The organism is Flavobacterium sp. T12S277 (genome assembly GCF_048514875.1).
GTDB lineage: Bacteria > Bacteroidota > Bacteroidia > Flavobacteriales > Flavobacteriaceae > Flavobacterium.
Genome location: NZ_JBLYEG010000005.1, coordinates 115,344 through 230,686, shown reverse-complemented (window position 1 = coordinate 230,686; position 115,343 = coordinate 115,344). Strand labels below are relative to the sequence as shown.

Here is a 115,343-nt window from a genome sequence, read left to right as displayed (position 1 = left end):
TAATTTCGAAATTTCGTCGACATGTAGTGTTACCAGTTTGTGAAGACCTGGTGAATAGGGAGGTAAATCCATTAAAATAATATATTGACAGCGGCGCCAAATATATAATAATTTATTTAATAAAATAATCTAAAAAAAGCACTGGAAAGTATTCTTTAAAATGATAAAAATTGTTTGAAATTCTGATCTCATTTTTTTATTCTCCTCTAAATCCATTCCGGACATAAGCTAAGTATCAGAAATAGCATAACGAAAAATCCCGGCCTTACAAATTAACAATTTCAGAGCAATAGCTATCCAAACCACAGAAAGCAATATGCTGTTTTTCAGTACAGTATGATTTTTATCATGTATAAAGCGCCTTTTAATACCGAACTTGCAGCAGTTTAGTAAAGTTACTTACCCCCTTAAAATAATTAGAAAATGAACAGAAAAACCCTACTTAGTTCTGTCGCGATCCTGATAGTTCTATTTTTAAACTATTCCTGCTCCGACAGTCACTCTGATCAAAAATCAGAACCGTCGGCCCCCAAAACAAAAAAACTGCTCCTTATCGGGATAGACGGGTGCAGAGGTGATGCCTTAATGAGTTCGAACACTCCAAATGTTAAAAGCTTGCTCAACAATTCTGTTTACAGTTTTGATGCTCTGACCAACTCTCCTACCTGGAGCGGAAACGGATGGTCTACGATGCTTACGGGAGTTTCGTCATCAAAACATGGCGTTACCGACAATTCTTTTTCAACTCCAAATTTTGCTCTTTACCCCAGTTTTTTAAAACGTCTTGAAACCCAGAATCCTGCCCTGAACACTGTATCTATTGCATTCTGGAAACCCATTAATAATTATATAATTGATGGTATTGATGTAGAAAAAACACCTGCAACCGATCTTGAGGTAAAAAACGAAGCTGTAAATACCCTCAAAAACAATAATCCTGATGTTTTATTTCTACATTTTGATGATGTTGACCACGCAGGACATGCCTACGGATTTTCGGGAAGCATTCCTGAATATAAAGCCGCTATTGAAACGATAGACGTTTATATTGGAGAAATTTTAAATGCCTTAAAAAGCAGGTCCACCTATGCTAATGAAGACTGGCTGATAATTGTCTCCACTGATCACGGTGGAGTTGGTAAATCTCATGGTGGTTCGTCTTATCAGGAGAGAAATATTTTTACTATTTTTCACAACAAAGATTTCCCTACACAACAAGCCGATCCTGAAACCTCTATAACCGGATCATTTGTAAACTTCAACTCTAACAAAATTTACGCCTCAACCACGAATCCTCTTTATAATTTTGGAACTTCAGATTTCACAGTCGAATGTAGAGTGAAAACATCCAGTTTCTCAAGTGATCCCGCTATTGTTTCAAACAAAAAATGGGCGTCCGGATCAAATTCGGGGTTTGTAATTGCAGGCGACGGCGCCTCATGGCGAGCAAATATTGGAACCGGATCAAGTCGAATGGATTTAAAGGGAAGTTATCCGATTAACGACGGGAAATGGCACCATCTGGTTATGGTAGTAGACCGTACAGCCCGATCATTCAAAATTTACCAAGACGGTGCTCTTGTTAATCAGGCAGCTATCAGTAGCGATTTCGGAAGCTTATCTTCAGGTCTCCCGCTTGCAATTGGTCAAGACGGAACTTTAGCTTACGGTCGAACCATCAATGGAAATATCGCGGAAGTTCGTATCTGGAACAAAGCCCTGCCCGAATCTTCCATTTTAAATAATATGTGCACATCTGTAACCACTTCTCATCCTGATTACAGTAGCCTGATAGGATATTGGAAAGGAGATACGGGGTCAGGAAATATTTTTACCGATTCAAGCCCAAGTAATATTTCTATGTCGCTAAGCAATAATCCAACCTGGACTTCCGGTACCGATCCTTTAAAATGCGGAAAAGCAATTACTGGAGAAGTGCCAAAAATGACCGATATTGCTTATTCTTCACTTAAATGGTTTGGTTTAGATATTCCTTTTGGCTGGTCATTGGAAGGTAACTCTTTGCTGCCAGCAGGAAAATAATGATATGAAAAAAAGATCTTTTTGTTTAGATCTTAAACATAAAACCCCGCAATTTTAAAAAATGAAATTGCGGGGTTTTTTATTTTACAGAAAGGGATTCGAACCCTCCATACAGTTACGCTTACACTAACTCCTTCAACTGCTCTTCGCTCATAAGCTTATAATTTATTTATGGGCAACTGGTTTGGTTTTCATTGGAAAATTAAAGAAGGTGCTGGTTAGTATCGGTACAAAAAATACAGCAGCGGTAAGGACCGAGATTCCTATATCTGCAGCATGGCTTCCTAAGAATTTACTTAATGCTGTTTCGGGATAAAAATGTTCATATAAGGACAACGCCAGTTTAATTCCTAAAATGGCAATTACTACAAAAGCTGCGGTTTCCAGAAAATTGTATTTTTGCATAAGCCCCACAAACCACTGTGCTATAAAACGCATCGCCAAAATACCTATAAATACACCAATACATACTAATATGACGTTTGGTGTAAAGGCCACAGCTGCAAAGACATTATCAATTGAAAAGGCCATATCCATAAGCTCCACAAGGCAAACAGTAGCCCAAAAATGGCCTATTGAGCCTACTGTTACACGGTATAACCAATTACCTTCCTTATTTACTTTTTCTTCTTCGCCTCCCTCCTTTTGCTTGTCTTTGTACCATGAATACACCAGATAGAGCAGGTACAGTCCACCAATAGGCTTAAGCCACCAAATAGCAATAAGTGCCGAAGCAAATATCATGGCAACACCCCTAAAAAAATAAGCGCCCCAAATACCATACTTTAGCGCACGGTCACGCTGGTTTTCAGGTAAATCCATTACCATTGTAGCCAGTACGGCTGCATTATCTACAGAAAGCAGGCTTTCAATAAGAATAAGGTTTCCAATAATTGCCAGGGATGTACCGGGATGTGCAATAATATCTTGCCAAAGGCTATTAATAGTAGTAAGTAATTCAGTCATTTTGTATTATTTTAAAGAATGGTGCCTTATGGCTTATTTATTTTGATATCGAAAGGTCTATTTCGGGGTTTGGCTCAAAGTCATCTTCATATTTCGAAATGAGTATAACGGCTACCCCATTACCTATAAAATTAGTTATGGTACGGGCTTCGTTCATAAACTTATCAATACTGAAAAGCAGTGCCAAGCCTTCTAAAGGAAATTTATTGAGTGTTGTAAATGTTATGGTAAGAGCGATAAAACCAGATCCTGGTATTCCCGATGCTACTTTTGATGTAACCATGATAACCAGTCCTATAGTTATGATGTCGTGAAGAGTAAGTGGGATGTCAAACAACTGAGCAACAAACAAGGTGCATACGGGCAAAAATATAGACGCACCCGCAAGGTTAAAAGAATAGCCCAGCGGTATTGAAAGACCTACTACAGCTTTACTGCAGCCTGCTTTTTCAAGCTTTGCAACAATTAAAGGAAATACTGTTCTGGATGATGATGTACTAAAAACAATAAGCAGTTCTTCTTTAATATAATTCAGAAACTTCCAGAGACTTATGTTGTAATACCGCAGCAAAAGTCCCAGTACTATAAATACAAAGAATGCCATGGTTATATAAGTAGTCGCCAGCAATTTACCCAAAGGCAACAGGCTGTGTATACCAAACCGCGATACTGCGTAAGCCATTCCGCCAAAAGCAGCAACCGGTATAAGCAAAAACAGATACATCAATATCTTATACAAAAAGGTCATAAGTTTTTGCAGGGTGGTTACATACTTTGCCCGACCCGGCGAAAGGCTAAGCAAAACACCTGTTATGACTGCCAACAAAACCAATACCAACGGTCGATTAAGTATTATAAAGTTAAACCAGCCACCATCCAATGATTCGGTAGCTGTAAAATGTTTGGGCAAGGCTGCATCGATAAATCTTTTTTCTATCTTGCCCGGTTCTATAAATAATGCTGCCATTATGCCCATTATCATGGCAAGAGTAGTAATTATTTCAAAATAAACGAGCGCCTTAAGTCCTACACGGCTCACTTTTTTAAGATTGTCAATACTGCTTACACCTATAATTATAGTTAAAAATATGATGGGCTGTATAAGCGGTTCAATAAGGTATAAAAATCCACTGCCCAAAAAATCCAGCTGAATACCCTGTTCGGGATAATAGTGACCTACAGCAATTCCTAACAGCAATGCTAGGGTAACATAAGCTGCTAAATTTTTCAAATACTTTTGCGGTATTCCAGTGCTTTCCGGATGTTGTTGTGTGGTATCCATTTTTTAAACCTTACTCATTAAATTGCTCCGTAAAGGTAATTTTAAAAAGTTATTAACCCGATAAGCATCGCCGCAATAAGCATCGCTAATGATGAACCCAAGGCCCATTTTATAGTAAATTTTACGTGGTCAGAAAACTCAACACCTGCCAAACCTACTAAAAGATAGGTAGAAGGTACAAGCGGACTTAACAAATGAACTCCCTGACCGATAAGTGATGCTACTCCTATTTCTAACTTTGTAGCCCCCAGGTGTATACCGGTTTCTGTAATTAATGGCAGTATCCCAAAATAATAAGCATCGTTGCTTAAAAAAAAGGTTAACGGTGCACTGCTTACTGCTGTTATAACCGGAAAAGCACTGCCCCAGGTATCGGGAACCATTGCTATCATAGAAGCTGCCATAGCATCCATCATTCCGGTACCGGAAAGTATGCCTGTAAAAATACCAGCCGCAAATATCATCGATGCTACAGAAAGGGCGTTGCCTGCATGCAGTTTCAATACTTTTTGCTGTTCCTCTACTTTGGGGTAATTAATGATAAGCCCAATGCAGAATGCGATCATAAAGGAAACGGCCAATGGCAGTACATCAAACATCATTGAGGCCAGTAGTAGTATGGTAAGCAGAAGGTTAAACCATATCAGCCCTGGTCTCCTGAGTTCGCGTTCTATAACAACTTCTTCCTCCTTTATAAGATACTTGTTCGTGTCACCTTCGCGAGCAATTCTTCTTTTTTCGCGAAGCCCAAGCCAGAATGCTGCAAATAGTACCCATAGTATACCGCCAATCATGACTGGTATCATAGGCATAAACAGTTCCGACGCATCCATTTTAAGAGTGGTCATTGCACGTGCCGTGGGCCCGCCCCAAGGCAGTATATTCATTACCCCGCCACCAAGCATTATAATACACGCGAGAACAAGCGGGTTCATGCCCAGTTTTTTATACAAGGGCAACATTGCGGCCACAACTATCATATAGGTAGTAGCACCATCACCATCAAGCGAAACCAATATGGTAAGCAAGGCAGTACCCACGGCTATTTTTAAAGGATCGCCTTTTACAAACTTTAATATCAGATTTACCAGCGGGTCAAATAATCCGGCATCAATCATTATACTGAAGAAAAGTATCCCGAAAATAAGCATAATGCCGGTAGGAGCAATATTCTTTACACCCTCCATGATGATCGAACCAAGATCGGCAGTGAAACCTCCTACAATGGCAAAAAGTATAGGGATAAGTATTAGCGCCGTTAACGGAAACAAGCGTTTTGTCATGATCAGGTACATAAATACAATGATCATTGAAAATCCTAAGATTGTAAGCATGACTCTATATTTTTAAGTTTAATTATTTTCTGTTTTAGCCGACCAGTCAAATGAGTTTCTAAAACCCGCCAATACATAGTTGCTTGTATCATCAGGACTTACCTGATTGACAAATGAAAGTTCTATTGCTGATTGTTTACCGAGATTAATACCCAATCCGGCTGTAATCCTGTTGCTGTCAAATTGTTCTTCCTTTACCACATTCATCCTGATTTCATTTTTTAGAATGCCATACAAAAGGTTATTTCCCTTTTCTTTACCCAATGGGATTTTTAACGATATAAGATAACGCAGTCTCAAAACAAAATCATCAGGATTGGTTAAAAAACGTTCCTCGACACGATAACGGTGTAATAAGGTGGTACGACCCAGTTTGCTTTTGATCGTTAACTGCTGAAACGGTCTGTTTTCATAACGTACCTTTTTATCGGTAAGACTTGTGTAGGGCTGAAGCACCAAAAACATATAACCCACAGCCGGATAAAGGTCGTTGTCTAACTTTCTTTCCAAATAGGTAGAAACTAAAAAAAGACGTGAATCTTTTACCAAATCGTATGCACGATATTGAGAAAGGGCTGTAAAGCTGTACTTTTCGCTCAGTTTTGCCGACATTGTATATTGCAGCCACATGTTAAGATTATCTTGTTGTGCTGATGCTTTCGTAGAAAAAAGCATTAAAAAAAACATGATTGATATATAAATTCTATACATTCTGATAAATTGTTAATTTATTTGTCTGAGGTAAAAGTATAGGATTGATTTTCTCAAAAAATTAATTTTCAACGAACGACTCATTTAATAAACAAACAACGCAAAGTGCATACTTTAAAATAATGATATTTGTATTTTAAATGATATAATTTTAAAGGGTGAATAATTTTTAACACAAAAAAGTATGGTTTTACTAATAAACATCATTATCCTCCTTGTAGCTTTTAGATTACTGTTTGAACAAAAGATTATAGGCAGCCTCATGAAAAAACAATGGACAAACCTTATCCGGTTTCAACATGTTTTATTTTTTGTGATATACACCTCCTTTCTCATAATTTCAATGTTTTATTTTACCGAAATGCCTTTTGCACTGTATAGGATACTATTTATTATGGTAATCAATACTGCCTTGTATATTGTTTGTTATGCCTATTTAGTTCCCGCCTATTATCAAACCAATAAGTATCCTGAATACCTGTTGTATGCCCTGATATTATTTATATCCACAACATTGCTACGACTACTCGCTGAACCTGAATTTTCAAAAGGGAGCGGTGTAGCACAAGACCAAACGCTTTTTTTGATAAGCGTTTACAGTTCGCAAAGTATCGTGATTTTAGTAGCTTCCTTTTTGGGAATATCAAAACATAAATTTTTAATAGAATACGACTATCTCGACCTTGAAGTAAAAAAAAATGAGACCGACCTCAACCTTATGAAGTCAAAGATAAATCCTCACTTTTTACTCAATACGCTTAATAATATTTATGCGGGCAGCTACAGCCAGCATGCTAATACGACCGAAGCAATACTACAGCTCAGTCAGTTGCTGCAATATGTTATATATGAAACCGATAAAAAAACGATTGCCATACACAAAGAGTTTGAAATAATGAAGGCACTTGCGGGTTTGTACCAGCTCAAATACAACAATACACTCAATATCATATTTGAGCTAAATGACAGTGAAGCCCAGGAACAGGTAGAGGTCCCTCCTTCTATCTATTTTACTCTTTTTGAGAATGCACTTAAACATTCAGACATTGGGACCGCTATAGATGCCTATATTGTTGTGAAGTTTGATAAGATCGATGATAACTTGTTGTTCCGGATAGAGAACTCTGTACCAGAGCACGCTCAGGTTAGTAATAACAAAGGATATAACGGAATGGGACTGGTTGCATTGAAAAAAATACTTGCAATGGAATACACAGAAAATTATGAATTGTTTGATGAATTATCAAATAAGACGTACTTTTCTACTCTCAAAATAAAGTTATGAATCAATTGCAGGTTGTAGGCGTAGACGATGAATACCTTGCGCTGGAGCTGATAAAACAATATTGTGCCAAAACGGATGACATAAAGTTGCTGGCTACCTACAGCAACCCAAAGGAAGCCATGGATTTTTTGCAGCACAATGAAGCTGACCTGCTGATACTGGATATTAATATGCCCGGCATCAACGGGATAGAATTACTGCAAAATACACACAACAAGCCGCTCTGTATCTTTATAACCGCTGAAGAACAGCATGCGGCCAAAGCATTTGAGCTTGATGTTGTAGATTACCTTATAAAACCCATAAGTTTTGAGCGTTTTGAAAAAGCCATTACAAAAGCCAAAGAATACCACCGCTTTATAAAGTCTAAAAACATTGTTGAAGATTATATTATGTTTAAATCCGACAATATTGTAAACAAAGTAAAACTGGATGATATTTTTTGGATAGAAGGTTTTGGAGAATACCTCAAAATTGTATCCCGCTATAAAAAATACATGGTCCTGGAACGTATGGCAAAGTTTGAAGAAATGCACCGTCATCTGGGATTTATCAGAATACATAAATCATACCTGATTTTGAAAAGCCACATCGTATCATTCAATTCACGTATGGTACAGCTCAGAGACGGCAAGGAGTTGCCCATAGGCCGTACTTACAAGAACAACCTTAAGGAAATCTAAGATATAAGGCACTGGTGTAAAAAAGAAAACCGTTTTATTTATTTTTAAGCTTATCTTCCAATTGCTTCAATTCTACGAGATCCTGTTCATCTGCCCTTTTGACCTCTAACTGTTTACGTTGTTTATGAAATGCTTCATAAACGGCATCTACTTTTTCTTCCATTTGTAAATGAGTAACTTTTCCCTTATGAGTTAAAACTTCTCTATCATTAAACTCTATAATTCTGTCAACATTTGTTTTCCAGAAATCCATTGTAATATCTTGTCTGTTTTTTGCTCTCAATTCGGCAGTTTCAAGAAATACCACCACAAAACGATTTAGCGTGTCTATCTCATCAGCAATAAGATAATTTTTTGCTACATAGATATCCTGTTTGCGTACAATACTTCCTTTCCAACTTTTTAATGCCATATTTGGCTCATCCGCATTGGCACGCGAGACAATTATTTCGGCAGCTGTTTTTCCTGTAATGGCATATAACATTTTGTTTTGTGTGTCGGCAAAAAACATTTGAGTAGCTTTATCTGTTGTGTCATAGTCACTGCTTAAGGTAAACAAATCACGAATTTTTTGATAAAATCTCTTTTCAGAAGCCCGAATATCTCTAATTCGTTCGAGTAATTCATCAAAATAATCTGTTCTTCCGTTTGGGTTTTTAAGGCGTTCATCATCCATGACAAAACCCTTAATCATATATTCCTGTAGGTTTTGGTTTGCCCACTGCCTAAACTGGGTTCCTCTTTTACTTCGCACTCTAAAACCAATTGCCAAAATCATTGCTAAAGAATAAAATGCAACATTGTATTGCTTACCATCTGAGGCAGTTGTTAAGTAATCCTTAACAACTGAATCGGATACCAACTCCTTTTCTTTCAGCACATTAGATACATGCATACTTATATTAGGTATGGAGGTGTCAAAAAGTTCTGCTATTTGACTTTGGCTCATCCATACATCCCCATCTCTGTCAAAAAGTTCTACAGTAGACTTTCCGTCAACAGTATGGTAAAAAATAAGTCCTTGCTTTTCCATCTTCAAAAAGTTTTTTACATTCAATTCAGCACAAAAAGAAACAATATTGCTTTCAACTATTACAACCTTATTTAATGCGGAATTGATAATTGAGGAAAGTTAATAAAAAAACCCCGAAACATGGGTTTCGGGGTTTGGTATTCTTTAAGCTAAAATTTGCAGAGAGGAAGGGATTTTCTTTGCATTACTTCAATATTACAAACCTCTTGTTTTCAATCCTATTTTATCGAAATATTATAGTGATTACGATACCTTTTGACACATATTTGACACAGGTCAAAGCTTCAAATCTACTTTACTCCCACTGTTTTTAAGTCCCTATGAAGCTCTTCAAGCTTATTCATCAGGTCCAAATTAGATACTTCTTTAACATATTTGGCTCCTGGTTCTAAAACTTTTAAATAGTTATCACTAGACGAAAACATTTGTCCTTCATCCTTCAAAAGCCAGTTTAAATTGAGATTTGGAAAAATATTCATTAAAGAGTATATAATTTTTATTCCTGGTTTCTGTTTCTCTTTCGTGTACGAAAACCACTGTGTGTAATTGAGATCAAAATCTTCACAAAACTTTGGTATATAGGACTTTTCAGGGTATTCCTTTTGTCTCCCATACTCTTCAATTAACGCCCTTATTTTATCTCCTTCTATAGTCATTAGTGAACTTTTTTTAAAAAAATCTTCATTGATTAGTTAATATATTCATTAATTAATATATATTTGCTAAACGAAACATAAACAAAATATATACAAATGATAAACAAAGATAACATTTCTGTTGAAGAAAAAAACAGTGCGTTTACCCTAAAAGCTGTAAATGAGGCTTTAGGGTCTTTGCCAACAAACTACGTTGTGCAAGCGAAAAAGATTCTGGACGAAAAGTTCCAAAGTGGAAAAATTAAAAAGACATATTCCAAAGTATATATCTCAAGAGTTAAAAATGGAGATAATAAAGTTTTTAATGAAGATATCATGCTTGCTCTTGTTGAAGTAGGAAATAAACACAAGGAGACACTGGAGCAATTCGGACGTAAAAAGAAAAAAACCTCTAGAACTAATTAAAGCCTTCGAGGTTTGTTTAAACATTTAGCGATGACAAATATACAAATTCCCTCCGGTTTAGTTGATGAAAACATAGAACTGTTTTCTGTGAACGGTCAAATGATGGCCACACATTCAGGCGCTGTAAAAAAACTTTTCGAATTACCTGAATCATTTATTAAAAAATTGACTGATGAGATGCACGAATTTCCATCAGTAGTAAAAGCCTTAGAAATTGCGGGTTTTACCTCTTTAAAAGCACAACTAGAAAAATATGCCGAGTGCAAATTCGGTGGCTTTGATTTAGCTGCGGATTTTAAAGACGGCCAGTTTTCAGAAGCGGAATATCACGAATGCGGATATCGTGGTTCGTGTCCGATGGAAGGAATTGTTTGTGGTTTTTTTAAGGTCAATGGCCGGATCATTACTCCTTTTGAAATTCAGATCATAAAACACTTGGCAACTGAAGACACGCTTCCCGTAATAGCTGAAAAGTTACAAGTTTCAATGAACAATTTTGAATCAAAAAAACAGATTCTGTTTAAAAAAATGAGTGTTTTTTCTAGAGCAAAACTAGTAGCACGTGGTTATGATCTACAAATTTTAAATCTCAAACTATGTTCTTAAATGTACCAATTAAAGCACAGATAGAAATCCTAGCGATCAAATTAAATGAGGTCGAAATGTCTGATTCTATGACCACAGACGAAAAAAATACAATTAAGCAATTCTATCGAAAGAAGCTGAAAAAAATTGACCCAAAAAGTAAATTATAAATAAAGTGAAGCTTACCAAACCAAAATAAACAATTATGTCAAACGATAATTTAATGTCCAAAATAGAATTATTGCAAGAACAAATCGACAACCTCGAGCGTTCTGGATTTTTTACCGAAAAAGAAATGGACAGAGCAACTATTTCTTTAAGACAGGAAAAGGAAGTTTTTGAAAATCAATTAAAAAGCGAGGAATAATATGAGATTTATAAAACAATCCTCAATCGATAATGTCTTAGATGAAGCAGACATCCATAAAGTAATTGGCGCATCTGAAGTACTAGTTAAAAAAGGCGTTCATGACTTTTGCAAATCCCCGTTTAATGATCATGATAAAACTCCTTCGTTATGTGTAAATAAAGTCAAAAACACATTTTTTGACTACTCTTCCGGATTCGGAGGAAACGCTGTTAAATTCTTAATGAAACGTTTCTCTATAAACTTTTTTGAAGCTATCGAGAAAGCTGCCGAAGTATGCGGTATTGTTTTGCAATATGAAGAGCAATCAGAAGATTTAAAAAGGCTGCAGGACGAAATGTTGGTTATGAAAAAATTGGTTGACTTCATGAACGAAGAATATCAAAAGCAATTTCATAAACTGGATATCGCAGAATGGCCAAAAGACCTTATGCTGAATGAAAGAAAATTTTCTCCGGAAATCATCGAAAGTTTTATGGTGGGGTTTGCTCCTGATCAAAAAAGCTTTATTTCTACTCCGGCGATAAATATTGGCCAGTTTGAAATTGCCAAGTCGCTTGGTTATACTAAAACAGAACATGGTTCCTCCTACGATTTTTACCGTAATAGGATAATGTTTCCTATTCAAAACGAAAAAGGAGAGGTTATTGGATTTGGTGCACGAACCGATAATTCTGAGGATTCCAAAAAATACGCAAAATATTTAAATTCTCCGGAGAGCAAGCTGTACCAAAAAGAAAAGGTATTGTATGGGATTTGGCAAGCAAAGAAGTCAATAACTTCTTCAGGTAAAGCAATTTTACTAGAGGGATATACTGATGTAATGGCTTTACATCAAAATGGTGCTACAAACTCAATTGCACCATGTGGTACAACGCTAACTGATCTGCAGGTAAAATTATTAGGCCGTTTTTGTAAGCATGTAATTATGTTTCTTGATGGCGACAAAGCCGGACTTAAAGCAGCACTAAGAAACATCAATATATTTCTAAAACAAGGATTCAAGGTTGAAATAGTAATTTGCCCAGAAGGTCATGATCCTGATAGTTTATCACGTGAATGTAACATTAACGAGTTCATTACCAAAAATAGCCAGGATGCTATTTTATGGAAATCTAAATTGATGTTCGCTCAGGCGAAAAACCCTGAATTAATTGCATTAGAGGAAACCCTTCGTAAAGAATTAGATCATACTATTAAAGAATTAAAGCATCAAATACTTAATGATGAGCAGTTAAAAACCCTTACACTTCCTGACAGAAAAGAAGCAAAAAAAGTAAATGATTCGGTACTTAAAACAGTTACAGAACTTGAAAAAGAACTCAAAGAAGAACTGGCCGATTTACCCCAGCATGATCCTTCCCTAATTTCACAAGCTGTTGAAGAAATGGCCAATACATTGCATGCAATACAAAATAAAATTACGCAGGCAAGCTATGTAAAACATGTTTCTAAGATTTTGGACCAGAAACCACAAGTTTTAACCAACATCATAAAATGCACTGAGGAGGAGGAAGAAAAAGCACAAAAAAGGAAGAGCCTGGACACGGACAAAAAAGAGTTTCAAATTTTGGGACTCCCTGAAGGTGCTAACAAGGATCAATTTTTAACGGATCGTTTTTGTGAGATCGGTAACGTTTATTGGTTTAAGCGTGAAAATTCCTTTATTATCGGTACAAATTTTAGAATGATACCTCTTTTTCACGTTGAAGGTCGAGCTGATAATAAACGACTTTGCGAGGTCATAAATACACAGGGACACAAACGGCTGATTGACTTTGAAAGTACAGATTTAATCAACTTCACTAAAATAAAAGAACGCTTAATTCAGGAGGGATTCTTCTTTTTTGAACCAGGAACAAATGTCAACGATTTTCAGCTGATCGCTAAAAAACTACTCAATGATTTTGTTACAGCATCAGAACTTAAGATACTTGGACAACAACGTCAGGGATTCTTTGCATTTGCAGATGGTGTCTATCATAACGATGGATTCCACAAAGTGAACAAATACGGAATTGTACATGTGGAAGGTCTCGAAAAAACTGATAGCGAGTACAGATCAGATATCACACATTTCTATTCTCCTTCACATTCTGAGATATATAAAGCTGCCAATGAAGGCGATGATCCATTTGAAAACGATCGCCATTTTGTACATAAACCTGCTCCGGTAACAATTGATCAATGGGCTGACCAAATGGTTACTGTTTTTGGTGATAAAGGAAAACTGGGAGTTGCCTTTTGTTTTGCTGCAAACTTTCGAGATCTGTTTATTCAACATTACAATTTCTTTCCCCTTTTTGGAGGATTTGGTCAAAAGGATAGCGGTAAATCGGGATTTGGAAGCTGTCTACAATCTTTTTTCTATTGGAATTTAAACCCTTTAGAATTGAATACAAGTACCCTTGTGGGATTATCCAGACGTCTAACTCGATGTAAAAATACAATTGTTTTTTGTGATGAGATGCGCGACGATATCGACGAAGCAATGCACCAGACTTTGAAAGGAACCTGGAACGGAATTGGTCGCGAAAAAGGAAAAGGATTTGACAGTAATAAAACTACGGTAGATAAAATAAACTCTGCAGTATACTATTCCGGACAATATTTACCTACCCGAGATGACGGTGCTTTGCCTTCAAGATCAATTATGGCAAACTTTGAAAACAAGGAATATACTGCAGGAGAAAAGGAAGAATATAACAAACTGATTGCGTGGAATAAAGCCGGAATATCCTCTTTTATTTTGGATGTGATTAAGCATCGAGAATTCATGACGAAAAACATGACCCGTATTTACGCAGAAACAGCAAAGGATTTAAAACTGGTATTAAAAGACCAGGAATATCAAAATAGAATTTTTGATAATTATTTACAGCTTTTGGTTACAGTAAAAATGCTTCAGGACAAATTCAGATTCCCGTTCACTTACGAAGAGTATTTAAACTTAACAAAAGATGCCATTATTGATAATTCTGAAACAATTGCTGATTCAGATGGATTGGCAGCGTTCTGGAGAATTGTTGAATATTTAATTGAGAACCATACAATCAAACAAGGCGAAGACTTTCAAATCACACGAGAATCAAAGTTTGACTACATCCCGAAAAAAGGAGAAAAGATAAGCTACACAAACGATAAGAACGATAAAATAATATTTATCAACTTCAATAAAATATGGCAGGATTATCAGAAAGAAGTTACTAAAAGACAAGGCGAAGAGCTAATTAGAATGACGACAATCCGAAATTATTTTAAATCTAAGAAATACTTCATCGGATTATTTGGCAGCCGTAGAATGGGAAATAGATGCCCTAGCGGTTATGCTTTAAATTATTCAATGATGCAGCGTTTAGGAATTTTGAATGTTGATGATATCAATGATACACAAACAAATATTGAACTCCCTCAAGGTTATTAATCATGGACGGCAAAGAATTTTACAAATACGCAAAGGCATGTAATGATCATAAAATTACAATCTATCCAAAGTGTTCGAACAATGGAAGGTATAAAATTATAATCAATACCAATGGAGAAGAGAAAGTTGGTGATCACTACTACGAAAAAGTAGCTTCTGTTAAAGAAACTGTGATAAAGACACCTCGTGGTATTCAAAAAGTAAAAGAGGTAGTGCCGTCTGTATGGGACAAAATTTTCGAGTTATATAAACTAACATGCATTAAAAACGACTTTTTAAAAACAATTAATAATCAAAACATTTAGCGATGAAAAACACACACAAAAGTTTACGAAGGAAAGTCCACGACACTCAGGTTTATCAATCTCTGGGTAAAATTCAGAGAGGGATTGTAAATACCCGGCAAAACCTATCTGCAATTAACACAAGCTTAAAGTTTGTCAAAGAAAAAGGAGTTAAGGAGTGGGAACAAGTATCTCAGAACAGCATAAGTAATGCTGAAATAATCAGAGAAATTCACACAAAAAATCTAGAAGTTAAATTTTAATATCAAAGAAAATGGAAAATACAAATCAAAATAGGATCACTACAATTTCGATAAAAGTTCAATTTATTGGAGAATTTACAGATTTCAAATCTTGGGAAAAAAACAACCAGAATTGCGCAAATAAATTCGGTATAACCTCAAAATTATTACACATCGATTCTAATGGATTTGCGACGGGAGGTTATAACATGAAAAATTCGTTACGCTCCACAGTTTATCCTGTAAAAACTTACTTGATGGTACAAGATGATCAGATCGTAAAACCATCAGCTTTTCGTTCAACCTCAAATAATTAAAAAATATGGCAAAGTATAAATATCTAGTTGTACAAACTAAATCAAAAAGGCCTTTTCAAAGTGGTGACGTTGTTGCCCAAAAAGAAGTTACAGGTTTAGATAAAATGGGAATTGGTAGAGAATGGGGGAAATTAGAAGTGAAATACCCAGACACAGATTACATGACATTTCTTTCTGAAGGAACCAATGTTAGAAGAGAATTTCAAAACGAACCTATAAAACAATAATCATGGCCTTAAGAAAATATAAAGTTGAAGTAACACGTATTGATGAATATGAAATCGAAATCGACGACGCAATATATACAAATGAAGTAATTGAACAATGGTCGGAAAGCTTTTTTGAAACTGACGAAGATTGCAGACAAGAAGATTTTGCAAAACATTTGGCAAAAGGCCTAACCAGGGGAGGAATAAAAGACGGTTTAGAAGGCTTTGGTTTCGTAAAACAAAAATTTCACAAAATGCCTGTTGGTGAGCTGTTAACTCAGTATTCTTCCGGATTAAAAAAAGTTACTGAGGAAGAGTACTCTCCTGGTCTTTTTGTAAATATAATTTGTCACGATGATGATTATGAAACTGAAGTGTTCACAATTGAACCGTTAACCTCTAAATAGTAAAATTATGCGAATTAATGAAAGTTGGGATAAAAATATAACATTGCTAAGTCTAGATGGAAAAACAACTGATCCCAATGAGTTGCAAGTTGTATGGGCTAGTTTTTCTTTTTATGACTGTGAATATACTGCAGCCGTTTCAAAAAAAGATATTGAAAAAGATACACCAAATGTCGCATTAGAAGGTGATTCAATACTGTTTGATAGTTTTAATAGTTTGATTGAAGATGCTTGTTGGGAAAAATTAAAAATGTGTTTTGAGCGATACCAGACCTACTTAATCCAATTAGACAATGAAGAATACTAATTGTACCGTTTGCGGGCTTCACAAAGAAGCCTGCTTACATCAAATGGAACACAAAGAAGAGAAAAGCAATCAGAATATTATAAGAATGCTATGGTTTGGACTCGGTTTTATTTCGTCGTGGCTTTTCTACTTGTTTTCCTGTTCAACCGGGCATTTCATAACAAACTATCAAATCACAGATTCAAATAATAGGAGTTATTATACAAATGAATATGAGATAAAAAACGATTCGATTTCATTTATAGAAAATCCCCGAAATCCTAATGTGAGATTTCCTTTTAAGATTCCTTATAAAAATGTTAAAATTCAAGTAACCAACCGTAAAAAAAACGAATGATGTCTGGAGATAAAACCAAATTGGCAACCATACTTTATAACATAAAAGGCTATGCAATGATATCCGGATACGATTGCGATTTGATTTATGAACTCTTTGAAAGCAAAGGATGGATTAAAATTAAATTTCCAACAAAGAAGAACAACATCCGATCAAAACAGGTTCAGGAATGTATATGGATTAATTATCCTTTGACAATGACGAATTCTAACAACGGAAAACAAAGTGAACTTTTATTAAAAAATTAAACTATGAAAATCAATACAAACCAATATAACCTCAATCTTAACTACGATCCGGATGCTATTAAAAGTAATTCAAAAAAAGCAAAATATGCCGAGTTTTTCGCCGGTGGTCTTGGTTGCGCTTCAGCAGCCAAAAAACATCCAAATGTCGATGTTCGTTGGGTTTTAAATCATGACAATATTGCCTGTAAGACGGCTTATTTTCATTTAAACAACACCAAAGTTTACTTTGCCGATATCTATATGCAGGACGAACACGAATTAGAGCGTGTAGATGTTATACAAGCTTCATTTGAATGTGATTATCATACACCCGCAATTGGCTCAAAAAGAATAGATCAAAAAAGTTATATGATGGGATGGGAATTGTATAGGTATATAAAATTTCTTAATCCCTTAGTATTAACCGTAGAAAATGTTCCTGGTGTAAAAAAATGGGCTCCACTTGGAGAAGATGGTCAACCGGATAAAAGTCGTGCTGGTGAGGAATTTGAAAAATGGAAACAAGCAATGATGGATTTGGGGTACAATTATACGGAAAGTATTCGTTGTGCTGCAGATGACGGAATAGCAACAACAAGGACCAGGTACTTTGCTATTTTTTACAAAGATGGTATCCAGGCATCGTGGCCAGAACCAACGCATAACGAATTTGGTACAGACGGAAAATTACCATGGATACCATGTAAAAATTATATTGACTTAGAAAATGTAGGAGAAAGCATTTTTGGTAGAAAGTACAATGAGAACATTCGTAAAAATCATCGTAAGGCATACTCACCGAAAAGTTTAAGAAGAATTGGAGCCGGAATTAATAAATATACTCCAGATTTGGCACAATTTATTTCAACTTATTATGGAGGTAAAGCGGGAGAATCAAGAGGTCAAAGTTTAGAACAGCCGTTAAGAACGCAAACTTGTGAAAATAGACATCAACTGATCAGCATTGAAAAAATGCAATTTATTGCAGATTATTGCCATCAAGATTTCTTTCAGTTACCTGAAGATCCGTTAAGGCCGCAATTATGCCGGCAAACAAAGCAACTTGTTACAGTTGAACAATTCATCGCGCAGCATTACGGAACAATTCAAACTCAGAAGTTAGAAGACCCTCTAAATACAATTCCCTGCCGCGACATTCATCAACTAGTGACACTCGAAAAAATTCAGTTTATCTGTGAGTATTATAGCGGTTTCGGTAAACCAGAATCCAATGTAAAAAGCCTTGACAAACCACTCACTCCAATTCTAAGTGAGCCAAAACACCAATTAGTAACATTGATAAATGAATTTGATGTTAAAGCCCGTTTCCTCACGAGTGAAGAATTAGCAGAAATAAGCACATTCCCGAGGGATTTTTTTTCACAAAAAGGCTTAAAACTATCTCATAAAAAAGCGATTAAATTAATCGGAAACGCAGTTCCTCCGGAATGGTTCTATAAAATTTTGGATCACAACATTGAAGCTGTTCTTGATTATAAGCAAAAAAGACTATCAGCATAACGCCATTATTCTATAAGGAGCTTTGCTTGTCGGCAAGGTAGCTAGTTGTAATGTGTTATAATCGGGAGAATAAATGGTAAGTTTCATGCACCCTGTTAAATTACAATAAGACTGACGTGGGAAAGACCTCTTTTTTTAACTCTTAAAAATATAAAAATGGGAACTATTACCGAAGCAAATAAAATTCATTATTTCCTGAAAGATGAAAGTAGTGAAAGCTTTATAGATTTTAATCTTGAAAGTTACATGGAAATTCCACAACATGACGGTGAAATTAAATTTAAGCGTATTGAAGATATACGGTTGTTTTATTCAAGTGATATTGAAAAACACGAATATGGGTCTTTTAAAATTGATTTTGGAAGGAATGATTGTTGTTATTCCGGTTATAGAAACGTTAAAGATCTTTATAAATGTATGCAATCTAATATATCCATTTACAATTTCAAACCGGCGTCAAAAGAGGATTATTTAGTTTTAAGAGAAAAAATTTTAAAAATCTTTTTAGAACATCACTGTACTGATTATTCAAAGCTTGAAATTGGTTCAGAGTTTCCACGCTAAATGGCGGAAATCCGTAAAAACGAATAAAAACAACGGAATACTTTTGATCTTATGACAGATAAATATAGAAACATTAGAGATTACCACGAGATAGAAATGGCAAAAAAAATAACGGCCATGAACGAAAAGCAAAAACGGATAGAAAGGCGAATTAATGTATTCGGATTTTTGACCATCGCAGGATTAATTATCTGGTTTATGACTCAAATTATAGTTAACGGATGTTGACAAAAAATAAATGAAAATTAGAAAAAGCCACGTGATGTATTTCTCAATTTAGACCATTTGAGAATATAGTCATTAACTTCCTTTGCTTTTTCATCATCTGTTTTCATCTCCATTTCATTTTTAGGCATACAAAGATAATTCGAATCATAACACCTCGCTGTCCTAAATTATAACATATCGGGCATTCAAATTACTAACCGGTTCGAACGGTAATTATTGTCGCCGACAATAAGAACGGCTCGACCATTCAAATTATAATTTAATGCACTACCCCGCGCCCCAATATTGCAATGTATATTCAGGATGTTGAGACGTGGAGTAGTTGACTCCAGAACTGTAATTAATCACGGCCAACAAATTAAATAGCCGCCGGTAAAAGTCAGTAATTTACCTTTTTACTTTTTTCCCCGCCCCCCATTATTGAAAAAAGTTTGTGAAAGTGAAAGTAGCGGAATATAGTAAGGTTCAACAGTTCAACAGTTCCACATATATTTAATAACATTATATAAATCAAATCATTAAATCAATTTTAAAAGAGTTTTACTTTGTGGAATATGTGGAACTATTTTTTTAAGTTCCGACAGGTTTCATGTAGTTCAACGCTAAATTTCAAAATAATCTCTTTGTTTTCAATATGTTGAACTGTTGAACTAAAAAACCTAAAAAATATTCATTAATTAATGTATATTTGAAAATTGAAATTTAATACCAAAAAAAACATGAGTGATAAAGCAGTTGTGACGGTTCACTTTCCGGTAAAGCCTCACGTGTATAAATTTTTGCAAAAAAAAGTAGGTGAGAAATTGATTGTTTCAAAAAACAATTTATACGGAAATCTTGTTTTAGACATTCTCTCAAAAAGGTATTGTGTACTTGACGCAGTTACTGATGAGTATACCTTTCCTGTAGACATTTCCTTACGCTACATGGAAGATTACGGGATTTTTATTGATAAAAAAATTATTAGAAAATTTAATTCACAAGTAGACCGTATCTTTAAAGAGGAGGTTCGTTCCTATGTTGCATTAAATTACTCTATGAATGACATTCCAAAAAAAACAGCTGTTGAACAATTTATTTTCCATTACAATTTAACTGAAGATGATATTAAATTGGAGACGATTTTGAAAGATTTGGTACGTAATTTATAAAAGGACAATTTTTTTTTCCCACGATTTGTCCTTCGGTTTTTGGGCAGTCTATTCATTAAATAATATATATTTTTACATCGATGATAAGTGCAATAACTTCTGAAAATTATAAAAACATCACTAAGGTTTCTATTTTAGATTCTAAGTCGGTTTTTTATCCTATGAAATATGTTTTGGAAAAACGTGACATTTCTTTTGATGAAGATTTGGCAATCGTTATAAATGAATTAATACCCGAAGATTTGAAGTATCCTTCTACTTCAAAGATGACCGATGCAGGAATGCTTAAAGATTATAAAATTGAAATATCTATTAATAATCAAAAATCAAAAACCATTGAAGGATTAGAAAATTTACATAATAGAAAAGTTATTGTGGTTCTACATCATGCTTCAGGAAGAATAATTTTAGGTTGTAATGAAATGCCATTGGAATATTTATATAACGATGACAACACAACCAATCCTCAAAATGACAATGGATTTACCGTTACATGTCGTGGAAACGCTTACTTTTTAAAGGTTTTAACTTAAAAACCTGTCCTTTTTACCGGCTCATTATCGTAGTAAAATTGCATCATCAATAATACTAACGATACAATGTAAAATTTTGAGCAAACAAATTTCTAATTTCTTTCAAGGCAGTTTATTTGTATCCGAATCATATTTGGATGCATTAATTCCTCATTATTTCAAGTCGATTACTTCCGGCCTTGTTTCAGTCGACAAAACAGTCAAAGAACTTGAAACTGCATTTGTTTCTTATGCTGATCAATCTTCCTCAGATGTTAATTTGGTTGATGATTCCGGTAAGGTTGTGGTTATTGATTTTATCGGACCAGTTGTAAAATATTACGATTGGTGGGACGGAATGCTTGGAACTCAGGAATACATGCAATTATTAGATCGCTTTAAAAATGATCCTACCGTTGCTGGTGTTGTTTTAAAAGTGGATTCAGGAGGAGGTCAGAAATATGGGACTCCCGAATTTTACGATTACATCAACGAGTTTAAGAAAACGAAACCAATTGTCGTTTATACAAACGGTCTGTTGTGTTCCGGTGCATATTACTTCTCCGCTCCTTCATCTTTTATAATTGCAAATAAACGAGCTGATGCAATTGGCTCTATTGGTATTTACACAGAACTTTTTGACTGGAATGGATATTATGAAAGTTTTGGTCTTAAAGTACACACCATTTACTCTGATTTATCTGAGGAAAAAAACAAATCGTACAGAGATGTTATGTCTGGATCAGACAAAAATTATAAAAACTACATCACCAAAGAACTTAATCCGGATGGGCAAAAATTTATCGACGACATGAAAGGTGCCAGATCAATCTTGAATCCCAAGGTATTTAAAGGCGGAGTTTGGAATGGTGAAGAAGCGCTTGAAATGGGATTGGTAGATGCTGTTGGAACGGAGCAAGATGCTATAAATAAAGTCTACGAGCTAAAGAAAGCTATGACTGATACAAATAATTCTAGTGAAAAAACTAATTTAAAAACAAAAACTATGTCGAAAAACACTAAAAGTTTTCCTCTAATTCAGGGAATTATCGGTGTTCAAGGAGAAGGTATTGCAACCATCTCTACGATTGCCGGAAAAAAAGGAATTCAGATGACTGAGGCACAACTTGAAAAGATAGAGCTTTCTCTTTCCGGACATAATACTGCGCTTACAGAAGAAAGAACAAAGGTAACTACAGCTGAGGGTAAAGTTACTGCGCTTGAAACCGCAATTAGTTCGGCGCTTGAAACCGCTAAATTAACTGCAGGTGTGGACGCGAAAGCAACCAATGAATCAAAAATTGAACTTTTGGGTTCTAAGGTTGTGGAGTACGGAAAACGCTCCGGTGCGATTGCTACAATTGCAAAATCTGACGGTGATCAGTTTGAGGAAAAAGACTCAATTGCAATCCAAACAGATGCTCACAATGAGTTTTATAATAAAGCTTAAATTTTAATTATGAATATAGATCAAATTTTAGAAGAAACTAAAAGATTTGCAGCGCAAAATCCTACGATTTTAAACGCTGCAGTTATGTCCAATGAAATTCTATTGAACAAATATGCAAAGTTAATCCCTAGGATTCGCGGTGAGTTTGCTTCTGTGAATTCAGTAATGGGACATGTTGTTCAAGCTTTCAGTCCAACATGGACAGAAACTGCCGATGTGCAATTTCGAGGAAAACAGTTGAAAAACTATCATCAAAAAGTAAATTTTGCCTTTACTCCTGCTGAGATTCTTGGTTCTTGGGTTCAGCAAAAATACGATGAAGGTGTTGAGTTAAAAGATAAGACTATTTCAAAACACATAATGACAATGCTTGCTGCAAAAATCATTAGTGATGTAAATATTCTTTCTGTAAAAGGTGTTTATAATGCTGCTACTCCAACAGCATGGTTGGCATCTATGGATGGTTTAAACCAGGTTCATATTGCATTATTAGCCAATACTGATAATCCGTGTTTCAAAATTCCTACTGATGCTATCACTAGCACCAATATCATGGATGTTGTTTTGGCTTATGAAAAAGGTATTCCTGAGCAATACAAAGACTCTATCAAGTTTCTTAAAATGAGCACAACAAATGCTCAGAATTACAAATTATTGTATGAAGATACTTTTGGAAAAAATACTGATTACTCAGCTGATAAACGAAATAGAACTCGTTTAGGTGAGCGTCCCATTGTTGGTATACCTGGTATGAATGCAAATCACATTGCGTCAACTCTTGAAGGAAATTTTGTGAGAATGGTCGATGTTGTAGAGAATCCTGCAACGATCACTGATGTTCAAAAATTAGATTACAAAATCAAAGTTTTTGGAGAATTCACTTTGGGGTATGATTATGCAGTTAATGAATTAGTCATTATGAATACTTCTGCTGTTGGAGCGGTTAGAGGTTTAGGTAATGCAGCATTAAATGCTTTGTATTATCCTGAAGAAGCCCTTTAACATTACGTAATTATGAGTAAAGAATTATTAGAAAAAGCAAAAGAACTCGGCATTATAAATGCCGAGTCTTTGACTGCAGCACTGCTTAAAAAAGCTGTAGGTGAAGCACAGGCAAAATTAGATACAAAAAACACTCTAATTGAAAAAGCAGCAGAATTGAATGTTGATCTTACAGTTATACCAGAAGATGCCTGGAAAGATGCTGTTGATTCTGCATTTAGAAAATTAGAAGCATCATCTTATTTAAGAAAAGTTGCCAAAGCTCTAGAAATCGAATATCCTGACGGAATCTCAGACGAAGATTTAACAATTCTAATTAATGAAGAAGGTGAAAAACTTGTCGAGGCAAAATCCTTACAACTTCAGGAAGGCATTGTAGATATGCTGTCAGAATACTTAGGAGTAGAAGATGTTAGATTGCTTACTGTAGACGAGGTAGAAGCTCTGTTAGAAGCTAAAGGAGATAATGTTCTTTCGACACTTGAAACTACAGATGAAGAATCAGGTAAATCAGCAGAAGTTTACACTGATTCTAAAGGAAGAGAGTTTGTTTTTACTGATGATGCTCCGGCAGCATTTAGATGTTTTGGTGTTGAAAGAACCCAAGAAGAGTGGATGGTAGACAAAGATTCTATGGAATTGTTTGTTGAAGGAGATTTATCATTTTTAACCTTAAAAAAATAAGCAATGAGTTGTTTTGAAGAAGTAGAAACTGAAAATTTAGACGCTTGTCTAAACGGAGAAATTCAGGCAGGTTTGTCTGAGGTTGGACTTTATTATGCTAAACATGAAGATGTATTAGCTTTTCCGATGCCTAAAAAAATCGGCGAAGTTGGTTATAATTATGAAGAAGCAGTGACTGTTGCAACCGCAATTACCTTTAATGCTGGCAAAGGTTGGGGCAAAATAATTTTTCAACCTGACACGGGTGAGGGAACTGTCGATCTTGTGGGTAACAAAGGAAATAAAAAAACCAAAAATGCTGTCACATTTTTCGTTGCAGGAAATAGTAAAAAACTATTAGGTTATTTCTTAACAATGAAAAATATTCCATCATTGTATTTGTACACAGAACGTGACGGACAAAAACGTGTTGTCGGTGACAAGTTTAACCCTGCCTACATGAGCGAGGTTAAAGCGACTACCGGAAAAGGTGGTGAAGACGAAAAAGGAGTTACGATTACAATCGAATCTTATGCTATTCCGATTGTATACGAAGGAACTCTTCAATTTCCTGTTGAAACACCGTAAGACTAATGAAAAATAGTTTTGAAATTGTAAATCTACCAATACCTTGTGCTTTCCAGTTACAGGACGGCTCAAGGTTTGATTTGCGAACTGGAATCCCAAACAATGCTTATCAGGTTTTTAAAAATGGATTTGAGCATTTAGGATTGAAGCCCGGTGCGGAAAAGCTTTTCAAAAAAGAATCAGAATCAACAATTGTTAAACTGATCAGGAAAGCAAAACGCATAGAAGACGTTGAAATTTTGGTTTTGGTGAAGCCTGATAATGTTGTTATTCAGGAAGAAGCCAAAAAGAAATTTGAGCAATTTAACCGATTAAAGTAATGTGTCATTGAATATTTTTTTGGTTAGTTAGTTGAAAATCCCGCGATAGTGCGGGATTTTTTTTAAAACAATAAGCATGGATATATCAACATGGTTTTCTACAAGCGGCACCTATGCAGATGGTTTGACTCTTTACAGTCAATTGACAACTTGCAACGCTAACTTATTAAGAAGTTTGTCCAGGGAAAATGCTTCTAATTTCTTAAAACTAAAATACGAGCTCAAAAAAGCCTTAATGAGCGGTTCGGTTACAATAGTTCAAAAAGTTGAAAATATTGTGGTTGAGCAGCCAAAAGAGCTAAAAGACAACTCTTTGATTAAAGAAATTATAAAGCAATCCGAGGCGGTTTCTTTTCAAAAAGAAACTATGGCTATGTATCCAATGGAATTGCATTCTACGTATCGTCAGCGTGTGAATGATTTTTATTTAGCCTGTGAGTTGAAATTCCAATTAAACTCTTTAGCTGATGGTGACGAAAACGCAGCACTTAAAATTATTATTCAACTGGAAGATTTGTGGACCAAAATCGACCGATCTTGGATGATATTAGATCATTGGAAAGATCATAATCGGATAATGCCTACTGTAGAAAGCGAGGATATCAGTAAACTATCCGGTAACAAATTAGTAATGATGCGAAATAAGCTTGAGTCCAGGATAAGCAAACGTGATAAAACCTTAGAATCTATGCATGAGAATGTTAAATCTTCTCCTGAAGATAGAGGTTTGTTGAATTTGTATAATCGTAAACTAGAGCAATTGCAGCAACTTAAAATTGATTTAGAAACCGTTAGAAGAAAATTAAAAGATGAATGATTTATTACTGGCTCCATTGCAGTGGTCTACAGAAAAAAGGAAAGTAAAAGATTTAATTCCTTACGAATACAATCCTCGTAAACTTTCAGAAGAGAAAAAACAAAAACTAAGGGAAAGTTTAGAAAAGTATAATCTTGCAGAAATACCTGCGGTAAATACAAACGATGTAATTATTGCCGGACATCAAAGAATTGTTGTTTTGATGGAAATTGGAAGAGGCGAAGAAATAATTGATGTTCGGGTACCAAATCGAGAATTGACAGAACTGGAATTTAAGGAGTATAACATCCGTTCGAATGTTCAGGTAGGTGATTGGGATTTGGATATTCTAACTGCAATCTTTGACGATGTTGATTTATTGTCGATTGGTTTAAATGTCGACGATATACCACTCCCGGAGTTAATGCTACCTTCTGAATTAATAAGTGAAGAAGAAGCGGAATTTGATCCGGAACCACCGAAAGTTCCGATATCCGTTTTGGGAGATATTTACGAAATGCGTTCGCTTCAGAAAAAATTGGTGCATCGTGTAATTTGCGGTGATAGTCGCGAACCGGACGTTTACCAAAAACTTTTAGGAGGTTTGTTTTTTAACATGGTTCTGACTGATCCTCCGTACAACGTAAATTACACCGGAGGCACAAAAGACAAGCTGCAGATTGAAAATGATAACATGTCGAGTGCGGATTTTTACACTTTCCTTTTTGAATTTTATAAAGCTACCTGTGATCATTCTAATCCAGGTGCAGGAATTTATGTTTTTCATGCAGATAGCGAAGGTGCTAATTTTAGAAATGCTTTAAAAGATGCCGGATTCAAATTGGCGCAGTGCCTTATATGGTTGAAAAACGGAATTGTGATGGGTAGACAAGATTATCAATGGAAACATGAACCTTGTTTGTACGGTTGGAAAGAAGGCGCAGCGCATAATTGGTATTCTGATCGTAAACAAACCACAATATTAGAGTTCAACAAACCTCTAAAAAGTGAAGATCACCCAACTATGAAACCGGTTGAAATGTTTACTTATCTGATCAAAAACAGTACAAAACAGTTTGAAATTGTTGGAGATTCTTTTCTTGGTTCAGGTACCACTTTGATCTCTTGTGAAATGACTTGGCGACAATGTAGAGGAATTGAACTTGATCCCCGATTTGTTGATGTTGCCGTTAAGCGTTGGGTAAAGTATATGCGGGATAATCATTTGGATTTTGAACTTTGCAAAAACGGACATATTTTGTCCAAAAGTGAAATAGATCTATTTTTTGAATAAAGTAAAACCCGCCAATCCAGCGGGTTTTTTATTTGTCCTTTTCTTACACTTTCCGTTTGATGAAATTGCGTTAAAATTCTACAATTTATGAGTTCTAAGGCTGTTGTCGTTCGTAAAACTGTAACTATACTCGACAAAATACGTAAGTATTATCTGAAGGGTGAGGAAAATGTCACGCTTACTGAAAAACAAGATGAAATAAGAATCCGGGTTTATAAAGCTTGGAATTTAATGATCAACTATCATTCAAAAGAACAGGCGATGGCTGTTATAATGAATGAGTATGGGTGTTCCCGAGCTCAATCCTATCGATATCTAACTTACGCGATGTCAGTTTTTGGAAATCCGATTGAAAATCATAAAGAAGCTGAAAAGTATCTGATCAGTGAAGATTTAATAAAATCACAACAACGCTCAATCAAAAATAAAGATGAAGCAGCTTATCTAAAAGCAATGGGGTTACGAATCAAATTAGGCAGTTACGATAAAGATAAAACTCAGTCATTTGATCCGGAAAAATTAAAAGCACAGACCTACGTGTTAAAAGTACATCCTTCAGTATTGGCAAGTATTGAGGCTAATAAAGATGGAGGAGTTATCAATTTCAACAACCTCGACACTGAAGATGTCGATTTTCAGGAAGTAAAAGAAGACGAAGATGAAGAAGAATAAGGATATCGAGCTCAATATTGCTCAAATCAGTGTTATTCATCATTCAAGTAAAAAGGTCTTTAATCCGCTGTTGCTCACTTGGGTTTGGATTAAAACAATTGTTTTGGAGTGGGCACGTGGTACTGGAAAATCTACAATACTTGGTTGGTTTGTTAAAGAGGCCGTAAAGCAAATGCCTAAAGCTACCGGTGTTCTTGTGGGTGAAACATTTCAACAGATGTTGTCCAGGACATTACCCTCAACAAAGGCCGGACTAGAAATGTTTGGCATTTATGAGGGCATTGATTATGTAGTTGGGAAATGTGGTCGCTCTTTAGGTTTCGATATGCCGTTTCAGTCTCCAGATAAATGGGATAACGTAATCCATTTTTCGAATGGTTTCATTTGGATTCTTGTAAGTAATGATCAGGCGAATGGTGGTCGTGGAATAAACTGTTCTATTGTGATAGGAGACGAAGCTGTACTGTTGGATAAGGAGCGTTTATTCAATAACGTTCAATCAACCAATCGTTCAACCTGTGGAGGGCTATATGAGGATCAGCCTTTATGTAATGCTGAGATTTACGCTTCATCGGTAGCGATGACTGAGAAGGGTCAATGGTTCACTGATCTAGAAGCGTTAGCATTGAAGCAACCGTGGAAAGTATTGTTTTCGAAAGCGCCCGCAGCAGTAAATAAGCATAACCTTTCTAAAGATTGGTTTGAACGCATGAAAGATAATGCGCCATCAGATATGCATTATAATGCCGAGATACGGAATATCAGACCAAGTAAGGTAACCAACGGCTTCTACCCTTCCCTTGATCCAAAGAAACATTACTATCGAGATGCTTACAACATGGAGTATCTGGAGGGAATTGGTGTGAAAGCACAGAAGAAAGATTTCAATTGTAAGCAGGATACCGACTACCTCAAGTCTAAACCACTTATTGTCACAATTGATTGGGGTAACTTCAACTCCATGACTGTGTCTCAGGATCAGGGCGAACGATACCGAAAACTTAAAACCTTTCACGTGATATCTCCTAAGATTATTGATGATCTTATTGATGAAGAGTTCTCACCGTACTATGAGGAAAAGAAGAAGCACAACAATGTAATAGAGTTTTACTATGATCGTAATGGTAATAATACTCAGGCTAACTCTCGTGTAACATTTGCGGAACAGGCTATTGCGTGCCTGAAGCGTAATGGTTGGAAGGTGATAGTGAAAGTACGTAAGGGGTCAGAGAATCCTCCACACAATCAAAAGTTTATTGTTGTAAACTACATACTTAAACATGGTGGTACACAGGGATTACCTGCTATTGAGATCAATGAGAACAACTGTACTGACCTAATCGTATCGCTTGAGAATGCACCGGCTATTCCTGGTAACAAACCTAATACCATTGTCAAAGATAAACGAAGCGAGAAGTCCAAGACTATTCGTCCGGAACATGCGACACACTTAAGTGACACGTTCGATATACCGATCTACTGGCGCTACCATAGGCAAGTGATGAAGCTGATCTCGCAACGAGATGACAAAGCCTTCCTTCCTTTATTCAAAGGGCATACAATGAAATAAACACGATCGATACTGATTTCCAATCGGCATCGCCCACATATATCGCTATACTTTAAAACGGAAAGTGTAGATACAGATTAGGGGCAGGCCGCCATTCTCGTACGAACAATGAGATTGAAAAGTGTGTTTTAAATGTCAAAATACTTACAATCAAACATTTAACATTTTTGTTTTGATACTGAGGGTACAATAAAGTACTAAAAAAGTCTGTCCTTTTAAAAAACTAAGCATACAACGAATTTTGAATTATGGTTAAGACGATTTTTTTGAGACAAGTTTTGGAAGAGATTAAAAAGACAGACTCAGTTGGACGAGCGGTTCCTTTTGAAATTGAATTCAGGACTTACAACAAAAACAATAAAATGGGTGGTGTTTTAAAAAAATACTCCGGAGCAAAATTACTGATTGGTGTAAAAATGAAAGGAAAACCATTTGTAGACATAAATCATTTTTACAGAACTGTGCGAACACGTAAGAATCCAAATCACTTTAAAAACAGAACACGAAATATAGAACTGCCATCAGGCCAAATCAAGAAATTAAACTTTTTGTACATCACAAAATTTAACGGACTTCAGGTCATTTATTAATTATGAAGCATTTTAAAAATTTACATGTCGGTCAAGCTTCGGTCGCTTTAACAGGATTAGGAAGTTCAAAAACTCCACCAACAATTAAAGTAGTTATCGATCCAACAAATGAAGAGGCTACGGGTGAACTAGTCCAATGGGGTTCTAATAATTTATATCCACAAGATTTTTACGATAAGAAGTTTTTAAAAAATGGTGCAGCGGTTGGCGGAATAAATACACTTTCTTCCACCACGTACGGAAATGGTTTTGGACTTTATAAAAAAGTAAAAGTCGGGACGGAGATTGTGCTTCAGGAACAACTGCTAGAAGAGTACCCAGATATAGAATTATTTGTTGAAGAAAATAATCTCGACAAATATTGGGCAGCAAAGATTAAAGACTTGTCACTTTTTGAAATTGCATTTACTGAATGGCTGATATCGGCAAACGGGGAAACATTAACACGGGTTAACAGATTAAAAGCAGCGCATTGCAGGTTTCAAAAAATGGAACCGTCAGGCAGAATTCCAAACGTATTTATCAATACAGATTGGTCAAACGCAAAAAAAGACTATACCGTTACAATTCCTTATTTCGATAAGGATAAAATGACTGCAACTGAAATTAAGGAAGAATGCAAAAAGAGAAAAATATTTCAATTCATCACTACGTCTTCTTATGCTTTTGTAACTGAAAATTATTATCCAAAAGCAGGTTGGCACGCGGTTGATCGTAATGGTTGGATGGAAGTAGCTAACTCGGTTCCTGAATTCAAACAAGCCTTTTTTGAAAATCAAATCCACATGAAATACATCGTGTACGTATCTGATTTTTATTTTGAAAGCTTCTATAAAGATGAGTGGGACGATTTTGACGCGGATAAGCGTCAGAAATTACGAGAAGATTTAGCTGTTGCGATTGATGAACATTTAGCCGGTAATAAAGCAGGTGGCCGTTCTTTAGTCTCTCCAATATTTGAAGAGAATGGAAAATATGTAAAAGGCATCGAGGTCAATGCAATCGATGACAAATTAAAAGAAGGTGCTTACTTGCCGGATGCCTCCGCAGCAAACTCTGAAACTTTATTTGCAATTGGTGTCAATCCGGCGATCATTGGTGCCGGCACTCCGGGTGCCTCTAACTTGGGCGGTTCAGGTTCAAATATTCGCGAAGCCTATACAGTTTTATCCGCCACATTGGTTCCTAAGAGAATTCATGTCTCAGATGACTGGCAGTTCTTGAGATCATTCAACGGATGGGAAAGAAATTTGATTGGTCAGTTCTCGAGTGTTAATCTGACAACCTTAGATAAGAACCCGAACGGGCAGGAAAATGTAATACATAAATAAGTCATGGCAAAATTAATAAACAACATAGCAGATTTAAAACGACACATTGTATTGTCTGCAACTTTTGACTTTTTAAAAGTTCTTCCTTACGCGAAAAGAGTTGAACGTAATTTAATTCTTGACCTGATTGGTCAGGAACAATACGATTCAATTGTTGTCCACACCTATGATCCGGATAGCACGGAACCCATTAACCAGGTTAAAGAATTATTGGAAGAAGCCGTGTCGTACAATGCAATGTTTTTGGCAATGCCTACACTAAATGTTTTAATTACAAATTCAGGATCAAAATCAACAGAGAATAAGGAATCTACTACTGCAGATTGGAAAGATAAAAGAGACCTAAATAGATCGCTTATTAAAACTTACAACGAAGCTTTGGACTACGCTTTCCAGATTATGGAAGACAATGTTGCCGACTTTTCAGAATGGGCAAATTCAAAATACTACACTGTCTTTAAAGATTTCATTGTTAAACAAACAACTGAGTTTAATGATCATTTCTCGATCAAAAAAAACCGCCAAACATTCCTGGCATTAAAACCCTACATGCGTGAAATAGAAGATCAGTACTTAAGAGGGATGTTGGGTAATTGCACACTCAATTTTATAAAGACCAAATCAACTGATCCAATTATTTTAAGAGCTCAGGAGGAAGCTCGCAAAGCTGTTGTTGCTTTCACTGTAGCAAAGGCGGCACTCTCCGGAACATTTGAATTCACAGACAGTTCTTTTACAGTTTCTTCAGATCAGTTACCATGGGAGAAGCAACAGGTGCTGGCAAAACAAGATCGTATGGATTTAAAATGTGATCGAGAGAATGCAGGTGAAGAATACCTTAAATCTCTAAAGAAAATAATTGTAGATAACCCACTAGTATTCAATTGCTATGAAGACAAAACAGAAAAAGGCATTGTAGATAAAATTATTCGAAAAAAGTCAGGATTATTTATTTAATCGTGTCCTTTTAAAAATTTACTAAGACCAATATTTTTGATTCAAATAAAAAACAATGAAAGTAGAAAGAGTACCGACAGCCAATGGCATTCATGATATCAAACTCATAGGAGAAAATGAGTTAGAACGTCAATTCATTAAGCAACTAGCCGAGGCGGGTACACTTTCCTGTACGAATCGTCAGGTTGCGGATACAATTGTATTTAGAGCTATTTCAGTAATACCTGAGATAAGTGACTACACTTCAAGTAAAAATTCCATTGGAAAATACAATTTCATTTTGCGTCAAAATGAAAATCATTCCTTTGATCTTGACTTTAAAACTAACAAAAATCCTATTGATTTAAACCAGTACCCGACTATAAAGCTGCAAATTAAAAGACAAAAATCGTCTTCAGCAATTGTTGAGTTGTCATTGGGTAGCGGATTAATTATTTCGGGGTCAAATTCTAATGTTTTAACAGTTGTTTTTACGGCGGAGCAAACAAAACAATTAGCATGTGATACATATTACTATGATATCTTAATGAGTAAACCAACTCAAAACCTATACTATATAGAAGGTACAGTAACTGTTAAAAAATCAGCAACAAGATGAGTGAAATTAATGTTGAGATTGCGCAAAAAATTCCATCGACTGTCATTGTAACTGTGGATGAAAACTCAGCACAGAGAGCGGAAGATGCCGCAGATCGTGCTGAAAATGCTGCGAATGGTAAACTAGATCGAGGAGGATATTTGGGTAATGGCCAGATGTTAAAAAATGAAATAGATGAGAATAAGGGGCAACTAAATTTAAAACTAAACATTTCGGATTACAATGTTTATTTTCGAGGAAAGTTCACGTCGGTGGCTAATCTTCAATCTTCAATTCCGATAGGTAAGGATGGTGATTATGCAATTGTTGATCCTGGTTCTGGAGCTAATGCACAAGAGTATATTTGGGATTTTGAAGAGGGATGGATTTTAAGTAGTTCGGTCGGTCCGGCGACAACCGATGCGCTACCTGAAGGTAGCGTGAATTTTTATTTTAAAGTAGCTCGCGTTTTGGCAACGACTTTATCAGGCTTGTCAGTTATGGTTGGCGGTTCGATAGTTTCTACTGACTCTGTTCTAGCTGCATTTGGAAAAATTCAAAAACAAATAAATGATGTAATTAACTCTGTAAATGATATTTTTCAACCGAATACTTTAATATCGGCACTTCCGGCTACAAGATTGAGTAATACCTTTACTTTTCCTGCTGAAGGTTATACGGCTTTAATAAGTAAAACTGTTAGAATAAATCCATTGGCATTTGTAACTACAATTGCGGCAGCTGCAACTGATTACAAAAGAGTTGATCTTATTTACTTCAAATCGGATAATACGCTTGCAAAAATTGTTGGTACAGAAAGCTTAACAGTTGCGCCGCGTCCGGATATTCCTGCTGATTCGGTTGCTGTTTCATTTATTAATGTTTTTGGAAATGTTATTAGTGATCCAACTCCCGTTACTCGAGAAATTTCTATTCAAGATACTTTTGGAAATGAAAGGTTCACTATATCAAATTTTATACGATTTAGAGGTGTATCATACTTTCCAAATGAAAAATTAATTGAAATAGATTCTCTAAATTCAAATACTGTTTATGTATCTACGGCAGGAAATGACATTACAGGTGAGGTTGAGAATAGTAAGAAGCCTTTTCTGACCTTAGATAAGGCAATTGCGGCTATAAAAATAAGGCAAGTAAATGGTGTAAACTGGAAAATTGAGTTTTTGACATCAGGTGTTTATGAAGTTAATGATTTTGGCACATTTGCGTGGTGGGTTGAAACTGAGCTTAATGTTGAAATTGTATTTAAATATGCAAGGTCTCGATTTGTAAATTATTGTGTATTTAAGGGTAACAATTTAAACTTGACGCTATTTCCAAGTTTAGTCGAGAATGCTTTTGCAATCATAGTTTCAGATAGTACCTGTACTATAGACTGGGATTTTAATAAGCTTGAGAATAAGGGGGTCACTGCTGGACAACCGCAAGTTAATCGCGGTATTTATTTTGCATCTTGCTTTATTAAAAATTTATCGATTAAAACAATCTCAATTACTGGTGCTCAGAATGGAAGTTCGCCTTTATTGTGTTTGAACAGTCCGGTAAACGATTATAATATTAATGTATACAACTACAATGTTGGTAGTTTCGGATCCAATAGTGGTAGTTTATTTGATTTACAATTCACTACGGTTTTAAATTCATCAATTTCAATTTTTAAAACTACTTCTTTAAGCAATATAAATATTTTTGCGGGCTATAGTGAGTATGTTTTAACTAAAATTGGAAGTATAGATTGTACTGGGTTTGTATCCATAGTTGCAGGCCGAATTGAGTTTTTAAATGGAAATGTTAAAAACTTGACATTAGATGGAGTGAAATATCTCACTGGCAAAGCTACTATTACTTATGATGTAAATCATCCTTCAATTCAGGATAAAATAAGATTAGCAGGAACAAATAGGAGTACTGGCTTTTTTCATGTTTTTAAAGACTTAGATCTGACATTTGTTAAAGGAGCTGCAGATCAGTCAAGTTCATTGCCTCTGATTGGGATGCAAAATGCTGCTTTAGAGTGTAATAATGTAAGTATAAAATTACTTAATGGTGGTTACAATTGGAATCCAAACGTATTTCTTACTATAATAAAGGCTGCTACACTTGGAACTGCTTTACTATTTAAAGGTGATTGTTTTTTCGATTGTGGAACCGGATCATTAATACAATATACTGATGTTTTTGGAAATGCTGCTGACAGCGTTGACTTGTCCACAGTTACTGAAGCAAAAAACAGGGGAACAATCAGATTAGGTTCTGGCCAAAAAATATCAACTCGATATGATTTTGAGATTACAGATGAAAAGAAAGACTCTATTGATTATCCTAATAACAAAATGTCAAATACGGTTCGTACAGAAACTAAAAATCTACTCGTAAATAAAGCCTTAAATCCTCTTGATAGTTTTGTTGTGGAAAGTGTATTGACATTAACCGCCGGACAGTTTATTACAATTCCGGCAGAAGGTACAACTGTCGGCGGTAATGGTGTAAAGGTTTCTAAAATTAAGAAAAATGTTGCAGGGGAAGCTATTTTTAAAAGCGTTTCCGGTGGTTGCGGTGATCTTTTCTTAAAAGACATTACAATTGATTCGGGAGCGGGTTTTGTATTTGATATAAAAGACATTGATGGTACTCATGCTATTGAATTCAATGATGTTAATTTCGAAAATTGTTCGTCATTGGGTGTTTGGGATGGATTTAGACAATTCACCGGAACTACATTAGGAGGTTATGGTTGCCTTGATGGAATAACATTTAAAGGATCATGGAGCGGTTTTAAATTAACTAATAGCAATATTATGGGATTTGGAGCATCTGGAACACTATTTAAAGCTGGCTTATCTCTAGTTTTTAGTAACAGATTTTATATTGATCTAAATCTTCAAATAGCAACTGGATCAATAATATGCGATTTTGCTGAAAGTAATTTTGTAAATAATGAATCATTGCAGGTAATAAACTGTTACAACAAAGTAGCAGGCCTAATTGATGACACAACTACTGGAGTGACATTTCCAAACATAACACCATATTCCCAAAAAGCTTATTTCTCCGGAAACAAAGGGATCAAGAACAGTAACATTGTTCCTTATGGTATTAATGCGGGCAAGTTATTATCATACGCAGATGATACGGCAGCAGCTGCCGGGGGAGTCGTTGCAATTGGCGACACTTACATTGAATCAACTAAAGGATATTTTAAAAAAAGACTTTCATAAACCCCAAATTCCTTTTATATAATGATTTTAAAATACATACCTGACGGTTCATTGCTTATAGGATTGTTTATTCTTTTTGTTTTAGACTTTGTTTTTGGTGTTAGTAAAGCAACACTAACTAAGCAGATCAGAACTTCAGAGGGTTTCCGTAAAACATTTACAAAATTCATTCAGTATGGAGGATCAATTATAATTGGAATGGTTCTGCTAAACATTAGAAGTGTAAGTGATAGTAAGTTCGGAAATCAATACTCTAATTTTTTTGGCGATTCAATGATTTGTATAATGATCTATATAGAGGTCGTTTCTATTTTAGAAAATATGGAGGTAATCGGAAACAATAATGATTTTGTGAAATACTTTATTCGGCCAATCCGTAGATTAATCACTTTCCAAATTAAAAATCTATTCTCGGACACAGGGAATATAATAACTAAGTAAATATAAATATGATGGACGTAGTAACAAAAGAAAGGATATCAAAATTGCATCCTAGTGTTAGAGCCGAGATGACTAACATAGTCGATGAATGCAACAAAGTTCTAACTGGTCGTGCTCAGGTTAGAATAACACAAGGTTTGAGAACATTTGCGGAACAGGACGATCTGTATGCCTCTGGCAGAACAAAACCCGGGAAGAAAGTAACTAATGCCAAAGGCGGACAGTCGATTCACAATTATGGCTTTGCGGTTGACATTTGTCTTATTATCGATGGCAAAACGGCTTCCTGGGATACCGCAAAAGACTGGGACAATGACCAAATTTCGGATTGGCAGGAATGTGTGAAAATTTTCGCCAAATACAACTGGAACTGGGGCGGAGATTGGAAAACTTTTAAAGACCTTCCGCATTTTGATAAAAAAGGCTTTTCTGATTGGAAAGTGCTTTCAACAAAAAAACGAGATAAAAATAACTACATAATTATCTAATATGAAAAACATTATCATTTTTTGGATCACCATCTGTGCCATGGTTTACATCATAAACTCCTGTGGTTCTCGAAAAGCAGAATCGCAAAAATCGCAAAAATCGGAAAAAGTGGATTTCTCCGGATTTTTTAGGAATTCCGGGAATTCCCAAGAATTCATAAATCAAGATTTGAATTTGAATAAATGGTATAATTCAAATACTGATGATCTAAGTGAGTTTGAAACGGACGAAATGACCGTAGAACCAAGCGATCTAACTAAACCGGCAGCTTATACTGATCCAACCGGGAAGAAACATATTTTGGATAATACGAAGCTGACTAACAAAAAAAGAAAGCAGAAAAACAAAATAAGTTCCGGGAATTCCGGGAATTCCGAATTAATCCTAAAAACGGATCACCAAAAGAGAGCCGAGCAAAAAGCCGAATTACAAACCAGTTTAAAAGCAGCTGCAGAAATAGCAGCTACTAAAAAAAACACTGATCGTCAGCAATGGAGCTTATGGAACTTGCTATGGTTGTTAATACCGGTTAGTTTGTATTTGAGTTGGAAGTATTATAAAAAAGTAAATCCAGTATTATGAGTTTGAAAGAAGAATTATTGGTTTTAAAGGAAAAAAGAGCGCGCCAATTTTTAGAAATTCAAATGCTCTCTTCAGTTAATGATACTGTGTACACAAGACTGGGTAAAACCTGTGCTGAAATTATGTTCAAAGAAAGAGAAATTTTGCAGGAAACTAAAAACGATTTCGATGAGAATTGATTTTAAAATACCTGAAAAATGGAACGATATGACCGAGTGGCAGTTTAATGCTATCGGTCGTTATCTTTTTAATTCAAGGAATGATAAAGTAGATACCTATATATTTAAAGTTGCAGTTATGGCGGTTTTGCTGATCCCAAAATTTAATATTAAAAATATAATTAAGGCCTTTATTTTCTTTACTTACATTCCTTCTGTGGACTTTGAAAAATATACCGCTTTTGTTTTTGACGAAAAGGATTTATTTACCAGGTTCCCGAAAAAAATTAAAATTGGTCGATGGCCATTTCGAAAGGTAGTTTTCGGACCAGGGGCACGAATGTCAAATTCAACAATCGAGGAGCTCTCGTATGCAGATACGTTTTATTACAAATGGGCTACCGAAAAAAACACAGACGACTTACATCGATTAACAGCTATTTTATATCGTCAAAAATCAAAAGTGAATAATCCGGAGGATGTAAGAATGCCTTTTTCAAGTTTGATGTTGGAGAAAAATTCATACATCACTGATAAAATTCCATTGCACATTAAGTTTATGATTGCACATGTATATTCGGGATGTAGGCAAAATTTTATTAACCGGAATCCAAATGTCTTTCCAAAACACAAAGAAACAGAGGAATCTGAAAGTAGGCCAAAAAATACTAAACCATATCAACCGTTTTCAAAAATCATTGATGCCTTTGCCATGGATGAAGTTCAGGTTTTTGGAACGCATCAACAGGTTGAAAAGGTTTACGCAGGTAAATTTTTATCATTGTATGATATAAGCATTGTAAAACAGCGCGAGCGAGAAGCTCTAAAAAGATAAAAAAATGGAAAGACCTTTATCATATAAAAAAGTAGATGAATACTTCGAGGAACTTGCAACCAAGAATATAGACATTAAAGATTACTGTGGGACTTCGGTTTTTGCATTAGGTGAAAAATTGGATTCTTCACAGGATATTCAGAGCCCGATCTTAGTTTTCTTTAATTACGAAGGAAAATTATCTGGAAATCAACAACGAACTTTTAATAGTAGATCTTTATCATTTTCGATCTTATTTATCGGGATCAAATCAGATGATGTCCCCTCGCAGCTCGCGGCTAAAAATGATGCTGAAATTATTGGATTAGAAGTTTTGTCCAGGATAAATGTTCAAAGCAAAATGGAGAATATCGGATGGTTGTACAATAATTTTGATAAGGATTCTGTGATTTATTCAGAAGTTGATACTGATTTAGAGGGAGTCCATGGAATGGAGTTCTTTTTTAACTTGAAAACAATTGAGCCTCTTATAGTTAATCCGGATAAGTGGTCTGATGGTAATATTTTTTGTACACAATAAACTTGGGGTTCAATAATTGCATTACTTAGTGTCTAAAAATTTTGACCAATTAACCCGTACGATTATGATTAAAAAATTAGAGAACGTTATCAATCCTGTGTTACAGAGTCCACTAACACTAAAGGAACAAAGATTAATTTTGAACGAAATGTTTGCACTAGCAATGTCCAACATTCCTGAAAATGAGACAGATAATTTTACAGCAAAAAAAATTACACCCGTTTTTTTAGCATTGAGTGAATTGCTTGAAAATGCCTCGGCACTTGATTAAACACATGTACAACAACAACAACCCCAAATAACAACCTGCATTCGTGTAGGTTTTTTTATATATTTACTATTCAAAAATTACGCTATGAAAAAAATTACGTTATTGCTATTTCTTTTTATTACATATTCGAATGCTCAGGAAACTGAAATTAAAATAACTCCAGAAGGAATTAGTTCAGCCGTTATTCCTACAGAAGGAAAAACAGCTGTTCAGAGTTATGAGCTTGCAAAAGATATGATATTAAAAATGTTTGATACCCCAAAAAATGTGATTAAAGTTGATGAACAGGGTAAAATACTGCGTTTTGAAGGAGTTAAAAAATTTAAAGGAAGTATAAGTACCGAAGGATTGTATAATTATACATGCGAATTAGAATTTAAGGATGGCCGCTATAAAATTTCTTTCTATGATGTTTACCTGGATAAAGGAATCAAAAGAACTTTTGTAGACTTATTTAATAAGGATGGCGATTTGCGTAAAATGACCTTTTACAAAACTTTACACTCTAATTTTACAATTATGCTGAATGAAGTCAATGACATGTTCAAAAACAAAATTGTAGTAGGCAATAAGGAAGACAAATGGTAGTATCAAATTACTAAATTTATTAAGCTTGCATTTTGCAGGCTTTTTTTGTGTCAATATTGTGTCAAAATAGTGTCAATAAAAGTTTTATATTTGCACCGACCAATCATTCTAAAATACGAGGAGTGCTCCATATTAATTCAATTAATACTGGGGTTCTCAGGATTCGGGTAGCTGGAAAAAAAACAGTCCGATTTTCACTCCTCGCGGAATGATTGGTCAAGCCGTAAAGGGAACTCCTTTATATTAATTTTAAATGTATTAGTATGAGTATATTTATGTTAGATTACAAGGAAGAGGTTAAAAAGCTGATTTCAGAAAACTATGAGCCGGCCGATTTATCAAGTAAGGAATTTAAGTACAGTACACTAAAACTTGTTAGGAATCTAAAAGTAATTTTACCACATAATGCTGTTGATGAATACTTAGTTTTTGAAGCACTTCTAGAATTAGGTTTTGAACCAAAGGAAGAAAAACCATTACTATTTTACTGGTATTTCAAGCGTAAATAAATTTTAACCACTCACTCGAGTGGTTTTTTTATGTCCTTTTTATCCTTCCTTAAAACTTGGAATTTGCATCAAAATTCAAGTAAATGGAACCAATTATCAATTTTGAAGTTGAAGAGAAAAAAGCAGGTAATATAGCTCGATCTGCACTAAAAACATCCTATCTTAATCAAGTTCGCACAACATTTAAGAGGCACTTGGGCAATCTAGAAAAATCTAATTTTAGTGCGCGTTATAGAGAAGGCCGCCTTGATCGTTTGGTTTTAGTTACTCCCGGTTATTCTTTTAAAAGTCATTTTGGATCATCCAAGACCGGAGCTCAAAAAGAGTCAAACCGAAAGTCCTCCAATGTAAAATCCTTTTCTCGTCATACGAATGGTAAAACAATTCAAATTTCAGCTCACTTAAGAAAAGGAGGAACCGTAAAAGCCTTTAACAAAAACAGAGACTACACGGCCACTGATCATATTTCAAAAGCACTTCGAGCGACTAACGCCTTAGAAAACTTAGCAACTGCCTTGGGTAACAATAGAATAGTTGTAGTAACATCTCAAATAGATTTCTAAGATGGCAGGAGAAAACATTAATAGACGGCTGAACATTTATATTAATGATCGAGAGGTTGTTAATTCTATGCGTGGCATTACTTCCGAAATGGGTAGGGTTAGAAATGAAATGCGAAACTTAAATCGCAATGCGGCTGATTACAATGAAAGAATGGCTCATTTAAGAAATACCTATGCCCGTTTAACCGAAGAGCAAGCTCGTTTTCGAAGAGACCTAAATCAGGTTCCTTCTGTTTTAGGAAGGATTAGAACCGCATTAGGACCAGTTGCATCTGGCATGTTGGCCGCTTTCTCAGTTAGTTCTTTAATCTCGACTTTCACTGCTAAAATGAGGGAAGGTTGGACAACCATCGTTGAATTTGACCAAAAGCAAGCAACGTTAGCCGCAACAATGCAAAAAACTAGAACGCAAATTGCGGGTTTAACGCTTGATGCTATAAAAGTTGGGGCAGGATCTGCTTATTCTGCAAGTGAGGTGTCTGACTTACAACTAGAATTGGCGAAGTTGGGTAAAACGGCTCCGGAGATCAAGGCAATGACCAAAGATGTTTTAAATGCTGCCACATCACTGGAAACAGAATTAGGAAATGCGGCTGTTTTGGTTGGAGGTCAATTGAATTCCTATGGCGAAAGTGCTGATAAAGCTGGTAAATATTCAGATATAATGGCTAATTCTGTCAACATATCAGCTACAAGTTATGAATATTTAAATACGGCTCTCCCGAAAACTTCAGCTGTAGCTGCCTTAAATAATGTAACTTTTGAAAAATTGAATGCAACTATGGGAGTTTTGGCTGATCAAAATATACAAGCTGAAACTTCCGGTACAGGATTTAGAAACATTTTATTAGAATCTTCAAAAGCCGGCAAACCTTACCAGGTATTACTTGACAAAATTAAAGTTTCAAATGATCAGGCCAAAACCGCTACCGAACTTTTCGGTAAAGAAAACGCTACTGTTGCTGTAATTCTAGCGAACTCAACGCAAAAAATTAATGACCAAACCAAAGCATTGGAAAATTCGGCAGGTTCGGCGGAAAAATTAGCAAAAGAAAAAATGAACTCTTTAAAAGGAGCTATTGAAGGCTTTTCAGGAGCTTGGGAGGGCTTCTTATTGAGTCTTGAACAGGGAGATGGCCTTCTCGCAAGAACTGTAAAAGGAGTAATTGAACTTGGCACAGCGTTTTTGAATCTTATCACCCCAATGAAAAATGTTTCCGATGAACTCGCGGATGAACAGCTTGGTTTAAACATGTTAGTTTCCAAAATAACATCTACAAATGTTAAAAATGAGGAACGTAAACAATTGCTTGTTGAACTAAAAAATGAATACCCCGATTTTGTAAAATTCATTGATATTGAGACTGTTTCTAATGGGGAGTTAAATGATTCGTTAAACAAAGTTAACGAACAATACATTAAAAGAATTGCTTTGCAAAAACAAGTTGAAAAAGTAGAATCTGAACAAAATGATACCGGTGTTACTCTTGCTAGAAAATTAGCAGCACAAGAGAAATTATTCAAACGTCTTAATTCGATTAAGGCGGATAAGAACTTAACCAGTAGAATTGACTATGGAGATTTAGCAAAATCCGCAAAATCAGTTATTGAAGAGCTTACTAAAAGGGGAAGTTTTCAGGGTTTGTTTAGTGATGTCGCTGGAATTAAAGCTGATATGCGAGTTATAGAAGCCTTTGATTTTGCTTTAAAATCTCAGAATTCATCTTTAAAAGAACAAACGGACATTCTTGAACGCCAAAAGAAACTTTTAGGTATTAATACTGAGGCAGAAAATGCAAAAGCAAAAGCAATTGCTGCTGAAGCTGAAGCAATGAAGAAACTGCGAGAGGAGGCAAAATTATTAGGAATGAAAGATGCCATGACCGCTTCGAATGAGCAAGTAAAAATATGGTTAAATGCTTATAAGGAACGCTTAAAGTATTCTCAAAGCGAATCAGAAGAAGACCGAAAAAAGCGAGAAAAAGCGCTTGCAGATGCGAAAAAGCACACAGAAGATTTACATAAAGAGGAAGAGGAATTACAAAAAAAATTAATTGCATCGCGTAGAAATGCTGAGGATATAAAGAATCAATCCATCATAGATGAATACAATCGTGAGCGTGCTATTTTAAACGACGAATATGATCGCAAAATTGAAGATGCTAAAGAGAATGTAAGAAGAGAGGACTACGAGATTAACAAATTGCGCAAGGCAATTTCTAATCCCAAAACAACGAAGGAAGATGTTACATCCTTCAAGAAACAACTTTCTGACCGATTAGAAATTCAAAAATTAAATAACAACCAACTCATTGACATTGAGAAGATACGTGATTTAAAACTACTCGCTCTCAGGGAAAAATTCGTTAAAAAAGATTTTGATGAGCAGGAGAAAGAGAACGAAAGATCTCTACAGACATTGCAAGCCAAACATAACGCTGAGTTATCTCAAATTAGATCGCTAGAAACAGCAAAACAAATTCTTAAAAGATACCTTAATGCCGATGAGTTAAGCAAAATTACCACTCTTGAGAATGCCAAAAAGGAAATCAAGAAGAAGTACCTGACTGAAGAAATTAAGCTTCAGGAGGATGCTTTGGTTGGTTTAATGACTCGGATTCAAAACGTATTTGACGAAGAAAAAGTACAAGGAATAGAACTTCTTTCCCCTCAAGAAAGGGAAGATTTTTTACTATTCTTAGATCAATATGCTGCCAAACTAAACGAACTTGGAGTCAAAAAAACGGAAAATGAAGAGCCTGAAAAGAAGCCAACAGGATTAGATTTACTTGGTTACACTCAAGAACAATGGCAAATCATCTTTAACAATTTTGATACATTAGAAACTAAGATAGAAGGAATAGGCATGGGATTCGTAGCTGTTTCGAACGCTTATGGTATGTACTCGAATCTAATGGCAGCCGGTGAGAAAAGAAGTCTTCAGAAATTTGAGGCTGATAATCGTAAAAAACAAAGTTTTCTAAATACTCAACTTGAAAAAGGTTTTATAACTCAGGAAGTCTATAACGCAAAAAAAGCTAAACTTGACAATGACTTAGCTAAGAAAAAGGCTGAAATAGAATACAAGCAGGCAAAGCGTGAAAAAATGATGAATATTGTCAGTATTATTGGAAATACTGCTGTTGGAGTTTCTAAAGCTTTGGCACAAGGTGGTATTGCCGGTATAGTTATTGGGGCACTAGTCGCAGCGTTTGGAGCTGTTCAATTGGCCACGGCAATTAAACAACCTCTTCCGGACAAAAACGGCTACTATCAAGGAGGTTACACCGGTGATGGAAACCCCAAGACAGAATCAAATGCTTTAGGAAACAAAGATTATACATACCACAATGGGGAGTATGTTATACCTAACAAAGTGTTGTTCTCAAATGATCCCGTTATGCCCAACATAATGAGCTACCTCGAACAAAAAAGAGCGGGAAAACAGGCCAGTTTTCAAAGTGATTCAGGTCGTGAAATTGTGAATCATTCTACCTCAAATTCTAATTCAGGTAGTTCAGAATTTGTTTTAGAGATTCTTAAAGTTTTAGAAAGAAACACAGATGTTCTTGAAAAGATTCAAGCCGATGGCATAATAGCTTTTTTGGTAAATGATTTCCAGAATGCAAAGAAAATCAGAGATAAAATTAAAGAATTAACGAAATTAGAAAATAGCGCAAAACCTTAAAAACATGGCATACTCTTACCTTACAGTTGAATTTATTGAGATACCTATTGAGAATGAATATCTTGGAATTGATGAATCAATTTCAGGATTGGGGTTAAATGAAATTTTTAAAAACAACCGTGTTGCAGCGATGCAAACAATAATACCTCCGTTCATTATAGGCAATAAATACGAAATGACCGTTGAAGAGGGAATTAGCATTGACAACATCGGGGTTACATATACACCTATTGGCGGAAGCGTCAAAAGGGTTCCATTAAGTAATTTTCCGATAATGGACCTTCCAAGCGGGGGCTATAGAATTGAGGTACTTTCTGAGTACCCTGTTATAATTTATGACATTGAAACGGGTAATGATATCGCATGGCCTTATGGCTATTTTGAACTAGTAGGAACGGGGAAAGTATACAGTGGGTACATATCTGACAACTATAAGACTGCGTTAGATGCCGATTATAACTTGAATAATTTATTTACTATTCAAAGCATTACTGGTGAACCTGATTCTGGCTTAGGTACTGTCATAATAACTGCGAATTTTTCCAATGCGTTTTTTTCTGTCCCGGAAACCTTTCCATTCGCAACTATCACAATCCATAATGAGGCTCAAACTCCGATTCGTGACGTTAATCCAGATCATTTAGTTTTCAATGTTAATATTGAAATTCCAAATGCGCCCTTCCAAAACTTACAAATAATTTCAAGTGCAGAATCGTGGGAAATTTCAAATACATTACCATCCTGGCTACAAATTTCAAGCTTGTCCGGCACCGGGTCTATGACATTAGAGGTCAAGCCAAAGGACTATTCAGTACTAAATGTAGGTCAATATTCTTATGCAATTAATGTAAAAATAGGAACCTATCTTTTTGAGGTTCCGGTTACTCTTAACGTTGCAGCAAACATTAGAAATCCTTTTAAGAAAGGAAGACTTTATTTTACAAGGGAAAATATTTACTTAGGATACAATAGTGAAATTGTGAACACGTACCTTCATTTAGAATTTAAAATAGACGTTTTTGATATAAATACCAATGTAAAAGTAACTTATTTACGAAGTTATGATTTGCCCCTTTTTAAAGGTAAAGGCGAGTTCTACGTTGGAGATATAGTCGATAGCCTTTTAAATGACATCAGTAAGCTCTCCGATTTTGTTCCTGATTTTAAAACTAATTACGTTAAAAAGCAATTTAAACCTGCTGAAGTTTCTATTTCTTTTAATGAGCGGAATTATTCTAATCATTCGGACGTTTTAAGTGGTAGCATTGAAATGTTTAAGATGATTAAAGGTTATCGTCCATTTATGACAACCGGAGATTTAGCGTTGTTGACAGTAGCACAACAAGAGATTACAAGGATTACCCCAAAATCAGTTATTTCGACCTCTTTTGTTTACATAGGAAAACCGCGAATTATGGTTAAGATTAACAATGTTGTTGTTGAAGATTTTGAGGTAGACCAAACTGTCGATGAAATTATTTATTCATATTATAGATTCAATAATAATGTCAAACCCGGTGACAGTGTTGAAATAATCATAATAAAAGGCTTAGAAACAAGAACACAAAGATTTTTAGTTTTTAAGAATGGCCTTGAAAGCAGTTTTCTGTTTTTTGAAAACACAAATGGTTTAATTGAACCATACGAATTTTCAGGACGTAGGCGAGTAAATTCAGGAGTAAAACATACTACAACCAAAAAGATAAAAAATAGAGCATCCTATGAAAAGAAGATATTTACAGAAAACAGTCAAGGGTTGACTATTAATACCGGTCAATTATTAAAAACGGATCACAGGGTTGTTGTGTCTATCATAAGAAGCGAAAATGTATGGTGCTCATTTGATGGCGTAGAAGGAAATTACATTTCCATTGATTCAACAACTACAAAATTAATAAATCAAGATACAAGTAATTCAGAAGAGGATTTCGATATAGAGTTTAATATTTTAGAAGACACAGATGCTAGTATTTATCCACAGTAAATTTAAAATAGACTTAACATACTTACAAGTCACATTTAACGATGAAAATCAATGGTTTAAAGATGATTTTTCAACAGAAATAACATTCCCATTTGAGTTCTATCTTGATTCTGAATTGTCGAAAAATAGTGGTTTTGAAGATCATTATAATACAATTAATAACATTAGAGTATTTGATGGGAAATTAGATAAGGATGGTGTCTTGGTTGATGCCGTTCTGAAGTTCGAAAGTGTAACTGGAAAGAAGATAAGTGCAACTATTAATGCAGGAAATTCTAATTTTCCATCATTTGACAAAAAACTATCCGAATTACCTCTTGAAAAAAAAATCATTGGGAGTTTAGCTGAAGAGGCGGTTTCTACAATTGTTAAAGGTTATCCGGAAAGCAATTACAACTTTCCGATGGTTCATACCGATAAGTATAATTCAGAGGCAGACTTCAATGGTTTTGAAAAAACAATTAATAAGTTTGTTGGTGGTTCATTTGTGGAGAATGTCTTGGATGCAGAGTTAAATGTTGATTTAATCAAAAATATAATGCAGCCTTTACCTTATCAAATGCATGTTCTTAAAGTTGGAATTGAAGCAGCAGGCTATACATTGGAGGGGGATATTTTAAATGATAGTGATTTCAAGGAATCATTACTTTTTAGAGATGGATCCTATTTCACAGTTAACACCAAAACAGAAATACAAATAGTTTACAATAACAATCAATATGATAGTCTTCCATTTGTAAATAATACGTTTCAGTACGTGACTTTTAGCAAAGAAGTGACCGTTGAAAAAAAGGGAGATTATCTACTTTTTGGGTCGATTTATAGTTTAGTGTATTCTGCTAGAAAAAATCCCGCATGGAGTCATGATAGATACAGGTGCTCAAGCCTGGATCTGAAAATAGAAAAAATTTCGTCGGGTATTTCCACAATGATTTTTGATGTAAACTTTGACAGAGAAGATGGCGGTACAAGTAATTTATGGGCAGAGGTAAGAGACGATGCTTTGGATGTAGAAGTCTCTTTTAATGCCGGGGATATAATAAAAATTACTAAAACGGAACCCAAAAGGGATCAAGTTCCCTCAGTTACACCTGAATATCCTGAGGCAATTTCGTTTAGTTTAACACCTTTGAGGTATAGAAATCCTGACGGGTCTCCAATAATGTCTGTTTTACCGTTAAAAGAAATTGATTTAACCCGGGTCGTGCCTGATATTAGTTTTAGAGACTTTGTGATTTCAATTAAGAATTGGGGCAATTATGGGTTTATCCCAGATGGAAAAGTGATTAGAATGGATTTGATAGGTACTCAACTGGACAGAAGTAAGGCAGTTGATCTTTCTAGTTTTGATATTCCGGAGCCTAAAAGAACTTTTCATGATGAACGAACGTATGAATTAGCTTTTACAGACGGAAGTTCCAATGAAAAGTATAAATTCGACTCTGTTTTAATTACAAAAGATTCTAACATAATCAATAATTATGTAGTCAAAGATGGTGTGAGCTCAATTAAAATTGATGCTTTACCTCTGCCTATAATTACAAGAAACGCTATAAAAACAGCATACAATTTTCAAGACGAACCGTCTAAAGTAAGGGTGGTCCATATGAAAAAAACCGCTATTGGAGGTAGTCCGGTTTGCTACGAGAACTTAAATGTTTTACTTCCATTTGTTGCAAGTACAAAATTTAAAAACTGGATAAATTTTAGAATTAACTCAATTGGTTGGGAATGGGATTTCTTAATTTCTGTTGAAAAATTTAATGAAATTACATTACAAACATTGATTTATGCATATAGCAATTACCATGTGTTTTCAGAGGTACAAAAAGAGAGAGTGAGTAAATATTGGTGGCGAATAAGTGCGAAAACCGAGAGTTTAGTATAAAAAAAACCGCTTGTGAAGCGGTTTTTTTTATTTTCCGAATGAAATGTTTGCATTCTGTATTACATTATCAAAGCCGTTTCTTCTTGGCGCATACATTTCAGTGATTTTAATGTCGTAATGTCTCGCTTGATCTCTTACTTTGATTGCCGGTACACCACTAATTAATAAATCTGTAATTCCCGTATCTTTTAGACCATAAAACTGATAAACACCGTCTAGTTCTAATTTATCTCTCAATGAATCCCACGCTGAACTAATTTTTCTAATTCCCATTTTTTTTATACCTGGCTTAAACTGATCAGAGGAAAAAACGTACTGATCGGCAGGACTATTGCCAATGTGATTCTTTAAGGCATCAAAGAATTGCAAAGGAATTGTAATTGTTTCGTCTTTCTTATTTTTAGAAATCTCCTTTGGAAGAAAAATTGTGCTATCATTAAGATTGATGTTCCAGACTTTCAACTTCCCCAATTCAGAATTTCGTATAAAGCAAAAATAGGTCGTCATACATAAAGTGTGAAATGCATTTTCATAGGTAATTAATTCCTCATATATAACTTGTTTGATCTGCTCTGGAAAAACTTGTCTCCTTTTTTCAAGAAGTTTCATGTTTTTCAGGCCGATAGTTGGATTGTCATTAAGAACACCTTTGTCAATGAGAAAAGAAGAAAACAACCTTAAAAATCCCAAATGATTATTTCTAGTTCTTGGCGAAGAATCTCTTTCGATATATATCCAATCTAAGTAATTTACACAGAATCTCTTGTTTATTTCTAAAGCAAATACAATTTTTATTTTTTTCTCAGCAATGTACTGTTGCAACAAATTTAAATTTGAATTATAAGTACGAAGAGTATCCGGCCTGCTTACATCATCTTTAACTTGTTTTTTAATCATCGTCAAAAAATCATCTACTGCACTCTGAAAAGTTTTGTATTTAGTGCCTGCTTGTTCAATAAATGGCGACCATCCATTATGCAATTTAATATTGATTTATGATACAATCAACTTTGCATGTTTAAGTCTGGCCGTATTAGATGCCATTGTTGGAACGCGCAGTCGCATTCTTTCTAACTTGCCTGTTAACGGATTTTTTGCATAATACACAATGATCCATTCTTTATTTAGCTTGAGTTCAGCTGGCTTATAATCGACAAATATAACTTTAGATGTATACTTTAAAGATCGTTCAGAATTTTGCATTTTTTTTTATTTTAAAAGAAATAATTCCTTTAAAACAAGATTGACACATATTTGACACAAAGTTTTTATCAAATCTTTGAAAACCCCAGTAGTTTTGGGGTTTTTCAAAGCTTAAGCAGAGAGGAAGGGATTCGAACCCTCGATACAGTTACCCATATACTAGCTTTCCAGGCTAGCTCCTTCAACCACTCGGACACCTCTCTAAATTGGTCTGCAAAGAACATAAAAAAATTTGACTTAGAAAAACAAAATCTGATATTACTTTACATACTTTTTCTAAATTCTTCCATAAATAGTTTTACGGCCTTTTTTTGATAACCTCCAATGGTCAACATAAACGACTCTCTCTTTGTGGGCACGCCCGTAATCTGAATGGCTTTGAGATCGTCCCAGCCTTTTAGGGCTTTTTCGGCAACTATTGTAGCCCAATCACTATCCTGAACCATTTGCAACAAGGCATGAATCGAGTTTAGTTCTATCGAAATTTTCGGTCTCATTTTGTTCTTAGCAAATAAATCTTCCACAAATTCCCTTGAATTCGAACCTTTCCCCGGCAAAACAAGCGGGATTTCCTCTATTTTCTTAAACGCAATTTTGTCTAAAGCAGCTAAAGAATGTGTTTTCGAAACTACCAATACCATTTGTGAAGTAAACAAAGGAACTTTCTCCACAGGAATATTTATTTCATGCGACGAAATCACCAGAACCAAGTCCAGCTCGTTCGTTAGTAGTTTTTGTTCTAAAGCCTCTGTTGTACCGTATTCGACCACAATTTTCAGGTTGGGATATTGTTTGGCGAATGTATTGATAACGGGCAGAATCAAAAGCCCGAAAATATAGGTTACCCCGATTCGCAGTTCACCACCAATCATTTCGTTTAAATCTTCAATAGCCTGTTTTCCGTTCTCTACATTTTCAATGACTTTTTTGGCGTGAATCAGAAAAACAGCACCTGCTTCCGTAAGCTGCACCTTTTTTCCGATCCTTTTAAACAAAGGCATTTCGAGTTCTTCTTCCAGTTTTTTTATCTGTTGTGATAAGCCGGATTGTGTTACAAAACACAAGTCGGCCGCTTTTGTAAAATGCAATACCTCTGCTGTTTTGATAAAATATTCTAACTGATAAATTTCCATATTGATAAGTTTAATTACTTATTATAAGTAAAATTATTAATTTTTCTAATGAAATCATAATCCCGAACTTTGTAAAAAAATATCAGGCATCATGTTTCAAGCGTTAAAATCAAAAAACTTCAAGTTATTCTTTTACGGACAATCTGTTTCTGTAATTGGAACCTGGCTTCAAAAAACAGCCGTAAGCTGGATGGTTTACAGTGTTACCGGTTCGGTTTTCCTGTTGGGATTAGCAACGTTTTTAAGCATGATACCTTCTCTATTCCTGGCTCCTTTGGCCGGAAGTATTATTGGGCGTTACGACAGGCACCGCGCTATGATTCTATTACAATCTTTGGCCATGCTTCAGGCAGGTGCTTTGGCGCTGTTGATTTACCTGAAAATATACAACATCAACTTTATACTAGCCTTAAGTCTGATTCAGGGAATCATCAATTCTTTTGACATGACCTGCAGACAAACGATGATGATTGATATTGTCGACAACAAGGAGGATCTACCAAATGCCGTCGCCCTAAACTCTACCCTGAATAATTTTGCCCGAATTGCCGGTCCGGCTTTGGCGGGAATTATTCTACACAATTATGGTGAAGATATTTGTTTTATTGGCAACTTCTTAAGCTACATTCCGGTTTTGATCTCGCTGTTACTGATGAAAATTACACCACATATTAAAGCCACAGATAAAATGAAAATGGTAGACGATTTTCTGGAAGGTCTGGATTATGTAAAAAAAGAAACCGAGATGGCCAAAATGCTTCTGATGTTAATGTGTAGCAGTTTATTTGTTATTTCTTTCAATACTTTAATGCCTGTTTTTGCCAAAGATATTTTTAACGGAAATGCCCAGACTTTCAGCTGGTTTGAAAGTGCCGCCGGAATTGGCTCAATACTATCTGCTATTTATCTGGCTAACCTAAAAAAAGCCGACAATATGGGCAAAATAATGATTGCAGCAAGCTTATTACTGGGCTTTAGCATTATCATATTGGCCTATTCCAATAGTTTAACTGTAGCGCTTATCTGTATGGCTTTGAGCGGTATAGGAATGATGGCACAAACCTCATCAATCAATATTTATATTCAGACGCAAAGTACGGTAAATATGCGTTCGAGAAGTATTAGTTATTATTTGATGGCGTATCAGGGAATGATCCCTGTGGGAAGTTTGATTATTGGTTATATCTCACACATTATCGGAACCCGAGAAACTGTCGCCATTCAGGGTGTAGTGTGTATTATTTCGGTACTTGTTTATGTGTATTATAAAAACCGTAGTACTCAGGAAGAGTTTGGAACCTGTGAAGTTCGTTACAAAGACTGAATTTTAAATTCTAATCTTATAAAATTCCAAATTCCAATCTTTTTAAATCCCAAATTCCAATCTTGTAAAGCTGCAAATCCCAAACTTTTAAAATTCCAAAATAGAAATTCCAAATTCCAAAACGAAGAAAACAATCAACGTAAAGTTTGGAATTTGGAATTTAAAAAAAAATTGGAATTTTATAAAGAAATCTCCCCGCGTAAAGCCGTTTCGAAAATCGTTTTAAACTCGGCCTGAGGAATATTTTGTCCTAACAAGTACATTAGTTTTGTAATGGCTGCTTCTGTAGTGATGTCTTTTCCTGAAATCACTCCAAGAGACTTCAAAGCAGTACTGGTTTCATATTGTCCCATATTGACACTTCCTCCCGAACATTGTGTAACGTTAACAATGTGTAATCCGGACTGAATTGCTTTTTCGATCAGATTTAAAAACCAGTCTTCTGTTGGAGCGTTTCCGGAACCATAAGTTTCCAGAACGATTCCCCTTAAATCTTTAATTGCCAGAATGGAAGCCAAAACCACTTCACTCATTCCCGGGAACATTTTTATGATTGCAACGTGACTGTCTAAATTTTTATGAACGAGTAGTTTCCCGTCTGTATTTACAGGAAGAAACAGGTGTCTGTTTAACTTTAAATGAACTCCTGACTCTACCAATTCAGGATAATTTGGTGCTGTAAATGCTTTAAAATGTTCTGCATTTACTTTTGAAGTTCGGTTACCGCGGTACAGTTTATATTCAAAATACAAACAAACCTCGTTGATTACCGGTCTTCCGTTTTCCTGAAGTGACGCAATCTGTATGGCTGTAATGAGGTTTTCTTTGGCATCGGTACGCAAGTCTCCTATTGGAAGCTGAGAACCTGTAAACACTACCGGTTTTGCTAAATTCTCGAGCATAAAACTCAATGCCGAAGCAGAATACGACATGGTATCTGAACCATGAAGTACTACAAATCCGTCGTAAGCAGCGTAATTTTCTTCAATAATAGTAGCGATCTTTGTCCACTCTTCCGGATTCATATTCGAAGAATCAATAGGAGTTTCAAACGAAACCGTTTCGATCTCACAATCTAATTGTTTGATTTCGGGTATCTTTTGCAATAATTTACCAAAATTGAACGCTTTAAGTGCGCCCGTCTCAAAATCTTTGCTCATACCGATAGTTCCTCCGGTATAAATCAGCAGTATTTTAGCTTTAGATGACATCCTGATATTTTAATTTATTGACAACAGGATTGGCATACATGGCCAAAAATCCTTGTCTTGTCACTGGGTTATCACTTCCGATACGCATTTCTAAACGACGCTCAAACAATGATTTTTCACTTTCTTTGTACAAATGAGCAAATTTATTGGTCTCGTTTAAGATATCGTAAGCAATAAAATTCGTTGGCCATAATTGATAGTTTTTCAAAACCGAATCGTCGATAACCTGCGCCAAAGCCTGCACTTGTTTGTTGGCATTGTCGTTTTCTGCTACAATCTTATCGATCTCTGTATCTAAAACGTCTCCAACAGAAATATGTATTCTTTTTTTAGTTCCCATGATACCACTTAAAATGGTCATGAAATCCTCGTTTTTTTCTTTAATATAAACCTCATTATTGGCCTCTGCCATTAACTGTGGCATTTTCAAAACATCTGTTGGGTCGTATTCGTATGAAATGGAAACCGGAACAATTTTTAATTTCTTAAAATAATCCATCAGATTAGGTTCATCAGACCCCATTCCGATCATTTTCAAGACTCCCGGATTGGTTTCGTCATTTCCGTCTTTGGTACGGCCTTCTCTTTGTGCAATCCAAACCGAACGGTTTTCACGAAGCAATAATTGTCCGATATATTCGGATAATAATTTAGAACTCTGCAACATTTCTCTTGGCGTTAAACCTCTTAAAACCAAAAAGTTTCGGTTTAGTTTTGCCAAAGTACTCAGGAATGCTTTTTTTACCAGATTGTCTCCAATTGCAGATGCCGTCATGACTAAGCCATGCTCGAAAAGACAAACGTTTAATAAGGTGGTATCCAATAAAATATCTCTGTGATTGGAGATAAATAAGTAAGAGGTGTTTTTTTCTAATTTCTCAAATCCTGAAGTGGTAAGTCCTTCTGAACTTTTCTCTAAAACCTTTTGTATGGTATTGTAAATAAAGTTGCATTGAAAATCACGAATCGAATGTGTTTTTTTAAGCTGCTCTTTCCAAACCTCATCTGCTACTTCCGGAAAAGTAAAGTTCATCATGGTTTTCATCATCGGATGATTGACAACATCATGAAGTGCTTCATTTATTTCAGAATCATAAAACGGTCGAATGGCATCAAATCTCTGCATTATTTATATTGGTTTTAAGTGGGCAAAAGAACAAAAAAAAAATCAAACTATTGTAAGGTATGGGTTAAATCCCAAAAACGTCTTTCGAATTTTGAGTGGTTCGCTCTGCAATTTCTTCTTCCGAAACATCGTATATATCGGCTAATTTGGCAATAACATTTACTAAATAACTGCTTTCATTTCGCTTTCCACGGTATGGAATTGGCGCTAAATAAGGAGAGTCAGTCTCTAAAACAATGTGCTTCAAATCGATTTGATTTAAAAACTGATCGATTTTTCCGTTTTTAAAGGTTACGACTCCACCGATTCCCAGTTTCATGTTATAAGAGAGTGCCTGAAGTGCCTGCTCATATGTCCCTGAAAAGCAATGAAAAATCCCAAATAAATCCGCTGATTTTTCTTCTTCGAGCACTTCAAATATTTCATCAAAAGCTTCACGACAATGAATCACTATAGGCAATTTATATTGTTTGGCCAGTTGAATTTGTCTTTTAAAGGCAATTTGCTGCTCTTTAAGATGTGTTTTATCCCAATACAAATCGATTCCGATTTCACCAACGGCATAAAACTTTCGTCTGGCTAACTCCCTTTCCACATGTTGTAATTCTTCTTCGTAATTGTCTTTCACATAGGTAGGATGCAACCCCATCATCAGGTATACGTAATCGGGATACTTTTGCTCCAAATCGTACATAGACGGTGTAGCGGCAGCATCAATAGCAGGAATAAAAAAACGGGTTACTCCGGCATTTATCGCTCTTTGCATCATCTCGTCACGATCCTGATCAAATTCTTCAGAATATAAATGTGTATGTGTATCGGTAATTATGGGCTTCAAATTCAATTGTTGTAATTTTTAATGGCCCAAAATTACGATAATATTAAAAACTTTCCCAATTTGAATGAAATGAGGAAAAATTGGACGCGGATTTTTGCAGATTCACTTTGTGAAAACGCGGATAAAAACAGATTTTTTGTATTTGTGCTGGTTGTCTGGCTGGACGAAATAGTAAACCCGACAGGTTTTGAAAACCAGGAGACGCAGATTTTTACGGATTCACTTCGTGAAAACGCGGATAAAAACGGATTTTTTATAGCTGCACTGTTTATCTGACTGAACAAAATAGTAAACCCGACAGGTTTTAAAAACCTGTCGGGTTTGAATCCGTATACGATACTAAATTATTTCCCTGTTTTAACAAACTGTAAAGCGCGATCGAAAACTTCGTCTTTACCTTGTTGAGCACCCAAAATAGTTGGGATTACCTTAATATCCGGGACAATCCCAATACGCTGCGTTTCTTTTTTATTTGGATAAAAAACACCCATTGAAGTAAAAGAAGACTCAAATCCATTGATAATACTAAACTCATAATTTGGCCCATCGGAACCCGATGTCTGAGTACCTACAATGGTAACATTTGGCGCTGTCTGAAGGCTCATTACGGTTTGTTCACCAAAACTATGAGTTCCTGAACCTACCAAAACCACTACTTTACCTTTATAATAATCGGGATTGCTTTTACCACATTCTTCCATATCATTCCTAAAATAATAACGGCCAGGGTAGCTTAAGTCCTGTTGAAGTAATCTTAACATTGGTTTTCGCTCCAGATTTAGATATTCGCTGACTAAAAAATCGGTATAGGCTGGTCTGCTTCTGACATCAAAAATAATCGCTTGTGTCCCTTTTAATTCCTCCATCATCTTTGCAACTTCCTCTTTTGGCACTTTGCTCATCCTTACAAAACCAATATTATCGGCCAGAATTTCCCATTTTGCCGTTTTTTTGGGTGGCGATCTTTTAATTTTTCCGTTTGGATAACGATGTATTTTCTTTGTTGATGTCACATTATCTCTAATGAATTCGATTTCTAAATCATCTGTATCTCCTGTAAACATTATAAAGCCTCCTACATAAGTCGCTACAGCTTTATTAGATCCCTGCATATATTTTGAAAGCGCTGCTAATTGTTGTGCAACTGTGCTCCCATCCACTTTTGTTATAATATCGCCAATTTTTAAGTCGTCTATTTTGGCTAACGAATCATTTGCCAGCGCAACTATTACAGCTTTATCGTTTATAAATTTAGCTGTAAAAGGAATATATTTCTCTCCGCCCAAATATTTAATCATATCCGGACTACTGGTCCCGGCATGGGTATCGTTAAGTTTTATCGATATTTCACGCATGGCCAATAAAAATTCCTTTTCGGAAGCAGGAGTCTCGATATGAGGAAGAATTTCTGTAAGCGCTTCGTCCCAATTCTGATCCATTACATATTTATACGGGAAAAAATACTCTATATAATTCCAAAAACGAAATAGTGCCAAAAGACGTAAATTTTTATCTGTCCATTTAAAATCAGCATACACTGGTTCGTTAACAAACTGCAAACGCACATTTTTACCCTCTTGATTTACATAATGATTCACACCCTGAAATCTATTCTCTGTAATGAATTTCAATTTTTGAGAAAGGCTTTTAGTAAACAGTTTCCCTTTTTGCGACCATTCTAAATTCAAATTTTTATTAAAATAGTCGGTTTTTGGGTCCAAAGCCGCTGGTGTATTGGCAGGTACTTCTCCCAAACTTTCAATCCATTTTTCTATTACAGCAGAAAACTCTTCTTTGGTTTGTGCTTTTTCAATTTTGGGCAAAACCTCAAAAAGTTTTTCATCCCAGTTTGTTTTCCCACTGGCAACTACAGGATGGTAATATTTTAAGAATCCCCAAACTTTGCAGGTCGCAGCAAGTTTTTCGGTTTGGGTAATTTTGGCATAGCCAAAGATCGTTTGGGTGCATACAATAAGAAGAACTAAAGTAATTTTGTTCATGTAAATAACTGGTTAGGTTGAAATTGTTTTTTGGTAAATTCTCGTAAAAAAAATTCAGCCGAATGTAAAACTAAAATTCCGGATTCGTTTACGGCTTTACGTAAAAACCTGTTTTTCTAAACAATAAACCCGACAGGTTTTTAAAACCTGTCGGGTTTGATTCTATTTTAACAAACAATTAATCCAAATCGTCCAGCAGTTCCTGAACGTCGTCGTAGTTTTCATAATCCTGCGAAATGGTCTGCAGGATTTCTTTGCAACCCTTGTAATCTTTTTGTTTTAGTTTAGACAATGCCAGATACCATTTGGCTTTCTCTTTATAAGCAGAAGTACCTGATTTTAGTTCATTAAAAATGGCTTCTGCGGGTTTATAATGATCTTCTTCCAATAAAGAAATTCCGTAAAAATATTGCATTTCAGCCGTTTTATTTTCGCTTAACAATTCCTCAAAAAACGGAATTGCCAATACATATTTTCCTTCATTGAAAGCCTTTTCAGCCTGTTTTAAAGTTTCATCTGTATCGCCTCGTTCGACAAAAGAAGCGGTTTCCGGATGATTAAAATCTTCAAATTCAGGAGTCCCATTATAATCAAAAAAGAACAGTCCGAATAAAATAATAATCGATGCCGCTGCCGCAAAATACCAAGGTCGCATTCGAACCACTTTAGGCTTGTTGGCATTGAAATGTTTCTCTGAAATCTGGGTCAGGTTTGCTGTAAAAGCTTCTCTTTCTTCTTCATGACCCAATTTGTTCCTAAGCTGTGACTGTACTTCTTTAAAAATTTCAAACTCCGAAGCCAATTCATGATCCTCAGACAATTGTTTCTCAAAACGATCCTGCTCCTCAACAGTCATTTCTTCCTGAAGATACTGATCGAATAATATATAGCGTTCTTCGTTCATGATTCCTTAATTTTTTAGCGAATTAAAATTTTTAGCTTCCTGAATCCACTGTGTCAACTGCCCCACACACAACGATTTTTTCTTACGGACATATCCATAAGTTACATTGAGTTTAGCCGCAACTTCTTCCATCGTTTTAGTGGTGAAACTAAGCTTTAACAACTCCTGGCATTTGTCTCCCAACTTCTGAAACATCGCATCAAAAAGCTGCTGTTTTTCATCAAATTCTTCTGTTTGACCAATTAATTCCAGTGCAGATTCATTCATAGATACAGCATCTTCGTTAATTGTTACCCCTTTGTTCGCTGTTTTTTTAAGTTCGTTAAGCCACTTCCTTTTGCACAATAAAAAAAAGTAAGCATCAAAGGGACAAGTGAGCTGCAGGGTTTTCGCCTTGGCCTGATTAAAAAGCAAAATCATAACTTCCTGAACCACATCCTGAGCATGTTCCTTATCTCCGGAATTGTTCATGACAAACATCACCACTTTAGGAACGAATTTTTTGTAAATGATCTGAATGATTACTGAGTTATTTGCAGCAATGCCATCAATATACATTTGATCGGGATGAATTTTAGCCTTAACCATAAAAAACCTTTTTGTAGCTAATTTAAAAAACAATTGGAAATAAATTTCATACAAAGGGGTAACAATTAACATATCAAGTTGATATAACAGCAAAGGGCTCCTGAAAATTGTCGGGACAAAGTCCTGAGAACCATCAAAAAATCAAGAAAAATGGAAACCTGTCAACTTGTAAGCGAAAAGAATTTAGATCAATTTTACCAAATGATTTCTGCCAAAACACGAAATGGTTTTGTGATTGTGGAGCATAACGAGAAGCTTCCGTATGTTGTTCTATCCAAAAAACAAAAAGCAATCAATCATCCTTTACATCTCTTTCTTACTTGCATCACCTTTGGACTTTGGTTTATCGTATGGCTCTATTGCATCGTGAAGCTTTCACGAAAAATAAACATTCTGGTTGCCGTAGACGAGGACGGTAATCTCTTTGAAGATAAGTGCCTCTCCTCTTAAATTTTGAAATACAAAAAACAGGGGTAACAATTGTTTACAAGAATTGATATAACCAAATAGGAACAAATTCAAAAATAAATTTCAACAGCAAGGGTAACAATATCAAACCCAAATTGATATAACTATAATTAACAACCGAAATCTGAAAACCACCTGATCATCAGGACAGATTTATAAAAATTAGAAATCATGAACACAAACTTTAGAAAAATCGGACTTTTATTTTTACTGGCAATCAGTTTTGTAAGTTGCGACAATGGCGACAGCGACGATAATTTGGTTTTGCCGCCTTCAGCTTCCGCTTTTAAAAGCATAAGTAGCAAAGGGGTAAAATCGGCTACACAAAAATTTACCATTACTGCCGGAACCGGTGTGGTAACGGTGACTTCGGCCAAAGGAGTAAAATTAACCCTCAACGGAGACTGTCTGACTAAAAACGGAGTCGCGGTAACAGGAGCAGTGGATATCGAATACATTGAACTTTTTGACAAAGGAAAGATGCTGGTTACCAACAAACCTACGATGGGAGTTATGCCTGACGGAAAGAAAAACCTCTTGATTTCGGGTGGTGAGTTTTTCATCAAAGCGACTCAGGGCGGAGTGGAACTTAAAACTTCCTGCCCTATGAATATGATTGTTCCCGCTACCCTAACAGATGGTGTAGACAATGCCATGACTTTATGGACCGGAGTAATCGATCAAAATGACGAACTGACCTGGGAAGTGCCTAAACCAAATGCAGACGGAACTGGTGGCAAAGGCGGCGTTCAGGGAGAAGGAACCAATTACTTTGTGACTTTTGGAAACTTTGGATGGACCAACGTAGACCGTTTTTACAGCGACCCAAGACCAAAAACCACACTGTTGGTTGATGCTCCCGATGGTTACAACAATACCAACAGCGCCGTTTACCTGTCTTACGATGGTGAAGGAAATGCCCTTGCGAAATTAGACACTTACACCGCAGCTGGATTGTTCAGCGAGCACTACGGACAAATTCCGATTGGTTTAAAATGTCATGTGATTTTTGCAACCGAAGACAATGGTCAATGGCGCTACGCAATCAAGGCCGTAACCGTTGCTGCAAATGATGTCTACACCTTTACACTTGCCGAAACAGTTGTAGGTACCGAAGCCCAACTGGTAGCCGCAATCAATGCTATTCAGTAACTTACAAAATTCTTTTTAAGAAAAAGTGGTGATTTGCTCATCACTTTTTTTTACATTTAATCCAGTTTTCAAATTAATTCTGATGCTTTTCAGAAGCTAATCCTGCTGTCCGCTGTATCTTTTGTACCGAACCCCGATACAAAAGGATGCCGCTTCCATCAGGGCTAAAACCCTCTAGTTATGAAACCACTATCGTCTATTTTATTGATGCTGCTTTCTGTTTTCGCAATGGGACAAACGAAGGTAAAAGACACCATAACGCGAAGAGCCAATATTGTTTTCATTCAGAACGGAAATGCGGTTACGTATAAACCCGAAACTCCGCCTTTAATTCCGATTGCGGGAGCTCCAAAACCCAGCTATTCGTATTTATGGGAGCTCGGCGACGGACATTACAGCAAAGAAGCAGAGCCCAAACATGTCTACAAAAACAAAGGCACCTATACCACCAGACTTGCTGTGACCAACAATTACGACAACGGAAAACCTCCGGCAACACGCCCGAAAAAAGTGGCCGTAAATGACCTTACCGATACCAACTATAAGGACATTGCCTCTATAGCCGATCAAAACGGATTTGCGATCTTAAAAAATTGCGACCCTATACCCGAACAGGAAATGGTAGTTGTAGTAAGTTATCAAAATCTTGAAAATTATGTTTCAAGCGGAAAACTGTATTTGTTTTATAATGAGAAACAATTTAAGGACAATAACTTCGAACTAGTTGATTTTCGCACCTATGCCAACGAGCGTGAAGTAAAAGAAAAAACAGTAGCAAGTATTGACGATCTGGACGATTCTAAAAACTATGTTGCGTCTGCCGAAAACACCTTTAAAACCAAAAAATACAGAAATACAACCACCGAAGAAGACCTCGATGCATCGTTGCTGGATGCCAATAAAATCTATCATAATGTTTCGGTCATCGAATTTGATGATGCCAACCCCAATGAAACCCGAAATATTTTTTACACCTTTAAAACAACTCCCGAAATGATCAAAGACACCAGCGCAACGGTTACGATGCGTGGTATTTTTGTTCCGAATCGAAGTTATAAAAATCATAAAATAAAGAATCTTGAAATGGAGATCGTAACTTCCCACGACCCCAATAAAATGGGATCTAACGGAAGTTTTATGAATTACCGACTGGTTCGTTTTAAAAGAGTAAACTTTAAAACACGCTTTCAGAACAACGGTGAAGGTCCTGCCCGAATGATCCGGCTTGAAACAGACATACCGGATATGTTTGATAAAAAAACCTTCCAGATTGAAGACATGTATCCGAAATGCCCCATTTGCCCAAAAGACGAAGTTCCAACAACAAGCTGCCTGGATACCATTATCAAAAAAAATCAAATCTTTTTTACTTTCAAAAACATTTACTTACCCGGAAGCGAACAGAAAAATGTACGGGAAAAGGACAGTACAAAAGGCTTTGTAAAATATTCGATGAAGTTTGGCGAAGACTTTCACAAAGTAAAAACCCGAAGCCGAACGGCTATTATTTTCGATAAAAATGAGCCTATAATTACCAATTACGCTACCACCCGATTCCTGCCCGGAATTTCAATTGGAGCAAAAGCAGGTTATAATTTGTATCCTGATCTTCAAAAATCGACAAGCTATTTTGTGGGTGCCACTATTTCGCCTTTTAAGTCCTATCGTTTTTACTGGCAGGCAGAATGGCTTAATGCCCTGAACAAATACGAAAGTGGCCTAACAGTGATCGATCAAACCGTGGTAGGTGCAAATGGCGTGAAGCAATTGCAACGCACGACCACCACAACCGAAAACAAAAATGTCAACTGGGAAATTCCGGTATTAATTCGGTATAACCTTAACAATTATATCGGAATTGGCGCCGGAATCCAGGCCAATTTTGATGTTTCGTCAGAACAAAACCAAACTCAAAAAATTGAAACTTTTGAAGGTGGAACAGATCAGTTTCTGATTAATACCCGAATGCAATCCAATTCAGTAAAAAACAGTTTTGGGAATTTAAAAACCGGAGTTTTGTTTGACTTAACCGCTGGTTTTGCCAGAATCGGACCCAGTTTCGGGGCACGTTATGTGATTAATTTTGAACAGAATTTTAATTATTTTCAGTTTTATGGAATCTGGAAGTTTTAGGAGTTATGTCACTGAGACACGCTACGTTTTTTTGCCACGAATTCACGAATTTTTATTCATACATAACGGAACACAAAGAGAGTAATAAATAAACAAATCTTAAGATATCCTTGCAAAAGACAAGAATTCGTGAATTCGTGGCTAACCTTCTTTGCGAATCTTTGTGAAACAAAAATGCTATGAAAAATTATGGAATCTGGAAATTTTAAATGTTTTTTGTTCGCCATTGAATGTCACCCTGAGCGAAGTCGAAGGCTTCCCGACAATAAAGGTCTTCGACTTCGCTCAGACAGACGATCGTAATACTGCATCTCCTATTATATGAACTTATATCGCTTATATGTTTTAATCTTCCTTTTTTTAAATCTGAATGTTTTAGGACAGAGTCAGGAAGATAAAATATATACAGCAATTGACTCTTTTATTGCGCATCCTTCGGCCCAGGCGTTACAAAATTTAAAGAATACCGAGGCTGCGTTCTGGAAAAATCCGAAGTCAAAATCCAAAGACGAATTACTCGCCATTGTGGTTTTAAACTGCAATAAAGCCTACTATGAAAATCAATTTGGGAAAACGGAAAACGCTATCGCGAGTTATGAAAAAGCCTGGCAGATTTACCAGAAAAACAAACTCCGCAATTATGATATTATCGAATATTGTCTGAAACCTTTAGGGAATTTATACACCGTTTTGGGCGATTACGACAGTGCCGAGAATACGATAAAACAGTATTTTTTTATTGTCAATACCACTCCCGCCTATCCGGATGCCCAAAAACAAAAATTTGCTGCAATCCTCAATTTATCCAATGTATATCAGAGTTCGGGAAAGTTTCATCTGGCCGTTGATTTATTAGAACAAATACTAAAAACCGAGAAACTCACAAATGTTCAGAGAGGAATTGTGCTCAATAATCTGGGAAACAATTACCTGTTGGGTTCAACGGAAGGTTTACTGCGTCCTGAGATATATCAAAAAGTCGAAAACAGTTTTGAGTCCTCTGTAAATTATCTGAAAAACGAAAAAAACCAATCCGAAACTTTGTCGAATTCGTATCGGAATCTGGCCATGCTTAAGCGACAGCGGAATGAATTTGAAGCAGCAGATTCTTATTTAGTCAAAGCGGAGAAGCTTTTACGGGAAACGCCTCATGTACACGTCCGAAAAATAGCAAAACTGTATTATGAAAAGGCTTTATTGCTTTTTGATCAGGGAAAACATGCCGAAAGTACCCGTCAAATCGAAAGTATTTTTAAAATATTAATCCCCGATTATCAGGCCAAAGAGGTTTTGCCGAATCAAAATCAACTGTATGCTGAAACGGTTTTAATTGATGCACTCGATTTACAGGCACAGGTTTTTCTAAGTCAGAATCAGCCTAAAAAAGCATTGCAATCGTACCAGCTTTCTCTTTATATCGAAGAGCTGCTGATGAACATTACGCTTTATGAAAACTCTAAAATAATTGCTCAGATACGCTCCCGCCATCGTACCGAAAAATGTCTTTCGATTTATGATCGCTTGTTTCAAAAGGAAAATAAAACGGCGTATCTGGAGGATGCTTTTCAATTGGCAGAACGAACAAAATCAGGAGTTTTAAAAAGTTATCAATCGAACATCAAAAAGGCAACGACAGCCGAGAAATTGCTTTTACAGCAACTTCAAAGTTTAAACAATTTGATTGTAAAAGAACAGCAAAAAGGCGATTCAGCTCATATTCCGAGCCTCAATAAGGCCATTCAAAAGCAAAATGAGCTTATGCTTTCTCTAAAGCAAATGCAATCTAAAAACCCGAATTTACTTCCTGACAATTGCGATTTAAAAGCGCTGTTCTCCAAATTAGAGAAAGACAAAGCGGTGCTGGTGTACTATTTTATGGGGGCCGAAAACCTGTATTATTTCACCCTGCAAAATAACCGAATCAGTCTCCATCACCTTTATACTGCTCATAAAGCAATGCCGTATATTCTAAAATTTATCAATTATTTCAATACGGCAGCGGCCATTACAAATGATATTTCGGGATACCGTTACTATGGCAAAAAAGCATACGATTTGTTGCGATTGCCTCAAAATACCGTTTACCAAAACCTCATCCTTGTTCCTGACGGTATTTTGAACTTCCTGCCTTTTGAAGCACTGCTGACAAGTACATCCAAAACGACAAATTTTGCCAAAATGCCTTATTTGTTAAATGATTTCAGGATCGCATACAATACTTCGGCAAACCAGTATCTCAATGCCAAACCGGTTTTACATTCCCGAAATACAATTCTGGGTGTTTTCCCTGTTTTTGAAAATACTCCTTTCGAACTGCGCTATTCGAAGAAAGAACTCGAAGCCATCAGAAGTAATTTCAAAGGAAAGTATTTAGAAAATTCCCAAGCCACTTTCTCCAATTTTAAGAATAATGCCAATCGCTATTCCATTTTACATTTAAGTACTCACGCCTCTTCGGGTGATGTCGAAACACCGGCGAGCATCCGGTTCTACGATCAGGAAATTTTATATTCGGAATTGTACAATCTGAATATTAAACCTGATTTAGTGGTTTTAAGCGCCTGCGAAACGGGAATCGGCAAATTGTACAAAGGCGAAGGTGCGATGAGCGTGGCAAGAGGTTTTCAGTTTGCGGGAGCTCAGAATTTACTGTTTTCGTTATGGAAAGTAAACGATTACACCACCTCGGTTTTTATGGCTGATTTTTATAAAAACATCAAAAACGGTCTGCCTTATTTTGAAGCTAATGCAAACGCCAAACTTGCTTTTTTACAGGACAAATCCATTTCGAATGCCAAAAAATCTCCTTATTACTGGAGTTCTTTTGTGTACTACGGTGCTCTTTCGGCAGAAGAAAAATCCCCAAATTATATCTTTTATATCATTAGTTTATTGGCCGCAATTGGTTTATTTTTGATTTTCAATCAGTACCGAAAATGGAAAATCTTCACGAGGTTCTCAAAAAAGAGAAATACAAAAAAATAAAATTTAAAGTCACCAAAACACAGCATTTATCAATTAAGGCAAAAATCAATGGGGTTTCGGGAAATTTCATTTTAGATACCGGGGCCTCTAATTCCTGTGTAGGATTTGAGAGTATTGAACGTTTTGAACTGACTGCAAAAAAATCTAAAACCAAAGCTTCGGGAGCGGGAGGAACGGGAATGCTAACACAAATTTCAAAGCACAATCGGCTACAGCTGGGCCGCTGGAAAAATGCTGATTTTAGTCTGGTTATTTTTGATCTTTCGCACGTAAATGAAGCTTTAGAATCTTACAAAACAAAACCGGTTCAGGGCATTATCGGGGCCGACGTTTTGCTTGAAGGTAAAGCGATTATCGATTACTACAATCATTATTTGTACCTGAAATAGTAAATTCCAAATTTTAAAAACCCAAATTCCAATACCGGAGTTTTTAGTACTAGGCCGCTGGAAAAATGCCTGTTTTAGTCCGGTTATTTTTGATCTTTCCCACCTCAATGAGGCTTTAGAATCGTACAAAACAAAACCGATCCAGGGCATTAGATTTTCAATTCAATCTATTTTAATTCCGTTAGGAATGAAATAATTATAGTTAAATTAAATGCATTTTGAGAAAGCTCCATCGGAGCGTTATATTTGATGATCTACAGCTAATATAAATTTCGCCCCGCTGGGGCTCTCGTGAGAGGTCATATTTTTTTTAGAAATATTTCGTCCCGTTGGGACTCTTCACTGAAACAAAAAATATAGAAACGATCAGTTATTCGGGCAGACGTTTTGCCTGAAGGTAAAGCGATTATCGATTACTACAATCATTATTTGTACCTGAAATAGTAAATTCCAAAATTTAAAAACCCAAATTCCAATACCGGAGTTTTTAGTACTAGGCCGCTGGAAAAAACACCTATTTTAGTCTTGTTATTTTTGGCCTTTCCCACGTAAATGAGGCTTTAGAATCGTACAAAACAAAAACGGTTCAGGGCATTGGATTTTCAATTCAATCCATTTTAATTCCGTTAGGAATGAAATAATTATAGTTAAATTAAATGCATTTTGAGAAAGCTCCATCGGAGCGTTATATTTGATGATCTACAGGTAATATAAATTTCGCCCCGCTGGGGCTCTCGTGAGAGGTGATATTTTTTTTAGAAATATTTCGTCCCATTGGGACTCTTCACTGAAACAAAAAATATAGAAACGATCAGTTATTCGGGCCGACGTTTTACCTGAAGGTAAGGCGATTATCGATTACTACAATCATTATTTGTACCTGAAATAGTAAATTCCAAATTTTAAAAATCCAAATTCCAAATTTTAAAAAATCGGATTCCAGTATCGAAATTTTTAGTACACTTTTTTGTATATATTTGTTGCTCCAATTAACAAACCTATACGTATGAAAAAAACTTTACTTTTTTTTATTTTACTGTTTTCCAATTATTTTTATGCTCAGGTCAATGATATGGAGCATTGTTACGGGGATACCCGGTTTAACTTAACGCTCAATCAATCTGCTTTACTTGGTAACTTAAATCCGGTAGAAACTACGCTTAGTTATCATCTTAGCGCTCAGGATGCTGCAGCTAATACAAACGCAATTGCACAGCCTGCCTCCTACAATAGTGCGGCACCGTCTACGACTATTTATGCCAGAATAGACAATAAAGGAACGGTTACAACAAACTATTTTAATCTAAAAATATACGATCAAATCAGTTTTATACCTCTTACAACACCTGTACGCTGTAAAGGACAAAATAATGGTATTTTAAATGTAGTTCCGTCGGGAGGTAAAACACCTTATGCTTATAGTCTGGATGGAGGACCTTTTACTGTTTATAGTGGTAATCCCATAGGTACTTTTACTAACTTGTCAGCAGGTACGCATACCATTGCTGTAAAAGATGCTTTAGGTTGTCAATCGATGCTTCATACGTTTCAAATTACCGAACCTTCTGCTTTGACAGCAAAGCTATATGCTGAAAATCAAACGGTAGTGGTTAGTGCCTCAGGAGGAACATCTCCTTATCAATATTCTTCTGACGGAATCAATTATCAAACGAACTATGTTTTTTCAAATATGTCTGTCGGATCATACACTTTTAGCGTAAAAGATGCTCAGGGTTGTGTAGCATCAGAATCGGTGAATGTTTATTATCCACTGGCTGTAGGAACCCAGATATTAAAACCTATTGACTGTATTGAGAAGGCCAGAGTTAGTGTCTTCGCAGCCGGAGGAAGTGCTCCGTACCTTTACGCAGTCAATAAAGGCCCTTATCAACCTATAAATGTTTTTTCGAACCTTGCTGCAGGAGATTATGTTTTTGAAGTAAAGGATGTCCAAAATGTGGTACGTTATGCTAATGTCACGATAGCCGAACTTGTGCCTCTTTCCATAACAACAGCAAAAACAGATGCTACAACCAACGATGATAATGACGGTACTATAACCGTAACGGCCAATGGAGCCCTTAAACCTTATACGTATACACTAACTGATAATGCAAATAATCCTATTAGAAATCAACAAGCATCTAATGTTTTTCAAGGTTTGAAATCGGGAACCTATGGTGTTCTGGTGAACGATGCCACTAATTGTATTGCATCGCAAACCAATATTTCTATTCTTAAAAAACCTGCCGTATTAACTGCCATCGCAAATGTAACGCCAATTACGTGCGTGATTACGACCGGAACGATTACGATTACTCCAAATGGAGGAACTTTACCTTATCAGTACTCAATAGATAACGGAAATACTTATAGCAATTCTAATGTATTCTCTAATTTAAGTGCGGGAACTTACGATTTAAAAGTTCTTGATGCACAAAACGCTGTAGTTACTACAACTGCGACTATAGATCCAATAAAAATACCCGTAATATCAACAACCTATAAAAGTATATTGTGTCACGGAGATTCTAATGGTTCGATATTAGTGGGGACCAATAACGGAAAATCGCCTATTCTTTTTTCAATAAATGGAAAGCCTTATTCTTCTAATAACCTTTTTGAAAATTTACCGGCAGGAAATTATACTTTATCTGCAAAAGATTCAAATGGCTGTATCGTTTCGACAACAGTAGTATTAGAAGATCCTACTCCGATAACAGCCCAAATTACCTATTATTACAGAACTGTAACCGTTAATGCAAGCGGAGGTTATGGAAAATATCAATACGCCCTTGATGGCGGTAGTTATCAGGATTCGAGAATTTTTGGAATGGTAACTTATGGTAATCATACTATTTCTATAAAAGACCCTAATAATTGTACGGTAAGTATCCCTATAACAGTAGTAGAGCCTACTCCGCTTGTTTCGTCTTATGTAGTCGACAAAGGTACTGTTACGATTACGACCAGTGGAGGTATCACGCCTTATAGTTATAGACTTCAAAAGTCGTCTGGAACTCCATTAACTACCACTCAGTCCAATATATTTACAAACCTGGTCAATGGTTCCTACGATATAATTGTATCAGACTCACAAGGCGGTCAGGTGCTGTTCTCTAATATCATTATTTCTGAATCAATTTCATTTACGGCAATCGCTAACGCAACTCCTATCACCTGTACGGATTTAAAAAGTACCCTAACGGTAACACCAACCGGAGGCTCAGCTCCTTATCAATATTCCATAACAAGTCCGGAGAATTTTGTAAATTCAAATGTCTTTTCTAATTTAAATGCAGGGAGTTATCAGGTAACCGTTCGGGATTCAAATGGTTCCAGAACTATCGCTCCCATTACAATCGCAAGTGCAAAACCAGTATTAGCTTCAGCACAGATTATCTTACCAATAAGCTGTAATAGTTCCAGTGATGGTGTAGTAAGAGTAAATGTAACTCAGGGACAATCTCCTTATACCTACGCTCTTGACAACGGTCAATTTCAAACTGATGATACTTTTAGGAATGTTGGTCCCGGAACTCACACCCTACATGTTTTAGATAAAAATAGCTGTCGTACAAATGTATCGATCACATTATCAGAACCTACTTTAATACAATCAACACTTGCTGTTAACGGTAATTCGATTACTGCATCCTCAACAGGTGGAACACCGCCTTACAAGTACTCTTTAGAAAGTTATAATGGAATAATTACCGATTGGCAAGACTCTAATACCTTTGATAATCTGCCTGTAGGAACTTATACAGTTCGAACTATAGACACAAAAGGATGTTTTTTTCAACCTAATTATGTAGAAATTTCTCAGTCTCCTGTTCTTCTGGCTTCAGCTGTAGTAACTCCAATAACCTGTGAAAACGCTAAAGGAAAAATTACGGTTTATGCAACCGGAGGTTTCGGTCCTTATTCCTATTCTATAGATAATGGTGTAAACTACGTTTTTTCAAATGTATTTTCTGGTTTATCTCCCGGAAACTATGTCATAACGGTTAAAGACAACCAGAACACTACAACCATTGTTATGGTTAGTCTGGACAATTTAAACATTTTAAAAGCTACTGCTGTAATTACTAAAATTATAGATTGTTCAAGTAATGCTACAATAAATGTTACTGCTTCCGGAGGTAAAAAACCGTATCAGTATTCATTGGATAATGGAACAACGTACACTTCCAATCCTGTTTTTACAAATTTGAATGCAGGAAACTATTTTGTGCGTGTAAAAGATTCACTGGATTGTTCTGTAATTACCAATAGTATCATTTTACAACAACCTGTTCCTCTAACCGCAACGGTTGATCACACAACAATCACCGATTGTTCTTCTTCCCCTATTAGTCATATTGTGATTAATGCAACAGGAGGTACAGGTCCGTATCAGTATTCATTAAACGGTCTTCCATATCAATCCAGTTCTCTTTATTCTGGTGCTTATGCCGGAAATTATATCTTAGATGTTATGGATGCAAACGGATGCAAATTCAGTATACCGTTTGTTATAGCATCACCGGTTTCACTGGTTGCAACAGTAGGGGTTAGTCCGGCTCTTACTTGTGAAGATAATGACACGGTAACGATTACCGCAACCGGGGGACAAGCTCCGTATACCTATTCCTTTGACGGATTAAATACCTTTTCAACCGTTAATGTTTCAAAAAATTTAACGGCCGGAACCCATCTGTTACATGTCAAGGACCGCAATGGCTGTTATGCAACCGTAAATGTTGACATAGCTCCACACCCTCTTCCAACAAGTACGGTCGTATTAACAAATGCAACAACTGCGGGCAACAATAACGGAAGTATAACCGTAACTGCTACCGGAGGAACGGCTCCATTCACCTATTCCCTTCTGAACAGTAATAATGTAACTATAATCGCAGAACAAAGTGCCAATACGTTTAACAATCTGGTATCCGGAACTTATAGTGTAGTGGTGAAAGATGCCAAAGGCTGCTCCTCGATTCAACAACAGTTAACGATTTCGGAACCCAACGCCCTTTCGGCAACAGCCATTGTAGTACAGCCTACTTGTTATAATGCAGGAAAAATAATCGCAACAGCTATTGGTGGCACATTTCCTTATGAATATTCGATAGATAACGGAGCTACTTACAGCGCTTCTAATGAATTTTTAATTCTTCAGCCCGGTAATTATACCGTAACTGTTCGCGATATTAATAATGATACCTACAGGTTTACTTCGACCATAATGGCTTTAGAGCCACTTGTAGTAAATGCTGTAGTTGTTTCGGCGGTATCTTGTTTCTCGAATGGAGTAATAGAAGTTAGGGCTTCAGGCGGTAAAGCGCCTTATTTTTTCTCGATAAACGGAGGTTCTTTTCAGAATGCCTTTCAGAGTACCACAACTTTTACGGGTCTAAATCCTGGTGATCATATTATAACCATAAAAGATGCTAACGATTGTAATCAGACTGTCGCTATTCGTTTGGCTCCCCCTGTACCTGTAACCGCAGTTGCAACTGTCAACAATCAAACCATAACCGTTACTGCTGCCGGTGGCACAGGTAATTATCAATTTTCATTAGACGGAATCGTTTTTCAATCCAGTAATATTTTTACAGTGGTCAATTACGGGACGTATCAAATAACCGTAAAGGATCAAAGCGGCTGTATGCAGATCCTAATGGTTACCATAGATCCTCCGGCTCCTTTAATTGATGGCAAAAAAGAAATCGCTGTTACCTTTAAAGCAGGACAAACTTTAGGCGATTTGGTCATTGAAGGCCAAAATATAAAATGGTACAGCACTAAAGGTATTTCAACAGGTAAAACGAGCAAAACTGCCGAAACTCCTTTGCCACCGACCACTCTTTTGGTAGACGGAGTTACCTATTATGCTTCGCAAACCATTGACGGAATTGAAAGTAAAGAACGTCTTGCAGTAACTGCAAAAGTAGACGGATCGCTTGCTACACCAGATTTTGCTTTGTCTGATTTCAAATTTTATCCAAATCCGGTTCAGCATACTTTATCGGTACACAATACTTCGGCTATTGATGAAGTTGAGCTAATAGCTGTATCCGGAAAAACTGTTTTAGTTAAGAAAATAAACGATACCCATTCTGAAATCGATTTGTCGAATGTTGCCTCAGGATTTTATTTCTTAAAAGTTAAAGCAGAAGGAAAGCTTAAAACAGTTAAGATTGTAAAGAAATAAAGCTGCTAAGAGCTAAAACTTTCTATTAAAAATAAAGGAGACCGTCTGATTTAGACGGTCTCCTTTTTTAATTCAACAAACCTATGGTTACGAATTTGCTCCTGGATTAGGAATAATACATCCTGCCCAGTTGAAGGCTCCGTTTGCAATATTGGCGTACGTTACATAAAAGAAACCGCTGCGTCCCCAGCCTGCTCCCCAGGAGTTTTGTACTTTAAAAAGTCCGGTTGCATCGTCATATCCTACGATACAAACACAGTGTCCACCCTGTCTGCTGCCGTAAAGACTGGACCAAACATGGTTGTTGTTACGGATATCATAAAAACTCTGATTGACATCAAAACATACTGCAACAGCATAATTTTGATTTAAATAGTACTTGATATCTGCTGTACTTCTTGGGTTAACATTAAACCAGCCGCCTGTTTTTCTGGCCGCTGCCCAGTTTTTCTGCTGTGTAGAAGGTTGAGTAAAACAGCCACCTGCAATATAAGGCATTTGAGCCTCTGAACATTCTCCCTGATTTTTGATCAGATTCATGGCATCATTTGGGTAAGAACCCGCTCCGCAATTGCCTAATTTAATCTGATTGTAAATGTAAGCCGCACTTCTTGAAGCACCACTCCAATTGCTTTGATGCACCGAGTTGTTCAGATATCGGGCGATACTGTGTGCCGCATATCCTACTCCCCAGCCCACACAGGAACCTTCGCTTCCCTGATCTCCAACCGGTGGCGTTGGTAAGTTTTTAACTGCTGCAACTTTAGCGGTCAAAGACATTTTTTGCGTACTTGTAATTAAATCTGGTCTTAACTCAGCGATTCTGGCACGATAATCCACTGGGGTTAAAAATTCGATACTCTTTAAATAAGCATCCGGCATCTGAGCAAGTCCGTACCTTCCTTTGTCCAAAAGATCGACATTGCCATCCATTAATTTTTGCTGTACATCGGCTTCAGCCTGATCATTTCCTTTATCACAAGAGTACAAAGCAAGCAATGCAAAAAGTACAAGAGCGATTTTTCTAATTGAAAATTTAATAAGTGGTTTTTTCATAATTGTTGGTTTTTTGTTGTTAATTTTCAGTCTGTTAAACTATTTAACAAATTTATTAGTAATTTTGGCATAACATTAACACTAAAAAGATCACAACTATAACTTATCTTACACACAAATCTATAACCGGGATTTAACTAGCAGGAATTGTATTTAATTATCTTGAAAAAGAACCTCCATTATTAAAAAAATTCGCCCATGGAAATCATTATAGAAAAATTAATAAAAGGCATACAATCGCATCCAATTATACAAAACAGCACCCTGTCGGGTGTTCAGGAGTGGAAAAGAGCACATTATATCATCCTGTCGGAAATTATCTCTGATGTTTTAGAGAAATCAGAATTTATGCAGGGGGCTAAAAGAAATGAACTCGGATGCTCGATCTCGAGTATGACCTTACAAAGAATTTTTACCAATGATTCTTCTAAAACCAAAAACTCTGATTTGCGTTTTTTAAAAAGTCTCGACAAACTGGCTATTTTTATTGGATACCCTTCTTTAAACCATTTTTTGAATGATGAAGCAACAGACGCTGTAAAAACTTTAGAGCCTGAAAATAAAATGGAATCAGCTTCCTTTTTTGAAAAACTGATTAGCGATTATTGTCAGGAAGAGTTTAATTCGTTACAAAAATTACCTGTCGTAAGTATGGATGGATTATGCGATTTTGTATTCAAAGAAGGGCCTTTTGCAAAACGGATTAAGGATCTTTTTGAAAATTATTCTACTTTAAAATATCATTTAAACTGTGAAGATAATCGGTCTAATTTTGAGCTTTATGATTTTAAAATTTCAAGTATCGAAGAAAATATCGCTATTCTTACGGTAAAGGAGTTTTGGAATCTGGAGTGGAAAAACGAAAATGACGTTACTACGATTGTCCTGAATAAGGTGAACAGGCAAACCTACTTCATCAAAAAAAGAGACGATGTCTGGAAAATATGGGACAATTACAACCCTGATTATAACGAGATCTCAACAAAAATACACTCGGCCATAGAAAATCAGCACATCAAAAAAGTGCTCATTTGATAAAATGCATAATTTTAAGCTGTTAAAATTATTTATTTTTAACATATAGAAATCAATTCTATATGAATTACACCCAACAGCTTCTCTAAATTTAAACCCTAAAAAAATCCCAAACTCCTTTCGGAATTTGGGATTTTACTTTTACCATTTCCTCCCGAAGTATCGGGATTGGAATTTGGAATTTCTTTATTGAGATTTTAAATCTTAATGAGTATGTTTAGGATTAAAACCATCTTCGCTTAATTCTGTTGGCGTATAATCCGCGAACATTTCAGTTTCGTAATTGATTTTTTCTCCTTTAGAGAATTTATGAATAATTTTCTCCATGATATTATAGATTACCGGAACTACAATTAAGGTAAGGAATAAAGAAGAAATCAATCCTCCGATAATTACCCATGCCAAACCGTTTTTCCATTCAGCTCCTGCTCCTGATGCCAATGCAATTGGGAACATACCAAATACCATCGCAATAGTTGTCATCAAAATTGGACGCAAACGAGCGTGGTTGGCCTGAATTAATGCTGTTCGGATAGATTCACCTGCAGCTCTTCTCTGGTTGGTGTAATCGACCAACATGATCGCATTCTTACACACCAGACCGATCAACATGATGATCCCCAAAATCGTAAAGATGTTCAATGAGTTGTTGGTCAAAGCCAGGGCTAACATCGCACCGATAAACGAAAGCGGGATAGCAAACAATACGACAAACGGGTGAACGAAGCTGTCATAAAGTCCAACCATTACCAGGTAAACCAAAATAATAGCGGCTAATAAAGCGATTCCTAAAGTACCAAATCCTTCCGATTGGTTCTCCTGATCACCACCCCAGATGTAGTTTACACCAGCAGGTTTTTTCAGTTTGTCTAATTTTACTTGCCATTGCTGAACGATTGTTCCTGACGGTACTCCAACGTTTTGTCCTTTTACCGTTACCGAAGCCGATTTATCTCTACGCTCTAACTGGCTAGGTCCTGATCCTTCTGTAATGTCGGCAAACTGAGACAGTTTAATTTGTTGACCGGCTGCATTGATAAAGATCAGATTACTAACGTCAGTAATACTTTTTCTGTCAAAAGCATTGTATCTGATGTTGATGTCATATTCGTATTCACCAGCTCTGTATTTACCATCGGTATTTCCACTAAAAGCAGTCTGCATGGTTAAACCAACTGTTTGAAGTGTTAAACCTAATGCTGCCATTTTATCACGATCTACCTTAACGTTGATCTCCGGGTTTCCGTCCTCAACCGTTAATTTAATCTCTGTCGTTCCCGGAATCGTACGTAATTCTGCTTCTGCCAGTTTCGCAAATGCCATCGCACTTTCTGTTGACGGACCTGTTACGATCAATCCTAATGTAGCATCCTCAGCAGTTCCTAAGATACCTACCGGAACTGTTTTTACTTTAGCTCCAACCAGTACTTTTTCTAACTTACGTTTGATTTTTGCTGCATAAACGTTAGCATCATCTGTACGGTCTTTTTGCTCGATCATTTTTACATCAATCTCTGCTTTGTAAGCCGTTGCTTGCGATGCTCCAAAACCTTCACTGGTTTGTCCTACCGTTGTAATCTGACTGTGCACATATTCCTGTGCTTTCAAATATGCTTCTGCCTTTTGGGTCATGAAGTTGGTTTGCTCTAACGAAGCGTCTTTCGGCATTTCGATCTGAACTAAGAACTCCCCACTATCAGAAGAAGCAAAGAACTCTCCTCCAATAAAACCACCGGCCATTAAACCAATTGTCGAAGCAAAAAACAATACAATTACTACTGCAAATGTTTTAATATAATGGTCCAGACACCAGGTTAACAAGTGAGAAACCCAATCCGTGAAACGTGTCAAATAACTTTCGAAACCAAGAATGATTCTTCCAAATAAGTTCTTTCCTTCAATATGCTCTAATTTACCATAACGAGATGATAACCATGGAATAATTGTAAACGAAGCTAAAAGCGACAACATGGTCGAAATAATTACCGTAACACAGAATTGTGTAATAATATCAGAAACCAAACCAGAACTCATCGCAATAGGCAAGAATACCACCACAATTACTAAGGTAATCGAAGTTACAGTTCCTCCAATTTCTGCTGTTCCGTCGTACGAAGCACGAATTCGGCTTTTACCCATCTCCATGTGTCGGTAGATGTTCTCCAATACCACAATCGCATCATCCACAAGAATACCTACCACAAGAGAAAGTCCTAATAAACTCATTAAGTTCAGGGTGTATCCCATTAAATAAATACCGATAAAAGTAGCAATCAAAGATGCCGGAATCGATACCATTACAATCAGCGAGTTTCTGATACTGTGCAGGAAGAACAACATTACAAAAGCTACCAGTATTACCGCAATTAATAAATCGTGTACTACAGAATCTGCCGCCTCTAATGTAAAAATGGTACTGTCTTTTGCTACTTCCAGTTTTAACTGGTTTACTTTATAATCTTTTTCAAGAGTCGCAATTGTTGCTAATAAATGCTCACTTACCGCAACCGCATTAGCATCTGATTGTTTTACAATTTGCAAAACGATCGCACTTTTCTGATCGACACGTGATATTTTTTCAGCAATCTTTTGGGTATCCTGAACATCGGCAATATCACTTAAACGAACCTGAATTCCGTTTTGAGAAGAAACCACTAAGTTTCTTAATTCTTCAACACTTTTGTATTTACCCGCTAAACGGATTAATATTTTTTGCTCACGCGTCTGGATGTTACCCGTTGGGAAATCCAAATTCGAAGTCAGAATGTTTTGTTGTACCTGCGGAACAGATAAGCCGTAACCCTGCATTTTTAATGCGTCAAGGTTTACCTGAATTTCACGCTCTGAACCACCAATAATGTTTACCTGAGCCACACCTTGTACACGGGATAAAATAGGAGCAATTTTTTTGTCAATTAAGTCATAAAATTCTGCTTCGTCCATTTTTCCGTTAGCACCAAGCGTCATGATTGGTAAATCACTCAGCGAGAATTTGGTTAGTGCCGGTGTTTTCACATCATCGGGTAAATCACTAATAATCGCGTTTATTTTTCGCTGTGCATCATTCAAAGAGAAATCCACTTTTGCATTTGAAGTCAGTGTAATCGAAACAATAGATAAACTTTCGTACGATTTCGAGTCAATTTTCTTGACATTCTCCAGGGATGCGATCGCATCTTCAATTTTCTTGGTCACTGTATTTTCTACCTCACTAGGAGAAGCTCCCGGATAGATCGTAGAAATGGTAATAACGTTTTGTTCAAATTTCGGGATCAGCTCATAACCTAACTGGCTGTAGCTAAACAGTCCACCTAATGTTAGAATTGTAAACAATACAATTACTAACGACGGACGTTTTATGGATATTTCGGCTAATTTCATATATGTTATTTTAGGCTGTAGGCTATACGCTGTAGGCTTTAGGCTCTTATTAAAGGCTTAAAGCTTACGGCGTAAGACTTAAAGCGGTACAATTATTTAATAATTTCTACTGAGTTACCGTCTTGCAGGTTAATTTGACCTGTAACTATTACAGTTTCTCCATCAGTTAATCCGTTGATGATCTCTACTTTATCACCCAAAATTCTTCCAGCGGTTACTTTTCTTAATTTTGCAGTACCTTTTTCTACTACAAAAATCTCGTTACTGCTCACACTTCCTACGAATGCATTTCTAGGTACCACCATAAGGTGTTGTTTTTGTTGTTTGGATGCAAAGTTTGCAGTTCCGTACATACCTGCTTTCAGATCATTGTTGGTATTGTTTGTAATTTCAATTTCAACCGGGAAGTTTAAAGACTCATCTGCTTTTGCAGCGATGAAAGTAATTTTTCCTGAAAACGATTTGTCCGGGTAAACGCTTGCTGATACATTAATGTTATCTCCAACTTTTAAACTCGCTACCTGATTTTCGTTTACCGTAACTACTAATTTTAATTTAGAAACGTTTACGATATCAAACAATGCTGTTGCTGGCATACCTGTTAAGATAGATCCCGGCTCAATGTATTTTTTATTGATAAAACCGTTGATTGGCGCTTTTACTCTGGTATCACCAACATCTATTTTAGCTTGTGTATATTGAGATTGTGCATTTGTCAACGCTAATCTTGCCTGATCCAGTTGTTGTTTGGTAACACCTCCTGTTTTAAACGCATTTTCGTATCTGCTATAATCTGATTTTGCATTTTGATACGCTGCTTCTGCTGCCTGTGCGTTTACATTAATAACGTCTCCTCTCATGGTCAATAAGGTTTGACCTACTCTTACGTAGTCTCCTTCTTTAGCCAGAACGCTGATTACTTTTCCTGATTTTTCAGCAGAAAATGTCAATTGCTGGATTGGTTGAAAATTTCCGTTGGCTACGAAATCCAGTGAAACTTCTTCTGTTTTTACAGGAGATACTTTTACGGAAACGGCAGCATTTTTTTCGGCTACGATATCTGTTTTCTCCTTGTTCTCTTTCTTATTATTATTTAAGACATATCCAATCACACCCAGGGCTGCAATTATGATTACGATTGTTATAATAGTTTTCTTCATTGTAATTAGTTATTTAATAAGAGTTTTAAGTTGACCTTTTGATTTGATTAGTGCTACTTCGGCAATTTTGTAATTCAAAATCGCTCTGGTATAATTATTTTGTGCTTCAAGTGATGCGTTTTCTGCATCTAATAAGTCTGTTAAAGACGCCAATCCCTGAAGGTAATTGTTTTTTGTGTTGCTTAAGATTTCATTCGCCAGACGCATATTTTCCTTTTGATTATTAATGGTCACAAGGTTATTGTCCATTTCTGTTGTTGCATTTTTATAATCTAAATCAAGTGAAAGTTTGGTGTCCTTCATATCTTCTTCAAGCGATCTAAGTTCAACATCTGCCTGTCTTACTTTTGCACGGGTTCCAAATCCTGTAAAGATCGGTACGTGCAGGTTTAATGCAATTGCAGAGAAATCGGACCAGTATACTCCCTGAGAAGGTTTAGCAAACCAAGGCATTTGAGGCCCCTGACCAATATAATTGTAACCCGCAGTTAATGAAAGTGTTGGATAATATCCTGCTTCAACTGCTTTTTTATTGAATACTAAAAGTTCCTGTTGTTTTTTCAAAAGCAGATACTCTGTTCTGGTTTCAGTATTAGGTGCTTCTGCTAAAGCAGCCGGTACCACTTCAAATTCTTCTTTTGGAATATCAATTACCGTTTCAATAGGCATTCCCATATAAAACTTTAAAGCATTCTCTTGTAAAGTAATTTGATTTTTAATTTGTTGACGCTCTGTATCAATGTTTGACATTTTTACGATCATACGATCTAAGTCAATTTTCTTAGCCAGTCCGTTATCAAATTGTCCTTTTACGATATCGCGAACTTTAGTGGTATTTACAAAACTACTGTCTAACAAAGTCAGTCTTTCGCGTTGCACATAAACAGAGTAATAATTGTTTGCAACTCTTTCAATTACTTGTTCTTCTGTTAACTGATCGTTTATTTGATAAAACTCACGAGTAGATCTTGCTGCTCTTAATCCTGTAAAAACAGATTGATCGAATAGCGTTTGAGTTAAAGAAACTCCTGCATTTGAAGTCCATTTTTGACCAAATGCCGCCTGAATTGTAGTTCCCGGCTGACCAAATCCCGCACCATCGATTACTGTGGTTTGAATGATCGGATTGTGAGTTAGATTTCCGTTGGCAGAAATTTGAGGTAACGCTCTTGAACGTACTTCCTGAATTTTATACTCACTGTTTTCAACCTGTAATCTTGCTTTTCTCGCATCCGCTTTGTTTTCAAGCGCATACGTAATAGCTTCTTTCAGGGTTAGGGTTTTGACTTGTGCGTTGGCAGTCAAGCCAATAGAACACAAAAATATAAGAATTATTCGTTTCATAGATTGATGATTAAATAGTAATTTTCTTAAGTTGTTTTTCCAATTCCGGTATTCCTTTTTCTGTTGCCATAGCTCTGGTGTGATATTCCAGTGCCTCTAACTCTATTTTTTGTGCTTCCCGTTCTGAAACAGTCGTTTCGTTGATGTGAAAAATAAGGGTGTAATAAAATTTCACATAAATGTCTATATTCAGATCTTTACGATAAAGTCCCTCACGAATTCCTTTTTCAATATTCGCTCTGAACCAATGACTGCACAAATCGATCTCCTGACTCAATATATTTTGATAAATTTCAGGATAGTGCTTTTTCAATTGATAAATAGGAGAAGTATCCATATTATTTTTAAACATATCTCTAAACATTTCTCTGATTTCAAAATTCTCATGAATCGCATTATGACCTTTCGCTACAATTGTATCAATGATTTCATGAACCTGTTTATGAACTAATGATGTGCTCTCTTCAATCAAAACTTCTTTATTACAGAAATATTTGTAGATCGTTTTTTTCGAAATACACATTTCTCCCGCAATATCATCCATTGTAACACTTTTGAAACCAAGTTTTAAAAACAGCTCACTTGCTTTTGATATAATTTTCTCTTTCATTTTAATTTTCAAATTTCATTACAAAGATACTCAGGAAACTAAAATCAAAAAAAACAGTTTCCATGATTTTTGTAATAATTTTACATTAATTTACACATTGGGTAAGATTTATATGCTAAACTCTAAATTTGCAATAAGCTTTATGTCTTTTCCTAAAGCCAAACCTCCATTATGATTGAATGAATTATAATCTAAACCGAAATCCTGACGCTTGATGTCTCCTTTAATTTCAAAAGCAACTTTCTTCTCGCCATTATAGGTATTAACCCCTATAAACTCTGCATCAAGTTCTACTACTTTGGTCACGTCCTTAATGGTTAAGTCACCTTTGAAAAAATTGATATTGTTGTTTACTTTCTGAAAGGAGGTCGATTTAAAGCTGATAATCGGATGCTCGTTTACATCAAACAGGTCCTGAAGCTGTAAAAAAGTATCGATTTGCTGAAAATTATCAATTTTGTTGTTGATGTCAAGTGAAAACTCAACCGATGCATCTTCAATTTCGTTGTCTTCAATGTTCACATAACCACCAAATTTATTTGTAGTTCCTCCCATATAAGCGATTATCGAATGTCTCATTTTAATTAAAACATCTGACTGGCTAGAATCTAAGGTCCATGTTGTTCTCATAAATTACTGATTTTACTGAGGTTATAAATTACTCAACTGTTCCGCGGAAACTATTATAGTGTTCTAAGTTTCCGTTTAACGGTGCAAATATAAACAGGAAACTCTGAATACCAAAAAAGTTTCCAAGTTTTTTCAAAAAAAATTTTAACATCTTACAAAATTGAAGATTAACAGCACATTCCAATCCCTCCCGAATCATTTCAATTTTTAAAAAAAAGGAATAATTGATTAATGAATTGTATCTTTGGGCCACGCAAATCAGAATTTCATTTTATGCACGATATTAGTCAGTACCAGGATTTTTTTATTATTTATTTAAAAAACCAAAGCATACAAAAAGAACCCAAAAATCTTTACGCTCCTATTGAATACATTCTTGGCTTAGGCGGAAAACGCATACGTCCCGTACTTACCCTGATGGCCGCAGAAGTTTTTAACACCTCTTATACCACGGCACTTCCGGCGGCAATGGCTGTTGAAGTTTTTCATAATTTCTCGCTTGTACATGACGACATTATGGATGATGCGCCTTTGCGCAGAGGACAGGAAACGGTTCATGAAAAATGGGATCTCAATACCGGAATTCTCTCCGGTGATGCGATGCTTATTCTGGCTTATCAGTATTTTGAGCAATACGAACCTCATGTTTTCAGGAATTTAGCAAAACTATTCAGCAAAACCGCTCTTGAAGTTTGCGAAGGACAACAATGGGATGTTGATTTTGAACAAAGAAATGATGTTACGATTCCGGAATATCTTAAAATGATCGAATATAAAACCGCTGTTCTGGTTGCGGCAGCCATGAAAATGGGGGCCATTGTAGCCGAAACATCTGAAAAAGAAGGTGATTTAATTTATGATTTCGGATTGAATCTAGGTCTTGCTTTCCAGCTTCAGGATGATTATCTGGATGCTTTTGGAGATCCGGAAACCTTTGGAAAACAAGTGGGCGGAGATATTATCGAAAACAAAAAAACATATTTATATCTTAAAGCAAGAGAATTTTCTTCTCCTGAAAAAGCTTCAGAATTAGAGCAATTATTCAGTTTGCAATTGGACGATAATACAGCTAAAATCGCTACTGCAAAAGCCATTTTTAATGAATCAGGAGCTTCAAAAGCAACGCAGGACGCTATAGAAATGTATACGTTTAAAGCTTTTGAAACACTTGACCAAATGGATCTTACCGCTGAAAAGAGAAACATTCTGCGCACTTTTGGTGAAAATTTAATGGGTAGAAAAGTATAGCTTCGACTTAGTAAACCCGACAGGTTTTAAAAACCTGTCGGGTTTGTTTGATAAACTTTAGTATAAAACCGAGTGTCACCCTGAGCGAAGTCGAAGGCTTGACCAACTTTATTATTAAACCCGACAGGTTTTTGAAACCTGTCGGGTTTGTTATTTTAGGATATTAAAAAAGTACATCGGGATCAACCAGGTCCGATAATTTTTGTTTTAAATCTTCTTCCAAAATGGTTAAACCGTACTGGTACGAAGCGTTCATCCATCCAAAACCTTCTTCGGTTATGAAGTCAAATTCGGTTCCTACGTTTCCGTATTCTGCAAAAATTTTGTGCGAACTGATCGATAAATCAAACTTCTCCGGAATGGTTCCGTTATAATCAACCGCATTTCGGGTAATCAGCCAAAGCCAGCGATACACCATCTCCTGGGCTTCTTCGTTAAAATTATAATTCAGTAAACCCTCCCATAAAAGCATTTGATGCGGCGCCCATCCAAACGGGTAATCCCATTGTCGAATTGGGGCGTTTTCGCCTATATCTGCAATAGATTCTTTGGTGCTTCCTGCAATTCCACCTTTCATTTTAAACCTTGGAAGTGTCTTTTTTACCAGAATTTCGGCCTGTTCCTGTGTACTTATTTTTGCCCAAAGCGGATAAAATGTCGGAGCTGCCTCAAAAAAATGCTGTTCCTCACTTACAAAATTATAGTCGAGATAACAGCCGTATTCTGAATTCCAGCACAACTGATTGATCTTTTCTTTTCTGGAAGCCGCTTTTGAAAGCCAATATTCGCTTGAAAAAGATTTGTCTTCAAAATATTGAAATTCATCTTTAAAATACTTTTTAATCAAAAACGCAATATCCGTTTCGTATTTATAAAGCAGACTATTAATGGCAACCGTATTCAAGTTCGCACAAACGCCAACGAGTCTGTTTGTGGTATCATGGCCGCTTTCGCGCATGCTTCGGTCGTGAATAAAATACTTATCCAATTCGGCATCCACCACTTCTCTCTCCAGGTATTTTTTTTCGAATTCGCGTGTAGACAAATTGTATTTTGGCGCATATTGCTCGAGAATATCATCAAAATGACCTTCTTCTACCTCAAACGGCAAGCCGATTCCTTCTGCTTTATAACGATTCAGTCCATTGGCCGTAAGCCTTTTGCCTTCCTCCATCCAAACCGTCCTGTATTCTTTGATCGCAGTTTTTAAATGTCTTTCGATCCAGAAAATATCAGGATTCGAATTTTCTAAAACATCTCTGATCAGCGAAGTATAAAGCGGTGGCTGGGTGCGGGTTAAATAATAACTGCGATTGGCATTTAGTATTTTTCCGTAGTGATCAATCTGGTATTTAAAGTTCTCGGCAATGCCCAAAGCCAGCTCTATTTTATCATCGATTAAAAGTCCCTTGGCAATAAAATAACTGTCCCAACCGTACATTTCATTAAACCTTCCACCCGGGACGACAAACGGAACTCCTGAAATTTCATTGTTTTTAATTTGAAGCGCCAAAGCCAGAATCCCTGGCTTTTGGTTCAGTGACAATACATATTCCGGTGAAATATGTTTCGGCAGCTGTACCACTTTTAACTTTGGTGTTATGGCTTCTAGTTTTTTGAAATAATCAAAAACAATTTCATCCCCAAAAGGCACATACAAATACGAAATAGCATTTTCGATCTTATTGTCTTCCAGTATTTTTTTTACGCCATTGGCATCAATAGTACGCGTCAGCCCCTTCCAATACAGGTTTTTTATTTTTCCTGAGATTCTTTTCACAGGATCTTCAATGATTTGATCCAGACTAATCTCGGCAAATTCAGCATTGTCTTTTTTAGCCAAAGCCAATTCCTGCAACAGGTTTGAAAGCTGATAGGTTCCTTCAATAACCGTTGAATTTCCTTCCTCATCGTTGAGTACAAATTTCTTTGGCCCCTGATCGTCAATCGTTATTTTTTTATCGCCATCAGTATCTTCCTGAGCCAATAGTTTTTCGATAGTTTGGGAGATATGTAGTTTAAATTTCATCTTTTGCAGTTATTTTTTTAAGAATAAAAAAGGATACTAATAATAAAGACATTGGAATCAAAGTAAAATAGAATGCCTTTTCAGGCCCTTCATTTTTAAACAGCCAACCTGTTATTCTGGAGCCTAATGTCCCGCCAAGAGCCGAGAAAATCACGATTAATCCCGTCATCGAACTTTGCAGATTTTTGGGCAGCGCACTTAATACAATCGAATTTAACAAAGGATAGATGGGCGCAATAAACAATCCGATTAAAGGAAATGCAAAACCAATTAAGGGTATGTCTGAGAGGGTATTGATGTTTTTCACTTCCAGTCCAACTGTTTTTGGAAGTACAAAAATCACAATCAGCATGGCCGAAAAAATACAGAAACTTAATACCCAGATCCAATTTACCTTCTTGGTCACAATTCCCGCAATCAATCGTCCCACTGCCAGTGAAATAGCCAAAATACTGGCCATCATAATACTGATGTTCTCCGGTAAATGAAGCACTTTTGTATTGAATGTAGGCAGCCAGGAAAGAATTCCCTGCTCAATCATCACAAACAAAAAGACACTGATAACAAAGATAACTGTTAGCAATTTTGCCATTAAACGAAACATCTGCATGAAATCGTCTTTGAGGTTTGCTCCCGCGGCGACTTCGGTTTCTTCAAATTTTACAAAAAACAAAAACAAAAATGACAATAAGGATAGTCCTGCCAGAAACCAATACACATTCAGCCATGAATTGGGATCGTCTTCATTGTTAAAAGCCGGAAATAAAAAATAAGCCAGCGCGATTCCAACCATAAAAAACCCCTCAATACTGCTCATCAGGGCGTTGTGTTCTTTTTTGGTTTCGGTTACTGTACCAATCAACGAATACACCGAAACTTTAATCAAAGCAAATGAAACTCCAACAGTTGCAAAAAGAATTTTAGCATTGTCGAATGAGTTTCCAAAATACATAGAAATACAGGCCAGCGTAACCAGTCCCAAACCAATCAGCATCGATTTTCGATAGCCGATTCTGGGTAAAAAAGAAGCTATAAAAAACGACACAATTGCAATAGGCATGTCTTTAAAAGCTTCGAGAATGCTCGCCTGAACTTCATCTACACCGTAATTTTTCTGCGATTTTAAAATCACAATACCTACACTATTTAACAAAATAGCGAAGACAAAATAATTAAGGTAAAGAGAGATTTTGATTCCTATGTTTTTCATTTTTTATTGGTTTGTTTTTTTATGAAATGTTTCAAGTTTCAAGTTTCAGGTTTCAAGTTTCAAACACACATCTCACATTTCACATTTCACATCTCTTAAAAATTAATCGCAACCGAAAATCTAAAAGCACGTCCTAAAATAGGTCTAGCCATAAACACATCGCTTGCGGCTGATGTAGTTTGTCTTGGATCACCTTCAGTTAAGCCAATTTCATTGAACAAGTTCGAAGCATCAACGGCAAAACGAAGATTATGATAGGTATAATTTAAACCTGCTCCCACTTCTTTATACGCTGGCAAAACTTGTTTGTTATCCTGATTCGTGAACTTTTTATCGTAGTAAGAAAACTGAACATAGGCTGTGAAATCTTTTGTAATATCTACTTCCGGTCTTAAGTTACAGAAAAACTTAGGTATTCTTCTGGCTGTGTTTCCGTTGAAATTAAAAGTCGATCCGTCGGCATTGGTACCTGTAAAATTATCGTACTCCGGTTTTTGAACGGTAAACGTAAAGTTCAGTTTTACCATTTCATATCTCGCATTGGTTTCTACTTCAAGACCAATATTGTTTACATCGGCAAATTTATTTTCAGAAGTTCCATCCGATAAAATATCTGTAAAGGCAACATTTTTTAAGCCCATATGAAACAAATTGGCATTCACATTAAAGAAAGAATTAGAATACTTATACCCCAACTCAAACTGATTCACCTCGGTGTTTTCCAGTTTGCTCAAATCGGCTGCATTATCATAAAAAGACTCTTCGATTGGCGATCTGAAACCATGACTGTAACGTACATACGAAGCCATATTGTCATTGAATTTGTAGTTTCCGGCAGCAGTATACGACCATTCGCTCACATCATATCTCCAGTAAGTATAAGGATTTCCCTTGACAGTTGTTACCTTATCATCGGCCGTATTGTTGTCTAAAATTCCTAAATTCTCTGCAAAAAAACGAGCATTGTCTCTGTACCCCGAATACTTGTCTTTGTTGTATCGTAAACCGGCATTGAAAGTCAGATTGTCTGTTGCTTTGATTTCGGCATCGGCATAAACATCATTCAAAAGTCCTTTGGTTTGAGCATCTCTTTCTAACCAGGTAATTCTTTCCACCCCGTTCCAGGTATGATTTACTCCTGATGTATTGTCTTTTACATTTAACAATCTCGGATTATCTGAAACCCCTACCAAATACGAATTCCAGTTCCAGTATTGATTCGATTTCCAATTTGAATAGTAGTATCCTGCTGTTAGTTTTACCGGATCTAAATCAAATGCAAAAGAGAAGTTATTGGCAAAATTGCTCATCTTTTTCTCGATATGCCAAAGATCTGCTCTCATGATTAAAACGTTTGGATCAAGTGTTGCGCCGTTGTCTACATAAGAATAGGTCAGGTTACTGGCCGTTGTATTCTGAACATCTGTCGCATAAGCGCTTTGTGTCCACGGGCCTCCATTTGGAAAAATAGCATTGTAATTCAAATTGATACTCGTTTGTTTAAAAGCATTTTTAAAAGTCACTTTCTCCGATATCTTCTTTTTAAATTCAGCACCAATCGAATTGATTATCGGATGAGAACCGTCTTCTAAATCGGCACTAAAAGTTCCGCCACCGTATTGAGGCACATTTAAACGACTGAAATTTACTGAGGTCAATGTTCCATAATTAGGATTGAAACCCGGAATTCCTTCGATTTTTCCATTATTACTTTTTAACGGAATTGGCAGGTAGAAGGTATTTCTGTCGTCAAGGTGCTTGAAGTTAATTCTTAAATAATCGTTATCATCAAATTTATACGTGATGTTTCCTTTTATCTGTCCTCCTTTATTCGCGGTAAAACCTGTGTTTCTTACCCCATTATCGGCTCTGTAGAAACCTCCTATATTAAAGAACAATTTGTCCTGGATTAAAGCACCCGATAAATTAAGGTCGGTACGAAACATTCCGTAATCTGAAGTCGAGAATTTAGCTCTTCCCTGAAAGTCATTCTGACCTGTCTTAGAAATGAAATTAATGATTCCACCCGGAGCATTATTAGCAAAAATAGATGCCGAACCTCCACGAACTGCTTCCATTTTGCTCACGGTTTCGTCTAATCTGTAAAAAGTATCGGCATTCGCAAATTGCAAAGCACCATCTTCAAAAACCGGTAATCCGTCTTCCTGAATCTGCACATACTCATAGGCTCCTGCAGACGGAATTCCTCTTGCAAAAAGGTTGTTTCCAATTTCTCCTCCTGAGGCTTCCACCACAAATCCGGGAATAGTCTGTAATAAAGCTGCAGTACTTGCCGGAGCTCTGTCTTCGATGGCCTTAGCGCCCATTGTAGTAATAGCCACACTAGATTCTAATTTAGACCTCGGACTTGAAGATCCCGTTACCACAACTTCTTTCAGACTTTGGGACTCTCCTTCAAGGAGTAAGTTTGCCTCTAAAGATTCTCCTTCTTTTACTGTAATTTGTTTTCCAAAGGTTTTGTAACCAACATTGGTTGCTACAATGGTATAATCTCCCGCGGAAACATTCGAAAATACAAACTTTCCGTTTTCATCCGTAATGGTATTTTTATCTGTTCCTTTAAGCGAAACATTGGCTCCCGGAATCGTTTGGCCGCTCTCATCGAGTACCTTTCCGGAAACGGTATTTTTATTCTGGGCAAACAGTTGGTTTGGAACAGAAATTAAGCACAATATCAAAAATAATATGCCTAAATAAGAATGTTGCTGTTTCATGATTTTTTGGTTTAGTTAGTAAATCTTTCATTTGTGAATGTAAACTTACTCAAGGAATTAACTCTAATTTAAGAATTCTAAATCGAAAACGTTTTCGAAATGACCTAAAACGTTTTCGGAAGTTAATTTTTTACTAATACACTTTATTTTTTAGTACTTTTATTTCATGAATGACACAAAATTAATAGATATTGCCTCAGCATTAGGAATTTCGGTTACCACAGTTTCAAAAGCACTAAAAGGCTATACCGATATTAGTAAGTCTACACGTGCCCGGGTGATCGAGATGGCCGAAACCATGAATTACATGCCCAATTCGGTTGCGGTAAACCTCAGAACCAATGAAACCAAAACAATAGGCGTTATCATTCCGGCTACCGTGCATCATTTTTTCTCAAGTGTCTTAAACGGTATCCTCGAAGAAGCCGAAAAAAGAGGGTATCTTGTCATTATATTACAATCCAATGAAAAATATGAACTCGAGAAAAAACAGCTGGCCTTATTAATTCAAAAGCGTGTTGACGGGGTTTTGATGTCACTCTCTAATGAAACCGATGATTTCTCTCATATCAATGAAGCGATCCGTAAAAACACTCCTGTTGTTTTATTTGATAAAATTGCCAAAAGAGTCGATTGCTCCAAAGTCGTTATCAATGATGCCAAAGCAGCATTCGACGCCGTTTCTTACCTCATTAATAAAGGATTCAAAAAGATCGCACATTTTAGGGGCTCTTACGTTCCGCAAAATTCCATTGACCGGTTTTTAGGATACAAAAGAGCTCTGGAAGCTCACGGAATCGAATACGATTCAAAACTGGTTTATGTGTGTGATAACAATACCGATTTTGAAGATGGTTACGAAAATGCTCAAAAAATAATGACCGAACACCCAGACATAGACGCGATTTTTGCCATTACCGATTTGGTCGCTATCGGAATTATCAAATACTTTAATGAGGCCGGAATCAAAACACCCGAACAGGTAGCGGTTTTTGGATTCAGCAATTGGTTTATGAGTACGGTTATATCGCCCAAACTAACTACCATTGACCAGCCCGGCTTTGAAATGGGCCATCAGGCGGTTTCACTTTTAATAGATGAAATTGCAGACCTGAAAGAACATCGGCCGGTGACCCATCAAATTATTGAACTCCCGACAAGAATCATTGAAAGAGAATCAACCGTTAAATGATTTTTTAGTTTTAACTTTGCGTCAATTCTTAAAAAGCATCAATGTTTCCGATCCCTGAAAATACCGATTTTTTATTGGCTGATGCCGAAAAAGAAAACCTATATCTTAACCTGATTGAACAAATTAATAAAGATTTTAATTTGGCAAATGAAGGAATCGATTTCCCGTTAAGCATTTCTCCCGACGAACTAAAGATTCAGCTTCACGAGAAGATCTACCGAATGATTCAGTATAAATTTGCCGAATACCTCAATCTGCTTTATATCATTGATGTTTCTGAAGACGAAATCAAAAAACTCGACGGCTCTGATTTGGTTATTCTTGCCGAGCAGGTTTCTTTCTTGATTTTAAAGAGAGAATGGCAGAAGGTTTGGTTTAGGAATTATTATAAGTAGAGGAGCAAAGGTACATAGTTGCAAAGGGGCAGAGGTTTCTCTACTTTGCACCGAAATTTAACTTTAAAACCTTTGAAACTTTAAATAAATAAGGTGCAGAGGCACATAGTTGCAAAGTAGCAGAGATTTTCTTTGCAGCAAAATTTAACTTAAAATTCTTTGAACCTTTATTACTCTTCTTTATAGTGAGATTTGACTTAAAAAACCTTTGAACCTTTGTCGCTCTGAACCTTTGTCCCTCTAAAAGTAAACTCTCACAAAAGGCATAAATCCGGATCCGTAAAGACTGGTATCCTTATTATACAAAACATCGTAGCGTGCGCCAATCGTAACACTTCCGGTTCGGTAACCTGCGCCAAGGTATAGGGCGGTATTCCAGTAATTATCAGAATAACTTGGTCGATAAGCAGTCGATTTATAATCGGTATTTACCCGAACCTGTTCTAATTCGGCAGACAATTGAATTTCAGGAATCGGATTCACGAGTCCAATCAGACTTCCCCCATAAACAAAAGAGCTGTAATAGTTTTTGGAAGACAAATAACCAAATTGTAATCCAACACCAACAGATACAATTTCGTTTACATTATAGATGGCACTTGGCAAAACGGAAATATCGGTATATCCGGAACCAATTCCTAAACCAAGACCTCCTCCAAATTGAACTTTATCCCAAAAAGGATTGCTGTTGTCTATGACATATTTTTGCTGTGCCATTACAGAACTTGAAAATAAGACTACCAAAATCACAAAAAAAGTTCTGAAAACGATTGAAATTTGATTTTTATCCATAGTTGGGTCTATTTTTAACAAATTTTTACGTAAAAGTACGTAAAAAAAAGATTTAAATAAATGTGATTGTTGTACTTTTGCGATTCTATTTAACAAAAAGTATATTCACTCATATTATGGATAGGTTTTCATTTTTAAATGCAGCGCATACAGAGTTTTTCGCACAATTATATGATCAGTATTTAGTAAACCCAGATAGCGTTGAGCCAAGCTGGAGAAGTTTTTTTCAAGGTTTCGACTTTGGACAAACGACTTATAATGACGAAAATCCGGTTCAACGAATCGTTGAATACGTGACAAACGACAACGTAGATTGTAGTTTAGTTTCTGATAAATTACAAAAAGAATTCAATGTCCTAAAATTAATCGATGCATACCGTACGCGCGGGCACTTGTTTACCAAAACAAACCCAGTTCGTGATCGCAGAACATCGTCTCCAACTTTAGACATCGAAAATTTCGGATTAACAACTGCTGATCTTTCAACAGTTTTTGATGCTGCTCAGGCAATCGGAGTAGCGCCTTCTACATTACAGGATATTGTAACACGTCTTCAGACTATTTACTGCCAGCATATTGGTATCGAATACATGTACATCAGAAATCCCGGCGTTGTAAAATGGATCCAGGACAAACTGGCTGTAAATGTAAACCAGCCAAACTTCTCTTCTGAAGAAAAGAAAACAATCTTAAATAAATTAAACCAGGCCGTATCTTTCGAGAACTTCCTACACACTAAATATGTAGGTCAAAAACGATTCTCATTAGAAGGTGGAGAATCTATCATCCCGGCTTTGGATGCTTTGATCGAGCAGGCTGCTGAAAAAGGAGTTGAACAATTCGTAATGGGAATGGCTCACCGTGGTCGTCTGAACGTTTTGGCTAACATCTTTGGAAAATCAACTCAGGATATTTTTGGTGAGTTTGACGGTAAAGATTACGATCAGGAATATTTTGACGGTGACGTAAAATACCACTTAGGTCTTACAGCTGACAAAAAAACAAGAACAGGAAAAAACATCAATATCAATTTAGCACCAAACCCTTCTCACTTAGAAACGGTTGGAGCTGTAATTGAAGGAATCACAAGAGCAAAACAGGACAAGTATTATCCAAACGATTTCTCTAAAGTATTACCTATTGCCGTTCACGGTGATGCTGCAATTGCAGGTCAGGGAATCTTGTATGAGATCATTCAAATGGCTCAACTTGACGGATACAAAACAGGTGGTACGATTCATATCGTAATCAACAATCAGGTTGGTTTTACTACTAACTATCTAGATGCACGTTCGTCTACGTACTGTACCGATGTTGCCAAAGTAACGCTTTCACCGGTATTACACGTAAATGCTGATGATGCTGAAGCTGTAGTACACGCCGTATCTTTTGCATTAGACTACAGAATGCAATTTGGACGTGACGTATTTATTGACTTATTAGGATACAGAAAATACGGTCACAACGAAGGTGATGAGCCTCGTTTTACACAACCGGTTTTATATAAAATCATCGCGAAACATAAAAATCCAAGAGATATTTATGCAGAGAAATTATTGTCTGACGGCATAATCGATGCTACTTATGTAAATGCTTTAGAAAAAGAATACAAATCGGCTATGGAGGAGAACTTAGAAGCTTCCCGTAAAAAAGATTTGACGATTATAACGCCATTCATGAAAAACGAATGGAATGGATTTGTTCAGGTAACAGATACACAAATGCTTGAAAAAGTAGACACTACTTTTGATAAAAAAGGACTGGATTCTATCATCAATACGATCTCGACTTTACCATCAGACAAAAAGTTCATTAGCAAAATAACTAAAATTGTTACGGACAGAAAAGTAGGATACGACAACAATACACTTGATTGGGGAACTGCAGAAGCATTGGCTTACGGTTCACTTTTAACAGAAGGATTTGATATTCGTATTTCTGGTCAGGACGTAGAGCGTGGTACTTTCTCTCACCGTCATGCAGTGGTTAAAGTAGAAGACTCTGAAGAAGAAGTAATTTTATTGAACTCTATTGAGAACAAAAAAGGGAAATTTGGTGTATTCAACTCTCTTTTATCTGAATATGGTGTTCTTGGTTTTGATTACGGATATGCATTAGCCAATCCAAATGCCTTAACAATCTGGGAAGCACAATTTGGAGATTTCTCTAACGGAGCTCAGATCATGATTGACCAGTACATTTCTTGTGGAGAAGACAAATGGAACAACCAAAACGGTATTGTTTTATTATTGCCTCACGGATATGAAGGTCAGGGAGCTGAACACTCTTCTGCAAGAATGGAACGTTACTTACAGCTTTGCGCAAGACACAATATGTATGTTGCCGATTGTACAACGCCAGCCAACTTCTTCCACTTGTTAAGAAGACAAATGAAAACAGACTTCCGTAAACCTTTGGTTGTTTTCTCTCCAAAAAGTTTATTACGTGATCCAAGATGCGTATCAACTGTTGAAGAATTAGCAACAGGAAGTTTCCAGGAAACGATTGACGATACTACAGTAAACAAAAAAGACGTAAAATCTTTAGTATTCTGTACCGGTAAATTCTACTACGATATTGTAGCTGAAAGAGAAAACAACGGAAGAAATGATGTTGCAGTTGTTCGTATCGAGCAATTATTCCCTTTCCCAGTAGAACAAATCAAAGAAATCATCGCACAATATCCAAATGTTGACGATTATGTTTGGGCACAGGAAGAGCCTAAAAACATGGGAGCTTACAGCTTTATGCTGATGAACTTTGACCTTGTAAAATGGAGATTGGCTTCATTAAAAGCTTATTCTGCTCCTGCGTCAGGAAGTTACACACGTTCAAAACGTCGTCATGCTGATGCAATTAGAATGGTTTTCGATAAAAATTTATTCAGATAAAAAAATGTTTCAAGTTTAAAGTTTTCGGTTCAACAACCGGAAGCTTTAAACCATAAAAACCTTAAACAAAAAATAAGATGATTTTAGAAATGAAAGTCCCATCACCAGGGGAATCAATAAAAGAAGTTGAAATTGCAACTTGGTTAGTAAAAGACGGAGATTATGTAGAAAAAGATCAAGCTATTGCTGAAGTTGATTCAGACAAAGCTACTCTTGAATTACCGGCTGAAGCAAGCGGAACAATTACGCTAAAAGCAGAAGAAGGTGATGCAGTAGCAGTAGGCGCTGTAGTTTGTTTAATTGATACAAGTGCAGCAAAACCATCAGGATCTGCTCCGGCAGCTGAAGCACCAAAAGCTGAGGCTCCAAAAGCAGAAGTGAAAGCTGAAGCACCAAAAGCAGCTCCGGTTCAGGCTCCGGCAGCTACAAGTTATGCAGCAGGAACTCCATCTCCGGCAGCAAGAAAAATATTAGACGAAAAAAACATAGCACCGGCAACAGTTTCAGGAACTGGTAAAGGGGGCAGAATCACTAAAGATGATGCGGTAAATGCAGTACCTTCAATGGGAACTCCAACTGGTGGAAGCCGTGGAACTGAGCGTACCAAATTATCAATGTTACGTCGTAAAGTAGCAGAAAGATTAGTAGCTGCTAAAAACGAAACAGCCATGTTAACGACTTTCAACGAAGTTAACATGACACCAATCAACCAAATTCGTAACGAATACAAAGATGCTTTCAAAGCGAAACATGGTGGTCTTGGTTTAGGATTCATGTCATTCTTTACAAAAGCAGTTACAAGAGCTTTACAATTGTATCCGGACGTAAACTCTATGATGGATGGTGATTATAAAGTAGCTTATGACTTTGCTGATATTTCTATAGCAGTTTCAGGACCAAAAGGTTTAATGGTTCCTGTAGTTCGTAACGCTGAATTGTTAACTTTCCGTGGAATCGAAGCTGAAATCAAAAGATTAGCACTTAGAGCACGTGACGGTCAAATTACAGTTGACGATATGACTGGTGGAACATTCACTATTACTAATGGTGGTGTTTTTGGAAGTATGTTAAGTACACCAATCATCAACCCTCCTCAATCAGGAATTTTAGGAATGCACAACATTATCGAGCGTCCAATTGCTGTAAACGGTAAAGTGGAGATTCACCCAATGATGTACGTAGCGCTTTCTTACGACCACAGAATCATCGACGGACGTGAGTCAGTTGGTTTCTTAGTAGCTGTAAAAGAAGCTTTAGAAAATCCGTTAGAATTATTAATGAATGGCGATGCTAAACGTGCTTTAGAATTGTAATTGTAATAATTTTCTACAATCATATAAAACCTGCTCATTCATTTGAGCAGGTTTTTTTTCTTAATATTGCCTTAAAATCTCCTTAAGATGTTAAAATTTTAAACAAACAAAAATTTTAACCCCTAAAAACTATTTTATTTAGAATAAATAAGAATAACTTGTTTAGCTTGTATTCTGCAATTAAATTTGCACTATTCAAATCAATTCTAAATAAAAGATGAAATATAAGTTTACCGTTTCCTTTTTAAGCTTCTGCTTCTTCCTATTGGCCGCTACCACAATTTCGGCACAAGGAAAAGCATCTCTAAAAGGTCAGATTAGCCTAACGAACAATCAGGCTGCCGATAATGTAACCATTGTATTAAAAGGAACCAAGATTGGAACCAACACCGATAGTAAAGGTTTTTACGAAATTAAAAACATCAAACCGGGAAGTTACATCATCAAGGTTTCGGCTGTTGGACATTCTTCCAAAGAAAAAAGTGTTTCTCTTAATGCCGGAGACGAAATCGTAGAAGACTTCACCATCAGTTCAAACTCTGAACAACTGGACGAGATCGTAATCAACGGTCACGGAAAAAAGAATCCGTTGGCTCGTAAAGAAAATCAACAAGTATCAAGATTACCCCTTAAAAATCTTGAAAACCCACAAGTTTATACTACTATTACAGGTGAATTACTAAAAGAACAAGTGGTAACCAATATCGACGATGCACTTAAAAATGCACCGGGATTAACCACACTTTGGGCCTCAACAGGACGTGGAGGAGATGGTGCAGGATACTTTTCTTTAAGAGGTTTTGCCGTTCAACCCACCATGATTAACGGATTACCGGGACTAACAAACGGAAGCCTTGATCCTGCCAACATCGACAGAATCGAAGTAATCAAAGGACCATCAGGAACCTTGTTCGGAAGCAGCTTAATCTCTTACGGAGGATTAATCAACATTACAACCAAAAGACCTTACGATCATTTTGGAGGAGAAATCAGCTATACTGCCGCAAGTTACGGACTAAACAGAGTTACTGCAGACATCAACACTCCTTTAGACGACGAACACAAAGTAAATCTTCGCATCAATTCTGCTTATCACAATGAAAATAGTTTTCAGGATGCAGGATTTAAAAAATCATTCTTTTTTGCCCCATCCCTATCTTACGAAGTAAACGATAAACTTTCGTTTTTTGTGAATACCGAATTCATGAACAATAAAGCTACCAATCCAACCATGTTGTTTTTGGACAGAGGTGCGCCTTTAAGAGTTCACAACATGAAAGAACTTGGATACGACAACAAGCGTTCTTATACCAGCAACCAGCTTGCTATCGAAACTCCATCTTACAACCTGCAAGGTCAAATGGTTTATAAGTTTAACGATGAATGGACCTCACAAACCGTTCTGTCAAGAGGATCATCAAGATCTGAAGGGTATTACTCTTACTTATATGAAGGAACCAAAAGCATTCCGAAAATTACCGAAGGAGTTGTCTTAAATCGTTTTATCAACTACCAGAACTCAACAACCTTAACTACAGATATTCAACAAAATTTTATTGGTGACTTTAAAATTGGTAAGTTAAGAAACAGAATTGTTGCCGGTTTTGACTACTTCAACAACTCTTCGACAGACAACGGAACCAGTTATATTGGTAACGGAAGCATCTATATTGGTAATGCAAGTTTACAAACCGTAAACGAAAATGTTTTCAAAATTACCGATCCAACAAAATACATTACAACCGGTGATAACGGAAATTTATCAAAATCCGGAACGGATGCTCTTTTAGCAAAAGCCACAACCAACAACAACAAAACAAAACAGGAAGTTTACAGTGTCTATGTATCAGACGTAATCAACTTTACGCCGGCATTGTCTGCCATGGCAAGTTTACGTGTTGACCGTTTCATGAACGCAGATAACGGTGGATACAATCAAACTGCTTTTTCTCCAAAATTCGGATTAGTATACCAGCCGATTTTAGATAAAGTTTCTATTTTCGCCAATTACATGGATGGATTCTCTAACGTTGCCCCTGGAGAAGATATGAATGGTGGTGTTAGAACTCCAAGAGTTTACAACCCTGAACATGCCAACCAATTTGAGGTAGGTACCAAACTTAATCTGTTTACTGATAAACTATACGCTACTTTCAGCTACTACGACATTAAAGTTACAGACCAGGTTTACAGCATCAGAACGGATGCTACGAACTCAACTTCTTACCAAAATGGTGGTCAGAAAAACAAAGGTTTTGAAGCCGAAATCGTTTCTAACCCTGTTGCCGGTTTAAACATCGTATTTGGCTACAGCTACAATGACGCGGTATTAACTGCCGGAGATCCTGAATTTGTAAGCTTCAGACCAGAAAGTGCCGGAGCACAAAACTTAGCCAATCTTTGGGCGAGTTACAAATTCCTTGAAGGACCACTACAAGGCTTTGGGCTAGGTTTTGGAGGAAATTATGTAGGAAATAACAAGATCATGAACAGAAAAACGACTGGAGCATTTACAATCCCGGAATACACTGTACTAAACTCTTCTATTTTCTATTCAGCTGAGAAATTTACTTTGACCTTAAAAATGGATAACATCGCCAACGCCGACACTTACGATGGCTGGTCTACCATTCACCCAAGAAACATGAGAAGTGTAGCGGCAAGCTTCGCTTACAAATTCTAATACAAAACAAAAAAACACCTTTCTTTGTACGGAAAGGTGTTTTTTAAATTCTGTCAATCATGATAACAATTGCAAGTCTAATCGTTTTTTTAGCTTTTTACACCCTTTATTACACTTCAAAAAGAGCTGCATTATCGTATGATTTAGGTTTTGAAAAATGGATGAAAAGCAATCCTAAACCAACCAAAATTTTGGGCTTGGGGCTTCTTTTACTCGCTTATGCGCTTTGGCTGTTTACACAATCCTTGTGCTGCGGAACCTTTATGTTCTTCATTCAGCTCATGACCATTGGAAGTCTCATCATCATTTTAGCGCCGCTCAAAAAAATAAGCCGATACGCAATTCTTGCTTTTTTTATACTCGCTGCTTTACTTGAATTTTATTACTACTAACTTATTGCTAACCAAAATATGCCGGCAAATCCAAAATATTTAACCCAATCCAAATGGCAACGATTTGCCAAAATTACAGCTGCTATCTTAGGCGGCTATTTTGTTTCAGTTACTTTTCATTTGGCCTTAGCAGCCTGGTTCAACCGTGCCAACATATTAATGACCATGGCTTTTAGCGGATTCATCCTTTGGGTGGCCCTTATGGTTATTGCTTTCCTGGCCAAAAGCGGATGGAAAATCTGGGGAATCTATATCCTGCTTTCTTTAGTCTTTTCTCTTTTAATATACCTTGGTCAAACCTACAATCCAATAGCAAAATAACCTATGAACAATCGTAATTACAACATCTATTTTCATACCCATACCGTTAGCGGAATTGTAATCAGCGTAGTGCTTTTTGTGATTTTCTTCGCAGGCTCCTTTTCTTTCTTCAGGGATGAAATCATCAATTGGGAAAGAAATGAATCCTCAGCTATCAATAGAGAAATTCAACTGGACTATAATTCGACCCTAAAGAAGCTTGACAAAGAATACGTCCTGCACGGAAGAAATATTACCATTTCTAAACCAAACATAGAACGAAGAGTTGCCATTTATATGGAAGGCACAAAAGACACTTTGGCCCCGAAAGAACAAAAAGAGGGATCCTTCTTCTACCTTGACACCAAAACCTTCAAAACCTTTACCTACGAACAATCTTATTCGCTGGGCGAGTTTTTATACCGTTTGCATTTCCTGGCACAGATTCCTTATCCTGTTGGGTACTACCTATCGGGTTTCACCGCATTGTTCTTTTTATTTGCCATCGTAACCGGACTTTTGCTGCATTGGAAAAAAATCGTTTCTAACTTCTACATCTTCCGTCCGAAAGAAAAACTAAAAACCTTATGGACAGATGCGCATACAGCCTTAGGAATGATTGGTCTGCCTTTTCAGTTTGTATATGCCGTAACAGGAACTTTTTTCATGATTAAACTTTTAATCGTAGCTCCGGCAGTAATGGCCTTATACAAAGGCGATCAGGATAAATTATACAAAGAATTAGAATACACCGATCCTGATTACAAATTCGACAACAAAAAATTAGCCGCTCCATTTAATATCGATCAGCTTGTTGCCAAAGCGAAAAGCAATTGGAAAGACTTTGAAATCACTCGCGTTTTTATTCAGAATTACGGAGATGCCAACATGCATGTTTTGGTTGAAGGCGAAATGTTAAGCCATAAAAAATTCACCGGAATTGGAAAAGTAGTCTATCGAATTGCGGACGGAAAAGAAATCGCCCGAAAAAATCCGATTACGCAAACCAACTATTTAGATGTCGTAAAAAATGTATTATATCGCATACATTTTGGCGATTATGGCGGTTATGCGCTCAAAATTGTAAGTTTCGTTTTAGGCATAATTACCTGTTTTGTCATCATCTCGGGTGTTATGATTTGGTTGGTAGCCAGACAAAAAAACAACCTGCCCGAAAAGAAAAGACGCTTTAATGCGGCAGTAGTTCGAATCTATTTGGCCATATGCCTGAGCATGTATCCGATTACAGCACTTGCTTTTATTGCAGTCAAAATATTCTATCCCCTGACTCAGGACCAGCTATACCTGGTTTATTTTGTGGGATGGCTCCTTCTTACTGTATTTTTTATTCTCAAAAAGAATGATGCTTTTACAAACAAATGCTGCTTGATTTTAGGAAGTATACTAGGTTTTTTAGTTCCGATTACAAATGGAATAGTGTCCGGAATCTGGTTTTGGGATTCTTTCCTGCAAAACAAAATTCAGATTTTCTTTATTGATGTTTTCTGGATCTTCCTCGCTTCCACAACCCTTTATGTGGCGTATTCTTTAAAACCTAAAAAAGAAGCGGTTATTGAAAAATAATTAGAAATACTTGCTCCCCATTAATTTAGCGTATACTTTTACGTTTTACTAAAAAATGGGATTCAAAACGCAAATACGATTTCTGCACAAATGGCTCGGATTAATTTCCGGGCTTATTGTTTTTATTGTCAGTATTACAGGTTGTATTTTTTGCTTTCATGATGAAATAAAAGACCTTACCCGCAAAGAATGGCGGCTTGTTGAACCCCAGAACAAACCTTTTGTACTGCCTTCTGTATTACAGGAAAAGGCCAAAGAAATTCTTCCAAATTACAAATCAACCATGGTTTCGTATTACGGAAAAAACCGTTCGGCAATGGTCTATACCTATTCTGACATAGGAAGTTTATACCTCTATTTTAATCCCTACACCGGAAAGCATTTAAAAATTGAAGATCCCGAAACTGACTTTTTTATCATTGTCGAATACATCCATCTTTATTTGCTTTTACCGGATTATATCGGAAAGCACATTGTTGGAGGCGCAACCATCATCTTCATTCTATTACTAATTTCAGGGCTCATTCAATGGTGGCCTAAAAGAAAAAGCGATCTGAAACGAAGCTTTACGATTAAATGGTCGGCCAAATGGAGACGTGTCAATTACGACTGGCACAACACCTCCGGATTTTACATTTCGCTAATAGCGGCTATTATTGCCATAACCGGCTTAACCTTTACCTACGAATGGGTAGGTGACGGAATTTATAAAACATTCAATTTTGGCGGAGATAAAGCCCTCGAAACAAAAGCGCCCATCATCGATACCACCAAATTCAACAACAATACAGGTCATGCTGTCGATCGCGCTTTTACTACAACCGTACAGCTTCAGCCCAAAGCCGGAATGTATTATGTTACGTTTCCCCAACAAAAAGGTGATATTATTGGCACAGGAGCCTATCCGCATGCCCTGCGATACGACCATCAAAGCAACTATTATTTCCATCCCAACAGCGGGGAGTTAATACAAAGCGACCCGTACCACAAGAAAAGTCTGGGGTTACAGGTGGTCGAAATGAATTACGGCATTCATACGGGACAAATCTTAGACCTGCCCGGAAAAATCCTTGCCTTCCTTATCAGTCTCACCGCTGCGGCCTTACCCGTAACCGGTTTTGTAATCTGGTACGGAAGAAACAAAAAATCTAAAAAGAATAAGGCATAAAAAAACCGCCTTTAAAAGCGGTTTTATAAATCGTTCGAAATTTTATTAATTTCTGTTTGCTAAAGCATTTTTCTGTAAATTTTTAACGGATGCTACTTTGCTGTTTTCATAAGCAACTTCGCAAAGATTTTTGTCGTTAAAGAACATCCATTTTCCGGTTTTCACCCCTTCAGTATATTCTCCAACCGCCATCTTATTTCCTTTTGCATCATACGATACCCAAACACCATCTAACTTACCGTCTTTAAAGAAACCTTCTTGTTGAATAGTACCATCTTGATAATAATAAGTAGCTTTTACTCTATTTCCAACAACTTCCAATTCCGGTTTTATCTCTTGTGCAACTAAAATTCCAGAGAACAATATTGCAACTAAAATTACACACTTTTTCATATCTTTAGGTATTAATGTTATCAAATCTTTATCAAATATAACTAATTGTTTACATTAAAAAAACTTTTGCTTAACAATTTGGTAACATTGAGTAAAAACTTAACATTGGAAATTTCCCAAAAACAAAAAAACCAAAGCTTATGCCTTGGTTTTACTGGTGTTTTACAACAAACACAAAATTACTATAAGATTATATTTTTCATCGTAAATTACTTCAATAAGGCATCTAATTGCGTCTGAAGCTCTGGAGATGAAGGTCTTTCGGCATCACTGCTTAACACATTACCCTTTGGATCCACAATAATAAATCTTGGAATTCCGGTTACCCCGTAGCTTGTTACAAACTCAGATTCCCAATCTTTATCAGCAAACAACTGAACACCACCCAGCTTCTTATCCGTCACAAACTTCTTCCATTTTTCATTATCCTTTGCCTTATCAATAGAAACACTCACAAACTCAATATTCTTTCCATGATACTTCTCCTCTATTTTTTGCAGGTACGGAATCTCAGCACGGCATGGCGCACACCAGGTTGCCCAAAGATCAATATAAACATACTTTCCTTTTAAATCAGAAAGTTTTGTTTTTCCTCCTTTGTGATTTTCATAATCAAAATCCGGAGACGCCTTTCCATTCATCTTATTTGCTTTTGAAGCACTTTCGTAGTCGCTTAAAGCATTATTATGAAAACTGTCAAACTTCTTCTTCACAGCCGTTTTAAACTCAGGATCAAAATTACCTTTCTCTAAACTTTCCAGATCCGTTTTCAGCTTTACTTCCAACAACGATGCAAACTCAGTTGCTTCCTTAGCAAAAGCTTCTGTTTGAAACTTCTCATCTTTCAAACTTTGCTGCGCCAGAAAATTGCTTTCGTCAACCCCTTTACCCTTATACACTATCGTCTCGTCAAACTCCTTTGCATTCATCGTCAGATTAATATCCGAATTGGGTTTTAAATACAAATATGAAGCTTCAGTACCATCCGAAAACGTATAAAATCCTTTTGGAGCATCAAAAGAAGCCACAAAAGTTTCCTTCTTATTAATTGGAATTACCTTTTTAAAATTATCCTTCCCTTTAATTACTAAAGTATCACTGTTTCTGTTCGCAATCTTAGCAGTAAATTTAATTGGACTTTTGGCCTGACCAATAGCACCCAAAGCGCTACAAATCAGCAAACCTGTTAAAATAAATTTGTTCATATAAATGGGGGTTTTGATTTTGATACTCAAATCTAAAGAAATTAGAGCCGCAAAAATTAAGAATTAACAAAATATTTCAAATTTCTAAGCATCAAGTCATCACTTTACTATATTAATTTGAATTTTGTGTTTACTTTTGCAGTCTAAAATTTTGATCATGTATAGAAGTCATAATTGCGGCGAATTAAACGCCTCAAATATTAACACGGAAGTTACACTAGCGGGTTGGGTTCAAAAATCACGCGATAAAGGATTTATGAATTGGGTTGATTTACGTGACCGTTACGGAATTACACAACTTATTTTTGACGAAAGCCGTACGGATAAAACAGTTTTTGAACTCGCAAAAACACTCGGAAGAGAATTTGTAATTCAGGTAAAAGGAACTGTAATTGAGCGTGAAGCCAAAAACAAAAATATCCCGACGGGCGAAATCGAAATTTTAGTATCCGAACTAACCATTCTGAATGCCGCGCTGACACCACCGTTTACTATCGAAGATGAAACGGATGGCGGTGAAGACATCCGAATGAAATACCGTTACTTAGACATTAGAAGAAATCCTGTAAAAAACAGTTTATTATTCCGTCATAAAGTAGCAATGGAAGTTCGTAAATATTTATCGGACTTAGATTTCTGCGAAGTAGAAACTCCATACCTTATTAAATCGACTCCGGAAGGCGCGAGAGATTTCGTTGTACCAAGCCGTATGAACGAAGGACAGTTTTATGCCCTGCCACAATCGCCACAAACTTTCAAACAATTGTTGATGGTGGGTGGAATGGATAAATATTTTCAGATTGTAAAATGTTTCCGTGACGAAGATTTACGTGCTGACCGTCAGCCTGAGTTTACACAAATTGACTGCGAGATGGCATTTGTGGAGCAGGAAGACATTTTAAATGTTTTTGAAGGACTGACCAGACACTTATTAAAAGAAATTAAAGGCATTGAAGTAGACAAGTTCCCAAGAATTACCTACGACTATGCTATGAAAACCTATGGAAATGACAAACCGGACATTCGTTTCGGGATGGAATTTGGCGAATTAAACGAATTTGCACAACACAAAGATTTCCCTGTATTTAATGCTGCCGAATTGGTAGTAGGAATTGCAGTTCCGGGAGCCGGAAATTACACCCGTAAAGAAATCGACGCTTTAATTGACTGGGTAAAACGTCCACAGGTTGGAGCATCAGGAATGGTACATGCAAAATGTAACGACGACGGAACTTTTAAATCTTCTGTAGATAAATTTTACGATCAGGACGATTTAGGGCAATGGGCAAAAATTACAGGTGCAAAACCGGGAGACATGATTTTTGTACTTTCAGGACCTGCTAATAAAACCCGTGCACAACTTTCTGCACTTCGTATGGAATTGGCAACCCGTTTAGGATTGCGCAAACCGGAAGAATTTGCTCCGTTATGGGTAGTTGATTTTCCTTTGTTGGAATTAGACGAAGAATCCGGACGTTACCACGCGATGCACCACCCGTTTACTTCTCCTAAACCGGAAGACATGCAATTATTGGAAACCGAGCCAGGAAAAGTTCGCGCCAATGCCTACGATATGGTTTTAAACGGAAATGAAATTGGTGGAGGATCTATTCGTATTCACGACAAAGCAACTCAGCAATTGATGTTCAAATATCTTGGCTTTACCGAAGAAGAAGCAAAAGCACAGTTTGGCTTTTTAATGGACGCTTTCCAATTTGGAGCACCGCCACACGGAGGTTTAGCATTTGGATTAGACCGTTTAGTCGCTATCTTAGGAGGTCAGGAAACCATCAGAGACTTTATTGCGTTCCCAAAAAACAATTCGGGACGTGATGTTATGATTGATGCTCCTGCGGCAATCGATGAAGCTCAGTTAAAAGAACTTGCCATTAAATTGGATTTAAAATAATTTTTTCTTCCTCTGGAGAAAATAGAAAAAAACGACAACTAAAGATTCAGTTGTCGTTTTTTTATGCATTTTATCGTCATTTTGCTCTTTTTTCGTGTTAATAAAATCTTAAAGAAAAAAAGCAAACACCAGTAAAATCAAGCATTTTCCCACAAAAAACAACCTTAGCCTTTGCGTATTCCGCTTAATATACTAAATTTTTGTAAAATATAAGCTACTTTTTTAACATTTAATTATAATAATTAATGATTCTCAAATAAAGTACATCCATATCAAATTTGATGCAATATAAATAGCGAAAAGACTGTGAATCAATAATTTTTACAAAAATTTAACAGGTATATGTCTTTTGTATGAATTTATATCTTACATTTGCTTTATTATAAATTATTATTACAATTACAATGCGTACAGGTACAGTAAAATTTTTCAATGAATCTAAAGGTTATGGATTCATTACAGACGAAGAAACAGGAAAAGACATCTTCGTTCACGCTTCAGGAATTAACGCGGAAGAATTACGCGAAGGTGACCGTGTAAGCTATGAAGAAGAAGAAGGAAGAAAAGGGAAAGTTGCTGCTAAAGTAGCAGTAATCTAAGAAAAATATAGCAATTTATTTTTTTTGCCTCTGAATGGTTTTCAAAACGCCCTGATAGTAATCGGGGCGTTTTTTTTTGCTCAAATCTTAAAAAAATACTAAAATTTCAGCATGTTATTTATAATCAATAAAAATTAGCTAGTAACGCGGTTTCAGGGCACACTTAAATCATTTTTTAGCTTGTGATTTACAGAGTTGAAAGTTATCTTTGTGGCTTATTCTTTAAGTAAAAAAGCTAAGTTTATGCAATCTGATCAATACAGTTACATTCCTATTTTAATGCAGTTAATTTTAGCTGTTGGTTTTGTGGTAGGAACAATCATTATTTCCGGAAAATTAGGCCCAAAAAGAAGCTCTGAAGTAAAAGATAAAAACTTCGAATGCGGTATCGAATCCGTTGGTAACGCCCGTATTCCTTTTTCTGTAAAATATTTCCTGGTAGCCATTTTGTTCGTATTGTTTGACGTAGAGGTAATTTTCCTTTACCCTTGGGCAGTAAACTTTAAAGAATTAGGCATCGAAGGAATGCTAAAAATGATCGTTTTCATGTCGCTTCTTTTAGTTGGTTTTTTCTATATCATCAAAAAGAAAGCTTTAGACTGGGAATAAAGAAATCTTAGATTTCAGATTTTAGATTTTAGATCACCTGATGTAAAATTTTAGATTTGAAAGCTAATGTCTCAAAACACAATATTGATTTTTAAAATATTGATTTCGGTTTCAGGATTAAAAATCTAAAATCAGAAATCTAAAATCTGAAATAAAAATGAGCGATTCAAATGTAAATATGGTTGCGCCGCCAGAAGGAGTTGTAGGAGAAGGTTTCTTCGCTACAAAACTAAATGATGTTGTAGGTTTGGCAAGAGCCAATTCGTTATGGCCACTACCTTTTGCAACCTCATGCTGTGGTATCGAATTCATGGCAACAATGGCTTCACATTACGATTTGGCACGATTTGGTTCTGAACGTGTGAGTTTCTCTCCTCGTCAGGCTGATATGCTTTTAGTAATGGGAACTATTTCAAAAAAAATGGCCCCTATTTTAAGACAAGTTTACGAACAAATGTCTGAACCTCGCTGGGTAATTGCAGTTGGAGCCTGTGCTTCATCAGGTGGAATTTTTGATACTTATTCCGTTTTACAGGGAATTGACAAAGTAATTCCGGTTGACGTTTACGTACCGGGATGTCCGCCAAGACCAGAACAAATTGTAGATGGAGTAATGAAACTTCAGGAATTGGTAAAAAGCGAATCGGTAAGACGCAGAAGCTCTCCGGAATACCAAGAATTACTAGCTTCATATAATATTACATAAGATGGCTTTAGAAAATACCCTGATTCAAGATAAACTTACAGAAACATTTGACACAAGTGTTTTTAACTTTCAACAAGAAAGAGATATTTTTTCACTGGAAACTACCGCTGATAAAATCACAGCCCTGATTCTTTTTTTGAAAAACGATTCCGATTTACGCTTCCACTTTTTAACCGATTTATGCGGTGTTCATTATCCGGACAACGAAACAGATCGCCAATATGCAATCGTATACCATTTGCATAACTGGTACGAAAACAAACGTATTCGAATCAAAGTATACTTAAACGGTGAAAAACCGGAGATCAAAACCATTTCAAATATTTTCTTAAGTTCAAACTGGATGGAAAGAGAAACTTACGATTTCTTCGGAGTCAATTTTATTGGACACCCGCAACTGAAACGTATTTTGAATATGGATGAAATGGTGTCTTTCCCAATGCGAAAAGAATTCCCAATGGAAGACAGCGGAAGAACTGATAAAGACGACAGATTCTTTGGAAGAACAACAACAAATTGCTAAAAATAAATAATTCAACATTATAAAATGTCAGAACTATTATTATCACCAGAGCATCGATATGCTAAAATAATTAAGGATAGACTAAACGAGGACGGAAGTGAACTTTCGGTACTTAATTTAGGTCCTACACACCCGGCGACTCACGGTATTTTTCAAAATATCCTGTTGATGGATGGTGAAAGAATTCTTGAGGCTGAACCAACCATTGGTTACATCCACAGAGCTTTCGAAAAAATTGCCGAAAACCGCCCTTTTTACCAGATTACTCCTCTTACTGACCGTATGAACTATTGCTCCTCTCCTATTAACAATATGGGATGGTGGATGACTTTAGAGAAATTACTAAATATTGAAGTTCCAAAAAGAGCACAATACCTAAGAGTAATTGTAATGGAGCTGGCCCGTATTACAGATCACTTAATCTGTAACTCGATTTTGGGTGTAGATACTGGTGCTTATACTGGTTTCTTGTACGTTTTTCAATTCAGAGAAAAAGTTTACGAGATTTACGAAGAAATTTGTGGTGCTCGTTTAACAACAAATATGGGAAGAATTGGTGGTTTCGAAAGAGATTGGTCACCAGAAGCTTTCCGCAAACTAGATGTCTTTTTAGAAGAATTCCCTGTTGCGTGGCAAGAGTTTGTAAACTTATTTGAAAGAAACAGAATTTTCCTTGACAGAACTGTAGACGTAGGTGCTATCTCAGCAGAGCAGGCAATGGCTTACGGATTTACAGGTCCAAACTTACGTGCAGCGGGAGTTGATTACGACGTTCGTGTAGCACAGCCTTACTCCTCTTACGAAGATTTCGATTTTGTTGTCCCTGTTGGAAAATCAGGAGATACTTACGATCGTTTCTGTGTTCGTAATGCTGAAGTTTGGGAGAGTTTGAGCATTATTCGCCAGGCTTTGGCTAAAATGCCGGCAGGAAACGAATACCATGCAGAAGTTCCTGATTACTACCTTCCTCCAAAAGAAGATGTTTACACTTCGATGGAATCTTTAATTTATCACTTTAAGATTGTAATGGGAGAAGTTCCTGTACCAGTGGCAGAAATTTACCACCCGGTTGAAGGAGGAAATGGAGAAATCGGATTTTACTTAGTTACAGACGGAAGCCGAACGCCATACAGATTACATTTCAGAAGACCTTGTTTTATTTATTACCAGGCTTATCCGGATATGATTAAAGGATCTTTACTTTCGGATGCAATTGTTATTCTATCCAGTTTAAATGTAATTGCAGGAGAGTTAGACGCGTAAAGATATTGTAGATTTTAGATTGCAGATTACAGATTGAAAAATCAGAAATCTAAAATCAGAAATCTAAAATTAAAAAAGATTGCAGAATATGGGTTATGGACAAAGATTGAAAAAATCTGAAATCCAAAATCTAAAATCTAAAATAAAAATGGAACGAAAACATTACAAACAAGAAATAAACATGACCGAAGCATTGATGTCCCGCATCAATGAATTGATCAGTCATTATCCTGAGGACAAAAGAAAATCGGCTTTGTTACCCGTTTTGCACGAAGTGCAGGACGCTCATGACAACTGGTTAAGTACGGAGTTGCAGGATAAAGTTGCCGAAATTTTGCACATCAAACCAATTGAGGTTTACGAAGTGGTTACTTTTTATACCATGTACAACCAAAAACCAATTGGAAAATACATGTTCGAATTTTGCCAGACTTCTTGTTGTTGTTTAAATGGTGCTGAAAATTTAATGGATTATACTTCTGAGAAATTAGGCATCAAAATGGGAGAAACAACTCCGGATGGAATGTTTACCATTGCCGGTGTAGAATGTTTAGGTGCTTGCGGATATGCTCCGATGATGCAGTTGGGAGATTTCTACAAAGAAAAATTGACAGAAGAAAAAATCGATCAGTTAATCGCTGATTGTAGAGATGATAAAATAATATTACACGATAAATAAGATGTCACAGAAAATATTATTAGATAAAATCAACATTCCTGGTATTAAAACCTACGAAGTATACCGCCAAAATGGTGGATATGCCTCTGTAGAAAAAGCTTTAAAAACACTTACTCCGGATGAAGTTACCGAAGAAGTAAAAAAATCAGGACTACGTGGCCGTGGTGGTGCAGGTTTCCCTGCCGGAATGAAATGGAGTTTTATTGATAAAAAATCAGGAAAACCAAGACATTTAGTTTGTAACGCCGACGAGTCTGAGCCGGGAACTTTCAAAGATCGTTATTTGATGGAATTTATTCCTCACCTATTGATCGAAGGAATGATTACCTCAAGTTATGCCTTAGGCGCTAACCTGTCATATATCTACATTCGTGGAGAATATATGTGGGTTTTCAAAATATTAGAAAGAGCAATCGCCGAAGCTAAAGCTGCTGGTTGGTTAGGAAAAAATATATTAGGTACAGGTTACGATTTAGAATTACACGTTCACTGTGGAGCCGGAGCTTATATTTGCGGAGAAGAAACTGCGCTTATCGAATCTCTGGAAGGTAAAAGAGGAAACCCTCGTATCAAACCACCTTTCCCGGCGGTTTCAGGACTTTGGGCAAATCCAACAGTGGTAAACAACGTAGAAACTATCGCTACTGTGCCATGGATCGTAAACAATTCTGGTGACGATTATGCCAAAATCGGAATTGGCCGTTCGACAGGAACTAAATTAATCTCGGCTTCAGGACACATTAAAAATCCGGGAGTTTACGAAATTGAATTGGGTTTAAGTGTTGACGAATTTATGAATTCTGATGAATACTTAGGCGGAATGTCTTCCAGCAGACCTTTAAAAGCGTTTGTACCGGGAGGATCTTCAGTGCCTATTTTACCTGCTGAGTTAATTTTTAAAACAGCAAATGGCGAAGACCGATTAATGACTTACGAATCTTTAAGTGATGGTGGTTTTGCTACCGGATCGATGTTAGGTTCAGGAGGATTTATTGTTTACAACGACACTGCCTGTGTGGTTAGAAACACCTGGAATTTTGCCCGTTTTTACCACCATGAATCTTGCGGACAATGTACGCCTTGCCGTGAAGGAACAGGATGGTTGGAAAAAATCTTATGGAGAATTGAAAACGGTCAGGGCCGTGAAGAGGATATCGAATTATTATGGAGCATCCAGAGTAAAATCGAAGGAAACACAATTTGCCCGCTTGGTGACGCAGCTTCGTGGCCAGTAGCCGCAGCGATTCGTCACTTTAGAGATGAGTTTGAATATCACGTTCGTTTTCCTGAAAAAATAAAAAACAGAGATCACTTTGTAGCTGAACCTTTTTCGCAAGTAAAACATTTAGTAGGCGGTAAAGTAATCGTATAGTTATAAGTTAAAAATAGTTTCAAGTTTCACGTTTTTTTAGTTTCATGTTCAACAGCCTGAAACTTTAAACCTGAAACTAAAAAAACAAAATTAAGAGATGAAAGTAACCATAGACGGTCAAAGTATAGACGTAGAGCCAGGAACAACAATTCTGCAGGCTGCACGTATGATTGGAGGAGATTTAGTTCCGCCAGCCATGTGCTATTACTCAAAATTAAAAGGCAGCGGCGGTAAATGTCGTTGTTGTTTAGTGGAAGTTTCCAAAGGAAGTGAAGCTGACCCAAGACCAATGCCAAAATTAATGGCATCTTGTGTAACAGGATGTATGGACGGAATGGAAGTGAACAGCAAATCTTCTGATCGTGTAACAGAAGCCCGTAAATCTGTAACCGAATTTTTATTGATCAATCACCCGTTAGATTGTCCTATTTGTGATCAGGCCGGAGAATGTGATCTTCAAAACTTAAGTTTTGAGCACGGAAACCCAAAATCACGTTTTATTGAAGAAAAAAGAACATTTGAACCGGAAGATATCGGTCCAAATATTCAACTGCATATGAACCGTTGTATCTTATGTCAAAGATGCGTGCAAGTTGCCGATCAATTGACAGACAACAGAGTTCACGGAGTATTAGATCGTGGTGACCACGCTAATATTTCAACCGGAATTTCTAAAGCAATCGACAACGAGTTCTCAGGTAACATGATCGACGTTTGTCCGGTTGGAGCTTTAACCGATAAAACTTTCCGTTTTAAATCGAGAGTATGGTTCAACAAACCTTTCAACGCTCACAGAGAATGTACTACTCCGGGCTGTTGTGGAAAAACAACCGTATGGATGTTTGGAGGAGAAATTCAGCGTGTAACAGGTCGTAAAGACGAGTATCATGAAGTGGAAGAATTCATTTGCAACAGCTGCCGTTTTGACCATAAAAATGTTAGCGACTGGGTAATTGAAGGACCAAGAGAATTTGAAAAAGACTCTGTAATCAACCAAAACAACTACACTCAAAAATTAGAGAAAGTTGAAATTGATACAGAAAAGAATATCCTTTTAGGTAGAGATATTGATCGTAAAAAAATTAGTATGGCTGCAATTCCATTAATTACTAATGATAAAAAATCTTAAGAAATGGAAAGTGCATTTATTATAGAAAAAAGTGTCGTTATTGTTGTCGTTTTTGCGATAACTATGATTATGGCAATGTATTCTACCTGGGCTGAGCGTAAAGTTGCAGCTTTTCTGCAAGACCGTGTAGGACCAAACCGTGCCGGATGGGGAGGATTATTACAACCTCTAGCCGATGGTATGAAATTGTTCTCGAAAGAAGAATTTTTCCCAAATACACCTAATAAATTTTTATTTGTTGTAGGACCTGCAATTGCCATGAGTACGGCTTTAATGACTAGTGCTGTTATTCCGTGGGGAGATAAACTGCATGTTTTTGGCCGTGACGTTTATTTACAGGCAACTGATATTAACATTGGGATCTTATACATCTTCGGAGTACTTTCTGTAGGGGTTTATGGTATCATGATTGGTGGATGGGCTTCTAACAATAAATTCTCGCTGATGGGAGCTGTTCGTGCAGCTTCGCAAATGGTTTCTTATGAAGTTGCCATGGGATTATCGATGATTGCTTTGTTGATGATGACCGGAACATTAAGTTTAAAAGAAATTTCATTACAACAAGAAGGAATGAACTGGAATGTTTTTTACCAGCCATTGTCTTTCCTTATCTTCTTAATCTGTTCGTTTGCAGAAACCAACAGAACTCCTTTTGACTTAGCAGAATGTGAAAACGAATTAATTGGAGGTTACCATACGGAATACTCCTCTATGAAAATGGGATTCTATTTATTTGCTGAATACGCAAGTATGTTTATCTCTGCCACTATTATTTCGGTATTATTCTTTGGAGGATACAATTATCCTGGAATGAGCTGGATGGTAGAAAATGTAGGCGTAAATGTGGGTAATATTTTAGGTATCGTAGTCTTGTTTGTTAAAATCTGTTTCTTCATATTTTTCTATATGTGGGTACGTTGGACCATTCCAAGATTCAGATACGATCAATTAATGAATTTAGGCTGGAGAATTTTAATTCCGCTTTCGATCATTAATATCATGATTACCGGAGCTGTTATTTTAAGACACGATATTGCAGCAGCTTTAGGATTCTAAGAACCGTAATGCCTAGCCCTGATAGAAGCGGCATCCTTTTATGTCCGCCGCGGCGGACACAAAAGATACAGCGGATAGCAGGATTAGCTTCAAAATAAAAATAAAACAGATTTGATTTGTTTAATACAAATTGTGAATCGTAAATCATACATTAAAAAATGTCAATAGAAACTATATCATTATCGGGTAGAAAAAAGATGGTCTCTCACAAAGAGATGACTTTTTGGGAGCGATTGTATCTTGTGGCGATTGTAAAAGGATTGTTTATCACTCTTAAACACTTATTCAGAAAAAAAGTGACGATTCACTATCCTGAGCAAGTGCGTGAAATGAGTCCGGTTTATCGTGGTCAGCATCAATTGAAACGTGATGAGCAAGGTCGTGAAAACTGTACCGCCTGTGGATTATGTGCTTTGTCCTGCCCTGCTGAAGCGATCACTATGAAAGCCGCTGAGCGTAAAGCAGACGAGAAACACTTGTACAGAGAGGAAAAGTATGCTTCGATCTATGAAATCAATATGTTACGTTGTATTTTCTGTGGTTTATGTGAAGAAGCCTGTCCGAAAGATGCAATTTACCTAACGACTTCAAAAGTTTTGGTCCCTTCAAGCTATGAAAGAGAAGATTTCATTTTTGGAAAAGACAGATTAGTGATGCCTCTTGATGTGGCCATCAAAAATGCTCAACTTAATAATGCTAACTAAATGATACATATTCCCGATTTTGCACACGCAACAACTGTACAAATTATATTTTGTTTCTTAGCGTTTATTACCGTGATTACCGCTTTCCTGACTATTTTTAGCAGAAACCCAATTCATAGTGCTATTTATTTAGTGATTTGTTTTTTCTCTATTGCCGGTCATTATTTACTATTAAACTCTCAATTTCTGGCTATCGTACACCTTATAGTCTACTCGGGAGCGATTATGATTTTATTCCTGTTTACGATCATGTTGATGAATCTGAACGAACAAAAAGAAGTGCACCGTCCGAGAATTACACGTTTGGGTGCCATTGTTTCTTTCTGTTTGATTTGTATTGTACTGATTGCCATTTTCATCAACTCTAAGCCAATTGTTGGCGAATACGATTCAACCGGTGAAGATTTCCAATCGATTAAAGTATTGGGTAAAATATTACTGAACGAATATATGGTTCCGTTCGAATTTGCTTCGATCTTGCTTTTAGTAGCCATGATTGGAACTGTATTATTGTCTAAAAAAGAAAAATTAAATAAATAATGGGTAATATATTAAATCAAATAGGTATTGAAAACTACATCTTTTTGAGTGTTGTACTTTTCTGTATTGGTATTTTTGGTGTATTGTACAGACGAAATGCTATTATCGTTTTCATGTCTATCGAAATCATGTTGAATGCTGTTAACCTTTTATTTGTTGCTTTTTCAACTTACCATCAAGATGCACAGGGACAAGTCTTTGTATTCTTTTCGATGGCAGTTGCTGCAGCCGAAGTTGCAGTTGGATTGGCTATTTTAGTTTCGATCTTTAGAAATTTAGGTTCGATTAGTATCGATAATTTAAAAAATTTAAAAGGATAAATAAAAATGGATACCAATTTAGCTTTACTTTTAGTTTTATCTCCTTTTTTAGGATTTTTAATCAATGTTTTCTTTGGCAAGAGCTTAGGAAAAACGGTTTCAGGAATCATCGGAACTGCTGCTGTAGTCGTTTCTTTTGCTGTTACACTTTTCTTCTTCAGTCAAATCAGCCAAACCAAACAAGCCCTTCAGGTTACTTTATTTGACTGGATTCAAATTAGTAATTTAAAGATCAATCTTGGATTTTTATTAGATCAATTGTCTTTATTATGGTTGCTTTTTGTAACCGGTATCGGATCATTGATTCACTTATACTCTATCAGCTACATGCACGACGATGAGAATATGCACAAGTTTTTTGCTTATTTGAATCTGTTCGTATTCTTCATGATTACCCTTGTAATTGGAAGTAACTTGTTAGTTTTATTTATCGGTTGGGAAGGTGTTGGACTTTGTTCGTACTTATTAATTGGATTCTGGCACAAAAACCAGGATTACAATGATGCTGCGAAAAAAGCTTTCATCATGAACAGAATTGGAGATTTAGGTTTATTAATCGGAATGTTCATACTAGGTTCAATGTTCTCTACTTTAGATTATGCTACTTTAAAAACAGCAATCGCAGGAGCAGCAAACTTAAACATCCCGTTGCTTTCACTAGCGGCTTTATGTTTGTTTATCGGAGCTTGTGGTAAATCAGCACAAATTCCATTATACACCTGGTTGCCTGATGCGATGGCAGGACCAACTCCGGTTTCGGCATTAATTCACGCTGCAACAATGGTTACAGCCGGTATCTTTATGATTACCCGTTTGAACTTTGTATTTGATTTAGCTCCGGACGTTCAGTCGGTTATTGCGGTTATTGGTGCCATTACTTCATTAGT

The 115,343-nt window shown here is 36.3% G+C and carries 106 protein-coding genes and 1 tRNA gene (2 of these 107 cut by a window edge); 78 read left to right on the top strand and 29 right to left on the bottom strand.

Going from position 1 to position 115,343, the window contains the following annotated elements; translation table 11 throughout:
• On the bottom strand, positions 1–72 hold the beginning of the coding sequence (locus ACN1CN_RS10215; RefSeq protein WP_419135577.1) for an S-adenosylmethionine decarboxylase family protein. 291 nt of this gene lie to the left of the window's left edge; the window shows 72 of its 363 coding nt (coding positions 1–72); it begins with the start codon at positions 70–72; its stop codon lies off the left edge, out of view.
• A gap of 351 nt (positions 73–423) precedes the next feature.
• Here ACN1CN_RS10215 and ACN1CN_RS10210 point away from each other — a divergent pair, with 351 nt between their 5' ends.
• Complete coding sequence (locus tag ACN1CN_RS10210) at positions 424–2,043, top strand: alkaline phosphatase family protein (protein WP_419135576.1); 1,620 nt, start codon at positions 424–426, stop codon at positions 2,041–2,043.
• 165 nt (positions 2,044–2,208) lie between these two features.
• Here ACN1CN_RS10210 and ACN1CN_RS10205 read toward each other — a convergent pair whose 3' ends face one another.
• From ACN1CN_RS10205 to ACN1CN_RS10190, 4 genes are read right to left on the bottom strand one after another with little or no spacing between them, the layout of a single operon-like run.
• Positions 2,209–3,009: a DUF475 domain-containing protein gene (locus tag ACN1CN_RS10205; RefSeq protein WP_419135575.1), complete on the bottom strand. Its 801-nt coding sequence runs from the start codon at positions 3,007–3,009 to the stop codon at positions 2,209–2,211.
• A gap of 37 nt (positions 3,010–3,046) precedes the next feature.
• On the bottom strand, positions 3,047–4,291 hold the full coding sequence (locus ACN1CN_RS10200; protein ID WP_419135574.1) for a cation:dicarboxylate symporter family transporter: 1,245 nt from the start codon (positions 4,289–4,291) through the stop codon (positions 3,047–3,049).
• A 41-nt stretch (positions 4,292–4,332) separates the two neighbouring features.
• Entirely contained in the window at positions 4,333–5,625 is a 1,293-nt protein-coding gene (locus ACN1CN_RS10195) for a CitMHS family transporter (protein ID WP_419135573.1), read from the bottom strand.
• An 18-nt stretch (positions 5,626–5,643) separates the two neighbouring features.
• Positions 5,644–6,336, bottom strand: coding sequence for a DUF2490 domain-containing protein (locus ACN1CN_RS10190; RefSeq protein WP_264526007.1), 693 nt, complete (start codon positions 6,334–6,336; stop codon positions 5,644–5,646).
• A gap of 343 nt (positions 6,337–6,679) precedes the next feature.
• Here ACN1CN_RS10190 and ACN1CN_RS10185 point away from each other — a divergent pair, with 343 nt between their 5' ends.
• Together ACN1CN_RS10185 and ACN1CN_RS10180 are read left to right on the top strand one after the other, a co-directional pair.
• Positions 6,680–7,621, top strand: a complete 942-nt coding sequence (locus ACN1CN_RS10185) for a sensor histidine kinase (protein WP_419135571.1) — start codon at positions 6,680–6,682, stop codon at positions 7,619–7,621.
• On the top strand, positions 7,618–8,304 hold the full coding sequence (locus ACN1CN_RS10180) for a LytR/AlgR family response regulator transcription factor (RefSeq protein WP_419135570.1): 687 nt from the start codon (positions 7,618–7,620) through the stop codon (positions 8,302–8,304). Before ACN1CN_RS10185 ends, ACN1CN_RS10180 begins: the two co-directional genes overlap by 4 nt.
• A gap of 34 nt (positions 8,305–8,338) precedes the next feature.
• Here the strand turns inward: ACN1CN_RS10180 and ACN1CN_RS10175 are convergent, their stop codons facing one another.
• Both ACN1CN_RS10175 and ACN1CN_RS10170 read right to left on the bottom strand, forming a co-directional pair.
• Entirely contained in the window at positions 8,339–9,337 is a 999-nt protein-coding gene (locus ACN1CN_RS10175) for a virulence RhuM family protein (protein WP_419135568.1), read from the bottom strand.
• A gap of 290 nt (positions 9,338–9,627) precedes the next feature.
• A complete protein-coding gene (locus ACN1CN_RS10170; protein ID WP_419135567.1) occupies positions 9,628–9,993 on the bottom strand; it encodes a hypothetical protein in 366 nt (121 codons plus the stop codon).
• Between the two features lie 96 nt (positions 9,994–10,089).
• Between ACN1CN_RS10170 and ACN1CN_RS10165 the strand changes: the two genes are divergently transcribed.
• The 43 genes from ACN1CN_RS10165 to ACN1CN_RS09955 all read left to right on the top strand — a co-directional run bounded on the left by ACN1CN_RS10165 (position 10,090) and on the right by ACN1CN_RS09955 (position 48,645).
• Complete coding sequence (locus ACN1CN_RS10165; protein WP_419135565.1) at positions 10,090–10,398, top strand: hypothetical protein; 309 nt, start codon at positions 10,090–10,092, stop codon at positions 10,396–10,398.
• 30 nt (positions 10,399–10,428) lie between these two features.
• The gene (locus ACN1CN_RS10160) at positions 10,429–11,004 is read left to right on the top strand and encodes a helix-turn-helix transcriptional regulator (protein ID WP_419135564.1); all 576 of its coding nucleotides are present in this window, start codon (positions 10,429–10,431) and stop codon (positions 11,002–11,004) included.
• A gap of 184 nt (positions 11,005–11,188) precedes the next feature.
• Positions 11,189–11,350 (top strand): hypothetical protein, encoded by a 162-nt coding sequence (locus ACN1CN_RS10155; protein WP_419135563.1) that lies wholly within the window; start codon positions 11,189–11,191, stop codon positions 11,348–11,350.
• Position 11,351: 1 nt separating this feature from the next.
• A complete protein-coding gene (dnaG, locus tag ACN1CN_RS10150) occupies positions 11,352–14,774 on the top strand; it encodes a DNA primase (RefSeq protein WP_419135562.1) in 3,423 nt (1,140 codons plus the stop codon).
• Between the two features lie 2 nt (positions 14,775–14,776).
• The gene (locus tag ACN1CN_RS10145; RefSeq protein WP_419135561.1) at positions 14,777–15,079 is read left to right on the top strand and encodes a hypothetical protein; all 303 of its coding nucleotides are present in this window, start codon (positions 14,777–14,779) and stop codon (positions 15,077–15,079) included.
• Between the two features lie 2 nt (positions 15,080–15,081).
• A complete protein-coding gene (locus ACN1CN_RS10140) occupies positions 15,082–15,321 on the top strand; it encodes a hypothetical protein (RefSeq protein WP_419135560.1) in 240 nt (79 codons plus the stop codon).
• An 11-nt stretch (positions 15,322–15,332) separates the two neighbouring features.
• Entirely contained in the window at positions 15,333–15,617 is a 285-nt protein-coding gene (locus tag ACN1CN_RS10135; RefSeq protein WP_419135559.1) for a hypothetical protein, read from the top strand.
• Positions 15,618–15,622: 5 nt separating this feature from the next.
• The gene (locus tag ACN1CN_RS10130; protein WP_419135558.1) at positions 15,623–15,844 is read left to right on the top strand and encodes a hypothetical protein; all 222 of its coding nucleotides are present in this window, start codon (positions 15,623–15,625) and stop codon (positions 15,842–15,844) included.
• Positions 15,845–15,846: 2 nt separating this feature from the next.
• Entirely contained in the window at positions 15,847–16,233 is a 387-nt protein-coding gene (locus ACN1CN_RS10125; RefSeq protein WP_419135557.1) for a hypothetical protein, read from the top strand.
• 7 nt (positions 16,234–16,240) lie between these two features.
• Positions 16,241–16,540, top strand: a complete 300-nt coding sequence (locus tag ACN1CN_RS10120) for a hypothetical protein (protein ID WP_419135556.1) — start codon at positions 16,241–16,243, stop codon at positions 16,538–16,540.
• Complete coding sequence (locus ACN1CN_RS10115; RefSeq protein ID WP_419135555.1) at positions 16,527–16,877, top strand: hypothetical protein; 351 nt, start codon at positions 16,527–16,529, stop codon at positions 16,875–16,877. The genes ACN1CN_RS10120 and ACN1CN_RS10115 overlap by 14 nt, the downstream gene beginning before the upstream one ends.
• Positions 16,877–17,125 (top strand): hypothetical protein, encoded by a 249-nt coding sequence (locus ACN1CN_RS10110; RefSeq protein ID WP_419135554.1) that lies wholly within the window; start codon positions 16,877–16,879, stop codon positions 17,123–17,125. The genes ACN1CN_RS10115 and ACN1CN_RS10110 overlap by 1 nt, the downstream gene beginning before the upstream one ends.
• Positions 17,126–17,128: 3 nt before the next feature.
• Positions 17,129–18,625, top strand: coding sequence for a DNA cytosine methyltransferase (locus ACN1CN_RS10105; RefSeq protein WP_419135553.1), 1,497 nt, complete (start codon positions 17,129–17,131; stop codon positions 18,623–18,625).
• Positions 18,626–18,781: 156 nt separating this feature from the next.
• Positions 18,782–19,189, top strand: coding sequence for a hypothetical protein (locus ACN1CN_RS10100; protein WP_419135552.1), 408 nt, complete (start codon positions 18,782–18,784; stop codon positions 19,187–19,189).
• A gap of 947 nt (positions 19,190–20,136) precedes the next feature.
• Complete coding sequence (locus ACN1CN_RS10095) at positions 20,137–20,568, top strand: hypothetical protein (RefSeq protein ID WP_419135551.1); 432 nt, start codon at positions 20,137–20,139, stop codon at positions 20,566–20,568.
• Positions 20,569–20,648: 80 nt separating this feature from the next.
• Entirely contained in the window at positions 20,649–21,101 is a 453-nt protein-coding gene (locus tag ACN1CN_RS10090; protein ID WP_419135550.1) for a hypothetical protein, read from the top strand.
• A gap of 76 nt (positions 21,102–21,177) precedes the next feature.
• On the top strand, positions 21,178–22,530 hold the full coding sequence (locus ACN1CN_RS10085) for a S49 family peptidase (protein ID WP_419135548.1): 1,353 nt from the start codon (positions 21,178–21,180) through the stop codon (positions 22,528–22,530).
• A gap of 9 nt (positions 22,531–22,539) precedes the next feature.
• Positions 22,540–23,532 carry a hypothetical protein gene (locus ACN1CN_RS10080; protein WP_419135547.1) on the top strand — a complete coding sequence of 331 codons (993 nt, stop codon included), beginning with the start codon at positions 22,540–22,542 and terminating at the stop codon, positions 23,530–23,532.
• Positions 23,533–23,544: 12 nt separating this feature from the next.
• Positions 23,545–24,216, top strand: a complete 672-nt coding sequence (locus tag ACN1CN_RS10075; RefSeq protein WP_419135546.1) for a hypothetical protein — start codon at positions 23,545–23,547, stop codon at positions 24,214–24,216.
• A 3-nt stretch (positions 24,217–24,219) separates the two neighbouring features.
• Positions 24,220–24,783, top strand: a complete 564-nt coding sequence (locus ACN1CN_RS10070) for a hypothetical protein (protein ID WP_419135544.1) — start codon at positions 24,220–24,222, stop codon at positions 24,781–24,783.
• Positions 24,784–24,788: 5 nt separating this feature from the next.
• Positions 24,789–25,103, top strand: coding sequence for a hypothetical protein (locus tag ACN1CN_RS10065; RefSeq protein ID WP_419135543.1), 315 nt, complete (start codon positions 24,789–24,791; stop codon positions 25,101–25,103).
• 76 nt (positions 25,104–25,179) lie between these two features.
• A complete protein-coding gene (locus tag ACN1CN_RS10060) occupies positions 25,180–25,920 on the top strand; it encodes a hypothetical protein (RefSeq protein WP_419135542.1) in 741 nt (246 codons plus the stop codon).
• A complete protein-coding gene (locus tag ACN1CN_RS10055) occupies positions 25,913–27,193 on the top strand; it encodes a DNA modification methylase (RefSeq protein ID WP_419135541.1) in 1,281 nt (426 codons plus the stop codon). The genes ACN1CN_RS10060 and ACN1CN_RS10055 overlap by 8 nt, the downstream gene beginning before the upstream one ends.
• 87 nt (positions 27,194–27,280) lie before the next feature.
• Positions 27,281–27,865 (top strand): hypothetical protein, encoded by a 585-nt coding sequence (locus ACN1CN_RS10050; protein ID WP_419135540.1) that lies wholly within the window; start codon positions 27,281–27,283, stop codon positions 27,863–27,865.
• Complete coding sequence (locus ACN1CN_RS10045; protein ID WP_419135539.1) at positions 27,852–29,435, top strand: hypothetical protein; 1,584 nt, start codon at positions 27,852–27,854, stop codon at positions 29,433–29,435. The genes ACN1CN_RS10050 and ACN1CN_RS10045 overlap by 14 nt, the downstream gene beginning before the upstream one ends.
• Positions 29,436–29,683: 248 nt before the next feature.
• A complete protein-coding gene (locus tag ACN1CN_RS10040; protein ID WP_419135538.1) occupies positions 29,684–30,025 on the top strand; it encodes a hypothetical protein in 342 nt (113 codons plus the stop codon).
• A gap of 2 nt (positions 30,026–30,027) precedes the next feature.
• Complete coding sequence (locus ACN1CN_RS10035) at positions 30,028–31,356, top strand: hypothetical protein (protein ID WP_419135537.1); 1,329 nt, start codon at positions 30,028–30,030, stop codon at positions 31,354–31,356.
• Positions 31,357–31,359: 3 nt separating this feature from the next.
• Positions 31,360–32,313: a DUF6712 family protein gene (locus ACN1CN_RS10030; RefSeq protein ID WP_419135536.1), complete on the top strand. Its 954-nt coding sequence runs from the start codon at positions 31,360–31,362 to the stop codon at positions 32,311–32,313.
• A gap of 55 nt (positions 32,314–32,368) precedes the next feature.
• Positions 32,369–32,911, top strand: coding sequence for a hypothetical protein (locus ACN1CN_RS10025; protein ID WP_419135535.1), 543 nt, complete (start codon positions 32,369–32,371; stop codon positions 32,909–32,911).
• A complete protein-coding gene (locus ACN1CN_RS10020; RefSeq protein ID WP_419135534.1) occupies positions 32,908–36,129 on the top strand; it encodes a hypothetical protein in 3,222 nt (1,073 codons plus the stop codon). Before ACN1CN_RS10025 ends, ACN1CN_RS10020 begins: the two co-directional genes overlap by 4 nt.
• 21 nt (positions 36,130–36,150) lie before the next feature.
• On the top strand, positions 36,151–36,570 hold the full coding sequence (locus ACN1CN_RS10015; protein WP_419135533.1) for a phage holin family protein: 420 nt from the start codon (positions 36,151–36,153) through the stop codon (positions 36,568–36,570).
• A gap of 11 nt (positions 36,571–36,581) precedes the next feature.
• Positions 36,582–37,058, top strand: coding sequence for a M15 family metallopeptidase (locus ACN1CN_RS10010; protein WP_419135642.1), 477 nt, complete (start codon positions 36,582–36,584; stop codon positions 37,056–37,058).
• A gap of 1 nt (position 37,059) precedes the next feature.
• Complete coding sequence (locus ACN1CN_RS10005) at positions 37,060–37,641, top strand: hypothetical protein (protein ID WP_419135532.1); 582 nt, start codon at positions 37,060–37,062, stop codon at positions 37,639–37,641.
• Positions 37,638–37,820, top strand: coding sequence for a hypothetical protein (locus ACN1CN_RS10000; protein ID WP_419135531.1), 183 nt, complete (start codon positions 37,638–37,640; stop codon positions 37,818–37,820). The genes ACN1CN_RS10005 and ACN1CN_RS10000 overlap by 4 nt, the downstream gene beginning before the upstream one ends.
• The gene (locus ACN1CN_RS09995; protein ID WP_419135530.1) at positions 37,810–38,634 is read left to right on the top strand and encodes a hypothetical protein; all 825 of its coding nucleotides are present in this window, start codon (positions 37,810–37,812) and stop codon (positions 38,632–38,634) included. The genes ACN1CN_RS10000 and ACN1CN_RS09995 overlap by 11 nt, the downstream gene beginning before the upstream one ends.
• 4 nt (positions 38,635–38,638) lie before the next feature.
• Positions 38,639–39,154 carry a hypothetical protein gene (locus ACN1CN_RS09990; RefSeq protein WP_419135528.1) on the top strand — a complete coding sequence of 172 codons (516 nt, stop codon included), beginning with the start codon at positions 38,639–38,641 and terminating at the stop codon, positions 39,152–39,154.
• A gap of 64 nt (positions 39,155–39,218) precedes the next feature.
• On the top strand, positions 39,219–39,425 hold the full coding sequence (locus ACN1CN_RS09985) for a hypothetical protein (protein ID WP_419135527.1): 207 nt from the start codon (positions 39,219–39,221) through the stop codon (positions 39,423–39,425).
• An 84-nt stretch (positions 39,426–39,509) separates the two neighbouring features.
• Positions 39,510–40,013, top strand: a complete 504-nt coding sequence (locus ACN1CN_RS09980) for a hypothetical protein (RefSeq protein WP_419135525.1) — start codon at positions 39,510–39,512, stop codon at positions 40,011–40,013.
• 263 nt (positions 40,014–40,276) lie between these two features.
• Positions 40,277–40,522 carry a hypothetical protein gene (locus ACN1CN_RS09975; protein WP_419135524.1) on the top strand — a complete coding sequence of 82 codons (246 nt, stop codon included), beginning with the start codon at positions 40,277–40,279 and terminating at the stop codon, positions 40,520–40,522.
• 83 nt (positions 40,523–40,605) lie between these two features.
• A complete protein-coding gene (locus tag ACN1CN_RS09970) occupies positions 40,606–41,085 on the top strand; it encodes a hypothetical protein (protein ID WP_419135523.1) in 480 nt (159 codons plus the stop codon).
• A gap of 1 nt (position 41,086) precedes the next feature.
• Positions 41,087–44,773, top strand: coding sequence for a phage tail tape measure protein (locus ACN1CN_RS09965; protein WP_419135522.1), 3,687 nt, complete (start codon positions 41,087–41,089; stop codon positions 44,771–44,773).
• Positions 44,774–44,777: 4 nt separating this feature from the next.
• Positions 44,778–46,757: a hypothetical protein gene (locus ACN1CN_RS09960; RefSeq protein WP_419135521.1), complete on the top strand. Its 1,980-nt coding sequence runs from the start codon at positions 44,778–44,780 to the stop codon at positions 46,755–46,757.
• Entirely contained in the window at positions 46,735–48,645 is a 1,911-nt protein-coding gene (locus ACN1CN_RS09955) for a hypothetical protein (RefSeq protein WP_419135520.1), read from the top strand. Before ACN1CN_RS09960 ends, ACN1CN_RS09955 begins: the two co-directional genes overlap by 23 nt.
• Before the next feature lie 27 nt (positions 48,646–48,672).
• Here the strand turns inward: ACN1CN_RS09955 and ACN1CN_RS09950 are convergent, their stop codons facing one another.
• The 4 genes from ACN1CN_RS09950 to ACN1CN_RS09935 form a co-directional block, all read right to left on the bottom strand.
• Positions 48,673–49,626 carry a tyrosine-type recombinase/integrase gene (locus tag ACN1CN_RS09950; RefSeq protein WP_419135518.1) on the bottom strand — a complete coding sequence of 318 codons (954 nt, stop codon included), beginning with the start codon at positions 49,624–49,626 and terminating at the stop codon, positions 48,673–48,675.
• 12 nt (positions 49,627–49,638) lie between these two features.
• The gene (locus tag ACN1CN_RS09945) at positions 49,639–49,848 is read right to left on the bottom strand and encodes a hypothetical protein (protein ID WP_419135517.1); all 210 of its coding nucleotides are present in this window, start codon (positions 49,846–49,848) and stop codon (positions 49,639–49,641) included.
• A gap of 116 nt (positions 49,849–49,964) precedes the next feature.
• Positions 49,965–50,051 (bottom strand) — tRNA-Ser (locus tag ACN1CN_RS09940).
• Between the two features lie 60 nt (positions 50,052–50,111).
• Positions 50,112–50,981 carry a LysR substrate-binding domain-containing protein gene (locus ACN1CN_RS09935; RefSeq protein ID WP_419135516.1) on the bottom strand — a complete coding sequence of 290 codons (870 nt, stop codon included), beginning with the start codon at positions 50,979–50,981 and terminating at the stop codon, positions 50,112–50,114.
• Between the two features lie 91 nt (positions 50,982–51,072).
• On the opposite strand from ACN1CN_RS09935, the gene ACN1CN_RS09930 reads away from it, so the two are divergent.
• Positions 51,073–52,305: an MFS transporter gene (locus ACN1CN_RS09930; RefSeq protein ID WP_419135515.1), complete on the top strand. Its 1,233-nt coding sequence runs from the start codon at positions 51,073–51,075 to the stop codon at positions 52,303–52,305.
• 179 nt (positions 52,306–52,484) lie between these two features.
• Here the strand turns inward: ACN1CN_RS09930 and ACN1CN_RS09925 are convergent, their stop codons facing one another.
• From ACN1CN_RS09925 to ACN1CN_RS09900, 6 genes are all read right to left on the bottom strand, one after another.
• The gene (locus tag ACN1CN_RS09925) at positions 52,485–53,516 is read right to left on the bottom strand and encodes an asparaginase (protein ID WP_419135514.1); all 1,032 of its coding nucleotides are present in this window, start codon (positions 53,514–53,516) and stop codon (positions 52,485–52,487) included.
• Positions 53,506–54,642: a 1-acyl-sn-glycerol-3-phosphate acyltransferase gene (locus ACN1CN_RS09920; protein WP_264526001.1), complete on the bottom strand. Its 1,137-nt coding sequence runs from the start codon at positions 54,640–54,642 to the stop codon at positions 53,506–53,508. Before ACN1CN_RS09920 ends, ACN1CN_RS09925 begins: the two co-directional genes overlap by 11 nt.
• A gap of 64 nt (positions 54,643–54,706) precedes the next feature.
• Positions 54,707–55,486: a TatD family hydrolase gene (locus tag ACN1CN_RS09915; RefSeq protein ID WP_419135513.1), complete on the bottom strand. Its 780-nt coding sequence runs from the start codon at positions 55,484–55,486 to the stop codon at positions 54,707–54,709.
• Between the two features lie 338 nt (positions 55,487–55,824).
• On the bottom strand, positions 55,825–57,480 hold the full coding sequence (locus tag ACN1CN_RS09910; RefSeq protein WP_419135512.1) for a S41 family peptidase: 1,656 nt from the start codon (positions 57,478–57,480) through the stop codon (positions 55,825–55,827).
• Between the two features lie 178 nt (positions 57,481–57,658).
• Positions 57,659–58,384 (bottom strand): tetratricopeptide repeat protein, encoded by a 726-nt coding sequence (locus ACN1CN_RS09905; protein ID WP_419135511.1) that lies wholly within the window; start codon positions 58,382–58,384, stop codon positions 57,659–57,661.
• A gap of 6 nt (positions 58,385–58,390) precedes the next feature.
• Complete coding sequence (locus ACN1CN_RS09900; protein WP_264525997.1) at positions 58,391–58,972, bottom strand: RNA polymerase sigma factor; 582 nt, start codon at positions 58,970–58,972, stop codon at positions 58,391–58,393.
• Positions 58,973–59,122: 150 nt separating this feature from the next.
• Here ACN1CN_RS09900 and ACN1CN_RS09895 point away from each other — a divergent pair, with 150 nt between their 5' ends.
• The 6 genes from ACN1CN_RS09895 to ACN1CN_RS09870 all read left to right on the top strand — a co-directional run bounded on the left by ACN1CN_RS09895 (position 59,123) and on the right by ACN1CN_RS09870 (position 72,301).
• Positions 59,123–59,422 carry a hypothetical protein gene (locus ACN1CN_RS09895; protein WP_419135510.1) on the top strand — a complete coding sequence of 100 codons (300 nt, stop codon included), beginning with the start codon at positions 59,123–59,125 and terminating at the stop codon, positions 59,420–59,422.
• A 189-nt stretch (positions 59,423–59,611) separates the two neighbouring features.
• Positions 59,612–60,592, top strand: a complete 981-nt coding sequence (locus ACN1CN_RS09890; RefSeq protein ID WP_419135509.1) for a hypothetical protein — start codon at positions 59,612–59,614, stop codon at positions 60,590–60,592.
• A 180-nt stretch (positions 60,593–60,772) separates the two neighbouring features.
• Positions 60,773–62,725 carry a PKD domain-containing protein gene (locus tag ACN1CN_RS09885; RefSeq protein ID WP_419135508.1) on the top strand — a complete coding sequence of 651 codons (1,953 nt, stop codon included), beginning with the start codon at positions 60,773–60,775 and terminating at the stop codon, positions 62,723–62,725.
• A 321-nt stretch (positions 62,726–63,046) separates the two neighbouring features.
• Positions 63,047–65,710: a CHAT domain-containing protein gene (locus tag ACN1CN_RS09880; RefSeq protein ID WP_419135507.1), complete on the top strand. Its 2,664-nt coding sequence runs from the start codon at positions 63,047–63,049 to the stop codon at positions 65,708–65,710.
• Positions 65,662–66,099 (top strand): retropepsin-like aspartic protease, encoded by a 438-nt coding sequence (locus tag ACN1CN_RS09875; protein WP_291284933.1) that lies wholly within the window; start codon positions 65,662–65,664, stop codon positions 66,097–66,099. The genes ACN1CN_RS09880 and ACN1CN_RS09875 overlap by 49 nt, the downstream gene beginning before the upstream one ends.
• A 1,006-nt stretch (positions 66,100–67,105) precedes the next feature.
• The gene (locus ACN1CN_RS09870) at positions 67,106–72,301 is read left to right on the top strand and encodes a T9SS type A sorting domain-containing protein (RefSeq protein ID WP_419135506.1); all 5,196 of its coding nucleotides are present in this window, start codon (positions 67,106–67,108) and stop codon (positions 72,299–72,301) included.
• Positions 72,302–72,388: 87 nt separating this feature from the next.
• On the opposite strand, the gene ACN1CN_RS09865 is transcribed toward ACN1CN_RS09870, so the two are convergent.
• Positions 72,389–73,357, bottom strand: coding sequence for a C1 family peptidase (locus tag ACN1CN_RS09865; RefSeq protein ID WP_419135505.1), 969 nt, complete (start codon positions 73,355–73,357; stop codon positions 72,389–72,391).
• 198 nt (positions 73,358–73,555) lie between these two features.
• On the opposite strand from ACN1CN_RS09865, the gene ACN1CN_RS09860 reads away from it, so the two are divergent.
• Positions 73,556–74,392: a hypothetical protein gene (locus tag ACN1CN_RS09860; protein WP_419135504.1), complete on the top strand. Its 837-nt coding sequence runs from the start codon at positions 73,556–73,558 to the stop codon at positions 74,390–74,392.
• Positions 74,393–74,596: 204 nt separating this feature from the next.
• Here the strand turns inward: ACN1CN_RS09860 and ACN1CN_RS09855 are convergent, their stop codons facing one another.
• The 5 genes from ACN1CN_RS09855 to ACN1CN_RS09835 all read right to left on the bottom strand — a co-directional run bounded on the left by ACN1CN_RS09855 (position 74,597) and on the right by ACN1CN_RS09835 (position 81,517).
• On the bottom strand, positions 74,597–77,773 hold the full coding sequence (locus ACN1CN_RS09855) for an efflux RND transporter permease subunit (protein ID WP_264525988.1): 3,177 nt from the start codon (positions 77,771–77,773) through the stop codon (positions 74,597–74,599).
• Between the two features lie 92 nt (positions 77,774–77,865).
• Positions 77,866–78,933: an efflux RND transporter periplasmic adaptor subunit gene (locus tag ACN1CN_RS09850; RefSeq protein ID WP_419135503.1), complete on the bottom strand. Its 1,068-nt coding sequence runs from the start codon at positions 78,931–78,933 to the stop codon at positions 77,866–77,868.
• Positions 78,934–78,942: 9 nt separating this feature from the next.
• A complete protein-coding gene (locus tag ACN1CN_RS09845; RefSeq protein ID WP_264525986.1) occupies positions 78,943–80,277 on the bottom strand; it encodes a TolC family protein in 1,335 nt (444 codons plus the stop codon).
• 10 nt (positions 80,278–80,287) lie between these two features.
• A complete protein-coding gene (locus tag ACN1CN_RS09840) occupies positions 80,288–80,887 on the bottom strand; it encodes a TetR/AcrR family transcriptional regulator (protein WP_264525985.1) in 600 nt (199 codons plus the stop codon).
• Between the two features lie 108 nt (positions 80,888–80,995).
• On the bottom strand, positions 80,996–81,517 hold the full coding sequence (locus ACN1CN_RS09835; RefSeq protein WP_419135502.1) for a YceI family protein: 522 nt from the start codon (positions 81,515–81,517) through the stop codon (positions 80,996–80,998).
• Positions 81,518–81,790: 273 nt separating this feature from the next.
• On the opposite strand from ACN1CN_RS09835, the gene ACN1CN_RS09830 reads away from it, so the two are divergent.
• Complete coding sequence (locus ACN1CN_RS09830; RefSeq protein ID WP_419135501.1) at positions 81,791–82,765, top strand: polyprenyl synthetase family protein; 975 nt, start codon at positions 81,791–81,793, stop codon at positions 82,763–82,765.
• Between the two features lie 163 nt (positions 82,766–82,928).
• On the opposite strand, the gene ACN1CN_RS09825 is transcribed toward ACN1CN_RS09830, so the two are convergent.
• The 3 genes from ACN1CN_RS09825 to ACN1CN_RS09815 all read right to left on the bottom strand — a co-directional run bounded on the left by ACN1CN_RS09825 (position 82,929) and on the right by ACN1CN_RS09815 (position 88,739).
• The gene (locus ACN1CN_RS09825; RefSeq protein ID WP_419135500.1) at positions 82,929–84,794 is read right to left on the bottom strand and encodes a trehalase family glycosidase; all 1,866 of its coding nucleotides are present in this window, start codon (positions 84,792–84,794) and stop codon (positions 82,929–82,931) included.
• Positions 84,784–86,004 (bottom strand): MFS transporter, encoded by a 1,221-nt coding sequence (locus ACN1CN_RS09820; RefSeq protein WP_419135499.1) that lies wholly within the window; start codon positions 86,002–86,004, stop codon positions 84,784–84,786. The genes ACN1CN_RS09825 and ACN1CN_RS09820 overlap by 11 nt, the downstream gene beginning before the upstream one ends.
• Before the next feature lie 95 nt (positions 86,005–86,099).
• Complete coding sequence (locus tag ACN1CN_RS09815) at positions 86,100–88,739, bottom strand: TonB-dependent receptor (protein ID WP_419135498.1); 2,640 nt, start codon at positions 88,737–88,739, stop codon at positions 86,100–86,102.
• 166 nt (positions 88,740–88,905) lie between these two features.
• Between ACN1CN_RS09815 and ACN1CN_RS09810 the strand changes: the two genes are divergently transcribed.
• Positions 88,906–89,931 (top strand): LacI family DNA-binding transcriptional regulator, encoded by a 1,026-nt coding sequence (locus ACN1CN_RS09810; protein WP_419135497.1) that lies wholly within the window; start codon positions 88,906–88,908, stop codon positions 89,929–89,931.
• A gap of 41 nt (positions 89,932–89,972) precedes the next feature.
• Complete coding sequence (locus tag ACN1CN_RS09805) at positions 89,973–90,326, top strand: hypothetical protein (RefSeq protein ID WP_264525979.1); 354 nt, start codon at positions 89,973–89,975, stop codon at positions 90,324–90,326.
• Between the two features lie 240 nt (positions 90,327–90,566).
• Here the strand turns inward: ACN1CN_RS09805 and ACN1CN_RS09800 are convergent, their stop codons facing one another.
• Positions 90,567–91,118 carry a hypothetical protein gene (locus ACN1CN_RS09800; RefSeq protein ID WP_291284944.1) on the bottom strand — a complete coding sequence of 184 codons (552 nt, stop codon included), beginning with the start codon at positions 91,116–91,118 and terminating at the stop codon, positions 90,567–90,569.
• Between the two features lie 116 nt (positions 91,119–91,234).
• Here ACN1CN_RS09800 and ACN1CN_RS09795 point away from each other — a divergent pair, with 116 nt between their 5' ends.
• The 7 genes from ACN1CN_RS09795 (at position 91,235) to ACN1CN_RS09765 (ending at position 101,449) form a co-directional block, all read left to right on the top strand.
• Entirely contained in the window at positions 91,235–94,009 is a 2,775-nt protein-coding gene (locus ACN1CN_RS09795) for a 2-oxoglutarate dehydrogenase E1 component (protein ID WP_264525976.1), read from the top strand.
• Between the two features lie 77 nt (positions 94,010–94,086).
• Positions 94,087–95,322: a 2-oxoglutarate dehydrogenase complex dihydrolipoyllysine-residue succinyltransferase gene (odhB, locus tag ACN1CN_RS09790; protein ID WP_173965343.1), complete on the top strand. Its 1,236-nt coding sequence runs from the start codon at positions 94,087–94,089 to the stop codon at positions 95,320–95,322.
• A gap of 217 nt (positions 95,323–95,539) precedes the next feature.
• Positions 95,540–98,005 carry a TonB-dependent receptor domain-containing protein gene (locus ACN1CN_RS09785; protein ID WP_419135495.1) on the top strand — a complete coding sequence of 822 codons (2,466 nt, stop codon included), beginning with the start codon at positions 95,540–95,542 and terminating at the stop codon, positions 98,003–98,005.
• 59 nt (positions 98,006–98,064) lie between these two features.
• On the top strand, positions 98,065–98,397 hold the full coding sequence (locus ACN1CN_RS09780) for a hypothetical protein (protein ID WP_264525974.1): 333 nt from the start codon (positions 98,065–98,067) through the stop codon (positions 98,395–98,397).
• A gap of 18 nt (positions 98,398–98,415) precedes the next feature.
• Complete coding sequence (locus ACN1CN_RS09775) at positions 98,416–98,718, top strand: hypothetical protein (protein WP_264525973.1); 303 nt, start codon at positions 98,416–98,418, stop codon at positions 98,716–98,718.
• Positions 98,719–98,721: 3 nt separating this feature from the next.
• On the top strand, positions 98,722–100,281 hold the full coding sequence (locus ACN1CN_RS09770; protein WP_419135494.1) for a PepSY-associated TM helix domain-containing protein: 1,560 nt from the start codon (positions 98,722–98,724) through the stop codon (positions 100,279–100,281).
• A 55-nt stretch (positions 100,282–100,336) separates the two neighbouring features.
• Complete coding sequence (locus ACN1CN_RS09765; RefSeq protein WP_419135493.1) at positions 100,337–101,449, top strand: PepSY-associated TM helix domain-containing protein; 1,113 nt, start codon at positions 100,337–100,339, stop codon at positions 101,447–101,449.
• 45 nt (positions 101,450–101,494) lie between these two features.
• Here ACN1CN_RS09765 and ACN1CN_RS09760 read toward each other — a convergent pair whose 3' ends face one another.
• On the bottom strand, positions 101,495–101,842 hold the full coding sequence (locus ACN1CN_RS09760; RefSeq protein WP_264525970.1) for a toxin-antitoxin system YwqK family antitoxin: 348 nt from the start codon (positions 101,840–101,842) through the stop codon (positions 101,495–101,497).
• Between the two features lie 209 nt (positions 101,843–102,051).
• Positions 102,052–103,047 (bottom strand): TlpA family protein disulfide reductase, encoded by a 996-nt coding sequence (locus ACN1CN_RS09755; RefSeq protein WP_419135492.1) that lies wholly within the window; start codon positions 103,045–103,047, stop codon positions 102,052–102,054.
• A gap of 157 nt (positions 103,048–103,204) precedes the next feature.
• On the opposite strand from ACN1CN_RS09755, the gene aspS reads away from it, so the two are divergent.
• From aspS to nuoL, 14 genes are all read left to right on the top strand, one after another.
• Complete coding sequence (gene aspS / locus ACN1CN_RS09750; RefSeq protein ID WP_419135491.1) at positions 103,205–104,956, top strand: aspartate--tRNA ligase; 1,752 nt, start codon at positions 103,205–103,207, stop codon at positions 104,954–104,956.
• A 404-nt stretch (positions 104,957–105,360) separates the two neighbouring features.
• A complete protein-coding gene (locus ACN1CN_RS09745) occupies positions 105,361–105,555 on the top strand; it encodes a cold-shock protein (protein ID WP_007137066.1) in 195 nt (64 codons plus the stop codon).
• A gap of 243 nt (positions 105,556–105,798) precedes the next feature.
• A complete protein-coding gene (locus ACN1CN_RS09740) occupies positions 105,799–106,164 on the top strand; it encodes an NADH-quinone oxidoreductase subunit A (protein WP_173965352.1) in 366 nt (121 codons plus the stop codon).
• 157 nt (positions 106,165–106,321) lie between these two features.
• The gene (locus ACN1CN_RS09735) at positions 106,322–106,870 is read left to right on the top strand and encodes an NADH-quinone oxidoreductase subunit B (RefSeq protein WP_173965353.1); all 549 of its coding nucleotides are present in this window, start codon (positions 106,322–106,324) and stop codon (positions 106,868–106,870) included.
• Position 106,871: 1 nt separating this feature from the next.
• Positions 106,872–107,393 carry an NADH-quinone oxidoreductase subunit C gene (locus ACN1CN_RS09730; RefSeq protein ID WP_017494607.1) on the top strand — a complete coding sequence of 174 codons (522 nt, stop codon included), beginning with the start codon at positions 106,872–106,874 and terminating at the stop codon, positions 107,391–107,393.
• A gap of 24 nt (positions 107,394–107,417) precedes the next feature.
• On the top strand, positions 107,418–108,656 hold the full coding sequence (locus tag ACN1CN_RS09725) for an NADH-quinone oxidoreductase subunit D (protein WP_264525967.1): 1,239 nt from the start codon (positions 107,418–107,420) through the stop codon (positions 108,654–108,656).
• A 148-nt stretch (positions 108,657–108,804) separates the two neighbouring features.
• Positions 108,805–109,335, top strand: a complete 531-nt coding sequence (locus ACN1CN_RS09720) for a complex I 24 kDa subunit family protein (RefSeq protein ID WP_133505971.1) — start codon at positions 108,805–108,807, stop codon at positions 109,333–109,335.
• 1 nt (position 109,336) lies between these two features.
• Positions 109,337–110,707 carry an NADH-quinone oxidoreductase subunit NuoF gene (nuoF, locus tag ACN1CN_RS09715; protein WP_072955480.1) on the top strand — a complete coding sequence of 457 codons (1,371 nt, stop codon included), beginning with the start codon at positions 109,337–109,339 and terminating at the stop codon, positions 110,705–110,707.
• A gap of 97 nt (positions 110,708–110,804) precedes the next feature.
• Positions 110,805–111,836, top strand: a complete 1,032-nt coding sequence (locus ACN1CN_RS09710; protein WP_173965355.1) for a 2Fe-2S iron-sulfur cluster-binding protein — start codon at positions 110,805–110,807, stop codon at positions 111,834–111,836.
• 3 nt (positions 111,837–111,839) lie between these two features.
• The gene (nuoH, locus tag ACN1CN_RS09705; protein WP_264525966.1) at positions 111,840–112,892 is read left to right on the top strand and encodes an NADH-quinone oxidoreductase subunit NuoH; all 1,053 of its coding nucleotides are present in this window, start codon (positions 111,840–111,842) and stop codon (positions 112,890–112,892) included.
• A 158-nt stretch (positions 112,893–113,050) separates the two neighbouring features.
• Positions 113,051–113,596, top strand: a complete 546-nt coding sequence (locus ACN1CN_RS09700) for a NuoI/complex I 23 kDa subunit family protein (RefSeq protein WP_173965357.1) — start codon at positions 113,051–113,053, stop codon at positions 113,594–113,596.
• Entirely contained in the window at positions 113,597–114,136 is a 540-nt protein-coding gene (locus ACN1CN_RS09695; RefSeq protein ID WP_264525965.1) for an NADH-quinone oxidoreductase subunit J, read from the top strand.
• Positions 114,136–114,456, top strand: coding sequence for an NADH-quinone oxidoreductase subunit NuoK (nuoK, locus tag ACN1CN_RS09690; RefSeq protein ID WP_017494599.1), 321 nt, complete (start codon positions 114,136–114,138; stop codon positions 114,454–114,456). Before ACN1CN_RS09695 ends, nuoK begins: the two co-directional genes overlap by 1 nt.
• A gap of 6 nt (positions 114,457–114,462) precedes the next feature.
• Positions 114,463–115,343, top strand: the start of a protein-coding gene (gene nuoL, locus ACN1CN_RS09685; protein ID WP_419135490.1) for an NADH-quinone oxidoreductase subunit L. 1,003 nt of this gene lie beyond the right edge of the window; 881 of the gene's 1,884 nt are visible here — the first part of the coding sequence; the start codon lies at positions 114,463–114,465; its stop codon lies off the right edge, out of view.

What these genes read in the sequence shown, in the direction of transcription:
- ACN1CN_RS10055 (WP_419135541.1), top strand. Translation starts at nt 25,913, where the DNA reads ATGAATGATTTATTACTGGCTCCATTGCAGTGGTCTACAGAAAAAAGG.
- ACN1CN_RS09745 (WP_007137066.1), top strand. Translation starts at nt 105,361, where the DNA reads ATGCGTACAGGTACAGTAAAATTTTTCAATGAATCTAAAGGTTATGGA.
- ACN1CN_RS10105 (WP_419135553.1), top strand. Translation starts at nt 17,129, where the DNA reads ATGAAAATCAATACAAACCAATATAACCTCAATCTTAACTACGATCCG.
- ACN1CN_RS10045 (WP_419135539.1), top strand. Translation starts at nt 27,852, where the DNA reads ATGAAGAAGAATAAGGATATCGAGCTCAATATTGCTCAAATCAGTGTT.
- ACN1CN_RS10025 (WP_419135535.1), top strand. Translation starts at nt 32,369, where the DNA reads ATGAAAGTAGAAAGAGTACCGACAGCCAATGGCATTCATGATATCAAA.
- ACN1CN_RS10210 (WP_419135576.1), top strand. Translation starts at nt 424, where the DNA reads ATGAACAGAAAAACCCTACTTAGTTCTGTCGCGATCCTGATAGTTCTA.
- ACN1CN_RS09910 (WP_419135512.1), bottom strand. Translation starts at nt 57,480, where the DNA reads ATGAACAAAATTACTTTAGTTCTTCTTATTGTATGCACCCAAACGATC.
- ACN1CN_RS10080 (WP_419135547.1), top strand. Translation starts at nt 22,540, where the DNA reads ATGAATATAGATCAAATTTTAGAAGAAACTAAAAGATTTGCAGCGCAA.
- ACN1CN_RS10145 (WP_419135561.1), top strand. Translation starts at nt 14,777, where the DNA reads ATGGACGGCAAAGAATTTTACAAATACGCAAAGGCATGTAATGATCAT.
- ACN1CN_RS09880 (WP_419135507.1), top strand. Translation starts at nt 63,047, where the DNA reads ATGAACTTATATCGCTTATATGTTTTAATCTTCCTTTTTTTAAATCTG.
- ACN1CN_RS09900 (WP_264525997.1), bottom strand. Translation starts at nt 58,972, where the DNA reads ATGGTTAAGGCTAAAATTCATCCCGATCAAATGTATATTGATGGCATT.
- ACN1CN_RS10180 (WP_419135570.1), top strand. Translation starts at nt 7,618, where the DNA reads ATGAATCAATTGCAGGTTGTAGGCGTAGACGATGAATACCTTGCGCTG.
- ACN1CN_RS09860 (WP_419135504.1), top strand. Translation starts at nt 73,556, where the DNA reads ATGGAAATCATTATAGAAAAATTAATAAAAGGCATACAATCGCATCCA.
- ACN1CN_RS10125 (WP_419135557.1), top strand. Translation starts at nt 15,847, where the DNA reads ATGGCCTTAAGAAAATATAAAGTTGAAGTAACACGTATTGATGAATAT.
- ACN1CN_RS09865 (WP_419135505.1), bottom strand. Translation starts at nt 73,357, where the DNA reads ATGAAAAAACCACTTATTAAATTTTCAATTAGAAAAATCGCTCTTGTA.
- ACN1CN_RS09820 (WP_419135499.1), bottom strand. Translation starts at nt 86,004, where the DNA reads ATGAAAAACATAGGAATCAAAATCTCTCTTTACCTTAATTATTTTGTC.
- ACN1CN_RS09840 (WP_264525985.1), bottom strand. Translation starts at nt 80,887, where the DNA reads ATGAAAGAGAAAATTATATCAAAAGCAAGTGAGCTGTTTTTAAAACTT.
- ACN1CN_RS09775 (WP_264525973.1), top strand. Translation starts at nt 98,416, where the DNA reads ATGCCGGCAAATCCAAAATATTTAACCCAATCCAAATGGCAACGATTT.
- nuoF (WP_072955480.1), top strand. Translation starts at nt 109,337, where the DNA reads ATGTCACAGAAAATATTATTAGATAAAATCAACATTCCTGGTATTAAA.
- ACN1CN_RS09995 (WP_419135530.1), top strand. Translation starts at nt 37,810, where the DNA reads ATGAGAATTGATTTTAAAATACCTGAAAAATGGAACGATATGACCGAG.
- ACN1CN_RS10070 (WP_419135544.1), top strand. Translation starts at nt 24,220, where the DNA reads ATGAGTTGTTTTGAAGAAGTAGAAACTGAAAATTTAGACGCTTGTCTA.
- ACN1CN_RS09735 (WP_173965353.1), top strand. Translation starts at nt 106,322, where the DNA reads ATGAGCGATTCAAATGTAAATATGGTTGCGCCGCCAGAAGGAGTTGTA.
- ACN1CN_RS10035 (WP_419135537.1), top strand. Translation starts at nt 30,028, where the DNA reads ATGAAGCATTTTAAAAATTTACATGTCGGTCAAGCTTCGGTCGCTTTA.
- ACN1CN_RS10060 (WP_419135542.1), top strand. Translation starts at nt 25,180, where the DNA reads ATGGATATATCAACATGGTTTTCTACAAGCGGCACCTATGCAGATGGT.
- dnaG (WP_419135562.1), top strand. Translation starts at nt 11,352, where the DNA reads ATGAGATTTATAAAACAATCCTCAATCGATAATGTCTTAGATGAAGCA.
- ACN1CN_RS09975 (WP_419135524.1), top strand. Translation starts at nt 40,277, where the DNA reads ATGAGTATATTTATGTTAGATTACAAGGAAGAGGTTAAAAAGCTGATT.
- ACN1CN_RS09815 (WP_419135498.1), bottom strand. Translation starts at nt 88,739, where the DNA reads ATGAAACAGCAACATTCTTATTTAGGCATATTATTTTTGATATTGTGC.
- ACN1CN_RS10165 (WP_419135565.1), top strand. Translation starts at nt 10,090, where the DNA reads ATGATAAACAAAGATAACATTTCTGTTGAAGAAAAAAACAGTGCGTTT.
- ACN1CN_RS10195 (WP_419135573.1), bottom strand. Translation starts at nt 5,625, where the DNA reads ATGCTTACAATCTTAGGATTTTCAATGATCATTGTATTTATGTACCTG.
- ACN1CN_RS10115 (WP_419135555.1), top strand. Translation starts at nt 16,527, where the DNA reads ATGAAGAATACTAATTGTACCGTTTGCGGGCTTCACAAAGAAGCCTGC.
- ACN1CN_RS10190 (WP_264526007.1), bottom strand. Translation starts at nt 6,336, where the DNA reads ATGTATAGAATTTATATATCAATCATGTTTTTTTTAATGCTTTTTTCT.
- ACN1CN_RS09930 (WP_419135515.1), top strand. Translation starts at nt 51,073, where the DNA reads ATGTTTCAAGCGTTAAAATCAAAAAACTTCAAGTTATTCTTTTACGGA.
- ACN1CN_RS10005 (WP_419135532.1), top strand. Translation starts at nt 37,060, where the DNA reads ATGAAAAACATTATCATTTTTTGGATCACCATCTGTGCCATGGTTTAC.
- ACN1CN_RS10015 (WP_419135533.1), top strand. Translation starts at nt 36,151, where the DNA reads ATGATTTTAAAATACATACCTGACGGTTCATTGCTTATAGGATTGTTT.
- ACN1CN_RS09730 (WP_017494607.1), top strand. Translation starts at nt 106,872, where the DNA reads ATGGCTTTAGAAAATACCCTGATTCAAGATAAACTTACAGAAACATTT.
- ACN1CN_RS09725 (WP_264525967.1), top strand. Translation starts at nt 107,418, where the DNA reads ATGTCAGAACTATTATTATCACCAGAGCATCGATATGCTAAAATAATT.
- ACN1CN_RS09945 (WP_419135517.1), bottom strand. Translation starts at nt 49,848, where the DNA reads ATGCAAAATTCTGAACGATCTTTAAAGTATACATCTAAAGTTATATTT.
- ACN1CN_RS09695 (WP_264525965.1), top strand. Translation starts at nt 113,597, where the DNA reads ATGATACATATTCCCGATTTTGCACACGCAACAACTGTACAAATTATA.
- ACN1CN_RS09870 (WP_419135506.1), top strand. Translation starts at nt 67,106, where the DNA reads ATGAAAAAAACTTTACTTTTTTTTATTTTACTGTTTTCCAATTATTTT.
- ACN1CN_RS10160 (WP_419135564.1), top strand. Translation starts at nt 10,429, where the DNA reads ATGACAAATATACAAATTCCCTCCGGTTTAGTTGATGAAAACATAGAA.
- ACN1CN_RS10020 (WP_419135534.1), top strand. Translation starts at nt 32,908, where the DNA reads ATGAGTGAAATTAATGTTGAGATTGCGCAAAAAATTCCATCGACTGTC.
- ACN1CN_RS09855 (WP_264525988.1), bottom strand. Translation starts at nt 77,773, where the DNA reads ATGAAATTAGCCGAAATATCCATAAAACGTCCGTCGTTAGTAATTGTA.
- nuoK (WP_017494599.1), top strand. Translation starts at nt 114,136, where the DNA reads ATGGGTAATATATTAAATCAAATAGGTATTGAAAACTACATCTTTTTG.
- aspS (WP_419135491.1), top strand. Translation starts at nt 103,205, where the DNA reads ATGTATAGAAGTCATAATTGCGGCGAATTAAACGCCTCAAATATTAAC.
- ACN1CN_RS09850 (WP_419135503.1), bottom strand. Translation starts at nt 78,933, where the DNA reads ATGAAGAAAACTATTATAACAATCGTAATCATAATTGCAGCCCTGGGT.
- ACN1CN_RS09710 (WP_173965355.1), top strand. Translation starts at nt 110,805, where the DNA reads ATGAAAGTAACCATAGACGGTCAAAGTATAGACGTAGAGCCAGGAACA.
- ACN1CN_RS10075 (WP_419135546.1), top strand. Translation starts at nt 23,545, where the DNA reads ATGAGTAAAGAATTATTAGAAAAAGCAAAAGAACTCGGCATTATAAAT.
- ACN1CN_RS10200 (WP_419135574.1), bottom strand. Translation starts at nt 4,291, where the DNA reads ATGGATACCACACAACAACATCCGGAAAGCACTGGAATACCGCAAAAG.
- ACN1CN_RS09765 (WP_419135493.1), top strand. Translation starts at nt 100,337, where the DNA reads ATGGGATTCAAAACGCAAATACGATTTCTGCACAAATGGCTCGGATTA.
- ACN1CN_RS09805 (WP_264525979.1), top strand. Translation starts at nt 89,973, where the DNA reads ATGTTTCCGATCCCTGAAAATACCGATTTTTTATTGGCTGATGCCGAA.
- ACN1CN_RS09720 (WP_133505971.1), top strand. Translation starts at nt 108,805, where the DNA reads ATGGAACGAAAACATTACAAACAAGAAATAAACATGACCGAAGCATTG.
- ACN1CN_RS10185 (WP_419135571.1), top strand. Translation starts at nt 6,680, where the DNA reads ATGTTTTATTTTACCGAAATGCCTTTTGCACTGTATAGGATACTATTT.
- ACN1CN_RS10120 (WP_419135556.1), top strand. Translation starts at nt 16,241, where the DNA reads ATGCGAATTAATGAAAGTTGGGATAAAAATATAACATTGCTAAGTCTA.
- ACN1CN_RS09935 (WP_419135516.1), bottom strand. Translation starts at nt 50,981, where the DNA reads ATGGAAATTTATCAGTTAGAATATTTTATCAAAACAGCAGAGGTATTG.
- ACN1CN_RS10065 (WP_419135543.1), top strand. Translation starts at nt 24,789, where the DNA reads ATGAAAAATAGTTTTGAAATTGTAAATCTACCAATACCTTGTGCTTTC.
- ACN1CN_RS09875 (WP_291284933.1), top strand. Translation starts at nt 65,662, where the DNA reads ATGGAAAATCTTCACGAGGTTCTCAAAAAAGAGAAATACAAAAAAATA.
- ACN1CN_RS09830 (WP_419135501.1), top strand. Translation starts at nt 81,791, where the DNA reads ATGCACGATATTAGTCAGTACCAGGATTTTTTTATTATTTATTTAAAA.
- ACN1CN_RS09905 (WP_419135511.1), bottom strand. Translation starts at nt 58,384, where the DNA reads ATGAACGAAGAACGCTATATATTATTCGATCAGTATCTTCAGGAAGAA.
- ACN1CN_RS09810 (WP_419135497.1), top strand. Translation starts at nt 88,906, where the DNA reads ATGAATGACACAAAATTAATAGATATTGCCTCAGCATTAGGAATTTCG.
- ACN1CN_RS09920 (WP_264526001.1), bottom strand. Translation starts at nt 54,642, where the DNA reads ATGCAGAGATTTGATGCCATTCGACCGTTTTATGATTCTGAAATAAAT.
- ACN1CN_RS10110 (WP_419135554.1), top strand. Translation starts at nt 16,877, where the DNA reads ATGTCTGGAGATAAAACCAAATTGGCAACCATACTTTATAACATAAAA.
- ACN1CN_RS09925 (WP_419135514.1), bottom strand. Translation starts at nt 53,516, where the DNA reads ATGTCATCTAAAGCTAAAATACTGCTGATTTATACCGGAGGAACTATC.
- ACN1CN_RS09970 (WP_419135523.1), top strand. Translation starts at nt 40,606, where the DNA reads ATGGAACCAATTATCAATTTTGAAGTTGAAGAGAAAAAAGCAGGTAAT.
- ACN1CN_RS09760 (WP_264525970.1), bottom strand. Translation starts at nt 101,842, where the DNA reads ATGAAAAAGTGTGTAATTTTAGTTGCAATATTGTTCTCTGGAATTTTA.
- ACN1CN_RS09980 (WP_419135525.1), top strand. Translation starts at nt 39,510, where the DNA reads ATGAAAAAAATTACGTTATTGCTATTTCTTTTTATTACATATTCGAAT.
- ACN1CN_RS09755 (WP_419135492.1), bottom strand. Translation starts at nt 103,047, where the DNA reads ATGAACAAATTTATTTTAACAGGTTTGCTGATTTGTAGCGCTTTGGGT.
- ACN1CN_RS10030 (WP_419135536.1), top strand. Translation starts at nt 31,360, where the DNA reads ATGGCAAAATTAATAAACAACATAGCAGATTTAAAACGACACATTGTA.
- ACN1CN_RS09740 (WP_173965352.1), top strand. Translation starts at nt 105,799, where the DNA reads ATGCAATCTGATCAATACAGTTACATTCCTATTTTAATGCAGTTAATT.
- ACN1CN_RS09700 (WP_173965357.1), top strand. Translation starts at nt 113,051, where the DNA reads ATGTCAATAGAAACTATATCATTATCGGGTAGAAAAAAGATGGTCTCT.
- ACN1CN_RS09800 (WP_291284944.1), bottom strand. Translation starts at nt 91,118, where the DNA reads ATGGATAAAAATCAAATTTCAATCGTTTTCAGAACTTTTTTTGTGATT.
- ACN1CN_RS09960 (WP_419135521.1), top strand. Translation starts at nt 44,778, where the DNA reads ATGGCATACTCTTACCTTACAGTTGAATTTATTGAGATACCTATTGAG.
- ACN1CN_RS09990 (WP_419135528.1), top strand. Translation starts at nt 38,639, where the DNA reads ATGGAAAGACCTTTATCATATAAAAAAGTAGATGAATACTTCGAGGAA.
- ACN1CN_RS09955 (WP_419135520.1), top strand. Translation starts at nt 46,735, where the DNA reads ATGCTAGTATTTATCCACAGTAAATTTAAAATAGACTTAACATACTTA.
- ACN1CN_RS09985 (WP_419135527.1), top strand. Translation starts at nt 39,219, where the DNA reads ATGATTAAAAAATTAGAGAACGTTATCAATCCTGTGTTACAGAGTCCA.
- ACN1CN_RS10010 (WP_419135642.1), top strand. Translation starts at nt 36,582, where the DNA reads ATGGACGTAGTAACAAAAGAAAGGATATCAAAATTGCATCCTAGTGTT.
- ACN1CN_RS10155 (WP_419135563.1), top strand. Translation starts at nt 11,189, where the DNA reads ATGTCAAACGATAATTTAATGTCCAAAATAGAATTATTGCAAGAACAA.
- ACN1CN_RS10175 (WP_419135568.1), bottom strand. Translation starts at nt 9,337, where the DNA reads ATGGAAAAGCAAGGACTTATTTTTTACCATACTGTTGACGGAAAGTCT.
- ACN1CN_RS09895 (WP_419135510.1), top strand. Translation starts at nt 59,123, where the DNA reads ATGGAAACCTGTCAACTTGTAAGCGAAAAGAATTTAGATCAATTTTAC.
- ACN1CN_RS09845 (WP_264525986.1), bottom strand. Translation starts at nt 80,277, where the DNA reads ATGAAACGAATAATTCTTATATTTTTGTGTTCTATTGGCTTGACTGCC.
- ACN1CN_RS09770 (WP_419135494.1), top strand. Translation starts at nt 98,722, where the DNA reads ATGAACAATCGTAATTACAACATCTATTTTCATACCCATACCGTTAGC.
- odhB (WP_173965343.1), top strand. Translation starts at nt 94,087, where the DNA reads ATGATTTTAGAAATGAAAGTCCCATCACCAGGGGAATCAATAAAAGAA.
- ACN1CN_RS09785 (WP_419135495.1), top strand. Translation starts at nt 95,540, where the DNA reads ATGAAATATAAGTTTACCGTTTCCTTTTTAAGCTTCTGCTTCTTCCTA.
- ACN1CN_RS10000 (WP_419135531.1), top strand. Translation starts at nt 37,638, where the DNA reads ATGAGTTTGAAAGAAGAATTATTGGTTTTAAAGGAAAAAAGAGCGCGC.
- ACN1CN_RS09835 (WP_419135502.1), bottom strand. Translation starts at nt 81,517, where the DNA reads ATGAGAACAACATGGACCTTAGATTCTAGCCAGTCAGATGTTTTAATT.
- ACN1CN_RS10205 (WP_419135575.1), bottom strand. Translation starts at nt 3,009, where the DNA reads ATGACTGAATTACTTACTACTATTAATAGCCTTTGGCAAGATATTATT.
- ACN1CN_RS10050 (WP_419135540.1), top strand. Translation starts at nt 27,281, where the DNA reads ATGAGTTCTAAGGCTGTTGTCGTTCGTAAAACTGTAACTATACTCGAC.
- ACN1CN_RS09795 (WP_264525976.1), top strand. Translation starts at nt 91,235, where the DNA reads ATGGATAGGTTTTCATTTTTAAATGCAGCGCATACAGAGTTTTTCGCA.
- ACN1CN_RS10040 (WP_419135538.1), top strand. Translation starts at nt 29,684, where the DNA reads ATGGTTAAGACGATTTTTTTGAGACAAGTTTTGGAAGAGATTAAAAAG.
- ACN1CN_RS10100 (WP_419135552.1), top strand. Translation starts at nt 18,782, where the DNA reads ATGGGAACTATTACCGAAGCAAATAAAATTCATTATTTCCTGAAAGAT.
- ACN1CN_RS10095 (WP_419135551.1), top strand. Translation starts at nt 20,137, where the DNA reads ATGAGTGATAAAGCAGTTGTGACGGTTCACTTTCCGGTAAAGCCTCAC.
- ACN1CN_RS10135 (WP_419135559.1), top strand. Translation starts at nt 15,333, where the DNA reads ATGGAAAATACAAATCAAAATAGGATCACTACAATTTCGATAAAAGTT.
- ACN1CN_RS09780 (WP_264525974.1), top strand. Translation starts at nt 98,065, where the DNA reads ATGATAACAATTGCAAGTCTAATCGTTTTTTTAGCTTTTTACACCCTT.
- ACN1CN_RS09965 (WP_419135522.1), top strand. Translation starts at nt 41,087, where the DNA reads ATGGCAGGAGAAAACATTAATAGACGGCTGAACATTTATATTAATGAT.
- ACN1CN_RS09885 (WP_419135508.1), top strand. Translation starts at nt 60,773, where the DNA reads ATGAAACCACTATCGTCTATTTTATTGATGCTGCTTTCTGTTTTCGCA.
- ACN1CN_RS09890 (WP_419135509.1), top strand. Translation starts at nt 59,612, where the DNA reads ATGAACACAAACTTTAGAAAAATCGGACTTTTATTTTTACTGGCAATC.
- nuoH (WP_264525966.1), top strand. Translation starts at nt 111,840, where the DNA reads ATGGAAAGTGCATTTATTATAGAAAAAAGTGTCGTTATTGTTGTCGTT.
- ACN1CN_RS10090 (WP_419135550.1), top strand. Translation starts at nt 20,649, where the DNA reads ATGATAAGTGCAATAACTTCTGAAAATTATAAAAACATCACTAAGGTT.
- ACN1CN_RS10170 (WP_419135567.1), bottom strand. Translation starts at nt 9,993, where the DNA reads ATGACTATAGAAGGAGATAAAATAAGGGCGTTAATTGAAGAGTATGGG.
- ACN1CN_RS09825 (WP_419135500.1), bottom strand. Translation starts at nt 84,794, where the DNA reads ATGAAATTTAAACTACATATCTCCCAAACTATCGAAAAACTATTGGCT.
- ACN1CN_RS10140 (WP_419135560.1), top strand. Translation starts at nt 15,082, where the DNA reads ATGAAAAACACACACAAAAGTTTACGAAGGAAAGTCCACGACACTCAG.
- ACN1CN_RS10130 (WP_419135558.1), top strand. Translation starts at nt 15,623, where the DNA reads ATGGCAAAGTATAAATATCTAGTTGTACAAACTAAATCAAAAAGGCCT.